The 115,343-nt window shown below is 73.3% G+C and carries 98 protein-coding genes and 5 pseudogenes (2 of these 103 only partly in view); 54 read left to right on the top strand and 49 right to left on the bottom strand.

All coding sequences use genetic code 11. The annotated features are described in order from the left end of the window. The 3 genes in view from ACN28G_RS16655 to ACN28G_RS16665 are tightly spaced (at most 28 nt apart) and all read left to right on the top strand, a layout consistent with a single transcriptional unit that may run on beyond the window. Positions 1 to 528 carry the 3' portion of an AAA family ATPase gene (locus ACN28G_RS16655; RefSeq protein ID WP_091441137.1) on the top strand. The gene continues 525 nt to the left of window position 1, outside the view, so 528 of the gene's 1,053 nt are visible here — the last part of the coding sequence; its start codon lies off the left edge, out of view; it ends in the stop codon at positions 526 to 528. A 2-nt stretch (positions 529 to 530) separates the two neighbouring features. Then, complete coding sequence (locus ACN28G_RS16660; RefSeq protein WP_091446816.1) at positions 531 to 1,829, top strand: DUF58 domain-containing protein; 1,299 nt, start codon at positions 531 to 533, stop codon at positions 1,827 to 1,829. Positions 1,830 to 1,857: 28 nt separating this feature from the next. Further along, positions 1,858 to 4,332 (top strand): transglutaminase TgpA family protein, encoded by a 2,475-nt coding sequence (locus ACN28G_RS16665; protein WP_421480924.1) that lies wholly within the window; start codon positions 1,858 to 1,860, stop codon positions 4,330 to 4,332. 293 nt (positions 4,333 to 4,625) lie between these two features. Here ACN28G_RS16665 and ACN28G_RS16670 read toward each other — a convergent pair whose 3' ends face one another. The 11 genes and pseudogenes from ACN28G_RS16670 to ACN28G_RS16720 all read right to left on the bottom strand — a co-directional run bounded on the left by ACN28G_RS16670 (position 4,626) and on the right by ACN28G_RS16720 (position 16,472). After that, positions 4,626 to 5,021, bottom strand: a complete 396-nt coding sequence (locus ACN28G_RS16670; RefSeq protein WP_091441140.1) for a DUF3040 domain-containing protein — start codon at positions 5,019 to 5,021, stop codon at positions 4,626 to 4,628. A gap of 115 nt (positions 5,022 to 5,136) precedes the next feature. Next, on the bottom strand, positions 5,137 to 6,426 hold the full coding sequence (locus ACN28G_RS16675) for a DNA polymerase IV (RefSeq protein WP_421479593.1): 1,290 nt from the start codon (positions 6,424 to 6,426) through the stop codon (positions 5,137 to 5,139). Positions 6,427 to 6,446: 20 nt separating this feature from the next. Beyond that, a complete protein-coding gene (locus ACN28G_RS16680; RefSeq protein WP_421479595.1) occupies positions 6,447 to 7,634 on the bottom strand; it encodes an alkaline phosphatase family protein in 1,188 nt (395 codons plus the stop codon). Then, entirely contained in the window at positions 7,631 to 8,398 is a 768-nt protein-coding gene (locus ACN28G_RS16685; protein ID WP_421479596.1) for a methyltransferase domain-containing protein, read from the bottom strand. The genes ACN28G_RS16680 and ACN28G_RS16685 overlap by 4 nt, the downstream gene beginning before the upstream one ends. Positions 8,399 to 8,452: 54 nt before the next feature. Further along, positions 8,453 to 8,662, bottom strand: a complete 210-nt coding sequence (locus ACN28G_RS16690; RefSeq protein ID WP_139135723.1) for a hypothetical protein — start codon at positions 8,660 to 8,662, stop codon at positions 8,453 to 8,455. A gap of 156 nt (positions 8,663 to 8,818) precedes the next feature. Then, positions 8,819 to 12,205, bottom strand: coding sequence for an error-prone DNA polymerase (locus tag ACN28G_RS16695; RefSeq protein ID WP_421479598.1), 3,387 nt, complete (start codon positions 12,203 to 12,205; stop codon positions 8,819 to 8,821). A 126-nt stretch (positions 12,206 to 12,331) separates the two neighbouring features. Next, positions 12,332 to 12,670, bottom strand: a pseudogene (locus ACN28G_RS16700) (DNA polymerase Y family protein); the annotation flags it as partial. A gap of 123 nt (positions 12,671 to 12,793) precedes the next feature. After that, a pseudogene (locus tag ACN28G_RS16705) lies at positions 12,794 to 14,050 on the bottom strand (DNA polymerase Y family protein); the annotation flags it as partial. After that, complete coding sequence (locus ACN28G_RS16710; RefSeq protein ID WP_229688208.1) at positions 14,047 to 14,796, bottom strand: hypothetical protein; 750 nt, start codon at positions 14,794 to 14,796, stop codon at positions 14,047 to 14,049. The gene ACN28G_RS16710 and the pseudogene ACN28G_RS16705, both read right to left, overlap by 4 nt. Before the next feature lie 60 nt (positions 14,797 to 14,856). Continuing rightward, complete coding sequence (locus ACN28G_RS16715) at positions 14,857 to 15,306, bottom strand: SAV_6107 family HEPN domain-containing protein (RefSeq protein WP_091441159.1); 450 nt, start codon at positions 15,304 to 15,306, stop codon at positions 14,857 to 14,859. Positions 15,307 to 15,728: 422 nt separating this feature from the next. Then, positions 15,729 to 16,472: a lysophospholipid acyltransferase family protein gene (locus ACN28G_RS16720; RefSeq protein ID WP_421479600.1), complete on the bottom strand. Its 744-nt coding sequence runs from the start codon at positions 16,470 to 16,472 to the stop codon at positions 15,729 to 15,731. Positions 16,473 to 16,664: 192 nt separating this feature from the next. Here ACN28G_RS16720 and ACN28G_RS16725 point away from each other — a divergent pair, with 192 nt between their 5' ends. The 7 genes from ACN28G_RS16725 to ACN28G_RS16755 all read left to right on the top strand — a co-directional run bounded on the left by ACN28G_RS16725 (position 16,665) and on the right by ACN28G_RS16755 (position 23,016). Beyond that, positions 16,665 to 17,759, top strand: coding sequence for a hypothetical protein (locus ACN28G_RS16725; protein WP_421479602.1), 1,095 nt, complete (start codon positions 16,665 to 16,667; stop codon positions 17,757 to 17,759). A 145-nt stretch (positions 17,760 to 17,904) separates the two neighbouring features. Beyond that, entirely contained in the window at positions 17,905 to 18,141 is a 237-nt protein-coding gene (locus ACN28G_RS16730; protein ID WP_421479603.1) for a hypothetical protein, read from the top strand. Between the two features lie 97 nt (positions 18,142 to 18,238). Continuing rightward, positions 18,239 to 18,976 (top strand): monooxygenase, encoded by a 738-nt coding sequence (locus tag ACN28G_RS16735; protein WP_421479605.1) that lies wholly within the window; start codon positions 18,239 to 18,241, stop codon positions 18,974 to 18,976. Then, a complete protein-coding gene (locus ACN28G_RS16740; protein ID WP_091441174.1) occupies positions 18,973 to 19,533 on the top strand; it encodes a GNAT family N-acetyltransferase in 561 nt (186 codons plus the stop codon). Before ACN28G_RS16735 ends, ACN28G_RS16740 begins: the two co-directional genes overlap by 4 nt. A gap of 23 nt (positions 19,534 to 19,556) precedes the next feature. Beyond that, positions 19,557 to 20,357, top strand: coding sequence for a carotenoid biosynthesis protein (locus tag ACN28G_RS16745; RefSeq protein ID WP_091446825.1), 801 nt, complete (start codon positions 19,557 to 19,559; stop codon positions 20,355 to 20,357). Positions 20,358 to 20,393: 36 nt separating this feature from the next. Continuing rightward, a complete protein-coding gene (locus ACN28G_RS16750; RefSeq protein WP_091441178.1) occupies positions 20,394 to 21,518 on the top strand; it encodes a glycosyltransferase in 1,125 nt (374 codons plus the stop codon). Positions 21,519 to 21,528: 10 nt separating this feature from the next. After that, positions 21,529 to 23,016: a phytoene desaturase family protein gene (locus ACN28G_RS16755; protein WP_421479607.1), complete on the top strand. Its 1,488-nt coding sequence runs from the start codon at positions 21,529 to 21,531 to the stop codon at positions 23,014 to 23,016. Between the two features lie 108 nt (positions 23,017 to 23,124). On the opposite strand, the gene ACN28G_RS16760 is transcribed toward ACN28G_RS16755, so the two are convergent. Together ACN28G_RS16760 and metF are read right to left on the bottom strand one after the other, a co-directional pair. Continuing rightward, complete coding sequence (locus tag ACN28G_RS16760) at positions 23,125 to 23,814, bottom strand: CDP-alcohol phosphatidyltransferase family protein (RefSeq protein WP_421479609.1); 690 nt, start codon at positions 23,812 to 23,814, stop codon at positions 23,125 to 23,127. 44 nt (positions 23,815 to 23,858) lie between these two features. After that, a complete protein-coding gene (metF, locus tag ACN28G_RS16765) occupies positions 23,859 to 24,773 on the bottom strand; it encodes a methylenetetrahydrofolate reductase [NAD(P)H] (protein ID WP_421479610.1) in 915 nt (304 codons plus the stop codon). 261 nt (positions 24,774 to 25,034) lie between these two features. On the opposite strand from metF, the gene ACN28G_RS16770 reads away from it, so the two are divergent. Continuing rightward, positions 25,035 to 26,621, top strand: coding sequence for a transcriptional regulator (locus ACN28G_RS16770; protein WP_421479612.1), 1,587 nt, complete (start codon positions 25,035 to 25,037; stop codon positions 26,619 to 26,621). A gap of 9 nt (positions 26,622 to 26,630) precedes the next feature. Beyond that, positions 26,631 to 27,713 carry a polyprenyl synthetase family protein gene (locus ACN28G_RS16775; protein WP_091441195.1) on the top strand — a complete coding sequence of 361 codons (1,083 nt, stop codon included), beginning with the start codon at positions 26,631 to 26,633 and terminating at the stop codon, positions 27,711 to 27,713. A 106-nt stretch (positions 27,714 to 27,819) separates the two neighbouring features. On the opposite strand, the gene ACN28G_RS16780 is transcribed toward ACN28G_RS16775, so the two are convergent. After that, the gene (locus ACN28G_RS16780; protein ID WP_421479613.1) at positions 27,820 to 28,227 is read right to left on the bottom strand and encodes an Rv2175c family DNA-binding protein; all 408 of its coding nucleotides are present in this window, start codon (positions 28,225 to 28,227) and stop codon (positions 27,820 to 27,822) included. 186 nt (positions 28,228 to 28,413) lie between these two features. Between ACN28G_RS16780 and pknB the strand changes: the two genes are divergently transcribed. Then, the gene (gene pknB, locus ACN28G_RS16785) at positions 28,414 to 30,396 is read left to right on the top strand and encodes a Stk1 family PASTA domain-containing Ser/Thr kinase (RefSeq protein ID WP_091441197.1); all 1,983 of its coding nucleotides are present in this window, start codon (positions 28,414 to 28,416) and stop codon (positions 30,394 to 30,396) included. 89 nt (positions 30,397 to 30,485) lie between these two features. Then, positions 30,486 to 31,367, top strand: coding sequence for a deoxyribonuclease IV (locus ACN28G_RS16790; protein WP_421479615.1), 882 nt, complete (start codon positions 30,486 to 30,488; stop codon positions 31,365 to 31,367). 34 nt (positions 31,368 to 31,401) lie between these two features. On the opposite strand, the gene ACN28G_RS16795 is transcribed toward ACN28G_RS16790, so the two are convergent. From ACN28G_RS16795 to ACN28G_RS16805, 3 genes are all read right to left on the bottom strand, one after another. Continuing rightward, positions 31,402 to 32,424: a threonine aldolase family protein gene (locus ACN28G_RS16795; RefSeq protein ID WP_421480925.1), complete on the bottom strand. Its 1,023-nt coding sequence runs from the start codon at positions 32,422 to 32,424 to the stop codon at positions 31,402 to 31,404. Between the two features lie 263 nt (positions 32,425 to 32,687). Continuing rightward, entirely contained in the window at positions 32,688 to 34,091 is a 1,404-nt protein-coding gene (locus ACN28G_RS16800; RefSeq protein WP_091441205.1) for a class II 3-deoxy-7-phosphoheptulonate synthase, read from the bottom strand. A gap of 197 nt (positions 34,092 to 34,288) precedes the next feature. Further along, positions 34,289 to 34,804, bottom strand: coding sequence for a hypothetical protein (locus tag ACN28G_RS16805; RefSeq protein WP_091441208.1), 516 nt, complete (start codon positions 34,802 to 34,804; stop codon positions 34,289 to 34,291). 139 nt (positions 34,805 to 34,943) lie between these two features. Here ACN28G_RS16805 and ACN28G_RS16810 point away from each other — a divergent pair, with 139 nt between their 5' ends. Then, a complete protein-coding gene (locus ACN28G_RS16810) occupies positions 34,944 to 35,939 on the top strand; it encodes a lytic polysaccharide monooxygenase (protein WP_421479618.1) in 996 nt (331 codons plus the stop codon). A gap of 624 nt (positions 35,940 to 36,563) precedes the next feature. On the opposite strand, the gene ACN28G_RS16815 is transcribed toward ACN28G_RS16810, so the two are convergent. Continuing rightward, positions 36,564 to 38,177 carry a glycosyl hydrolase family 18 protein gene (locus ACN28G_RS16815; RefSeq protein ID WP_091441215.1) on the bottom strand — a complete coding sequence of 538 codons (1,614 nt, stop codon included), beginning with the start codon at positions 38,175 to 38,177 and terminating at the stop codon, positions 36,564 to 36,566. Between the two features lie 190 nt (positions 38,178 to 38,367). Here ACN28G_RS16815 and ACN28G_RS16820 point away from each other — a divergent pair, with 190 nt between their 5' ends. The 4 genes from ACN28G_RS16820 (at position 38,368) to ACN28G_RS16835 (ending at position 44,123) form a co-directional block, all read left to right on the top strand. After that, the gene (locus tag ACN28G_RS16820; RefSeq protein ID WP_139135724.1) at positions 38,368 to 38,694 is read left to right on the top strand and encodes a hypothetical protein; all 327 of its coding nucleotides are present in this window, start codon (positions 38,368 to 38,370) and stop codon (positions 38,692 to 38,694) included. Then, positions 38,691 to 42,281, top strand: a complete 3,591-nt coding sequence (locus tag ACN28G_RS16825) for a tetratricopeptide repeat protein (protein WP_421479620.1) — start codon at positions 38,691 to 38,693, stop codon at positions 42,279 to 42,281. The genes ACN28G_RS16820 and ACN28G_RS16825 overlap by 4 nt, the downstream gene beginning before the upstream one ends. A 73-nt stretch (positions 42,282 to 42,354) precedes the next feature. Beyond that, a complete protein-coding gene (locus tag ACN28G_RS16830) occupies positions 42,355 to 43,410 on the top strand; it encodes a DUF4397 domain-containing protein (protein ID WP_421479622.1) in 1,056 nt (351 codons plus the stop codon). After that, on the top strand, positions 43,407 to 44,123 hold the full coding sequence (locus ACN28G_RS16835) for a class F sortase (RefSeq protein ID WP_421479624.1): 717 nt from the start codon (positions 43,407 to 43,409) through the stop codon (positions 44,121 to 44,123). The genes ACN28G_RS16830 and ACN28G_RS16835 overlap by 4 nt, the downstream gene beginning before the upstream one ends. Here ACN28G_RS16835 and ACN28G_RS16840 read toward each other — a convergent pair. From ACN28G_RS16840 to ACN28G_RS16855, 4 genes are all read right to left on the bottom strand, one after another. Then, on the bottom strand, positions 44,108 to 45,094 hold the full coding sequence (locus ACN28G_RS16840) for a nucleotidyl transferase AbiEii/AbiGii toxin family protein (protein ID WP_421479626.1): 987 nt from the start codon (positions 45,092 to 45,094) through the stop codon (positions 44,108 to 44,110). The genes ACN28G_RS16835 and ACN28G_RS16840 overlap by 16 nt on opposite strands. Next, the gene (locus ACN28G_RS16845) at positions 45,091 to 45,660 is read right to left on the bottom strand and encodes a type IV toxin-antitoxin system AbiEi family antitoxin domain-containing protein (RefSeq protein ID WP_421479628.1); all 570 of its coding nucleotides are present in this window, start codon (positions 45,658 to 45,660) and stop codon (positions 45,091 to 45,093) included. The genes ACN28G_RS16840 and ACN28G_RS16845 overlap by 4 nt, the downstream gene beginning before the upstream one ends. Positions 45,661 to 45,755: 95 nt before the next feature. After that, the gene (locus tag ACN28G_RS16850) at positions 45,756 to 46,829 is read right to left on the bottom strand and encodes an FAD-binding oxidoreductase (RefSeq protein WP_421479630.1); all 1,074 of its coding nucleotides are present in this window, start codon (positions 46,827 to 46,829) and stop codon (positions 45,756 to 45,758) included. After that, on the bottom strand, positions 46,826 to 47,119 hold the full coding sequence (locus tag ACN28G_RS16855) for a hypothetical protein (protein ID WP_421479631.1): 294 nt from the start codon (positions 47,117 to 47,119) through the stop codon (positions 46,826 to 46,828). The genes ACN28G_RS16850 and ACN28G_RS16855 overlap by 4 nt, the downstream gene beginning before the upstream one ends. 319 nt (positions 47,120 to 47,438) lie before the next feature. Here ACN28G_RS16855 and ACN28G_RS16860 point away from each other — a divergent pair, with 319 nt between their 5' ends. Genes ACN28G_RS16860 through ACN28G_RS16870 form a run of 3 tightly spaced genes read left to right on the top strand, consistent with a single transcriptional unit; the run spans position 47,439 to position 49,720 of the window. Continuing rightward, positions 47,439 to 48,608, top strand: a complete 1,170-nt coding sequence (locus ACN28G_RS16860) for a helix-turn-helix domain-containing protein (protein ID WP_421479632.1) — start codon at positions 47,439 to 47,441, stop codon at positions 48,606 to 48,608. Beyond that, the gene (locus ACN28G_RS16865; protein ID WP_421479634.1) at positions 48,605 to 49,141 is read left to right on the top strand and encodes a cysteine hydrolase family protein; all 537 of its coding nucleotides are present in this window, start codon (positions 48,605 to 48,607) and stop codon (positions 49,139 to 49,141) included. Before ACN28G_RS16860 ends, ACN28G_RS16865 begins: the two co-directional genes overlap by 4 nt. Before the next feature lie 48 nt (positions 49,142 to 49,189). After that, positions 49,190 to 49,720: an NUDIX domain-containing protein gene (locus ACN28G_RS16870; protein WP_421479636.1), complete on the top strand. Its 531-nt coding sequence runs from the start codon at positions 49,190 to 49,192 to the stop codon at positions 49,718 to 49,720. A gap of 62 nt (positions 49,721 to 49,782) precedes the next feature. Here the strand turns inward: ACN28G_RS16870 and ACN28G_RS16875 are convergent, their stop codons facing one another. Beyond that, entirely contained in the window at positions 49,783 to 50,133 is a 351-nt protein-coding gene (locus ACN28G_RS16875; protein WP_421479637.1) for a DUF2203 domain-containing protein, read from the bottom strand. 179 nt (positions 50,134 to 50,312) lie between these two features. Between ACN28G_RS16875 and ACN28G_RS16880 the strand changes: the two genes are divergently transcribed. Continuing rightward, positions 50,313 to 51,146 carry an exonuclease domain-containing protein gene (locus ACN28G_RS16880; RefSeq protein ID WP_421479638.1) on the top strand — a complete coding sequence of 278 codons (834 nt, stop codon included), beginning with the start codon at positions 50,313 to 50,315 and terminating at the stop codon, positions 51,144 to 51,146. A gap of 110 nt (positions 51,147 to 51,256) precedes the next feature. Here the strand turns inward: ACN28G_RS16880 and proC are convergent, their stop codons facing one another. From proC to ACN28G_RS16900, 4 genes are all read right to left on the bottom strand, one after another. Beyond that, positions 51,257 to 52,075 (bottom strand): pyrroline-5-carboxylate reductase, encoded by an 819-nt coding sequence (gene proC / locus ACN28G_RS16885; RefSeq protein ID WP_421479640.1) that lies wholly within the window; start codon positions 52,073 to 52,075, stop codon positions 51,257 to 51,259. Positions 52,076 to 52,145: 70 nt separating this feature from the next. After that, entirely contained in the window at positions 52,146 to 53,174 is a 1,029-nt protein-coding gene (locus ACN28G_RS16890; RefSeq protein WP_421480926.1) for a 6-phosphofructokinase, read from the bottom strand. Positions 53,175 to 53,339: 165 nt separating this feature from the next. Beyond that, positions 53,340 to 53,843, bottom strand: coding sequence for a pyridoxamine 5'-phosphate oxidase family protein (locus ACN28G_RS16895; RefSeq protein WP_421479642.1), 504 nt, complete (start codon positions 53,841 to 53,843; stop codon positions 53,340 to 53,342). A 107-nt stretch (positions 53,844 to 53,950) separates the two neighbouring features. Continuing rightward, on the bottom strand, positions 53,951 to 54,448 hold the full coding sequence (locus tag ACN28G_RS16900; RefSeq protein ID WP_091446845.1) for a polyadenylate-specific 3'-exoribonuclease AS: 498 nt from the start codon (positions 54,446 to 54,448) through the stop codon (positions 53,951 to 53,953). A 335-nt stretch (positions 54,449 to 54,783) separates the two neighbouring features. Between ACN28G_RS16900 and ACN28G_RS16905 the strand changes: the two genes are divergently transcribed. From ACN28G_RS16905 to ACN28G_RS16915, 3 genes are all read left to right on the top strand, one after another. Continuing rightward, complete coding sequence (locus ACN28G_RS16905; RefSeq protein ID WP_091446848.1) at positions 54,784 to 55,476, top strand: Crp/Fnr family transcriptional regulator; 693 nt, start codon at positions 54,784 to 54,786, stop codon at positions 55,474 to 55,476. Between the two features lie 272 nt (positions 55,477 to 55,748). After that, entirely contained in the window at positions 55,749 to 56,573 is an 825-nt protein-coding gene (locus ACN28G_RS16910) for a DUF308 domain-containing protein (RefSeq protein ID WP_091441252.1), read from the top strand. A 199-nt stretch (positions 56,574 to 56,772) separates the two neighbouring features. Further along, positions 56,773 to 58,191, top strand: a complete 1,419-nt coding sequence (locus ACN28G_RS16915) for an alpha,alpha-trehalose-phosphate synthase (UDP-forming) (RefSeq protein WP_091441254.1) — start codon at positions 56,773 to 56,775, stop codon at positions 58,189 to 58,191. A gap of 57 nt (positions 58,192 to 58,248) precedes the next feature. Here ACN28G_RS16915 and ACN28G_RS16920 read toward each other — a convergent pair whose 3' ends face one another. The 6 genes from ACN28G_RS16920 to ACN28G_RS16945 form a co-directional block, all read right to left on the bottom strand. Next, positions 58,249 to 59,061 (bottom strand): alpha/beta hydrolase, encoded by an 813-nt coding sequence (locus ACN28G_RS16920; protein ID WP_421479644.1) that lies wholly within the window; start codon positions 59,059 to 59,061, stop codon positions 58,249 to 58,251. Continuing rightward, entirely contained in the window at positions 59,058 to 60,461 is a 1,404-nt protein-coding gene (locus ACN28G_RS16925; protein ID WP_091441257.1) for a flavin-containing monooxygenase, read from the bottom strand. The genes ACN28G_RS16920 and ACN28G_RS16925 overlap by 4 nt, the downstream gene beginning before the upstream one ends. A 132-nt stretch (positions 60,462 to 60,593) precedes the next feature. After that, positions 60,594 to 61,292, bottom strand: a complete 699-nt coding sequence (locus tag ACN28G_RS16930) for an endonuclease/exonuclease/phosphatase family protein (protein ID WP_091441261.1) — start codon at positions 61,290 to 61,292, stop codon at positions 60,594 to 60,596. 235 nt (positions 61,293 to 61,527) lie between these two features. After that, the gene (locus tag ACN28G_RS16935; RefSeq protein ID WP_175440605.1) at positions 61,528 to 62,484 is read right to left on the bottom strand and encodes an ROK family glucokinase; all 957 of its coding nucleotides are present in this window, start codon (positions 62,482 to 62,484) and stop codon (positions 61,528 to 61,530) included. A 64-nt stretch (positions 62,485 to 62,548) separates the two neighbouring features. Further along, a complete protein-coding gene (locus ACN28G_RS16940) occupies positions 62,549 to 63,244 on the bottom strand; it encodes a hypothetical protein (RefSeq protein WP_091441269.1) in 696 nt (231 codons plus the stop codon). A gap of 41 nt (positions 63,245 to 63,285) precedes the next feature. Beyond that, the gene (locus ACN28G_RS16945) at positions 63,286 to 63,741 is read right to left on the bottom strand and encodes an SRPBCC family protein (protein WP_091441273.1); all 456 of its coding nucleotides are present in this window, start codon (positions 63,739 to 63,741) and stop codon (positions 63,286 to 63,288) included. A 143-nt stretch (positions 63,742 to 63,884) separates the two neighbouring features. On the opposite strand from ACN28G_RS16945, the gene ACN28G_RS16950 reads away from it, so the two are divergent. The 5 genes from ACN28G_RS16950 to ACN28G_RS16970 all read left to right on the top strand — a co-directional run bounded on the left by ACN28G_RS16950 (position 63,885) and on the right by ACN28G_RS16970 (position 70,788). Further along, positions 63,885 to 65,690 carry an AMP-dependent synthetase/ligase gene (locus ACN28G_RS16950; protein ID WP_421479648.1) on the top strand — a complete coding sequence of 602 codons (1,806 nt, stop codon included), beginning with the start codon at positions 63,885 to 63,887 and terminating at the stop codon, positions 65,688 to 65,690. A gap of 14 nt (positions 65,691 to 65,704) precedes the next feature. After that, positions 65,705 to 67,411: a GAF domain-containing sensor histidine kinase gene (locus tag ACN28G_RS16955; RefSeq protein WP_091441280.1), complete on the top strand. Its 1,707-nt coding sequence runs from the start codon at positions 65,705 to 65,707 to the stop codon at positions 67,409 to 67,411. Beyond that, the gene (locus ACN28G_RS16960) at positions 67,408 to 68,073 is read left to right on the top strand and encodes a response regulator transcription factor (protein ID WP_091441284.1); all 666 of its coding nucleotides are present in this window, start codon (positions 67,408 to 67,410) and stop codon (positions 68,071 to 68,073) included. The genes ACN28G_RS16955 and ACN28G_RS16960 overlap by 4 nt, the downstream gene beginning before the upstream one ends. 182 nt (positions 68,074 to 68,255) lie before the next feature. Then, on the top strand, positions 68,256 to 69,032 hold the full coding sequence (locus ACN28G_RS16965) for an SAM-dependent methyltransferase (RefSeq protein WP_091441287.1): 777 nt from the start codon (positions 68,256 to 68,258) through the stop codon (positions 69,030 to 69,032). Positions 69,033 to 69,120: 88 nt separating this feature from the next. Beyond that, positions 69,121 to 70,788, top strand: coding sequence for a putative bifunctional diguanylate cyclase/phosphodiesterase (locus ACN28G_RS16970; RefSeq protein WP_091446855.1), 1,668 nt, complete (start codon positions 69,121 to 69,123; stop codon positions 70,786 to 70,788). On the opposite strand, the gene ACN28G_RS16975 is transcribed toward ACN28G_RS16970, so the two are convergent. Next, a complete protein-coding gene (locus ACN28G_RS16975; protein ID WP_421479650.1) occupies positions 70,785 to 71,927 on the bottom strand; it encodes a glycosyltransferase family 4 protein in 1,143 nt (380 codons plus the stop codon). The genes ACN28G_RS16970 and ACN28G_RS16975 overlap by 4 nt on opposite strands. After that, positions 71,924 to 73,183: a M48 family metallopeptidase gene (locus ACN28G_RS16980; protein WP_421479652.1), complete on the bottom strand. Its 1,260-nt coding sequence runs from the start codon at positions 73,181 to 73,183 to the stop codon at positions 71,924 to 71,926. Before ACN28G_RS16980 ends, ACN28G_RS16975 begins: the two co-directional genes overlap by 4 nt. Positions 73,184 to 73,444: 261 nt before the next feature. On the opposite strand from ACN28G_RS16980, the gene ACN28G_RS16985 reads away from it, so the two are divergent. Further along, the gene (locus ACN28G_RS16985; RefSeq protein ID WP_091441297.1) at positions 73,445 to 73,984 is read left to right on the top strand and encodes a toxin-antitoxin system HicB family antitoxin; all 540 of its coding nucleotides are present in this window, start codon (positions 73,445 to 73,447) and stop codon (positions 73,982 to 73,984) included. A gap of 188 nt (positions 73,985 to 74,172) precedes the next feature. Then, a complete protein-coding gene (locus ACN28G_RS16990; protein ID WP_091441299.1) occupies positions 74,173 to 75,021 on the top strand; it encodes a DUF4097 family beta strand repeat-containing protein in 849 nt (282 codons plus the stop codon). A gap of 259 nt (positions 75,022 to 75,280) precedes the next feature. Here ACN28G_RS16990 and ACN28G_RS16995 read toward each other — a convergent pair. Further along, positions 75,281 to 76,591, bottom strand: a pseudogene (locus ACN28G_RS16995) (NYN domain-containing protein); the annotation flags it as partial. Between the two features lie 418 nt (positions 76,592 to 77,009). On the opposite strand from ACN28G_RS16995, the gene ACN28G_RS17000 reads away from it, so the two are divergent. From ACN28G_RS17000 to ACN28G_RS17020, 5 genes are all read left to right on the top strand, one after another. Beyond that, positions 77,010 to 78,767: a DEDD exonuclease domain-containing protein gene (locus ACN28G_RS17000; protein WP_091446859.1), complete on the top strand. Its 1,758-nt coding sequence runs from the start codon at positions 77,010 to 77,012 to the stop codon at positions 78,765 to 78,767. A 130-nt stretch (positions 78,768 to 78,897) separates the two neighbouring features. Further along, on the top strand, positions 78,898 to 80,682 hold the full coding sequence (locus tag ACN28G_RS17005) for a RelA/SpoT family protein (protein WP_091446862.1): 1,785 nt from the start codon (positions 78,898 to 78,900) through the stop codon (positions 80,680 to 80,682). A gap of 65 nt (positions 80,683 to 80,747) precedes the next feature. Beyond that, entirely contained in the window at positions 80,748 to 81,290 is a 543-nt protein-coding gene (locus tag ACN28G_RS17010; protein ID WP_091441306.1) for an NUDIX hydrolase, read from the top strand. Then, positions 81,287 to 82,207: a sugar phosphate nucleotidyltransferase gene (locus ACN28G_RS17015; protein WP_421479655.1), complete on the top strand. Its 921-nt coding sequence runs from the start codon at positions 81,287 to 81,289 to the stop codon at positions 82,205 to 82,207. Before ACN28G_RS17010 ends, ACN28G_RS17015 begins: the two co-directional genes overlap by 4 nt. After that, on the top strand, positions 82,204 to 82,491 hold the full coding sequence (locus ACN28G_RS17020; protein WP_091441313.1) for an Lrp/AsnC family transcriptional regulator: 288 nt from the start codon (positions 82,204 to 82,206) through the stop codon (positions 82,489 to 82,491). Before ACN28G_RS17015 ends, ACN28G_RS17020 begins: the two co-directional genes overlap by 4 nt. A 75-nt stretch (positions 82,492 to 82,566) precedes the next feature. On the opposite strand, the gene ACN28G_RS17025 is transcribed toward ACN28G_RS17020, so the two are convergent. The 5 genes from ACN28G_RS17025 to ACN28G_RS17045 form a co-directional block, all read right to left on the bottom strand. Further along, entirely contained in the window at positions 82,567 to 83,238 is a 672-nt protein-coding gene (locus ACN28G_RS17025; RefSeq protein ID WP_091441317.1) for a DUF4142 domain-containing protein, read from the bottom strand. 167 nt (positions 83,239 to 83,405) lie between these two features. Then, entirely contained in the window at positions 83,406 to 85,016 is a 1,611-nt protein-coding gene (locus ACN28G_RS17030; protein WP_091441322.1) for a cytochrome b, read from the bottom strand. Next, complete coding sequence (locus ACN28G_RS17035) at positions 85,013 to 86,092, bottom strand: ubiquinol-cytochrome c reductase iron-sulfur subunit (RefSeq protein WP_091441325.1); 1,080 nt, start codon at positions 86,090 to 86,092, stop codon at positions 85,013 to 85,015. The genes ACN28G_RS17030 and ACN28G_RS17035 overlap by 4 nt, the downstream gene beginning before the upstream one ends. Before the next feature lie 67 nt (positions 86,093 to 86,159). Continuing rightward, positions 86,160 to 86,993 (bottom strand): cytochrome c, encoded by an 834-nt coding sequence (locus tag ACN28G_RS17040; RefSeq protein WP_091441329.1) that lies wholly within the window; start codon positions 86,991 to 86,993, stop codon positions 86,160 to 86,162. A 74-nt stretch (positions 86,994 to 87,067) separates the two neighbouring features. Then, positions 87,068 to 87,667, bottom strand: coding sequence for a cytochrome c oxidase subunit 3 (locus ACN28G_RS17045; RefSeq protein ID WP_175440606.1), 600 nt, complete (start codon positions 87,665 to 87,667; stop codon positions 87,068 to 87,070). Positions 87,668 to 87,775: 108 nt separating this feature from the next. On the opposite strand from ACN28G_RS17045, the gene ACN28G_RS17050 reads away from it, so the two are divergent. The 3 genes from ACN28G_RS17050 (at position 87,776) to trpD (ending at position 90,382) form a co-directional block, all read left to right on the top strand. Further along, positions 87,776 to 88,699, top strand: coding sequence for a cytochrome c oxidase assembly protein (locus ACN28G_RS17050; RefSeq protein WP_308472668.1), 924 nt, complete (start codon positions 87,776 to 87,778; stop codon positions 88,697 to 88,699). Between the two features lie 84 nt (positions 88,700 to 88,783). After that, positions 88,784 to 89,179 (top strand): hypothetical protein, encoded by a 396-nt coding sequence (locus ACN28G_RS17055; protein WP_091441335.1) that lies wholly within the window; start codon positions 88,784 to 88,786, stop codon positions 89,177 to 89,179. Between the two features lie 156 nt (positions 89,180 to 89,335). Continuing rightward, positions 89,336 to 90,382: an anthranilate phosphoribosyltransferase gene (gene trpD / locus ACN28G_RS17060; RefSeq protein ID WP_421479658.1), complete on the top strand. Its 1,047-nt coding sequence runs from the start codon at positions 89,336 to 89,338 to the stop codon at positions 90,380 to 90,382. Between the two features lie 249 nt (positions 90,383 to 90,631). On the opposite strand, the gene ACN28G_RS17065 is transcribed toward trpD, so the two are convergent. Together ACN28G_RS17065 and coxB are read right to left on the bottom strand one after the other, a co-directional pair. Beyond that, on the bottom strand, positions 90,632 to 91,057 hold the full coding sequence (locus ACN28G_RS17065; protein ID WP_421479660.1) for a cytochrome c oxidase subunit 4: 426 nt from the start codon (positions 91,055 to 91,057) through the stop codon (positions 90,632 to 90,634). A gap of 11 nt (positions 91,058 to 91,068) precedes the next feature. Continuing rightward, positions 91,069 to 92,040, bottom strand: a complete 972-nt coding sequence (gene coxB, locus ACN28G_RS17070) for a cytochrome c oxidase subunit II (protein WP_091441347.1) — start codon at positions 92,038 to 92,040, stop codon at positions 91,069 to 91,071. Between the two features lie 171 nt (positions 92,041 to 92,211). Here coxB and ACN28G_RS17075 point away from each other — a divergent pair, with 171 nt between their 5' ends. The 4 genes and pseudogenes from ACN28G_RS17075 (at position 92,212) to ACN28G_RS17090 (ending at position 94,709) form a co-directional block, all read left to right on the top strand. Then, complete coding sequence (locus tag ACN28G_RS17075) at positions 92,212 to 93,363, top strand: cysteine desulfurase family protein (protein ID WP_091441350.1); 1,152 nt, start codon at positions 92,212 to 92,214, stop codon at positions 93,361 to 93,363. Continuing rightward, the gene (locus ACN28G_RS17080) at positions 93,360 to 93,593 is read left to right on the top strand and encodes a sulfurtransferase TusA family protein (RefSeq protein WP_421479662.1); all 234 of its coding nucleotides are present in this window, start codon (positions 93,360 to 93,362) and stop codon (positions 93,591 to 93,593) included. Before ACN28G_RS17075 ends, ACN28G_RS17080 begins: the two co-directional genes overlap by 4 nt. A gap of 110 nt (positions 93,594 to 93,703) precedes the next feature. Next, positions 93,704 to 93,949: pseudogene (locus ACN28G_RS17085) on the top strand (helix-turn-helix domain-containing protein); the annotation flags it as partial. A 97-nt stretch (positions 93,950 to 94,046) separates the two neighbouring features. After that, positions 94,047 to 94,709 (top strand): DUF397 domain-containing protein, encoded by a 663-nt coding sequence (locus tag ACN28G_RS17090; RefSeq protein ID WP_091441355.1) that lies wholly within the window; start codon positions 94,047 to 94,049, stop codon positions 94,707 to 94,709. A gap of 652 nt (positions 94,710 to 95,361) precedes the next feature. Here the strand turns inward: ACN28G_RS17090 and ACN28G_RS17095 are convergent. From ACN28G_RS17095 to ACN28G_RS17105, 3 genes are all read right to left on the bottom strand, one after another. Further along, positions 95,362 to 96,339, bottom strand: a complete 978-nt coding sequence (locus ACN28G_RS17095; protein WP_091441358.1) for a carbohydrate kinase family protein — start codon at positions 96,337 to 96,339, stop codon at positions 95,362 to 95,364. Between the two features lie 378 nt (positions 96,340 to 96,717). Continuing rightward, positions 96,718 to 97,086 (bottom strand): iron-sulfur cluster insertion protein ErpA, encoded by a 369-nt coding sequence (erpA, locus tag ACN28G_RS17100; protein WP_091441361.1) that lies wholly within the window; start codon positions 97,084 to 97,086, stop codon positions 96,718 to 96,720. 162 nt (positions 97,087 to 97,248) lie between these two features. Continuing rightward, on the bottom strand, positions 97,249 to 98,412 hold the full coding sequence (locus tag ACN28G_RS17105) for a glycerate kinase (RefSeq protein ID WP_421480927.1): 1,164 nt from the start codon (positions 98,410 to 98,412) through the stop codon (positions 97,249 to 97,251). A 44-nt stretch (positions 98,413 to 98,456) separates the two neighbouring features. Between ACN28G_RS17105 and nadA the strand changes: the two genes are divergently transcribed. From nadA to ACN28G_RS17130, 5 genes are all read left to right on the top strand, one after another. Beyond that, a complete protein-coding gene (gene nadA, locus ACN28G_RS17110) occupies positions 98,457 to 99,653 on the top strand; it encodes a quinolinate synthase NadA (RefSeq protein WP_421479665.1) in 1,197 nt (398 codons plus the stop codon). A 228-nt stretch (positions 99,654 to 99,881) separates the two neighbouring features. Continuing rightward, positions 99,882 to 101,237, top strand: coding sequence for a UDP-N-acetylglucosamine 1-carboxyvinyltransferase (gene murA, locus ACN28G_RS17115; RefSeq protein WP_091441367.1), 1,356 nt, complete (start codon positions 99,882 to 99,884; stop codon positions 101,235 to 101,237). An 89-nt stretch (positions 101,238 to 101,326) separates the two neighbouring features. Continuing rightward, positions 101,327 to 101,926, top strand: coding sequence for a DUF3043 domain-containing protein (locus ACN28G_RS17120; RefSeq protein ID WP_091441371.1), 600 nt, complete (start codon positions 101,327 to 101,329; stop codon positions 101,924 to 101,926). 3,443 nt (positions 101,927 to 105,369) lie between these two features. Continuing rightward, on the top strand, positions 105,370 to 107,484 hold the full coding sequence (locus tag ACN28G_RS17125; protein ID WP_421479667.1) for a WG repeat-containing protein: 2,115 nt from the start codon (positions 105,370 to 105,372) through the stop codon (positions 107,482 to 107,484). A 59-nt stretch (positions 107,485 to 107,543) separates the two neighbouring features. Then, on the top strand, positions 107,544 to 108,542 hold the full coding sequence (locus ACN28G_RS17130) for an aldo/keto reductase family protein (RefSeq protein ID WP_421479669.1): 999 nt from the start codon (positions 107,544 to 107,546) through the stop codon (positions 108,540 to 108,542). Between the two features lie 89 nt (positions 108,543 to 108,631). Here the strand turns inward: ACN28G_RS17130 and ACN28G_RS17135 are convergent, their stop codons facing one another. Continuing rightward, entirely contained in the window at positions 108,632 to 109,429 is a 798-nt protein-coding gene (locus ACN28G_RS17135; RefSeq protein WP_091446876.1) for a site-2 protease family protein, read from the bottom strand. Beyond that, positions 109,429 to 109,629, bottom strand: coding sequence for a hypothetical protein (locus tag ACN28G_RS17140; protein WP_091441377.1), 201 nt, complete (start codon positions 109,627 to 109,629; stop codon positions 109,429 to 109,431). Before ACN28G_RS17140 ends, ACN28G_RS17135 begins: the two co-directional genes overlap by 1 nt. A 214-nt stretch (positions 109,630 to 109,843) precedes the next feature. Here ACN28G_RS17140 and ACN28G_RS17145 point away from each other — a divergent pair, with 214 nt between their 5' ends. The 4 genes and pseudogenes from ACN28G_RS17145 (at position 109,844) to ACN28G_RS17160 (ending at position 114,433) form a co-directional block, all read left to right on the top strand. Next, entirely contained in the window at positions 109,844 to 110,038 is a 195-nt protein-coding gene (locus ACN28G_RS17145; RefSeq protein WP_091441381.1) for a hypothetical protein, read from the top strand. 86 nt (positions 110,039 to 110,124) lie between these two features. Then, a pseudogene (locus ACN28G_RS17150) lies at positions 110,125 to 112,221 on the top strand (bifunctional adenosylcobinamide kinase/adenosylcobinamide-phosphate guanylyltransferase); the annotation flags it as partial. Positions 112,222 to 112,303: 82 nt separating this feature from the next. Beyond that, the gene (locus ACN28G_RS17155; RefSeq protein ID WP_421479671.1) at positions 112,304 to 113,077 is read left to right on the top strand and encodes an adenosylcobinamide-GDP ribazoletransferase; all 774 of its coding nucleotides are present in this window, start codon (positions 112,304 to 112,306) and stop codon (positions 113,075 to 113,077) included. A gap of 66 nt (positions 113,078 to 113,143) precedes the next feature. After that, complete coding sequence (locus ACN28G_RS17160) at positions 113,144 to 114,433, top strand: DUF2314 domain-containing protein (protein WP_091441391.1); 1,290 nt, start codon at positions 113,144 to 113,146, stop codon at positions 114,431 to 114,433. A gap of 113 nt (positions 114,434 to 114,546) precedes the next feature. Here the strand turns inward: ACN28G_RS17160 and gcvT are convergent, their stop codons facing one another. Beyond that, positions 114,547 to 115,343, bottom strand: the 3' portion of a protein-coding gene (gcvT, locus tag ACN28G_RS17165; RefSeq protein ID WP_421479673.1) for a glycine cleavage system aminomethyltransferase GcvT. The gene runs 328 nt beyond the window's last position; the window shows 797 of its 1,125 coding nt (coding positions 329–1,125); its start codon lies off the right edge, out of view; its stop codon occupies positions 114,547 to 114,549.

Genomic DNA, 115,343 nt, shown 5'->3' on the forward strand with positions numbered 1-115,343 from the left:
CAGCGTGACCGGTTCACCGCCCGAATCGCGATGGGGTACCCGGGTCCGGAGGCGGAGCTGGCCATGCTGGACGGGCACGGCGCCCTCGACCCGTTGCAGGAGCTGCGCCCGGTCTCCGACGCGGCGACGGTGCGTCAGCTGATCGCCACCGTGCGGCAGGTGCACGTCGCCGACGCGGTCAAGCAGTACGCGATCGACCTGGTCACCGCCACCCGGGAGGCCCCCGAGCTGCGACTGGGCGCATCCCCCCGGTGCACCCTGCAGCTGCTGCGCACCGCCCGTGCGGTGGCCGCCCTGGAGGGCCGCGACTACGTCCTCCCCGACGACCTGCAGACGCTGGCCGTGCCGGTGCTGGCCCACCGGATCATCCCGACCGCCGACGCGCAGCTCGCCCGGCGTACCACCGACGCGATCGTCGCCGAGCTGGTGCACCGGCTGCCCCTGCCGCACGACCGGCAGCGTTCCCCGTACGACACCCGGTCCGCAGGCGGCAACGGCCGGCCGCCGTTCGAGCCCCGGAGGCCGTGACCGTGCGTGACGGGCTGCGCGGCCTGACCACCCGGGGTCGGTCCTTCCTGGCCGCCGCGGTCGCGGCGGCCATCTCCGCCGGCATCCTGGGCGAGAAGGACCTGCTGCGGGTGGCCGTGCTGCTGGCCGTCCTGCCGTTGCTCGGCGCGGCCTACGTCGGGCGGAGCCGGTACAAGCTGGCCTGCAGCCGGTCGCTGGATCCGCACCGGGTGCCGGTGGGGGCCAGTTCCCGGGTGGTGTTGCGGCTGCAGAACATGTCCCGGCTGCCCACCGGGACGCTGCTGCTGGAGGACCGGCTGCCGTACGCGCTGGGCAGCCGGCCCCGGGTGGTGCTGGAACGGCTCGGCGCCCACCAGGCCAGCTCGGTGGCGTACACGGTCCGCGCCGACGTGCGCGGCCGGTACGAGGTGGGTCCGCTGGTGGTCCGGATGACCGACCCGTTCGGGCTCTGCGAGCTGAGCCGGTCCTTCCCCAGCACCGACCACCTGACGGTGATTCCGCAGGTCACCCCCTTGCCGTCGATCCGGCTGCCCGGCGAGTACGCCGGCAGCGGTGACAGCCGGGCCCGGTCGGTGGCGGTGCACGGCGAGGACGACACGGCGACCCGGGAGTACCGCCGCGGCGACGACCTGCGCCGGGTGCACTGGAAGTCCACCGCCCGCACCGGTGAGCTGATGGTCCGGCGCGAGGAGCAGCCCTGGGAGAGCCGGGCCACGGTGGTGCTGGACACCCGCGCGTACGGCCACAAGGGTGACGGGCCGACGGCGAGCTTCGAGTGGGCGGTCTCGGCCGCCGCGAGCGTCGCGGTGCACCTGCGGCAGTCCGGTTACAAGCTGCGGTTGGTCACCGGCTCCGGGGTGGACGTCGACGCCGGTGAGGGCACCGGGGACGGCATGGTCCTGGACCAGTTGGCCGACGTCCGGCTGGACCGGCACATCGAGATCACCGAGCTGGTCCAGCGGGTCCGTCAGCGCGCCGACGGCGGCCTGATCATCGCCCTGCTCGGGTCGCTGAGCCCCGCCGAGGCGGAGCTGCTGTCCGGGCTGCGCGGCAACGGGGCGACCTGCGTCGGGTTCCTGCTGGACAGCTCGACCTGGCTCAGCCTGCCCCCGAAGGCCCGGACCGAGGCCGAACACGCGCACGGTACGGCCGCGCTGGCCCTGCTGCAGAACGGCTGGCGGGTGATCGGCGTCGACCACGGCGCCCAACTGCCGGCGCTCTGGCCCCAGTCGGCCCGGGGCTCGCAGGGCTTCGCGCTGCGGGCGGCGATGGCCGAGACGGTGTCCGGGGGCAGGAAGTGACGATCGACCAGTGGAACGGAGTGGCGTGGTGACCGCGCACCGCAATCTCGGCTTCGTCGCGGCGGCGGCGACGCTGCTGGCCTCGGCGCCGTTGTCGGCCATCTTCGAACGGTGGACCTGGCTGATCCAGTCGGCTGTCGTGGTGGCCGCGGTGGCCGGCGTGGCGGCGTTGACCCGGCTGGTCCGGGCCCCGCTGTGGGGCCAGGTGCTGGGCATGCTCGCCGGTCTGCTGCTCGCCCTGAACTGGCTCTTCCCCAGCGGCAGCGGGCTGGCCGCGCTGGTGCCCACCCCGGGCACCTTCGCGCACTTCGGCACCCTGCTCGGCGCGTCGCTGGAGGACATGCGCTCGTACGGGGTGAAGGTGCCGGACACCGACCCGTTGCTCTTCCTCGCCGTGCTCGGCATCGGCGCGGTGGCGGTGGTGGTCGACGTGCTCACCGTCGGGCTGCGCCGGCCGGCGCTGGCCGGCCTGCCGATGCTCGCGATCTACTCGGTGCCGGTCGCCGTCTACGTCGACAGCGTGCCCGCCGTGCCGTTCGTGGTCGGTGCCGTGGGCTACCTGTGGCTGCTGGTCACCGACAACATCGTCCGGGTACGCCGGTTCGGTCGCCGGTTCACCGGTGAGGGCCGCGACGTCCACGTCTGGGAGGCGTCCCCACTGGCCGCGGCCGGCCGGCGGTTGGCGGTGGTCGGGGTGGCGTTGGCCGTCGTGCTGCCGCTGGCGGTGCCGGGGATGTCCGGTGGGCTGCTCAACCGGCTGGGCAACGGGGCGGGCACCGGCACCGGCGGCCCCGGACAGGGCGGCGCGCCCGGTCGGATCGACCTGTTCGCCTCGCTCAGCGGCCAGCTCAACCAGTCCCAGGTCACCGACCTGATCAAGGTGACCACCACCGAGCCGAACCCGTTCTACCTGCGGTACGGGGTGGCCGACGTGCTGGAACCCAACGGCTTCCGGGTCCGTAGTCCCAGTGGCCGGTCGGTCGCCCAGGAGCTGCCCGACCCAACCGCGCGGGCCGCGAGCGGCGTCGAGCAACGCCAGTACCGGGCCACGGTGGAGATCAGCCGGGACCTCATCATGCCGCTGCTGCCGACCTACGCCGAGCCGGTGCGCACCGAGGACCTCAGCGGCAATTGGCTCTACGACCCCAACCTGCAGGTGCTCTTCTCCAACCGGGAGACCTCGCGGGGCAAGCAGTACTCGTTCGACTACGTACGCTCGGCGTTCACGCCCGACCAGCTGCGGGCGGCGCGTACCCTGCCGGCGGAGAACGAGATGCGGCGCCGGTACACCAACACCCCGCCGGTGACGGAGGTCGAGCAGCTGGTCAGTGGGTTGGTCCAGGGGCAGCGCACCGACTACGACAAGGTCCGCGCGATCTACGAGTACTTCTCCGCGGAGAACGGTTTCAGCTACCGGCTGAGCACCGAGGGCGGCACCAGCGGCCAGGACATCGTCAACTTCCTGGACAACAAGGTCGGTTTCTGCCAGCAGTACGCCGCCGCGATGGCGTGGCTGGTGCGGGCGGCGGGCATCCCGGCCCGGGTGGCGTTCGGCTTCACCAACGGCAGCCAGCGGGACGGCAACACGTACACGCTCACCAACCGCAACCTGCACGCCTGGACGGAGGTCTACTTCGACCGGTTCGGCTGGGTGCCGTTCGACGCCACGCCCACCTACGGGGTGCAGGGGTCGACCCGCTCCGAGTGGGCCCCGGACACCGACGCGCCCGAGCCGACCAGTCCCGAGGCCGACACCCCGGCCGCACCGGACGACCCGGCCGCGCCGGCTCCGGCCGAGCAGCAGGACGCCGCCGAGCAGGACATCGACACCGGCTTCGACCCGGCCGGTGGCGCACCGGTCGACGAGTCGCCCCGCTGGCCGTGGTGGACGCTGGGGATTCTCGGTCTGCTGGCGCTCTCGGCCGCACCGGCGCTGCTCCGGCTGGCGCTGCGTCGACGGCGGGCCCGCCCGACGGCGGTCACCGCCCCGGCGACGACGGTGGACGACCCGACCGGGTCGACCGCTACCGGCGACCGGCAACTGGTGGTCGAGGTGGACGCCGACCGGGCCCGGGCGCACGCCCACGCCGCGTGGGACGAGCTGGTGGACACGCTTGTCGACTACCGGGTCCCGGTGGACCGGACGGAGACGCCCCGGGCCACCGCCGACCGGCTGGCCGGTGCCGCCCTGACCGGGCACGCCTCCGCCGCCACGGCGGCCCGGCTGCTCGGTCACGCCGAAGAACGGGCCCGGTACGCCCGCACTCCGCTGACCGGCGAGGACCTGCCGCCCGCACTGCACACGGTGCGCAGCGCGCTGGCCGAGCAGGCCGACCGGAGGACCCGGCTGGTGGCGACGGTCCTGCCCCCGTCGACGCTGCTGCGCTGGCGGACGGCCCTGGCGGAGTCGTCGGGCCGGCTGGTGGCCGCCTCGGGGCAGCTACGCCAGCGGCTGGTGCGCTGGAGTCCCCGGCGGCTCATCGCCGACCGCGCCACCCGCTGACGGCGAGCTGACACCGCGGCCGCCCGGGACAGTCGTCCCGGGCGGCCGCATCATGACGGGGATCGGTGTGCCGGGCGGACGTGACGGGCGGACGTGACGGGCGTGACGGGCTCTCAACGGGCAGCAAGATGCCACGAGGCTCGTCGGCTCCGCGACCTGCCTCGTGGCTGCTGGCTCGTCCCGCCCACTGTGCCGGCAGGACGAGCTGACCCATCAGGCCGGCTCAGCGAGCTGGTCCAAGCCCAGCGAGCTGAACCGGCTCCCTATCGGACCGGCTCAGCGACCGGCCCGGCTCAGCGGTGCCCTTCCGGGCGCTGCCGCCACCGGTCCTCCATCCGGTCCAGCATCGACGACCGACGCCCCGAACGGCCCCGGGGCCGCCGGCGGCTCGTCGTGCCACCCACCACGTGCAGGTCCGGTGACTGGGCCCGACGATGCGACTGCACCGCGAACGCCGCCGAGGCCAGCATCACGACGAAACCCGCCACCGCCAGCGGCGGCGTCTTGATCACCGCGCCGTAGACCAGTAGGGCGAGGCCAACGATGATCACGGCGGCAGCGACGAGCAGGCGACGCCGCGCGTGGAAACGCGGGTCGCTGGCGCGCACGGCCGAGGCGAATTTGGGGTCCTCGGCAAGCGACTGCTCGATCTGCTCGAACAGCCGCTGCTCGTGCTCCGAGAGCGGCACGGCACTCCTCCCCGGTCACATGGGTCGGCCCACTCGGGTCGACAGACCGTGGCAGCCATTCGGCTGCTTACCCGCAAGTCTACGAGGGGGGTCGCGCGTCGGAAAGCGGGACGACCTACGGGTGGGGAGGATTTTCGTTTCGACGGGGATCGGCCCTGCCGAGCAGACTGGCCGGACCTATGACGGACCGCCCGAATCGGGCAGCCGCGGCGTCCGCCGCGGCCTCCGCCTCCCGCCAGCCGCGCTCGGGAGCGCCGAGCGCGAGTTGCTGTGGGGTCTGGGCCGCGGCGGCCAGACCCTCCATCCGGAGCCCGACCAGTCGGATCGGCTCGGTCGGGTCCAGAGCGGTGAACAACGCCCAGCCGGTGTCGAACATCTCCCGGGCGGTGTCCGTCGGCACGTCGAGGGTGCGGGACCGGCTGACGGTGCGAAAGTCCGCCCACCGCACCTTCACCGCGACCGTCCGCCCGACCTGGCCGGCTCGGCGCATCCGGGAACCTACCCGCTCGGCGAGCGAGAGCAGGGCCCGGCGGATCTCCTCGGGGTCGGTGACGTCCACCTCGAAGGTCACCTCGGCACCTATCGACTTTTCCACGTGCTCCGGCACGACCCGGCGGTGGTCCCGCCCGGTGGCCAGGGCGTGCAGGTGCGTGGCGGCGGCCTCGCCGAGGGCCCGGCGCAGCATGCCGGCGGGCGCCTCGGCGAGATCACCGATGGTGTTCAGGCCGAGCCGGTGCAGGGTCGCCGCCGAGCGCTCCCCCACCCCCCACAGCGCCGAGACCGGCAACGGGTGCAGGAACTCGATCACCCGGGCGGCCGGCACCACCAACAGGCCGTCGGGTTTGGCCCGGGTGGAGCCGAGCTTGGCCACGAACTTCGTCGAGGCCACCCCCACCGAGCAGGTAAGCCCCAGCTCCCGCACGACGCGGGCCCGGATCAGCCGGGCGATCTCCACCGGCCGGCCGAACAGCCGCCGGGCCCCGGCCACGTCGAGGAACGCCTCGTCGAGCGAGAGGGGCTCGACCAGCGGGGTGACGTCCCGGAAGATCGCCATCACCGCCCGCGACGCCGCCGTGTACCGGGTGAAGTCCGGCGGCAGGTAGACCGCGTGGGGACAGAGCGCCCGGGCCCGCGCGGTCGGCATGGCGCTGCGGACGCCGTACCGGCGGGCCTCGTAGCTGGCGGAGCTGACCACGCCGCGGTTGCCGACCCCACCCACGACCACCGGCCGACCCCGCAGCTCGGGGCGGTGCCGCACCTCGACCGAGGCGAAGAAGGCGTCCATGTCGACGTGCAGGATCGAGCACCCGGTGTCGTCCGCGTCCGGGCCGGCGCCCGGACCGAGACCCGCGCCCGGACCGAAGCGTGGATCACCACCGCGCGGCAACCACTGGCTACGCCCCATCCCCGCAGGTTAGCCGCCGGCTACGACAACCCGGCCGGTCGGCCCCGTACGACCAGCAGCGGGACGGTCATCTCGACGGCGGTGTCCGCGCCGTGGTACCCCACCAGCCGGGACGCCATCGGCGGCTCGGACCGGGTGGCCACCACCGCGTGGGTGTCCCGGCAGATCACCACCACGTCACCGAGGCGCGCCAGGTGCGCCGGGGCCACCGGCCCGAACCAGCCGGTGGCCACCGCCTCGTCGCGGGTGAGCACCCGGGCGGCGGCACCCAGCGTCGCCGACCAGGCGGCCAGCACGTCGTGCTCCGCTCCTGGCTCGACGTGCAGGTAGCGGACCCGGGGCTCGCCCGTGACCAGCCGCACCCCGGCCCGCAGAAGCGGATCGGCGTCCACGTCGACGCGGTGTTCCACCGGGATGTTGAGCTGCCCGTGGTCGGCGGTGACCAGCAGCGCCGCATCCGCCGGCAGTCCGTCGACCAGCCGGGCCAGCAGCGCGTCCAGCTCGGCCACGGCGACCCGCCAGTGCGGCGAGTCGACGCCGGTGACGTGCCCCCACCGGTCCACGTCCGGGTGGTAGCCGGAGACCAGGGTCGGCCCGGTGCCGGCGGCCAGCGCGGTCAGCAGCTCGACGGCGAGCGCGTCGAGGTCGGCGGCGCCCCGGAAGTCACCACCCCGGTTCGCGGCCAGGGTCAGGCCACTGCCGCCGTGTTCCGGGCGGCTGACCACGGTCGTGGTGACTCCGGCGGCCCGGGCCCGCTGCAACTGGGTGGGCACCGGCTGCCAGCGCGCCGGATCCGGGTCGTCGCCCCACTCGATGTGGCTGAGCACCCGGTCGCTGCCGGGCACCCGGACCCGGAAGCCGAGCACCCCGTGCTCGCCCGGCGCGACCCCGGTGCCCAACGTCACCAGGCTGGTCGGGGTGGTCGACGGGAAGCCGGTCACGATCGGTCGGCCGGCGGTCGCGGCGAGGCCGGCCAGCGTCGGCGCGTGCGGGGCGGCCACCGGGATCTGGTACCAGCCGAGGCCGTCGACGAGCAGCACGGCGATCCGGCGTACCCCGGCCAGCCGGGGCGCCAGCCCCAACCGGTCGACCGCACCCGGCACCCCGAGCACGGCCAGCGCGCTGGGCAGCACGTCGACCAGACCGTCCCCGGCGTAGCGGGGCGCCACCGGCGTCAACGGGTCCGCCGGCGGAACGTAGCGGCTCATGCCGGCCGACGGGCGAAGACGTGCAGCGCGGCGGCCAGGTCCCGGTAGGGCGACCGGCCGGCCAGGGCCTGTTCCAGGTCGAGCAGGGCCGCCGGCTGGCTGTCGGCCACCGCGGCGGGCAGCAGGTCGGCCAGGACCCGTACCCCGTGGATCTCCTCGACCACCGCCCCGGCGGCGCGCAGCAGGTCGGCGGCGCTGTCGGCGTCGTAACGGCGGCGCAGGGTGTCCTTGGGGCCGGCGGTGCCGGCCGGGTCGGCGGCGAGCGTGGCGGCGGTGTCCAGGTGGCCGTTTGTCGCGCGGGCCAGCACCGCGGCGGCCCGGCCGGCGACCAGCACGCTGGCCGCGCCGCCCGGCCGCAGCGCGGCGACCAGGGCCGCCACCACCGGGGCCGGGTCGTCGACCACCTCCAGGACGGCATGGCAGAGCACCAGGTCGACGCTGCCCGGCTCGACCAGACCGGCGAGCGCGTCGCCGTCGCCCTGCACGGCGCGTACCCGGTCGGCGACCCCGGCCTCGGCGGCCCGGCGGGTCAACGCGGCGAGCGCGTCGGGGCTGGCGTCGACCACGGTGACCTGGTGTCCGGCCCGGGCCAGCGGCACGGCGAAACCGCCGGTGCCGCCGCCCACGTCGAGCATGGTCAGTCGGTCACCGCCGCGCCGTTCCAGCTCGGCCCGGAGCACCGACCAGATCACGGCGGTACGCGGGGTCAACGGCGGCCCGGCGAGCGGGTCTCGGGTCTGCTCCACCCGGTCGAGCCTAGTCACGGCCGCCCGGGCGCGCAGGGCCCCCTCCGGTGCCCCGCAGGTGTGGCCCCGGGGTCACACCTGGTTGGTGGCGGGAGGCTCGTCCTCGGCGCGGGACCGGCGGTCGTTGGCCACCGGGCCGTCGGTCACCGCGTACTCCCGCGACTCGGCGTGGTGGACCGGTACCCACCCCGCACCGAGCCGGGTCCGCCGCGTGTTGGCCACCGCGTTGTAGCCGTTGTTGCCCATGCTGTTGTTCTTCCTCTCCACGGACGACGAGATCACCAGATCTTCGCCGGCACCCGACGGGACCAACAAGATGCTCCCGTGAGGCGGCTACGCGCGAGTCTCTCCCGAGAATCGTCGCGGTAAACAGCGTTGTGACATTGTCGACGGTTCGCCACCGGTCCGCGACCGCCGCGCCGGACCGGCGGCGCGGGCTCAGCGGAAGTCCCGGGAGGCGGGATTGACCGGCGCGTCGATCGCGTCGAGCCGGTCGGCGGTGAGGCCGGTGACCCCCTCGTGACGCTGCAACCGACCCCGCACCACCAGGGCGGCGCTGGTCCTGGCCACCCGGCGGTAGCGCTGCCACAGCCCCGGTGAACAGGTCACGTTGAGCATCCCGGTCTCGTCCTCCAGGTTGAGGAAGGTCACCCCACCGGCGGTCGCCGGCCGCTGCCGGTGGGTGACGATCCCGCCGACCCGGATCCGGCGACCCGGCTCCACCCGCCCCAGCCCGGCGATCGGCACCGCCCCGAGCGCGTCGAGCCGGTCCCGCAGGAACCGGGCCGGATGGCTCTCCGGCGACAGGCCGGTGGCCCAGACGTCGGCGACGAGGCGGTCCACCGCCGCCATCCCGGGCAGCATCGGCGCGGCGGTGCCGGTGACCGTGCCGGGCAACCGGCCCGGTGCGTCCTGGGCCGCCGCGCCCGCCGCCCAGAGCGCCTGCCGCCGGGTCAGCCCGAAACAGGCGAAGGCGTCCGCGGTGGCCAACGCCTCCAGCTGCCCGGCGGTCAGGCCGACCCGCCGGGCCAGGTCCGGCATGTCCCGGTACGGCCCGTGCGCCGTCCGCTCCGCCACGATCCGCGTCGCCGCGTCGTCACCGAGGGTACGTACCCCGGACAGTCCCAACCGGACGGCCGGCCCGCCCAGCCCCCACCGCGACGGCGGCTCCCCCGGGACGCTGCCCCACCGGGTGCTCGGGGTGCTCTCCAGGCAGGCGTGCACGTCGCTGGCGTTGACGTCCGGCCGGCGTACCTCGACGCCGTGCCGGCGGGCGTCGTCGACCAGGGTCTGCGGCGAGTAGAACCCCATCGGCTGGGCGGCCAGCAGGGCGGCCAGGAACGGGCCGGGGTGGTACCGCTTGAGCCAGGAGCTGGCGTACACCAGGTAGGCGAAGCTCATCGCGTGGCTCTCCGGAAAACCGTAGCTGGCGAAGGCGGTGAGCTTGCGGTAGACGTCGTCGGCCAGCTCGCCGGTGATGCCCCGCCGCGCCATGCCGGTGTAGAGCCGGTCGGCGATCCGTTCCATCCGCTCCACCGAACGTTTCGCCCCCATAGCCCGACGCAGCTGGTCGGCCCCGGCCGCGTCGAAGCCGGCCAGGTCGATGGCGAGCTGCATCAACTGCTCCTGGAACAGCGGCACCCCGAGGGTCTTCTCCAGCGCGTTGCGCATCAGCGGGTGGGCGTACGTCACCGGCTCCTGGCCGTTGCGTCGCCGGATGTACGGGTGCACCGAGCCGCCCTGGATCGGGCCGGGCCGGATCAGCGCCACCTCCACCACCAGGTCGTAGAACTCGCGGGGCTTGAGCCTCGGCAGGGTGGCCATCTGGGCGCGGCTCTCCACCTGGAACACCCCTACCGAGTCGGCCCGGCAGAGCATGGCGTACACCTCGGGGTCGTCCAGGCCCATCTCCCCCAGGTCCAGGCTCGCGCCGATCATGTCGTAGCCGTAGTGCAGGGCCGAGAGCATGCCGAGGCCGAGCAGGTCGAACTTGACCAGCCCGACGGCGGCGCAGTCGTCCTTGTCCCACTGCAGCACGCTGCGACCGGGCATCCGCCCCCACTCCACCGGGCAGACCTCGATCACCGGCCGGTCGCAGATCACCATCCCGCCGGAGTGGATGCCCAGGTGCCGGGGGAAGGTCTGCACCTCGTCGGCGTACGCCACCACCTGCTCGGGGATGCCCTCCACGTCGACCGTGGCGACCGGCCCCCAGCGGTCGATCTGCTTGCTCCAGGCGTCCTGCTGGCCGGGGGAGAAGCCGAACGCCCTGGCCACGTCCCGCACCGCCGACCGGGGGCGGTAGGAGATGACGTTGGCCACCTGGGCGGTGTGCTCCCGGCCGTACCGGGCGTAGACGTGCTGGATCACCTCCTCCCGGCGGTCGGACTCGATGTCCACGTCGATGTCGGGTGGGCCGTCACGTTCCGGGGCGAGGAACCGCTCGAAGAGCAGCCGGTGCCGGACCGCGTCCACGTTGGTGATCCGCAGCGCGTAGCAGACCGCCGAGTTGGCCGCCGAGCCCCGCCCCTGGCAGTAGATGTCCTGCGCGCGGCAGAACGCCACGATGTCGTAGACCACCAGGAAGTAGCCGGGAAAGCCCAGCTCGTCGATCATCCGCAGCTCGTGCTCCAGCTGCCCGTACGCCTCGGGGTGCGCCTCGGGCGGGCCGTAGCGCTCGCCGGCCCCGTCCATGGTCAGCTTGCGCAGCCAGCTCATCTCGGTGTGCCCCGGCGGCACCGGGTACGCCGGCAGCCGGGGCGCCACCAGTTGCAGGTCGAAGGCCAGCTCCGCGCCGAAGGTGGCAGCCCGGGCCACCGCGCCCGGGTACCCGCCGAAGCGGGCCGCCATCTCCGCGCCGCTGCGCAGATGGGCGGTGCCGGCGGCGGGCAGCCAGCCGTCGATCTCGTCCAGGCTGCGCCGGGCCCGCACCGCCGCCAGGGTGGTGGCCAGCCGTCGCCGCCCCGGGGTGGCGTAGTGCACGTTGTTGGTGGCCACCGTGGGCAGCCCCGCCGACGCGGCCAACTCGGCGAGGGCGTCGTTGCGGTCGCCGTCGACCGGGTGCCCGTGGTCGGTCAGCTCCACCGCCACCGTCTCCGCGCCGAACAGCGCGGTGAGCCGGTCCAGCTCCCGGGCCGCGGCGTCGACGCCCGCGTCGAGCAGCGCCGCCGGTACGTGCCCCTTGCGGCAACCGGTGAGCACCAGCACGTGGTCACGCAGCTCGGCGGCCACCTGCTCCAGCTCGCCGTAGACCGGGCGGCCCTTCTCCCCGCCGCGCAGCTGGGCCCGGGCGATGGTGGCGGCCAGCCGGGCGTACCCCTCGTGGCCGTGGGCGAGCAGCAGCAGGTGCCGACCCTGCGGGTCCGGCTCGCCGTGTTGCGGGCCGGGCAACCCCAGCGACAGCTCCGCGCCGAAGACCGTCGGCAACCGCAGGGTACGGGCCGCCTCGGCGAACCGGACCACCCCGTAGAAGCCGTCGTGGTCGGTGACGGCGAGCGCGGTGAGCCCCAGTCGGGTGGCCTCCTCGGCCAGCTCCTCCGGATGGCTGGCCCCGTCGAGGAAGCTGAAGTTGCTGTGGGCGTGCAACTCGGCGTACGGCACCACGTCGGTGGGCGGCGCCGGGTGGTCCCGCCCGGCCGGCGGTCGGTACGGCTGGCGGTGCCGGCTCCAGGCCGGTGCGTCCCCGCCGTCGGCGTCGACCGCGAGAGGGTCCACCACGTGCAGGTGCCGCTGCGCCCGCCCGGCGGGGCGGCCCGCCGCGCCGGGACGGCCGGAGAGCACCTGTTCCAGCTCCGACCAGGGCAGCTTCGGGTTGTGGAAGCTCACCGGACCACTCCCCCACGAGAACCCGGAAAGATATTGGAAGAAAAGTGCCCCTGGAGGGGCCGAAATCTTCCAAGATCTTTCCGGCCGGCCGAGCCGCCCGGGAGGCAGCCATCGACCGCGGGTAGGTCAGTCATAGATCGCCTCCACCCGCCACTGACCGGCCCGCACCACCAGCAACAGGGCGGCACCGTCGGCCAGGCAGACCTGGAACCGGGCCCGTCGGGACGCCTCGGCCGGCGCCCACCAGCGTTCGTCCACCGGCCACGGACCGGCCCACCCCACGATCCGGGCGGGTTTCGCCGTACCGACGACCAGTCGACACGGCACGGCGGTGAGCTGTAGCCGGGCGCTCACCTCGACCGGCCGGCCGGCGTCGTCGTGGACGGTCGCGGCCAGCGGCGCGGGCAGCACCACCGCCGGCGCGGGCGGTGGCAGCCGCCCCGGCCACGGCGGTTCACCCGGCCACGGCGGTTCACCCGGCCGGGCCACCCCGGCGGAGGACGCCGCCCCGCCCCGGGCCACCCCGGCGGAGGACGATGCAGCACCCCGGGCCACCGCGGCGGAGGACGCCGCGCCCGGAGGTAGGGGTGGCGCACCCGGGCGGGCCGGCAGTCGTTCGTCGCCCCAGGGCACCAGGCGTACCTGGTCGGCCGGGGAACGGCCGCCGCCCAGCACGGCGGTGACCACCGACTCCGGACCGAGGATTCCCTGTACCCGGCTCAACGCCCGGTGCGCCCGGTCCCGTTCCTCGCCGGCCTCCCCCCACAGCCCGGGTTGCAACCCGACCTGGGCCAGCAGCCCGTCGGGGACCAACCGCAGCCGGACGATCCCGGCGGTCGGCCGGGGTGGTCGGGAGTTCGGGTGTCGACCGCCGCCGGAGAGCCAACCGTCGAGTTGCCAGCGGACCCGGTCGGCGATGGCGGCGGCGGTCAACAGTCCGTCGTGTCGCCACACCCGGTGCAGTTCCTGGCCGTGTGCGGTGACCGCCTCGATGCCGAGTCGGGTGCAGGCCAGTCCGTACCCGGCGAGTCGACGGTGCAGCTCTTCGGCCAGGGCCCGGCCGGCGAAGGCCGCCGCGTCGACCCGGTCGACCGGCTCGTCGTACGCCGCGGTCACGGTGAGGTCGGTCGGCGGCTGCCGGGGGGCGAGCGGTCGGTGGTCCCGACCGGCGGCGAGCCGGTGGGCCAGCGCGCCGTCGAAGCCGAACCGGGTAAGCACGTCGCCGGCGGGCAACGCGGCGAAGCCGCCCAGGGTACGTATCCCGAGCCGACGCAGCAGGTCGGCCAGGGCCGGCCGGCCCAGTGCCTCGACCGGTCGGCCGGCGAGGAACTCCGGCGTCTCGCCCGGTGGCACGATCCGGCCGGTACGGGCGGCCAACCCGGCGGCGAAGACCCCGTCGGCGATCCCCACCTGGCCCTCCACCGCGCAGGACTGGGCGACGTGTTCGACGAGCTGTTCGGCGGCGGTCTCCTCGCCACCGAGGTAACGGCTCGGGCCCCGGGCCGCCACCGCGCAGGCACCGGCGCGGACCACCTCGACCCCGGCGACCACCTCCTCGACTGCGGCGACCACCGGCTCGAACGCCCGGGCGTCCCGGCCGGGGTCGTGCTCGACCACCGTCAACTGTGGGCAGCGCCCCTGGGCCTCGCGTTTGCGCAGCCCCCGGCGCACCCCCTCGGCCCGGGCCGGTTCCGAGCAGGCCACGACCCGGTTGGCGTGCAGCACCGCGACCGGTCCGGTGGCCGGTACCCCGTCGACGATCTCGGCGGCGAGCACCGGCCAGTCCGGGCACCAGAGCAGCATCGTCCGCACCGGCCCACCGGCCGTCCCCGCGTTCCCGGTCATACCAGCGCGACCAGCGGGCCGCTGGTGGTCGCCGGGGCGACCGGGGCGGTGCTCGGGTGGGGCGGACGCGCGGTGGCGGACCGGGGGATGATCCGGGTGCGCTCGGCACCGGGCAGCCACAGCCTGATCTCCTTGGGGCGCGCGGCGGCACCCCGCCCCCGGGCGGAGACGGTCACCTCCCGGCGGCGGAGCCGGCCCCGGCCCGCCCCGAGCCCCTCCCAGACCCCCCGGACCACCTGCAGGGTGACGTCCGCACCGGTCCACCGCCCGTACGGCACCAGCACGCTGCCCCGTTGACGGGCCCGGGCGGCCAACCGGTGGGCGGCCGAGGGGGCGACCGTCTCCGGCGCCATGGTGACCACCAGGTCCACCCCGTCGATCAGCGCGGCGACGACGGTCGCCCAGTCCGGCCCCGGGTCCGGCACCAGGGCCAGCCGGTCGAGGACGACACCGGCCTCGGCCGCCGCGCCGGCGGCGAGGCCCGGCACCCCGACCACGGCACACCAGGAACCGGTCCGGGACGCCTCGGCGAGCAGCGCCAGCAGCAGCGATGTGCCGCCGCTGTGCCGGGGATGCCCGGTGGCGACCGCGACAGTGCTGCCCCGGCGCAGCCCACGGTGGGGCAGCAGACCGGTCAGCTCGGGGGCCACCGGGAGCATCCGGTGACCACCGGTCGGCCCCGGCGCGCTCGCCGGAGCGACCAGGCCGGCGAGCGCGGTGGAGCCGACCACCATACGGCCCGCCATCGGACCTACCCCCCGTCGTGTGTCTGCTGGGTCAACTGCCGTCGGACGCCCGGCCGGCGGTCAGGCGGCGAGACCATCGAGTGGGGGTTGGTGGGCGATGCCCAGTGCGGTCTCCACCACCGTCACGAACGCCTCGGCGGCGCGGAGCAGATCGTCGGCCTCCCGGGCGTTGACCACCCGGGGGATGCCGGCCTCGGCAGCGGCTCGTTTACCGGCGGCCGAGGCGAAGAACCGGGCCCACTCGTCGAGCTCCGGGGCGACCGTGCCGAGCAGGACCCACACGCTGGTGACCCGGTTGCGGCGGGCGGGCGAGGGGCGGGCCCGGGCGGCGAGCAACGCCGCGGCCGCCCGCAGCGCCGCCAGGTGGGCGGCCGCGTAGCGCAGACCGTCGGGTCGGGTCTGGGCGGCCTCGGTCAGCCCGCGACGGGCCACCGCGAGCAGTTGGGGCGCGGTGCGGTGGGGCAGTACGTGCGCCGGCACCGTCGGTGCCTGAGCCGGACTGGTAGGCATGTGTCTCCTCCACGGGCCGAAGCGGTCACCTCGCCGGCGGCGGAGCTCAGGAGCCCACACCCCGGCGAGACGTCCAGGCGGCGCGGAGGAAGACGCGCCATGGTGACGACCGGCCGGGTGTGGACGCTTCCCCACACCACACCCGGCCGGCGAAACCGGCGGGTTCGTCGTCCGCCGCCCGGGGGTCGTGGGCGGCGGACGACGTTCCTGCCTGACGGGACCGGACTCGCGACTGCCCGGTGCCCGGCGCGGTCCGCGGAACCGCGCCTGCCGGGAGCCGGTGCCGCGAAACACCTCTCCCGGCGTTGGAACGCACGTACGAGTAAATCGAACACGCGTTCTAACACTGCCGACAGTACACCTCCCCCACGACAAAAACGCAACGTCCGGCCAGCTCCAGCGTGGCGGGGTGTCCGCGGGGGCTAGCCCGGCGTGGAGAGCGAGTTGTACTCCTCGGCCGGCTGCTGACCGGAGAGCTCCCGGATGGCGGCCATGATCTCGTCGGTGGCCGCCCGCCGGGCCCGACCACCGGCTGCACCCGTCGGTGGCGGGGTGAACCGCAGCGGCGTACCGAAGTGCACCGTCAGCCGGCCGGGCCGGGGCAGCCGGGCGCCGACGGGCTGGATCCGGTCGGTGCCGCCGACGGCGACCGGGACGACCGGAGCGCCGGAGGCCAACGCGAGCCAGGCCACCCCGGTCCGCCCACGGTAGAGCCGACCGTCCCGGGACCGGCTGCCCTCCGGGTGGATGCCGAACGCCTGCCCGGCGGCGAGGACCCCGAGCGCGGCGTCCAGGGCCGCCTGCGCGGCACGATGGCCACCCCTGGGTACCGGTACGGCGTCGACGGCGGTCAGCACGGTCCGCAACAGCCAGCCCTTCACCCCCGGCTGCCGGAAGTACTCGGCCTTGGCCAGGAAGGCCACCGGGCGGGGCGCGACCAGCGGGACGACGAAGCTGTCCAGCACGGACAGGTGGTTGACGGCCAGGATCACCGGCCCCTGCCGCGGGATGTTCTCCCCGCCCCGGACCTCCGCCCGGAACAGCAGCCGCACCAGCGGGGCGAGCACCGATCGTGCGGTCGTCTGCAACAGCATCTCGTCCCCCGGGGGCGTCGGTACGGGCGTGGCGGCGGGTGGGCGGCCACCGCGCACATTGTCTACGGGCACCGCGCACCCGCTCCCCGCGCCCGCCGCAACTCCCACCGCATGCAAGTCCCATGAACGGGGCCAGGTCCGGTGTACGACAGGCGGCAAACCGCGCACTCCGTTGACACGAATAATCACGCGCTGCTTCCCTGTCGACATCGCGCGGACGAATGTTCCGCAATTTTTCGACAGCAGTAACAATCGGAGGGAACCGTGTCGCACAGCCCGTTCCACCGCAGCGTCGCCAGCCGGCTGCTCATCCTTTCCGCACTCGTCCTGCCGCTGTTGTACGCCACCGGCGCGACCGCCGCCCCGACAAGAACCACCGACCGTGCAGGAACCATCGACCGCGCCGGAACCGCCGACCCCGCAGGTACCGCCGGAACCGCCGGTCCGGCCGCAACCGGTGTCCCGGCGACGGTCGACGCCGACGGCACCGCCCGGTTCACCCGCGCCGCCGGCCCGGCCACCGACCCGGCGCGGTACTGGACGGCCCGGCGACTGGCCGCCGCGACCCCGCTGGACGAGACGGCGAAGACGGCAGCCGCCACCGGGGGCGCGCGCACCCCACTGCCCCGGCCCGACGCCGTGGTCCGGTACGCCACCGGCGAGGCCGCCCCGGCCGCGGCCGCCCGACGGGCGGTGCAGCTCAACGAGTCGATCACGGTCGGGAAGATCTTCTTCACCAACTCGACCACCGGTGCGGGCAACTACTGCTCCGCGAGCGTGGTCAACAGCGCCGCGCGCAACATGGTCTTCACCGCCGCGCACTGCCTGCACGACGGGCCCGGTCGCACCTGGCACACCGCGAACTGGATGTTCGTCCCGTCCTACCGGGACGGCGCGCGGCCCTACGGCAGCTGGAGCTGGTCGACCCTGGCCGTGCCGAGCGGGTGGGTCAGCACCCGCGAGCGGCAGTACGACGTCGGCGTGGCGCTGGTGATCGGCAGTCGCTCCGTGGTCGACGCGGTCGGCGCCAACGGCCTGCTCACCGGGGGCGGCCGGACGTACCACTACGACATCTTCGGCTACCCGGGCAACCGCAGCGGTGGCGAGGTGCAGTGGGTCTGCTCCGGCACCTCCTCCGACGGCGGCAGCAACCGGATCGAGATGGGCTGCCCCTGGGGCGGCGGGGCCAGCGGCGGCCCCTGGTACTACCGCTACGACAACAGCACCAGAATCGGCGACGTACACGGGGTGACCAGTTACACCAACGATCGCGACAATCCCTCGTACATCGGTTCTCCGTATTTCTCGGACGCCGTTGTCGGCACCCTCTACCGGACGTACGCCAACCGGACCTGGTGACCGACGGGGACGCAATTTACATTCACTTTCCGGGGGCGTCCCGGCCAGCTCGACCGGGACGCCCCGAATCAGTTTCCGCCGCCTGCCGACACCGGTGCGTGGCACGATGGACGAGATGGCACGGAGCCACGAAGGGAGTTTGGCGATGACCGGTCGAGCCGTGATCGGAGCGGGCGTCGCCGTCCTCGTGCTGCTCGGTGGGGCCGCCGGAGTCGCCGGGTGGCTGCGGGTCGGCGGTGACCGGCCGGTCGGCGGCCCGCCCGCCGGGATCAGCGAGACGACCCGCTCCACCAGCGCACCGCAGGAGGCCGCGGAGTACTGGACCCCGGAGCGGATGCGCGACGCCGAACCGGCCCCGATGCCCGAGGGGCGCACTTCCTGACCCGCCCGGCCGACGAGGCCACCGCCCGGGCACCGGCGAGATGGAACGCCAGGTACCGGGGAGATCCCGGGGACCGGCACCGGGGACAATGGCCGGCATGCCCGGTACCCCGGAGTTGGTCACCCTGCACGTGTGGCGGATCCGCCCGAGCGCGCTGCCCCGGGCGCTGGTCCGGATGGCACTCGACCCACGCCGGTTGCGGGCCACCGACGGCGTCCGGTTCGGCAAGGTGCTCGGCACCGGGACCGGCACCGGTTTCGGCCCCGGCGACGCCGACCCGACCCGCTGGGCGGCGCTGACCGTGTGGGACGACCCGAGCGCCGCCGCCCGGTTCGACACCTCGCCGGTCGGCCGGGCCTGGGCCCGCCTCGCCGCCGCCGCCGTCCGGGTCGACCTGCGCCCGCTGAGCAGCCGGGGCGAGTGGTCCGGCCAGCGCCCCTTCGGTGACCCGCCCGGCGGCCGGGTCGACGGGCCGGTGCTGGCGCTGACCCGGGCCCGGCTGCGTCCGGCCCGGACCCTCACCTTCTGGCGGGCGATACCGCCGGTGGCCGCCGCCCTGCACGCCGCGCCGGGTCTGCTCGCCCGCTTCGGCGTCGGCGAGGCCCCGCTCGGTTGGCAGGGCACGGTCACCGTGTGGCGCGATCCGACGGACCTGGTCGGGTTCGCGTACCGTCACCCCGAGCACCGGGCGGCGATCACCCGGACCGCCAGCGAGAACTGGTACGCGGAGGAGCTTTTCGCCAGGTTCGCGGTGCGGGACGTGGTCGGTGACCGGACGGTGCTGGGTTGGGTCGCCGACGGCGACGCGGGAACGGTGAGGGGCGGACAGGCGTGAGGTTGGTGCGGTGGACGCCGGACGATCTCCTGCGGCGGCTGGACGACGTGGTCGCCGTCTACGGCGAGGCGATGAACTACCGCGCCGGCCTGTTGGAGGCCCGACGTGGTTACATCGCCACCCACGTCCGCCGCCCCGACTTCCGCGCGGTGGCCAGCCTGACCCGCGAGGGTCACCTGGCCGGTTTCGGGTACGGCTACCGGGGATCGGCCGGCCAGTGGTGGCACGACCAGGTGTACCGGGCCCTGGCGGTGCCGGAACGGCAGCGCTGGCTGACCGACTGTTTCGAGGTGGTCGAGTTGCACGTCCGGCCCGCGGCGCAGGGCCACGGCCTGGGTGCCCGACAGCTGCGGGCGCTGCTCGGCATGGCCCCGGGTGGCACCACCCTGCTCTCCACGCCGGAGGCCGACGAGCAGACCTCACGGGCCTGGCGGTTGTACCGCAGGTTCGGTTTCGTCGACGTCCTGCGGCACTTCCACTTCCCCGGCGACGAGCGCCCCTTCGGCGTACTCGGTCGGGACCTGCCGTTGGCCCCGGCCGAGCAGGGCCCGTCGTGACCCGGCACCGGCTGCCCTGGCTGATGCTGGGCGCGTTGATCCTGGCCCAGATCTGCTACCCGTTGACCACCGGCGACACCCGGGCCGGGCTGACCGTGGCCACGGTGGTGCTGGGCTACCTGCTCTCGGTCGGCCACGCCCTGCTGACCCGGGGCCCCCGGACGGCGGCGGCGCTGGTCGCGGTGGCCACCGGCGGCGGCTTCGCCATCGAGGCGCTCGGGGTGGCCACCGGTTTCCCGTTCGGCACCTACGACTACTCGGGTGAGCTGGGCCCGAAGCTCGCCGGGGTGCCGTTGATCATCCCGTTGGCCTGGACCTGGATGGCCTGGCCGGCCTGGCTGGCCGCGGTCCGGCTCACCGGCGGGCCGGGACGGCTGCGACCGCTGCGCCGGATCGCGCTGGCCACCGTGGGGCTGGCCGCCTGGGACCTCTTCCTCGATCCGCAGATGGTCGCCGAGGGGTACTGGCGCTGGTTGAACGCCACCCCGGCGCTGCCCGGCCTGCCCGGCATCCCGGTCAGCAACTACCTGGGCTGGTTGCTCTTCGCGGTGCTGATGATGAGCGCGCTGCGGCCGCTGGCCGGGGCGGCGGTGGAGCACACCGGGCCGGCCGACCACCCGATGTTCGCGCTCTACCTGTGGACGTACTTCTCCAGCGTGCTGGCCCACGCGGTCTTCCTGGACCTGCCCGCCTCGGCGGTGTGGGGCGGGGTCGGCATGGCGGTGACCGCGGTGCCGCTGGCGGTGACCCTCGGCCGGCACCGCCGTCGCAGCCCACGACCCGACCGGCGGGACGAGCCGGTCGACGCCGGCGCGGTCGGCTGACGTGGGCCCCGGCCGCGGGTGCCGTGAGGTGAGCCGGTGACCGTCCTGTTCGCCCTGGTGCTCGGCGTCGCCGTGCTCACCGCGCACACCTGGGTCAACGCCACCCGCTGGCTGCGCCGACCCGGTGACCGACCGGCCGGGGTCGACGAGCCGGTCGCGGTGCTGCTGCCGCTGCGCGACGAGGCCGACCGGGTCGGTCCGTGCCTGTCCGCCCTGCTGGCCCAGCGGGGCGTGGCCGACCTGCGGATCGTGGTGCTCGACGACGGTTCCACCGACGGCACCGCCGAGGTGGTCCGGGCGACCGTCGGCGACGATCCGCGGGTCGACCTGCGCACCGGGGTCAGCCCGCCACCGGGTTGGCTGGGCAAGCCGCACGCCTGCCACCAGCTCGCCGGGCAGGCCGGCGCGGCGGGCGTCCTGGTCTTCGTCGACGCCGACGTGGTGCTCGCCCCGGACGCGGTCGCGGCGGCGGTCGGCGAGCTGCGTGCGGCCCGGGCCACCCTGCTGTCGCCGTACCCGAGGATTCTGGTGGGGTCGGTGGCCGAGCGGCTGATCCAGCCGCTGCTGCAGTGGTTGTGGCTGACCTTCCTGCCGCTGCGGGCGATGGAGGCCTCGGCACGGCCGTCGCTGGCCGCCGCCGGCGGGCAGTTCCTGGTGGTCGACCGGGCCGGGTACGACGCCGCCGGTGGCCACGCGGCCGTGCGTGACCGGGTGCTGGAGGACATCGAGCTGGCGCGGGCGGTGAAGCGGGCCGGCGGCCGGATCGCGCTGGCCGACGGTTCCCGGCTGGCCAGCTGCCGGATGTACCAGGACTGGCCGCAGCTGCGCGACGGCTACAGCAAGTCGCTCTGGGCCACCTTCGGGCACCCCGCCGCGGCGGCGGTCGTGGTCGGTCTGCTGCTGGCCCTCTACACCGTTCCCGTCCTGCTGGCCGTCGTCGCCGCGGTGGCCGGCGCGCCGCTGGTGACATTCGTCGCGTCGACCGGGTACCTGCTCGGGGTCCTCGGGCGGGTGATCAGCGCCCGGGCCACCGGCGGACGGTGGTGGCCCGACGCGCTGGCCCACCCGGTGTCGGTCGTGGTTCTCGGCTGGCTGACCCTGCGGTCGTACCATCTGCGGAAGCGGCGCCGGTTGTCCTGGCGGGGCCGCCCGGTGACCTAGGAGGCGCGACATGGCACGGATCGTGGTCATCGGCGCCGGGGTGGGCGGGTTGGCCACCGCCGCCCGGCTGGCCGCGGGCGGGCACGAGGTCACCGTCTGCGAACGGGCCGAGACCGTCGGCGGCAAACTCGGCAGGTACGTCCACGACACCCCGGCCGGCCCGTTCCACTTCGACACCGGCCCGAGCCTGCTCACCCTGCCGCAGGTCTTCACCGACCTGTTCGAGGCCACCGGAGCCAAGCTCGACGAGTACCTCGACCTGCTGCCGCTGGACCCGATCGTCCGGCACGTCTTCGCCGACGGCGGCCCCACCCTGGACTCCTGCGCCGACCCGGAGGTCTTCGCCACCCGGATCGCCGCCGCGTTCGGTGACCGGGCCGCCGCCGACTGGCAACGGCTGTGGCGGCGGGCCGGCCGGGTCTGGGACGCCTCCTGGCGGGACATCCTGCGCCGCAGCGTGGACTCGCCCCGCGACCTGGCCGCGTTGGCCTGGCGCCTGGGCGACCTGGCCGCCATCGCACCGGGGCGGACCCTGCGCGGGCTGGGCCGGCGGCACCTGCGCGAGCCGGGGCTGCGGATGCTGCTGGACCGGTACGCCACCTACACCGGCGCCGACCCGCGCCGCGCCCCGGCCGCGCTGGTCGCCGTCCCCTACGCCGAGTTGACCTTCGGCGGCTGGTATCTGCGCGGCGGGCTGGGCACCCTCGCCGACGCGCTGCTGTCGCGCTGCCTGGACCTCGGCGTGGTGGTGCAGACCGGAGCCACGGTGACCCGGATCGACGCCGCCGGCGGCCGGGTCCACGGGGTACGCCTCGCCGGCGTCGCCGCGCCGCTGCCCGCCGACGTGGTGGTGGCCAACGTCGACGCGCTCACCGTCTACCGGGACCTGCTGCCCGACCCGCGCCGGCTGGCCGGCCTGGCCGACCGGAGCCTGGCCGGTTTCGTGCTGCTGCTGGGCGTCGCCGGGAACTCCGGCCTGGCCCACCACAACGTCTTCTTCCCCCGCGACTACGACGCCGAGTTCGACGCGGTCTTCGGCGACCCGGGACGGGGCGTACCGGCCCGACCGGCCGTCGACCCCACCGTCTTCGTCACCGTCGCCGACGACCCGATGGTCCGCCCGGACGGCCACGAGGCGTGGTTCGTGCTGGTCAACGCCCCCCGCCAGGGCACCGCCGGATCGGCGGTCGACTGGCGTCGACCGGGGCTGGCCCAGGCCTACGCCGACCGGATCCTCGACGTGCTCGCCGAGCGGGGAGTGGACGTACGCGACCGGGTGCTGTTCCGCGAGATCCGTACCCCGGCCGACCTGGACACCGCCACCGGCGCCCCCGGTGGCGCGATCTACGGCACGGCCGGTGGCCTGCTACGCCCGGCCAACCGGGGCCCGGTCGCCGGGCTGTTCCTGGTCGGCGGCTCCAGCCACCCCGGAGGCGGGCTGCCGATGGTCACCCTCTCCGCCCAGATCGTCGCCACCGAAATCGGCCCCGCAGCGTAAGGAAGGGCCCCCTGTTAACGCATTCGGTAGAGAGGGGCACCCCTCTCACACCCCGGACCGTCAGGGACCGCAACGAACGCAGGCGGGGCGGGTCCAGGGCGGGGCGGGTCAGGTGGTGGCGAGCAGGGAACGGCGTACGGCGGAGAGCAGTTGCCCCAGCCCGAAGCCGGCCAGCAGCACCCAGACCGTGGCGACCATGGTGCTGGTGCCCGCGGCCAGGTCCAGCTGGATCAGCCCGGCCAGCCCGACCACCAGCAGCCCCAGCAGCGCCACGCAGACCCGGGTGGGCCGCTCCCCAACGGTCACCGCGCCGATCTCCCGCATCCCGGCCGAGACCGCGCGGGCCCGGACGTACTCGTGCAGCCAGGACAGCGCGCCCCCGGCGACCACCAGCGCTCCCGGCGCACCGAGCAGCCAGAACGCCACCAGCCAGGCGATCTCGCCGAGCCGGTCGGCGACCGAGTCGTAGACGTAGCCGAGCCGGGTGGTCCGGCCGGTCGCCACCGCCAGCGCGCCGTCGACGCTGTCGGCAACCGCGGCCAGCAGGACGAACAACGCGCCGAGGAACGGCCCGTTCGGTGGGCGTACGGCGAACAGCGGCACACAGAAGCAGAGCAGCACCCCGGCCACGGTCACCGCGGTCGGGGTGACCCGCAGCCGGCCCAGGACGTACCCGAGGTGGTAGGCGAAGCGAAGCCAGCCGCGGACCACCGGGGCGGCCACCCGGGGGTCGAAACCGCCGTGCAGCCGCGCCCAGGTGGTCGCGTACTCGTCCCAGTTCAGCTGTCTGCCCACCACGGATCAACCCTCGAAGCGGGTGTCAGGTGTCGCGGCAGCAGCCCTCACACCCGCGCGCCGACCTGCAGGTTCTGCCAGACCTCACGGGTGGCGGTGGAACGGTTGAGGGTGATGAAGTGGATGCCCGGCACACCTTCGTCGAGCAGTCGGCGACACATCTCGCTGGCCTGCTCGACACCGAGCCGACGGACCGCCTCCGGGTCGTCGCGGACCCGGTCGAAGCGCTCGGCCAGGGCGGCCGGGAACGGCGCGCCGGACAGTTGGGCGGAGCGCTCGATGGTGCTCATCTGGGTCACCGGCATCACCCCGGCCAGGATCGGGGTGTCGCAGCCGGCCGCGGCGACCCGGTCGCGCAGCCGCAGGTACTCGTCGGCGTCGAAGAACATCTGGGTGATCGCGAACTCGGCACCGGCCCGGCACTTGCGGACGAAGTACTCGGTGTCGCTCGTCATGTCCAGCGACCGCGGATGCTTGTAGGGGAAGGCGGCCACCCCGACGCTGAAGTCGCCCGACTCGCGGACCAGCCGCACCAGGTCCTCGGCGTAGCGCACCCCCTCGGGGTGGCAGATCCACTCCCCACCGGGGTCGCCGGGCGGGTCACCCCGCACGGCCAGCACGTTGCGCACCCCCACGCCGGCGAGCCGGCCGATGACGTTGCGCAGCTCGGCGACGGAGTGGTTGACCGCGGTCAGGTGGGCCATCGGCAACAGGGTGGTCTCGGTGGCGATCCGCTCGGTCACCGCGACCGTGGTGTCCCGGGTCGAGCCACCGGCGCCGTAGGTGATCGACACGAACGAGGGACGCAGCGGCTCCAGCTCCCGGATCGCCTGCCAGAGCAGGCGTTCGCCCTGCGCGGTCTTGGGCGGGAAGAACTCGAAGGAGAAGGTGGGCCGACGGGCACGGATCAGCTCGCCGATAGCCGGCTCTGGGGGAAGGACGGAGGGAAGACCGAGTGCCACCCCACGACTCTAGCGGGCGACGCCCCGCACGCCACGCCCTTCCCACGCCGGCCGCGCCCGTGGCGGCCGGAAGTGTCGTACCCCGGGGGTAGACAGGGACCAGCGCGGTGGGCAGCCGGCCACCCCGGGGGTACGCACCACCCCGGGGTACGGGTCAGCCGGTCGGACGCCGCGCGGGGGTCAGTGCTTCTGGTGGCGTCGACCGTCCCGTCCGTCGGGTGGGTCGCCGCCGCAACGTCGACGTCTGCCCCGGAGGTTGCCGTGCCACCGCCCGAGTCGTCCGGCCCGCCGCTGATCGGGCCGCTGATCGCCCAGCTTCGACTTGCCCGGAGGTGGAGCCAGCCCCGGCTCGCCGCCGAGCTCTGTGCCGTCTCCGACGTGCCGACGCTGGGCCGGCACGAGATATCCCGGTGGGAACGCCAGTTGCGGGTGCCCGGCGACTTCTGGCTCGGATGGCTCGCCGTGGTCCTGGCGGTGCCGGTCGCACTGCTGGTCGAGGCGGCGACGCGGACCCGGTCGCTCGGCACCGCACCGGCCGTCGTCGGGGCCCGCTCCCGGTCGGCGCTGCTGGCCCTGGCCCAGCGCTGGCTGCTCGACCCGGGTGACCCGTCGTTCGCTGCCGCAACCGGCTGGCTGCCGCCCACCGGTCCGCCCACCGGAGCCGGGGCAGCGCCACCCACCGGAGTTCCGGCCCTGCCACCGACCGGAGCCGGGGAGCCACCGCCGACGGGAGTCCCGGCGCTACCGCCCACCGGGCCGGTCGACCGGTCCGCCGAGGTCGTCCGGCTGGCCGAGCTGCGCCGACTGGACGACCTGAGCGGTGGGGCGGAGCTGTCCGGGATCGGGTTCAGCTGGCTCCGGCGCGTCGCCCGGGCATCGAGCGAGGCCACGCCGGTCGGCCGACGCCGGTTGCTGCCGGTGCTGGCCGAGACGGCACAGCTCTGCGGCTGGCTCGCGGCCGATGCCGGCGCGCCGACGGACGCCCTGGAGGCGTACCGCTTCGGGTTGCGGGCCGCCGGCGCCGCCGGTGATCCGGCGCTCGCCGGGCACCTGCTCGGCTCGGCCAGTCACCTGCTCGCCTCGGTCGGCGACCCGCACGGGGCGCTCGTCCTGGCCCGTACCGGGTACGCCGGTTGTCACACCGTCGCCAGCCCCCGGCTGCGGGCCCTGTTGCTGCACCGGATCGCGCTGGCCGCCGCGCTTGGCGGCCGACACCAACCGGCACGGTGTGCGTTGGCCGCCGCCCAACGGGCCGCCGACCGGGTCGAGGAGGGTCGCGAGCCGCCCTGGCTCTACTGGGTGGACGGTCCGGAGCTCGCCGCGATGACCGGACGTGCCCTGGTGGTGTTGCGCCGCCCGCGACGTGCCGTGGCCCTGTTGGGCGTGGGGCAGGGCTCGGGGCGCCCCCGCAGCGGGGCTGTCTACGGCGGCTGGCTCGCCCGCGCCTACCTGCAGCTCGGTGAGGTGGAACAGGCCTGCGCGGTGGCCGACGACGCGCTGCTCGACGCGGTACGCGCCGGCTCACCCCGGGCGGTGACCCAGCTGACCGCCGTACGCCGAGGGCTCGCGCCGCACCGCCACCGGCAACCGGTACGCCGGCACCTCGCACTGGTTGCGGCCGCCGGCCCGTACCTGCCCCGCCCGGTCACCGGGTCCCGCCCCGACCCGACGGACCGGACCGCCCCACCCGTTGGGAACGGCGGAGCCGACCGACCCGGTACGCCGGCCCGGAGGGGTCCGGGCGGCCGAACGGGCAGCTCGGTCCGACCGGTCGGCGGTCGGCCGAACGGCGGACGGGCGGCGCGTCGGACCGACGGTCGTGCGGCGACACATTCTGAGACCGGCTAGCGTCGTGACGTGACCCACGCTGCCCCAGTTTCCCCAGTCGACCGCGCGGATCTTCGGCAACGTGTCGACAAGGCCCTGACGGAGTTCCTTACCGACCAGCGGAGCTGGATGGCCGGTGTCGATGCGGCGCTGGCCCCGGTGGCCGAGTCGATCGAGACGTTCGTGCTCGGCGGCGGCAAGCGGCTGCGCCCCGCGTTCGCGTACTGGGGCTACCGTGGGGCGGGCGGGATCGACTCCGACCAGGTGGTGACCGCCCTGGCGGCACTGGAGTTCGTGCAGGCCAGCGCCCTGATCCACGATGACCTGATGGACCGCTCGGACACCCGGCGAGGCGAGCCGTCGGTGCACCGCAGCTTCGCTGCCCGGCACCGTCGCGCCGGCTGGGGTGGGGACGCGGACGGCTTCGGCGACGCGGCGGCGATCCTCCTCGGTGACCTGTGCCTGGTCTGGTCGGACGAGTTGCTGCACTCGGCCGGGTTGCCGCCGCAGACGGTCGCCCGGGCCCGCCCGGTCTTCGACGAGATGCGCACCGAGGTGACCGTGGGCCAGTACCTCGACGTGCTGACCCAGGCCACCGGCGACACCTCGCTGGAACGGGCCGGCAAGGTCGCCCGGTACAAGTCGGCGAAGTACACGGTCGAGCGGCCGTTGCTGCTGGGCGCCGCGCTGGCCGACGCGCCGGCGGACGTCCGGACGGCCTACTCGGCGTACGGTCTGCCGCTGGGCGAGGCCTTCCAGTTGCGCGACGACGTGCTGGGGGTGTTCGGCGATCCCGCGCAGACCGGCAAACCGGCCGGGGACGACCTACGCGAGGGCAAGCGGACGTACCTGGTCGCGGCGGCGGTCGAGACGACCGACGACGCCGGTCGGGAGTTGCTGCTGGGCCGGCTCGGCGACCCGGACCTGGACGAGGCGGGCGTGGCCGAGCTGCGGGAGTTGATCGTGGCGAGCGGGGCGCTGACCCGCGCCGAGCAGCGGATCGTCACGCTCACCGACGCGGCGCTGGCCGCGTTGACCGCCGTCGACCTCGACACCGAGGCCCGGCAGGCACTTGTCGATCTCGCCATCGCCGCCACCCGACGGGCCGACTGAGCCCGCACCGGACCCCACCGGCCCCGGTCGACCCGACCACGTCCGATCTGGCACGGGCCGACCAGGACCGATCTGGCGCGGCCCGGCCAGGACCGGTGGGCGCCGGTCAGAAACCGAGCGCCTGGGCCCGGCGCTTGACCTCCCGGGCCAGGTCGCCACCGAGGGCTACCGCCGGGGTGCCGGGCAGCGTGTCGTCCGGCTCGTAGAGCCAGCGCAGCACGGCCTCGTCGTCGTAGCCGGCGTCGGCCAGCAGGTTGAGCACGCCGGGCAGATGCTTGAGCACGGTCTCGTTGGCCACCAGGTCGGCGGGGATCCGGCGGACCCCGTCGCGGCGGACGGCGAGCAGCTCACGGTCCCGGATCCGCTGGTGGACCTTGCTGATCGGCAGGTCGAGACGCTCGGCGACATCGGGCAGGGTCAGCCAGCCGGCCGGATCGGTCGGTCCGGCCAGTTCGGTCGGCCCGGTGCGGTCGCGGCCGGGCGCGGCCTGGTCGGCGGGTACTGGTTCGGTCACCCGGTCACCCTGCCACGCGACCGGACGGCACGGCCACCGGCACCCCCACCCGAAGGTCGGCGGATGGGATCCGACGGGACGCAGAGGCACCGTGAGCTGCTCTTACGTACGAGGACACCGGTTGTCGGAGGCTGGCTGTAGCATCCTGTTCTGCCCTGGCCCCCACAAGACTTAGACTTCTCGCCGATGGACACACAGGTCGCCGACACGCTGCTTGGCTCGCTGCTCGACGGGCGCTACCGCATCCGCGGTCGCGTGGCCCGTGGTGGCATGGCGACCGTGTACACCGCCACCGACGAGCGGCTCGAACGCACCGTGGCGGTCAAGATCATTCACCCGAGCCAGGCGCCCGAGGCACGCAACCGGCTGCCGGGTTTCGTGCAGCGGTTCACCGACGAGGCCAAGACGATCGCCCGGTTGACCCACCCCAACGTGGTGGCGGTCTACGACCAGGGCATCCACCGGGGCCTGCCGTACCTGGTCATGGAGTACGTCCGGGGTCGGACGCTGCGCGACGTGCTCGGCGAGCGGCGTCGGCTCAACCCGGACGAGGCGTTGGCCATCACCGAGCAGATGCTCGCCGCGCTCGCCGCCGCCCACCGGGCCGGGGTGGTGCACCGCGACGTCAAGCCGGAGAACGTGCTGGTCGCCGAGGCACCCACCGGCGGGCCGGCGAACCTGGTCGACAGCGTGGTCAAGGTCGCCGACTTCGGTCTGGCCCGGGCGGTGGAGGCCAGCGCGGACTCCGCCGACGGCAACCAGCTGATGGCCACCGTGGCGTACGTGGCCCCGGAGCTGGTCACCCACGGGCACGCCGATCCGCGCACCGACGTGTACTCCGCCGGGATCGTGCTGTTCGAGATGCTCACCGGTCGGGTGCCGTACGACGGGGACCGTCCGGTGGACGTGGCCTGGCAGCACGTCGACCGGGACGTGCCGGCCCCCTCGACCCTGGTGCCGGGGCTGCCCCGGGTGCTCGACGAGCTGGTCGGCCGGGCCACCCGACGGGACCCCGGCGCCCGCCCGACCGATGCCGGTGCCCTGCTCGCCGAGGTGCAGGTGGCCCGGGAGGACCTGGGCAACGCGAACACGCACACCGCGGTCATCCGGCGGGTGACCGACGACGTCACGCCGATCGCACAGCCGACCATGGCGGTCGCGGCGGTCCAACCGGCGCAGCGGCCGTCCTGGGCCCGACTGCCGGAGGCCGAGGCCCGGCCGCACCGACGGCGGGCCGCACCGGAGCCGTCCGGCGTGGGGGCACGGCTGGCCACCGTCCGGGAACGGCTGGCTGCCGGCGCCCAGGGCCGGTTGGGCATCGCCGCCGTCATCGTGCTCCTCGGCCTGCTCGCCACCGCCGGTGGCTGGTGGTTCGGGGTGGGCCGCTACACGGTCGCGCCGGAGCTGACCAGCCTGACCAAGGCCGAGGCGGAGAATCGGGCCGACCGGGCCGGGTTCACCGTGGTCTACGCCGACCCGCAGTTCGACGCGCAGGTCCCCCGGGACGGGGTGCTCCGCCAGGAGCCGGCGTCGGCCGGCCGGATCCTCAAGGGCGGGACGATCACCCTGACCCTGTCGCTGGGCCCGGAGCAGTTCCCGGTGCCCGACGTGGTCGGCAAGGACTTCGAGCTGGCCGAGACGGACCTGCTCAACGCCCGGTTGGTGGTGGAGAAGGGCAGCGCCCGCTTCGACGACAGCCTGCCCAAGGGTGTGGTCGTGGAGACCAAGCCGAAGGCCGGCGAGGAGGTCCGCCCGGACACCAAGATCACCGTCATCCTCAGCAAGGGCCGGGCCCCGATCACCGTGCCGAACCTGGTGGGCAAGAACCTCAACGACGCCCGCTCGACGCTGTCCGGGCTCGGCCTGGAGGTCTCCGAGGATTACCAGGACTCCGACAAGCCCCGGGACGAGATCCTCGACCAGGATCCCAAGAACGGCGCCGGTGTCGAGCGGGGCGCCAAGGTGACGCTCAAGATCAGCAAGGGTCCGCCACAGGTGGGTGTCCCCCGGGTCGTCGACCTGCCCTGTCAGCAGGCCAAGCAGCAGTTGGAGGGCCAGGGCTTCCCGGTCACCGTGCAGTTCAACCCCAACGGCACCGTCCGGTTCCAGAACCCGGGCGAGGGCACCCAGGTCCCGCCCGGCACCTCGATCACCATCGGATGTTTCTGACCATGTCACCGCCCGCCGGCCCGACCGGCCAGCCAGCCCCGGACCGGGCCGCGTCCGGCGTGTCAGCATCGGACCGGGCCGAGCCCGGCATGTCAGCACCGGACCGGGCCACCCCGGACCGGCCCGTCGGGGCGCACACGCCGACCTCCGGCGGCCTGGCGAAGGCCACCCTGCCGTACGTCGACGCGACCGGTGCCGAGGTGGCGCAGGTCTACGTCGGCAACTCCCGGGGCTGGGCGCTGCCGCCCGGCGACCCGGGTCAGGACGCGCTGTTCCGCACCGGTTGCGCCGAGCGCGGGCTGCCGGTCTTCATCCACGCCTCGCTGCTGGTCAACCTCGGCTCCCCCACCGCCGAGACGGTCCGCCGGTCGGCCGAGACCCTGGCCCACGCGCTGCGCCGGGGTGCGGCGATCGGGGCGCAGGGGGTGGTCTTCCACGCCGGCAGCGCGGTCGACGCCGGGCACGCCGAGGCGGCACTACGGCAGGTACGCGAGGCGTTGCTGCCGCTGCTCGACGAGGCGATGGCAGCCGAGGGCCCCCGGCTGCTGGTCGAGCCGAGCGCCGGCGGCGGGCGGTCGCTCGCCTCCCGGGTCGAGCACCTCGGCCCGTACCTCGACGCGGTGGACCGGCACCCCTGGCTCGGGGTCTGCTTCGACACCTGTCACGCCTGGGCTGCCGGGCACGACCTGGCCGCCGAGGGCGGAATGACCGCGACGCTGGACACCCTGGTGGCGACGGTGGGCGCGGACCGGCTCCGACTGGTGCACGCCAACGACTCGAAGGACCTCTGCGGCTCCACCCGGGACCGGCACGAGACCATCGGCAAGGGCAGCATCGGCGAGCCGGCCTTCGCCGAGCTGATGACGCATCCGGCCACCGCCGGCGTACCGGTGCTGGTGGAGACGCCTGGTGGCGACCGGGGTGCGGGGCACGCGGCGGACATCACCACCCTCAGACGCCTGCGTCCCTGACCCCGCAGGGCCAGGGACGCAGGCGGCGTCGCGGTCAGCCGCGCAGGATCCGGGTCAACACCCCGGCCGCCCGGTCGACGCCGTCGTCGTCGAGGTCCAGGTGGGTGACCAGGCGGGCGATGCGGGGACCGAGCACCGAGATCAACACCCCGTCGGCCCGGGCCGCGGCGGCCAGGCCGGGCGCGTCCAGCGTCGACTTGCTCAGATCCAGCGGTACGAGGTTGCTCCGCACCGTGCCTGCGAGCACCCCGAACGGGGCGACCGCCTCGGCGAGCCGGGCCGCCCGGACATGGTCCTCGGCGAGCCGCTCGACGTGGTGGGCCAGGGCGTACCGGCCGGCCGCGGCGAGGATCCCGGCCTGCCGCATGCCACCGCCCAACCGTTTACGGATCGTCCGGGCCCGCTCGATCTTCTCGGCGCTGCCCACCACCACCGAGCCGACCGGCGCGCCCAGGCCCTTGGAGAGGCAGACCGAGAGGGTGTCGAAGAGCCCGCCGTAGGTGTGCAGGGGCACCCCGTCCGCGACGTGGGCATGCCAGATCCGGGCCCCGTCACAGTGCAGGGCGATCCCCGCGTCGTCGACGATCCGGCGCAGTTCCCGGAGGGTGGCCAGCGGGATGATCCCGCCGCCGCCCCGGTTGTGGGTCTGCTCGACGGCGACCGCCCGGGTCGGCACCGCGTGATAGCCGCCCGCCGGGCGGATCATCGCCGCGACGACCTCCGGATCGACGTCCGCGCCAACAGGTGACCAGGTCCGGGTGGAGATGCCACCGTACGCGGCGGCGGCACCCACCTCGTAGGTGACGATGTGCGCGTCGGCGTCGCAGAGCAGTTCCTCTCCGGGCGGCACCAGCAGTTGCAGGGCGATCTGGTTGGCCATCGAGCCGGTCGGGGCGAACAGCGCCGCCTCGTGCCCGAACAGCGCGGCGACCTCGGCCTCCAACGCGTTGACGCTGGGGTCCTCGCCGTACACGTCGTCGCCGACCTCGGCCCCGGCCATCGCGGTACGCATCCCCGGCGTCGGCCGGGTCACCGTGTCCGAACGCAGATCCACCAGCTTCGCGTCAGCCACTCTGCTTCCCTTCGGCCGCCGACTGCGGGGCTCGCAAGAACGGCTCACTCCTCGCGTCAGCCACTCTGCTTCCCTTCGGCCGCCGACTGCGGGGCTCGCAAGAACGGCTCACTCCTCGCGTCAGCCACTCTGCTTCCCTTCGGCTACCGACTGCGGGGCTCGCAACACCGGCTCACTCCTCGCGTCAGCCACTCTGCTTCCCTTCGGCCGCCGACTGCGGGGCTCGCAAGAACGGCTCACTCCTCGCGTCAGCCACGGAGCATCTCCGCTACGAGGAAGGCCAGTTCCAGTGACTGCTGGGTGTTCAGTCGGGGGTCGCAGGCGGTCTCGTACCGGTCGGGCAGATCCAGGTCGGCGATGTTCTGCGCGCCGCCGAGGCACTCGGTGACGTCCTCGCCGGTCAGCTCGACGTGCAGCCCACCGGGGTGGGTCTCCAGGCCCCGGTGCACCTCGAAGTAGCCGAGCACCTCGTCGACGATCCGGTCGAAATGCCGGGTCTTGTAACCGTTGGACGACTCGTGGGTGTTGCCGTGCATCGGGTCGCACTGCCACACCACCTTCGCACCGGCGGCGGTGACCTTGGCGACGATCGGCGGCAGGGCGTCGCGTACCTTGTGGTTGCCCATCCGGCTGATCAGGGTGAGCCGGCCCGGGATGTTCTCCGGGTTGAGCTTCTCGCAGAGCTCGATCGCCTCGTCGGGGGTGGTGGTGGGGCCGAGCTTGACCCCGATCGGGTTGGCGATGCGGGAGATGAAGTCGATGTGCGCGCCGTCGATCTGCCGGGTGCGCTCACCGATCCAGAGGAAGTGCCCGGAGAGCCCGTACGCCCGGTTGTCGGAGACCCGGGTCAGCGCCCGGTCGTACTCCAGGGCCAGGGCCTCGTGGGAGCAGTAGAGGGTGACGGTCCGCAACGCCTCGTCGTCGGTCATCCCGCAGGCCCGGATGAAGGCCATCGCCCGGTCTATCTCGCGGGCGATGGCCTCGTAGCGCTCACCGGCCGGTGAGTTGCGCACGAAGCCCTTGTTCCAGTCGTGCACCGCGTGCAGATCGGCCAGCCCACCGGCCAGGTACGCCCGGAGCATGTTCATCGCGGCGGCGGAGTTCGCGTACGCCCGGATCATGCGCTGCGGGTCGGCGGCCCGGGCCTCCGGCGTCGCCTCCAGCGAGTTGATCATGTCGCCGCGGTACGCCGGCAGCCCGCGCGCGTCGGTAGGCAGCGACCGGGGCTTGGTGTACTGCCCGGCGACCCGGGCCACCTTGACCACCGGCAGGGACGCCCCGTAGGTGAGCACGATCGCCATCTGCAGCAGGGTGCGGGCGTTGGCCAGCAGGTGGCTCTCGGTGTTGTCGACGAAGGTCTCGGCGCAGTCGCCGCCCTGCAGCAGGAACGCCTTGCCCTCGCACACCAGGGCCAGCCGCTGGCGCAACTGGTCGACCTCGTAGGGGGCGACCACCGAGGGGACGGTGTCCAGCACCCGGCAGACCTCGGCGACGGTGGCCTGGTCCGGCCAGGGCGGGGTCTGGGCGCGGGGCAGCTCCCGCCAGCGGTCCAGGCCGAGGGCGGCGTCCTCGGCGTCGACGGTCGGCCGGCTGGTCTGCAGGCCGGGGCTGCCCACCCCGGGATGGCTCAACTGGTGCCACTCTTGGCGCATGACAGAAAGCGTACGGCGACCGGCTGGCTGACCCCACATCGAGGTGGACGCTTCCGGCAGATGGGAGGCCGTGCCGGGGACGCCGGCCGGCGGGCGTACGAGCCGGCCGACAGGCCCCGCGGGCGGATACGCCCGGCCTGCCGGCAACGAGCCGGCGGATGCGCGCCCGGCCTGCGGGCGCTGGGCCGGCGGTGTGCTCAGCCGGCGGGGGTGGGGGTGGCCGAGAGGTCCGGGTCGGCGGGGCTGCCCGACGGGGCCGGGGTGCCGGGGGCCTCGCCGGAGATGCACCAGTCCGCGCCGGTACGGGTCACCGTGAAGTCCAGCGCCCGCTCGGCCTGGCGGCTGCCGGCGGTGACCGTCAGGGTGACCGCGACCTCCTGCCCGCGCGAGCCGGACCGGACCTCGGTGATGGTGGCCTGGGAGACCTCGAAGTGGTCGGCGAAGTCGCCGTTCGGGCCGGTGGCGGCGGCGTCGAAGCCCTCGTGCAGGGGCGCGCAGAACTGGTTGCGTCCGGCTGCGGCGTCCTTGGCGACCATCGCGTCGAGGTAGGCCTGCACCCGCTCCCGGGCCTTGGTGTCGGCCTCCTCGACGGGGGCCCGGTCCGGCCGGTCGGCCGGCTCTTCGTCACCGCCGAGGCTGCAGCCGAGCAGGGTGCCGGGCAGGAGCACCAGCGCGGTGACGGCGAGCGCCAGCCTGCCGCTGCGTACCGCCATCGGCCCTCCCCGTCGGTGTGCGTGGCCCGGGTCGTCGCGACCCGGGTCGAGCCGCGAGTCTGCCACATCGACCCCCTTGCATGTGGAGCCGTTCGGGGAGAAACTTTCTGTTAACTTTCCTAACAGTAGGAGGTGTCAGATGAATCGACGCCGTACCGCACTGATCGCCACCGGGCTCGGTGGCCTCCCCGTCCTGCTCACGCTCACCCTGACCGGCCAGGCCGGGGCGCACGGCAGCATGCAGTCCCCGGCCAGCCGGACGTACACCTGTTTCCTGGAGGGGGCGGAGAGCCCGGACTCCGCCGCCTGCCGCGCGGCGATCGCCACCGGCGGCACCCAGGCGGTGTACGACTGGCACGAGGTCAACATCGCCAACGCCGCCGGCAACCACCGGCAGCTCATCCCGGACGGCCGGCTGTGCAGCGCCAACCGGGACAAGTACCGCGGCTTCGACCTGACCCGCGCCGACTGGCCGGCCACCGCACTGCCCTCCGGCGGCACCTGGAGCTTCGCCTACCGGGCCACCGCCGCGCACCGGGGCACCTTCCAGCTGTACCTCACCCGCACCGGGTACGACCCGACCCGGCCGTTGCGCTGGGCCGACCTGGAACTGTTCCACACCGCCACCGATCCGACGCTCAGTGACGGGGCGTACCGGATGACCGCCCGACTGCCCCAGCGTGCCGGGCGACACCTGGTCTACTCCATCTGGCAACGCTCGGACAGCCCGGAGGCCTTCTACACCTGCTCCGACGTCACCTTCGGCGGCACACCCCCGCCCACTCCCCCGCCGCCCACCACCACACCCCCGACGTCTCCCCCGCCGCCGACCACCGCCCCACCGACGTTTCCCCCGCCGCCCACCACCGCCCCACCGACCACCGCGCCGCCCACGTTTCCTCCGTCGCCGACCACCGCGCCGCCGCCGACCAGCACCGCGCCGCCTACGTTTCCCCCGTCGCCGACCACCGCGCCGCCGCCGGGTCCGTCGACCTGGCGGGCGAACGTGGCGTACGCGGTCGACGCCCTGGTCAGCTACGCCGGCCGGACGTACCGCTGCCGGCAGGCACACACCTCGCTCACCGGCTGGGAACCACCAAACGTGCCGGCGCTCTGGCTACCGGTATCCACCTGACGCACGCCCACACCCGCAGGCACCCCCTTGCAGGTACGCCCCGAACACCTGACCTGATCGGACTGATCGGCCCGGCACGCTGGACGCGCCGGGCCGATCACCGCCACCCACGCGTCGGGTCCGGCGTTGATCGACACTCGTTCAGGGACAAAGGGCCCTCCCGGGCACCTGACGCCCCCGATATCCCGGAACGAGTGCCGATCATGAATCGCCCCCACGAGCGACCGGGATAAAGGGTGTCGGTGTGGAGGCGGCGGAGCCCCGGCAGGGTCGTCGACTGTGACGACCCGATAGCGCCACGGGGAGACGCCGTCATAGATGTTGCGCAACTTCCAGGATGATGTCCCCACCTGCCCGCCCGAGACCACCACAACAGGGAAACTGTCGCCTGACCGCCGAGGTCGCTCGGGGCGGATGGGGGATGGGGTGGTGCACCCGTGGGCAGCAACTGGCCGGGATCGGCCGGCGTCTGGGGCATACGCCGAGCATCGGGCTGACGTCGCCGGAGCCCTGGGCGAGGCGGAGCCGGTCCGCGTGGCCACGAGAAGGGCCCCCTGCCAGCCCGCTGGTGAGAAGGGTGCCCTTCTCTACCGAAAGCGTTAACAAGGGGCCCTTCCTTACACCTCAGGTGAGGCCGGAGCGGATGGCGGTGATCAGCTCGCCGTTGCTGGTGTCGCCGGAGAGCTCCCAGAAGAACGCGCCGCCGAGGCTCTGGTTCTTGGCGTACGTCATCTTGCCGCCGATGGTCGACGGGGTGTCGTAGCTCCACCAGTTGCTGCCGCACTTGGCGTACGCGGTGCCGCCGACGGTGCCGGTGGCCGGGCAGGTGTTCTTGAGCACCTTGTAGTCCTCGATGCCCTGCTCGTAGGTGCCGGGGGCGGGCCCGGTGGCGGTGCCGCCCGGGGTGCTCTGGGTGACCCCGGTCCAGCCCCGGCCGTAGAAGCCGATGCCGAGCAGCAGCTTGTTGGCCGGGATGCCCTTGCTCTTGAGCTTCTGGATCGCCGCGTCGGACCAGAAGCCCTGCTGCGGGATGCCGGTGTACGAGGTCAGCGGCGAGTGCGGGGCGGTGGGGCCCTGCGGGGCGAACGCGCCGAAGTAGTCGTAGGTCATCGGCATGATCCAGTTGAGGTGGCTGGCCGCGCCGGCGTAGTCGGTGGCGTCGATCTTGCCGCCGTTGCTGCCGTCCGCGGTGATGGCGGCGGTGACCAGCGCCGAGGAGCCGAACCGGGTCCGCAGCGCGGAGGCCACGTTCTTGAAGGCGTTCGGGCCGCTGGCGTCACAGGTCAGGCCGCAGGCGTTCGGGTACTCCCAGTCGATGTCGATGCCGTCGAAGACGTCGGCCCAGCGCGGGTCCTCGACCAGGCTGTAGCAGCTGTTGGCGAAGGCGGTCGGGTTCTGCGCGGCCTGGGTGAAGCCGCCGGACCAGGTCCAGCCGCCGAAGGACCAGATCACCTTCAGGTGCGGGTACATCTTCTTGAGCTTGCGCAGCTGGTTGAAGCTGCCGCGCAGCGGCTGGTCCCAGGTGTCGGCGACCCCGTCGACACTGTCGGCCGCGGTGTAGGCCTTCTCGTAGTCGGCGTAGCTGTCGCCGATGGTGCACCGGCCGCCGGTGGTGTTGCCGAAGGCGTACAGGATGTGGGTGAGCTTGGCCGCCGAGCCGCTGGTGTGGATGTTCTTCACGTGGTAGTTGCGGCCGTAGACACCCCACTGGGCGAAGTAGCCGACGACCTTCTTGCCGCCGGGGTCCGGTGGGGTGGTCGGTGGCGGCGTGGTGGGTGGCGTGGTCGGCGGCGCGGTGGTGGGTGGCGTCGTCGTCGGCGGGGTGGTCGGGGTGGTCCCGCCGCCGCAGGAGACGCCGTTGACGGTGCAGCTCACGGGTGCACGGTACGCCCCGGTGCCGTTGTATCCCCAGCTGAACGACGCGCCGGGGGCGAGCGCGCCGGCCCAGCTCTTCTTCACCGCCACGTAGCGGCTGCCGCTGGCGGTGACGTCGGCGTCCCAGGAGCTGCTGATGGTGGTGCCGGCGGGCAGCTCGAACTCGATGCGCCAGGTGGCGACCGAGGCGGTCGAGCCGTTGGTGACGGTCACCTTGGTCTCGTGGCCGGTCCCCCAGTCCTGCGCCCTGGTGAAGGTCGCGGTGACACTGCCGGCGCCGGAGGCGGCGGCCACCGGGACCGTCGCCACGGTCACCGCGACCACGGCGCCGACCCAGAGGGCGCGGCGGAGCGATCTCTTCATGCGCGTCTCCTCAAACAGTTAGGAAAGTTTCCAATAACGATGCTGAGACGCTACTCACGGGTTCATCAATTCGTCAAGATGTACGCGCTTCGATCCCTACCGAACCCGGGATCCGCTGTCCTCTTGCCACGCTGTGCCACCGTGGTCGACACGAAACGTGTTTCAGCTGGAGGGCGCTGGAGGGCGACTGATGGCTCGACTGGTGATCGCGGTGGATCCGGCCACGGGCATTTCGCCCACCACGCTGGCGCGGACCTGGGAGGACGACGACGAGGCAGCCGCGCTGGGCACGGCGTCGCTGCACCGACCCGGCCCCGGCACCTTCTGGCCGGGACCGGCCGAGCTGGTCTGGGTGCCGTTGGCGGTCAACCTGGCCAGCACCCTGCTGTACGACCTGATCCGCCGCCTGGTGACTAAGCAACGCCCGCCGGTGGACGTCACGGAGTTGGAGCTGGTCGAGACGGTCTCCGGCGACGACCGGGTGGTGGTGATACGCCTGCGCCGGAGCCGTCGGTGAGCCCGCCGACCACCGGCGGACCGGAGACGGTCATCCACGTCGCCGAGCGCTCACAGCGGTCCGACGGCGCGTTCGTCACCCGGGTGTCCTTCGGCGACGCCACCGAGTTCGAGGTGGTGCTCACCGATCCCGCCGAGCCCGGCGACGAGGAGCGCTTCGCCTGGTACTTCGAGGAGCACCTGCGCTTCCCCTTCCTCGACCGCGACCTGGCCGAGGACGCCGAGCAGCGGCTACGGGCCTACGGCGAGCGGTTGTTCGGACAGGTCTTCACCGGGGAGGCGATGACGCACTACCGTGCCCTGGCCCGGCGGGGCTTCGACGGGTGCCGGTTGCAGGTGCAGGGCTCGGCCGCCTTCCACCGGCTGCACTGGGAGGCGCTCTGCGATCCCGCGCTGCGGGTGCCGTCGGTGCTCCGGCTGCCGGTGACCCGGCGGGTGGACCTGCCCTCGGTCGGCTTCGAGCTGCCCCCACCACCGTCGACGCTGAACATCCTGGTGGTCACCGCCCGTCCGAACGGGCCGGCCGACGTGGGTTACCGGACCATCTCCCGGCCGCTGCTGGACGGGCTGCGCCGGGCGGAGCGGCCGGTCGTGGTCGACCTGGTCCGCCCCGGCACCTGGCCGGCGCTGCAGCGGCACCTGCGCTGGAAGACGAAACTGCACGGCTCCGGCCACTACCAGGTGATCCACTTCGACGTGCACGGCGCGGTCACCGACTTCGCCGAGCTGACCCGCAGCCGCGCCGCCGACCGGTACACCTTCTCCGGCTACACCTTCGCCAGCGCGCCCACCGCCTTCGCCGGCCAGCGGGCCTTCCTGTTCTTCGAGACCGCGCAGGACGGGCGGGCCGAGGCGGTCCCCGCCCAGGACGTGGCCGACCTGCTGGCCGAGCACCGGGTGCCGGTGGCGGTGCTCAACGCCTGCCAGTCGGCCAAGGAGCCGGTCAGCGAGGCCAGCCTGGCCCAGCGCCTGGTCGCCGCCGGCGTCCCGGTGGCGATCGGGATGGCGTACTCGGTGACGGTGTCCGCCGCCCAACTGGCGATGCCGCTGCTCTACGCCGCCCTGACCCAGGGCGACGACCTGGTCGACGCGGTCCAGGCCGCCCGCCGGTCGCTCTTCGACGCCAAGGGCCGGCAGGCGTACTTCGACCAGCAGCTCGACCTGGAGGACTGGGTGCTGCCGGTCTTCTTCCACCAGCGCGACGTCCGGCTCGCGCTGGCCGAGATGTCGGTCGAGCAGGAGAACCGCTTCCTGGAGTACGAGGCCCGGGTCCGCGACGAGCCGCGACCGGAGTACGGGTTCATCGGCCGCGACCTGGACGTGCTGGCCATCGAACGGCGGCTGCTGATCCACGACGACCGCAACGTGTTGCTGGTGCGTGGCATGGTCGGGGCCGGCAAGACCACCCTGCTGCGCCACCTGGGTTGGTGGTGGCAGCGCACCGGGCTGGTGGAGATGGTCTTCTGGTTCAGCTACGAGAGCCGGGCCTGGACCGTCGACGAGATCGTCGAGTCGATCGCCGCCGACCTGCTCGGCCGGGCCGAGCGGTACCGGTGGGAGGAGTTGACCACCACGGCCCGCACGGAACGGATCGTCCGGCTGCTGCGGGCCCGCCGGTACCTGCTCGTGCTGGACAACGTCGAGTCCGTCACCGCCACGCCGGCCGCCATCCCCCACGCGCTGGCCGAGGCCGACCGGCACCGGCTCGCCGACTTCCTGGGCGCGCTGCCCGGCGGCCGGACCCTGGTGCTGGTCGGTTCCCGCGAGGACGAACGGTGGCTCGCGGCGCGGACCTTCGGCGACAACACGTACCTGCTGCCAGGTCTGGACGAGCAGGCCGCGTCGGTGCTCGTCGAGGCCGTCCTCAACCGGCACGGCGGCGCCCACCACCTGCGCGACCAGACCCAACGGCAGGCCCTGGAGGAGCTGCGCGGCCTGCTCGGCGGGTACCCGCTGCCACTGACCGTGGTGCTGCCGACGATGGCCACCCATTCCCCGACCCAGGTCCTCGCCGACCTGCGGCAGGGCATCCCGGACGCGGACCCGTACGGCCTGATCAGCACGGCGATCGCGTACAGCCACGGCAAGCTCGACCCGGCCACCCAGCACGCGCTGCTGCTGCTGGCCCCGTTCACCGGCAGCATCCCGGTCACGATGCTCGGGGCGTACCGCGGGCGGCTGGACACCGACGAGGCGGTCCGGGCCCTCGGACCGGTCGACCTCGACGCCGCCGTCGCCGAGGCGGTCCGGGTCGGCCTGGCCACCCCACACCCCCGGCATCCGCGTTGGGTGCAGATCCTGCCGGTGCTGCCGTACTTCCTCCGGACCCGGTTGCGGGAGCACCCCGGCGTCGAGGCCGCCACCCGGCAGGCGCACTACCGGCTCTACACGGTGCTGGCCGGGAAGATCCACGGGATGCTCGTCGCCACCAGACCCAGCCTGCGGCGCAGCGGCGAGCTACGGGCCGAGATCGACTACGCCAACCTGCGCGGGGCCCTGAGCCACGGGTTGGCCACCGGGCAGCCCGTCCAACAGATCGTCTGGGCCATGGAGGAGTACCTCGACCAGAACAAGCAACAGGAGTCCCGACGGCACCTGCTGGACCTGGTCCTCGCCGCCCGCCGGGACGCCGTCGGAGAGCTGCGCCGGGACCTGTCCACCGTCCACTACCTGATCGGGGGTCTCGCCCACGGGCAGCGGCGTTACGCCGACGCCCGGGAGCACTACCGGCAGGCACTGGCGATCCTGGGCGAGTTCGACGACGAGAAGGAGAGCGCCCGGATCGTCCACCACCTCGGCATGGTCGCCCAGTCCGAACGCCGCTTCGACCAGGCCGAGCGGCACTTCCGCGCCGCGCTGGCCGGTTTCCTGCGGTTCGACCCGGCCTCGGCCGGCTTCAGCTACCACCACCTCGGCATGCTCGCGCACGAACGGGGCCACCTCGACCAGGCCAACGAGCACCTCCAGGCCGCACTGGACAGCTTCCTGGCCGGCCACAACCGGCACAAGGCGGGGTACGCGCACCACGGGCTGGGGATCGTCGCGCAGGAGCAGGGCCGCCACACCGAAGCGGCCGACCACTACCGGCAGGCGCTGGAGATCCTGCAGGCGTACCAGGACAGCCACGGCGCCGCGAACACCCGGTACCAGCTCGGCACCCTGGCCCAGACCCGGGACCGCCTCGACGAGTCCGTCGGGCACTACCGGGAGGCCCTAGTCGCCTTCCGCGCCGTCGCCGACCACAAGGGCATCGCTGACACGTACTACCAGCTCGGCACGGTCGCGCAGCGCCAGCAGCGGTACGACCAGGCGGAGAGCCACTACGAGCAGGCGCTCACCGGCTACCAGGAGATCCACGACCGGATCAGCCTCGCCGACACGCACTACCGGCTCGGTACCCTGGCCCAGCAACGGGGCCGCCCCGGAGCCGAGGAGTGCTACCGCACCGCCCTGCGCCTGTACCACGAGGCCGGGCACCCGGCGGGCGTCACCGCCACGACCCACCGGCTCGCCCAGCTCGCCCTGGAGCAGCCGTCCGCCGAGGGCACCGAAACCGCGCCGACCAGCGGCGCAGAACCGAACGGGTGACTTGCGCGCCAGTCCCGTTCACGGGACCCTGTTACCCGCTGTGTTCCCCCTGACCGACTCCTGCGGAGGCGTGATGCGCATTCCCCGTACCCCCGGTCGTCGCCGGTCGAGCGCGGTGGCCGCGCTCGCCGTCACCGCCGGTCTGACCCTGGCCGCCGCCCCACCCGCCACGGCCGGCCCGACCACCGGGGGCCGGGCCGCGACCGAGGCGGCCGCGCTGGCCCGCGCGGCCGGCCAGGACCCCGTCGGGTACGTCCGGCTGGCCCATCTCTCCCCCGACACCCCGGCGGTCGACGTGTACCTGAGCGCGCCGGACGCCGCCGAACCCCGGGTCTTCCCCGCCGTCGGGTACGGGGCGGTGTCCACGTACCTGCCGGTGCCGGCCGGCCGGTACGCGGTGGCCATGCGCACGGCGGGCGCACCCGCCGACGAGCAGCCGGTGCTGACCACCGAGGTGGCGGTGACCGCCGGCGAGGCGTACACGGTCGCCGGGGTGGGCCGCTACGCCGACCTGGGGCTGCGGGTGCTCACCGACGACCTCACCGCCCCACCCCGGGGGCAGGCCAAGGTACGGGTGGTCCAGGCCTCGGTCCGCGCGCCGGTGCTGGACGTGACCGCCGTCGACGGCCCGCCCATCGCCGAGCAGGTGCAGTTCGCCACCAGCACCGGGTACCGCCCGGTCGAGCCCGGCCCGTGGCGGCTACGGCTCGGCGGCACCAACGGTCCCCGTACCGACGCCCGGGTCACCCTGACCGGTGGCGCGGTCTACTCGCTGCTGGTGCTCGACGCCGAGCGCGGCGGGCTCACCGCCGAGCTACGCGAGGACGCCCGAGGTGGCACGGTCACCCCGACCGGCGGCGTGGACACCGGCGCCGGCGGCCTGGCGCTACCCGGCGGGGTGGCGCTACCCGGCGGGGTGGCGCTACCCGGCGGGGTGGCCCTGCCCGGCAGCGCCGACGACGCCCAGCCGACCAGCGCCGAGGCGGCCGGATCGGCCGGTACCGAGGCTGGCGACGCCGAAAGGGCCACCGGCGGGACGTACCCGATGATCGTGGGTGCCGGGCTCGCCACGGTGACCCTGGTCGGTGGGCTGGTGCTGCTGCGGCGCAGGTGGCGGCCGGTCCGGTGAGTTCCCGGCCCGGCGGCTCGGCGATCCGGCGGCACCGTCGCCGGTCGCCGCTGCTCGGGCTGGTCGCGGCCGGTGCGGCGCTCGGGGTGGCGGTCGGCACCGGCGTCGGCGTGGCCACCACCGACCCCGGCGGGTCGGCGGCCGGCTGGCAACCGGGCTGCGCCGAGCACTGTCCGCCGGCCACCGCCGGCACCGCGCCGACCGGTCCACCCACCCGGGTACGCGTACCGCGCATCGACGTCGACTCCCCACTGACCGTGCTCGGGCTGGACCGCACCGGCGCGCTGACCCCGCCGGCCGACTTCGACCGGGCCGGCTGGTACGGCGGTGGCCCCGCCCCCGGCGACCCCGGCCCGGCGGTGCTCGCCGGCCACCTGGACTCCCGGCACGGCCCGGCCGTCTTCGCCCGCCTCGGCGAACTACGCCCCGGTGACCGGGTCCAGGTGTGGCGCGGCGGCACACCGGTGTCGTTCCGGGTGACCCGCACGGTACGGGTGGCCAAGGGCGAGTTCCCCACCACCGCCGTGTACGGCCCGACCCCCGTGCCGGAGCTGCGCCTGGTCACCTGCGGCGGCGACTTCGACCGGACCACCGGCCACTACCGGGACAACGTGGTGGTCTTCGCGGTCACCGACGACCCCGCCGACCCGTTCCCGACCTCGACCGCACCGACCCGCCCGCTTCCGCCAGCGGACGGTTACTCGTCCGACTGATCGTCCGGCATCTGGCGACCTCGCCGGATCGCCTCGTCGTAGAGACCCATGTCGACCGCGTCCGCAGTCAACTCGTCCAGTGCCTCCCGGCGTGTTCTCGGCCGGTGCTCCCGGCCTTCGGAAAGCCCGGTCATCGCGGGATCGGCAAGCACGAAGACCCGCCGCAACACCTCCTCGAAGCTCTGCGGCAGTCGATCGTCGAGGCGATGCCTGCGCCGCCAAACGGCCCAGCGCCGCTGAGCGAGCGTCGCATAGCCGTCGAGAGCCTGACTCAACGGCACGAGCGTCACCTCGCGGTACTCGGCCACCCTTCGTACGGCTGCGGCAAGCTCGTCGCCATCGACGTCGTGCCGGCCTGACAGCAGGTAGACGTCGGCGAAGTCGCGCCATCGGGTGTTTGCCACACCGCGCTGCAATGCCGTCACCAGCTTTTCGGCGTACACCATGGAGAGCGGATAGCCCGTCACCGCGATCTCACCGTCGAGCAGGCGCGGCAGCTTGATCGACTGCGGCTCTGGCCAGATCGGGTCGCCGACGTTGACGTCGACATGGAAGGCGAGACGGGCAGCGGCGAGATGGCCGCTGAGGCTGACCCGAACACCGGTGTAGATGTCGTCGTCCCGGATGCTTTCCGCAGTTGCGCTAGCCGCGTCGAGCGTCAAGCCGTCGTCCAGATCCATCGCGGCGATGCGACGGACGATACCGAGCACCTGCTCGGCGTCGTTCGAGATCCATCGCCCCTGGAGATCCACATCGCGGGTCGGCCGGCGGGCGGCGTAGGCGGCCAGCAGCACGCCACCCTTGAGGACGAGCTTGTCCGCGTACGGGGATTGGGCCAAGCGGGCGAGGAAGCCCTCCAGGGCATAGATCTGATGTAGCTCGTCGGTCGGGCGGCCGGTGCGGCGCGCAAGATTCTGAAGGTCGAGGTAGGCACGGCCGGCCACGGTGGCTCGGGTCGGGCGCACGGTCACAGCAATATCTCCAGAGCCTCTCGGAGGGGTCGTTCGGCCTGCGGAAAGTATCGAGCCATCGCCAGCAACTTCGCCGGTGCCGCGCCGTCCCGTCTCAGCCACCTACGCAAAGCCGTGTACGCCAACTCTGGGCCCTCGCGGTGCCGGAGGCGAACGGCATCGATGATGCTGCGCTCCGGGCCATAGAGTCCGATCGAGGTATCCGGATCGAGTGACAACTTGGTGCGGCCGATCTCGAAGGTGCCCGGATCGAAGGTGTGCCAGGCGACCGGGGCCACCGTCGCCGGCCGATGCCGGCCACGAGGCAGCGCGACGTCGATGCGGGAGGGAATCTCGTCAGTGAGGCCGTGCCGAGCCAGCGCGCTGGTCAGGCAGAGAGTGGCAGGCGGGGCTCGGCGGGCGAGCTCGATGAGGTCGATGTCTGCGGCCTCGGCGTCGTGACGCCGGTAGAGCCCTCCGCCCAGGGGCTCGATCAGCCCCTGATCCCGCAACCGGTAGAGCCGCCACTGCGTCAGGCCGGCGGCCAGCGCCTGCGAGTAGCTGAAGGTTGCCGGCAACAACCGCACCGACGCCGCCTTGGCCTCTCCCCCTCGCATCACCAAAGAAATCCTACACACCTCCCGGTGACCTGTAACGAATTTCTTCGGTTGTGAGAGACCCGTCAGCCAGCAGGCTCTGTCGGCAGGTGGATGCGCCCGGCCGGGACACCGGCGGCGAGCAGCCGCAGCCGCGACCCGGCCACCATCAGCGGCGGCCCACACAGGTAGACCTCCTGGCCGGGCCGGTAGTGCTCAAGCGCCACGGTCAACGCGTCGCCCCACTCCCCCGGCTCGGCCCCGGGATCGTGCGAGAACGCCGGCACCAGGGTCAGCCAGTCGTGGGCACACTGGAGCTTGTCGAGGCTGATCGCGTCGTAGAGATCGGCGAAGGTACGAGCGCCGACGACCAGGGTCACCCGCCGTCCGGCCGGGACCTCGGCGACCTGCTCGGCCAGGGAGCGCAGCGGCGCGAGGCCGGTGCCCCCGGCCACCAGCAGCAGGTCCGACCGGGACGCCGGGTCGAGGCTCAGCCCGACCTCGTGCGGTGGGCCGAGCCAGAGCCGGTCGCCGGGGCGTACCGCGTGGACCAGGGCGCGGGAGACTGCCGCGACCGCCCGGACGTGCAGTTCCACGCTGCCGTCCGGGCGCGGAGCGTTGGCCGGCGAGTACCAACGCCACCGGCCGGGCCAGCGCTCGGTGCAGACCGGCACCGCCTGACCGGGCCGCAACGGAAGGCTTCGCCAGGGGCGTACGGTCAGGATGGCGACGCCCTCGGCGGCCCGGTCGTGGTCGACGACCCGGGCCGGCCACCAGGCCGGGCCGTCGCCGGCCCGCTCGGCGGCGTGGGTCACCGCCACCGACGCCGACCGCGCGGCCTGTGCCCACGCAGCCGCCGACTCCGGCGTCCCGGGCGCGTACCGGGCGACGGTGGCGACGAGCGCGGCCTCGACGGCATCCTGGTGCGGCAGCAGGCGGTAACGGCGGTAGGCGGAGCCGAGCACGGCCAGCAGCGCCGCCCGCCCAGCCGGGTCGTCGCCGCCGCTGGCCAGCCGCCCCAGCGCGGCGAGGAACACGGCCGCCTCCCGCTGCGGCAGCCGCCCCGGGCAGCGCTGCTCGACCGCACCCCAGAAGTGTTCGGCGGCCAGGTGGGCGTGGCGCAGGGTGGCCGACCACGACGCGGCCAGGCCGCCGGTCATGCGCCGGCCTCGTCCGCGAAGGCCCGCCGGGCCGCGTCGATCGCGCCGGCCGGCACGTCGAGCGCCCAGAGCACCCCGGTCAGGTAGTCGACCACCCGGCGGTGCTGCTCCTCGGTCAGGCCCAGACCCCGCCACGCCCCGACCGCCGGTCGGGCGAGGTCGCCCGCCGGCCCGCCGAGCGCCACCGTGAGACTCAGCGCCAGGTGCCCACCGAGCCGGGCCCGATCGACCCCGACCAGGTACGGCGCCAGCTCGGCGTCCGCCGCCACCAGCCCCAACCACCGCGCCACCGCGTTCCGCACCCCCGCCGACCCGAGAACTTCCACCGGGTACGGCCCGAACCCGCTCACGCCCACCGCCAGGTGAATTCGTCCATGACAAGCCCTTCCGCCGAAATCGAGTGATGGAACGGCACCGGGGCGGGCGGGGACGGCGGACGCATCGGGGGAATGCCCACCGGAGCCCAGCATCCGCCCCGGGCCATGCGTCCACCCTGGTCGGCATGGCGATCCTTGGGTACGACTACGCTCTGCACCTACGCTGTACTACTTCTGAAGTCGAGCCGCTAGGCTCTGACTGGCCGGTCTCTGGCCGAGCGAAGGCGAGTCGATGACGACCGTGCAGAAGTGGACCGGGCGAGAAACCCGAGCGCTGCGCCATGCCCTGCGGATGAGCATCCGCGACTTCGCCGAACATCTCGGCGTCAGCGAACGCACGGTGTCCAAGTGGGAAGCGGGCCGGGAGGGGGTGCAGCCCCGACCGGAGATGCAGGCTGCGCTGGACACCGCCCTACGCATGGCAAGCGACGAGGTGGTGCGCCGATTTGGCGCTGCGGCAGACGCGACCCCGAGACCCGCTGCCGCTGCCGCTTCGGTCGAGGGCTACCGCGTCCAGTCCCACAAGTTCATCCCGGCATACATCGGGGCGGAGGCAGCCAAGGATCTGACCAGATCGCCACAGGTGCAGCCACGCACCCACGAGTGGCTGCACGTGTCGGCGACGAAGGTGCCCCATCCGAGCGGCCGATGCACCGCTCACATCTTCGCCTGTGGCGTGCTGGTGTTCCACCTGGAACAGGAACTCGCCCCCACCAACCTGGCCGAACTCGCGGCCTGGCGGTACGCGAGTTACGAGGAGGACCTGCCGTGGGCAGCCCACCAGATCGATCGACTACTGTCGGCCCGGCCGGACAGCCGGGTGGCAGCGCCGGAGTATGTGATGTCGATGTATCTCCTCCACCAGCCGGGATGCCGCCCCGAGGACCTGGACAACGTCGTCCGGCTGTTGAGCCTGCCTTCTGTCCTGGTCGACCGCCACGCGACGCCTCGACCCCAGCCTGTCTCGGAGCAGGTAGAGCGGGGGTTGTTGGCTGAGGGATTCGACCAACTCCCCGCCGAGCCCTTCGGAATCCCTGGTGTGTCCGTCGGCTTCGCGGCCTGGTCGGGGTTGGCCTACCACGCGATCTCACCGGAACGGGCCCTCACCGCTGATGAACTGCTTTCGCTGGAGATCGATGTGCAGATGCTCTGGGCCTACTGCCGGCACGTTCAGCGAGCAGTGGAGGCAGGCCGAGATCCGGTGATACCGCAGCAGTTCGGCTGGCGCTTCCTGCGGGCCGCCCACTCGCGGCTTACCACCGCACGGGTACGGGAGACGGCTCAGCACTGTTTGATGCGTCAGGCAGCCGTCACGACGAGCGGCTTACCCGAACGCCTGACGCAGGCCCAGGCGGCGCTTCGAGAGGCCGAGCCGATCAGCAGTAGCGGAGTCTACGAATGAGCAGCACCCGAGCGGCCCTGATCGTCATCGACATGCAGAACGGCTTCATCAACGACCAGAGCCGGCACGTCATCCCGAAGGTCGTGGAGTTGGTGGAGCGCTGGGAGGCCATCGGCGGTACGGTCGTCTTCACCCGCTACCACAACTACCCGGGCAGCCCATTCGAAAGACTGATCCACTGGTCAAAGGTGCAGCACCCACCGGAGACGGACATCGTGCCCGAGCTGAGCCAGCACGCCACCCGGGCAAGGGCAGTGATCGACAAGCGCATCTACTCGTACTTCAACGAGGAAGGCATGGACCTTGCCGTCCGGGAAGGTTGGACCGACCTCGTGTTCTGTGGCGTGGCCACCGAAAGCTGCGTCCTGAAGTCGGCGGTGGACGCCTTCGAGCAAGACTTCACACCCTGGCTCGTGACGGACGCCTCGGCCAGTCACGGGGGACAGTTCGCTCATGATGCTGGCCTGACGGTGGCACGACGTTTCATCGGGGCCGGTCAGCTCATCACTGCCAGAGAAGCGATCCTCATCTGAGAAGGCGGGCCCGACGAAGCGTCGGTGCGCTACGGACAGGAGCGGTCGGTGACGGACAACTCGGATGACCGCTCGCTCTACGAGCGGGATCCGGTCGCGTGGCAGGCCCACCTGGCGGAGGGAAACGCGAGGAAGGCCCGCAAGCGCGTCGGCGCGGACGTCCTGATCAGGAACGAGCAAGGCCAGGTGCTGCTCGTCAACCCCCACTACAAGCCGTACTGGGATCTCCCTGGTGGCATGGCCGAGGCGAACGAACGACCCGACCAGGCCGCCGAGCGGGAGCTACGCGAGGAGTTGGGCATTCGGCTGAAGGTCGGAAGGATGCTGGTCGTGGACTGGGTGGCTCCGCACGGCCCGTGGGACGACAGCCTCATGTTCGTGTTCGACGGCGGCGTGCTCCGTGGCGACGAGACGGCGGGGATACGACTGGCCGACGGAGAACTACTCGAGTACCGCCTGAGCCCGCTCGACGAGGCCGAGTCGATGCTTCGACCGTACGTCTGGCATCGGCTTACCAATGCCATGGCGGCGATCACGCTGGGCGGTAGTCAGTACCTCGTCAACGGCGAGCCCTCGTGATCCGGGGGCCGTCTCCTCGGTAGCTGTCCCGTGGAAGGTCTGCCGGCGGACCGTCCACCATGTCAGGTCGGGCGGCGGCCGGCGAAGCCGCAGTCGGCGCGGTGGTACCAGCGCACGTCGGAGTCGCCCTCCAGCCAGCACCAGAGCACCGGCCGGCCGTCGCGTTCACCGGGGAAGTCGAGCAGCACCGGGGCGATCCCCTTGACCTCGATGTCGTGGGCGTTCAGCTCCTCCAGCACCGCGTGCAGCCGCGCCTCCAGCCCCTTGACCTCGGCCTGGCCACCCAACACGGAGACTCCCGAGGCGGCCAGGTCGACGCGCAGTTCGGTCAGGTCGGCGCGGATCCGGATCAGCTCGTCGATGCGGGGACGCAGCGTGGAGACCAGATGACGCGCCTGGGCGAGAGTGAACACCGGGCCAGTATGCGGCACCGACCAGACCCGGGCGACCACTACTGACGGTCCACCCGGGTCACCGCCGGAGTTGGCCGGCCCGTTTGACCGGGATCCATATCGGACACCATGATCCGGTCTCTAGGTACGTGAGGCGGACACGCCTTCGTACCCGGTCCTCACTCGGGAGTCGGTAGAACGTGATCAACAAGTACGGTGGGCGCTGCGGCGCGTGCAACAGCTGGGTCGAGGCCGGAGCGGGCCGACGGATCAGGGTCGGTGACGACTGGGGCTCGTACCATCCGGGGTGTGCACCGGCGCGGACCGCACCGCCCCGGGGTGACCATGCCGGCTGGCACGACCTGCCGTTGGTCGGCTTCGACCTGGAGGGCACCCAGCGGGAGCCGATGCGTACCCGGATCGTGTCGGCGGCGCTGACCTTCCCCGACGGTACCCAGCGCACCTGGTTGGTCGATCCCGGCGAGCCGATTCCGGCGGACGCCACGGCCGTGCACGGCATCACCGACGACCTGGTCCGGGCGCAGGGTCGACCGGCCCGGGAGGCGCTGGCCGAGCTGGGCACGGCGGTGGCGAAGCTGATCGCCGACACGACCCCGCTGGTCGCCTTCTGCGCAGGGTACGACGTGACGGCCCTGCACACCGAGCTGGCCCGGCACGGCCTGCCGGCGGTCGGTTGGGAGCAGGCGGTCGTCGTCGACCCGTCCGTCCTGCACCGCGAGGTGGAACGGTACTGGTCCGGTGGCCGGCAGCTCGGTGACCTCTGCACGTACTACGAGGTCGAGCCGGGCACGGCGCACGAGGCGGCCAGCGACGCGCGGGCCGCGGTCGGCCTGGCCCGGTCGATCGCCGCCCGGCACGAGCGGATCGCCCGGATGTCCCTGACCGAGCTGCACCAGACCCAGGCCCGGTGGCACGCCGAGCAGGGCCGCGACCTCCAGGCGTACTTCGACCGCACCGGCCAGGCCCGACAGGTGAGCCTGGAGTGGCCGCTGGAAACCGCGGACCGCGACTGACCGAACGCTCCCGCATTCCCGCTCATTCAGGGAAACAGTGGCGTCGTGGCCGGCGCAGACCACGGTTTCCCTGATCGAGCGCCATCCGGGGCCGCGGGTGGGCGGGGAGGTCAGTCGGCTTGGGTGGCGAGTTCGCGGGCTCGGTCGCGGGCGGCCTCCAGGGCGGCCAGCAGGGCGGCGCGTACGCCGTGCTTCTCCAGCTCGCGGATGGCGGAGATGGTGGTGCCGGCGGGCGAGGTGACCGCCTCGCGCAGCTTCACCGGGTGTTCGCCGGAGTCGCGCAGCATGACGGCGGAGCCGATCGCGGTCTGCACGATCAGCTCGTGCGCCACCTGCCGGGGCAGCCCGAGCAGGATGCCGGCGTCGATCATCGCCTCGACGAGGAGATAGAAGTACGCCGGGCCGGAGCCGGAGAGGGCGGTCACCGCGTCCTGCTGCGACTCGGGCACCCGTACGGTCGCGCCCAGCGGGCTGAACATCTCCTCGGCGAGGGCCAGGTGCTCGCCGGTGGCGTGGGCACCCGCCGAGATGGCGGTCATCGCCTGGTCCACCAGGGCCGGGGTGTTGGTCATCACCCGTACCACCGGGGTGCCCTCGGACAGTCGGCGGGCGAAGAACGTGGTGGGCAGGCCGGCGCAGAGGGAGATCACCAGCTTGTCGGCGGGGACCTTCGGGCCGATGTCGTCGAGCAGGGCGGCGGCGTCCTGGGGCTTGACCGCGACGGCGAGCACCTCCGCCTCGGCGACGGCGGTGAGGTTGTCGACCACCCGGACGCCGTAGCGGGCGGTGAGGTCCTCGGCGCGGCTGGGCCGCCGGGCGGTGGCCAGCAGCCGGTCCACCGGCCAGCCCGAGCGCAGCAGCCCGGAGAGCACCAGCTCGCCGATCTTGCCCGCCCCGACCACCGCGACGGTGTGCACCGTCTTCGCCATCGGCCGTACCCCTCTCATGCCGGCGGCGCGCGGCGGACCCGGGAAGGTCCGCCGCGCGCCGAGGTGACGATCAGCTGCCGAAGAAGACCTCGGCCTCGGCGTACCGCTCCAGCGGCACGGTCTTCAGCTCGGCCGTGGCGTCGGCCAGCGGCACCCGGACGATGTCGGTGCTCTGCATGGCGACCATCTTGCCCCAGTCGCCCTCGTTGGCCGCGTCGATGGCCTGCAGGCCCAGCCGGGTGGCGAGCACCCGGTCGAACGCGGTGGGGGTGCCGCCGCGCTGGATGTGGCCGAGCACGACGGTGCGGGCCTCCTTGCCGGTCTTGGACTCCAGCTGCTCGGCGAGCCACTGGCCGATGCCGCCGAGGCGGACGTGACCGAAGGCGTCGAGCTCCTGGTTGTGCAGGACCATCTGGCCGTCCAGCGGCTGGGCGCCCTCGGCGACCACGACGATCGGGGCGTACTGGTGGTCGAACCGCTTGTTGACGTAGCCGGCGACCTGCTCGACGTCGAACTTCCGTTCGGGCAGCAGGATCACGTTGGCGCCACCGGCCAGGCCGGCGTGCAGGGCGATCCAGCCGGCGTGCCGGCCCATCACCTCGACGACCAGGGTGCGGTGGTGGCTCTCGGCGGTGGTGTGCAGCCGGTCGATGGCCTCCATCGCGATGTTGACCGCGGTGTCGAAGCCGAAGGTGTAGTCGGTGGCGCCGAGGTCGTTGTCGATCGTCTTCGGCACGCCGATCACGTTGACACCCAGCTCGTGCAGCTTGGTGGCGACGCCGAGGGTGTCCTCACCGCCGATCGCGATCAGGGCGTCCACGCCCTGCGCGGCGAGGTTCTCCTTGATCCGCTCGACGCCGTTATCGATCTTGAAGGGGTTGGTCCGGGACGAGCCGAGGATGGTGCCGCCGCGCGGCAGGATGCCGCGCACCTCGGCGATGCCCAGCGGCTTGGACAGGCCCTCCAGCGGGCCCTTCCACCCGTCCCGGAAGCCCACGAACTCGTGACCGTAGGTAGCGACACCCTTGCGGACAACCGCGCGGATGACCGCGTTGAGACCTGGGCAGTCGCCGCCGCCGGTGAGCACGCCGATACGCATGATCTGCTCATCCTCCTGAAGCATCAGGTTAAGCCCGAATTCACCCCAGGATGTTGGGTCAGGTCAGACCATCGGCGTCGTTGCCGGCCCGGGGCGGGCCGTCACTGCGAACTGTAGTCGCCGTGCCGATCCGCCGACAGCGCGCCCCGGGACCACCGGCCGGCTTCAGTAGCTCACCGACTCGTGCTCGCCCGCCTTCGGCCCCCGGCCGGTCACCGCCGCCCGGGCGATGTCGAACAGGTTGACCATCGTGCTGCCGGGCGCGTCCCAGTACTCGGCGGAGCTGGGGTGCACCTTGATCAACGTCAGGCCCGGGGTGTCCAGCCCGTCGGGGAACCACGCCTTGAGCATCGGGTTCCACAGCTGCTCGGCCCGCTGCCGGTCGTACGCCTCGGTGGCGGTGCCGGACAGCGACACCCAGGAGTGGTTCCGGGGATCGGAGAAGGCCACGTTGACCTCCGGATTCACCCGGAGCTGGCGGATCTTGGCAGAGTCGGTGGCGGCGAAGAACCACAGGTTCCCGTCGAACTCGGCCTCCTGCAGGCCCATCGGCCGGCTGACCAGGTGACCGTCCACCCCGGTGGTGGTCAACATGCAGATCCGGGCCTCGCGGATCAGCTCGGTGACCCGACGGCGGGCGTCGGCGGTGCTGGTCGGCTGCTGACTCATGGCTGGTTACCCCCTCGCGTGCGGCGGCGGAAGTCGAACCGGTGCCCCGGACAGAACCGGTCAAACCTGCGCGGCACCGCCTTTCCGGTGGCGCCGACCCGGGCGGTTCACCGCGCGGTCATCGCCTGCCAACGGGCCAGGTTGTGCCGGGCGTCGACCAGGGCGTCGTGCCGGGCCGAGGCGGCCTCCGGCAGACTCGGCCGGCCCCGGTCGTCCCAGAGCTGGCGCAGGTCCTTGGTGAACCGGGGCAGCTCCCGGGGCAACGCCGGCATGGCCCCCCAGAGCTGTGCCAGCACCACGTGGTCGTACGCGGCGTACCAGGCCCAGAGCTCCAACTGCTCGCCAGGGCGGCTGCGGACCGGCTCGACGAGGAAGTCGTACAGCTCGTCGCGGATCCGCTCCCGGGAGCGCCAGGCCCGGTCGGCCGGGGAGGGCAACTTGTCGAGCACGTTGCGGCGTACCCAGGGCACGGCCCGGGAGTCGTCGAACTCGGTGGAGACCGCGTAGAACTCGCGGCCGTACTCGTCGACGACGCCTATCGACACCAGGTCGACGATCCGGCCGTCCTCGATGAACTCGCAGTCGTAGAAGTAGCGGTAGACCATCCCGGTCATCCTCGTCCACCGGGCCACCGGGGCCGACATCGGGGGCCGGCCGGCCCACCGACGGCGTCCGCCGGTCGGGCGGCGGCACCCGGCCGGACGGTCAGCCCGCGGCCCGACGGTCGGTCAGACCCCCGGCCCGGCGGGCGGCCGCGCAGGTCGCGAGGCAGGTCGGGACTGTCACGCAAGTGATTTGAGGGGTGTACAGCAAGCGACCGGGGCGTCATGATCTGATGTGTACCGCTACCGGACGCCGAACCGGTTCAGATCGCCTCGCAGCGGGGGCTGTCAGGTTCACCCGGCTGCGAATGGTCTTCAACCGGGAAGGGTTCGCCGACGTGGAGATGCGCCTGCCGGAGCCGGGTGACGCGCTCACGGGCGTCGACATGTTCGCCGGCCTGGAGCCGGAGGTCCGCCAGCGGGTGATCGCGGCGGCCGTGCCCCGCACGTACCGCAAGGGTCAGCTGCTGTTCGTGGAGAACGACCCGGGCGAGTCGCTGATCGTGCTGCGGCGGGGAGCGGTCGCGGTGTTCCGCACCGCGCCGACCGGGGAACGCGCGGTGCTGTCGGTGGTCCGGCCGCCGGACGTGCTGGGTGAGGTGTCGCTCCTGGACGCCTCCACCCGCTCGGCGTCCGCCGAGGCGATCGAGGACTGCGCCGCGTTGGCGCTGTCCCGGGGTGCCTTCATGGAGCTGGTCCACTCCAACCCGCGCATCCTCGACGCGGTGATGCGCTCGCTCGGCGGGCTGATCCGCCGGCTGACCGAGCAGAACGCCGACCACGTCTTCCTCGACCTGCCCGGTCGGGTGGCCAAGACCCTGGTCCGGCTGGCCGGGGAGAGCCAGGCCCCGATGATCACCATCGAGCTGAACCAGAGCCAGCTCGCGGAGATGGCCGGCGGTTCCCGGCAGAGCGTCAACCAGGCCATCGGCTCGTTCGCCAGCCGGGGCTGGTTGCGTACCGAGGGCCGGCGGATCGTGGTCACCGACGTGGCCGCGCTACGTCGGCGCGCCGGCATGAGCGATCGCTGACCGCTCCCGGTCGATGATCGACCGCTGCCCGCCGCCGGGCCGGTGGCGGGTGGGACGGGGCCGTCCGCCGATGCCCCCGTTGCAGCCGATACGCGAAAACCGACATTGGGCCCTGGCCGCCACCTGCGACAGGGGCGCTGACTTTGCAAGACGCGGCCCAACGCACTCCCGGAACAGGGTGTGGACGTGTCACGATTCAAGGCACGGCGGGCGGCGCGACGCCGAGGGGTTCGAAACGGCGTGCCACGGGCGCGCGACGAGGAGGATGTCCGGTGTCAGCGGGTGGGGCCCGTCGGGGACGGCGGGACAACGGGCTCGACGCGAGTGAGTACGCGGTCGCCGGCGACGTGGACCCTCGGGTCGGTGAGCACCTGCTCGACGTGCTGGCCGCCGGCGGGATCGCCGCCTACCTGCAGCCCTCGGCCGATCTGAACCCGGTCACCCGGACCACCACGGTGCCGGCCCGACCGGTCGACCGGCTCTACGTCGACCGGTCCCACCTGAGGACCGCCCGGGACTACCTCACCCAGCTCGCCGACGAGGCGACCCCGGAGCGTCCCCGCGACGACGAACCCGACATCGACGCCGAGTGGGCCCGCATCGTCGCCGGCTACCACGACACCCCCACCGTCGACCGGCGCCCCTGGCCGGCGGCGGAGGACGTCGACGACGAGCCGGCCGGCGGCCCCTCCCGGGCCACCGTGGACGACACCGCCGCGCCGACCGCCACCGACGTGCGCCGGCTGCCGTACGCCGGCGACATCTCCGGCATCTCCCTGGGCCGGGACCGGTCGGACGAGCCCTCCCTGTTGGAGGGGCTGGACACCTTCGGCGCCCACCTGCCCGACGACGACAACGACCGGTACCATCCCCCGCCGCCACCGCCGCTGCCCCGGGTGTCGAAGTACGCCGCGGTAGGTGTCCTGGCCATCGTGCTGGGTTTCGTGCTCTTCCTCTTCCCCTGGCTGCTCCCGGTGGACCGGTCGGTGGTCACGCTGCTCGGCTTCACCGGCATCCTGGCCGGCTTCGTCACCCTGATCTGGCGGCTGCGCCCCGGTGACGCCGAGGACGACCCGGACGACGGCGCGGTCGTCTGACCCGGCCACCCCGCCGCCGGCCACCCGGTCACCGTCCGTCCCGACCGCATCCCGGGACGGTGGCCGCCGGGCCGGCCGAGGTAACAGTGGTGTAACTTACGGTCAGTAGGAATACCGCTGTCCGTCACTCCCCTCACCGGCTGCCGGGTTGCTCCCCCCTCGTGGCGGCTGGTCCCTCGGCAGATCGGAATGCCCCGATATGCGACAGAGTTCCCTGGTCGTGGTGGCGATGCGCCTCCCCATCGACGACAGTGTGGCCCCCGACGGGGCCTGCGAGTGGCGCCGGAGCCCGGGCGGTCTGGTCAGCGCCCTGCACCCGCTGCTGCGCAACACCCCCGCCACCTGGGTCGGCTGGGCCGGCGGCAGCGGCCCGGCACCCAGCCTGCCCGACGTGGACGGCGTGCACATGCACACCGTGCCGCTGAGCCTGGAGGACCTGCGCGACCACTACGAGGGTTTCGCCAACGCCACCCTCTGGCCGCTCTACCACGACGCCGTCGAGCAACCCGAGCACCACCGTCGCTGGTGGGAGGCGTACCAGCGGGTCAACCAGCGGTACGCCGAGGCCACCGCCGAGGTGGCCGAGCCCGGCGCGATCGTCTGGGTGCAGGACTACCACCTGCAACTCGTTCCCGGGCTGCTCCGCGCGCTCCGCCCCGACCTGCGGATCGGCTACTTCCTGCACGTGCCGTTCCCGCCGCCGGAGCTGTTCATGCAGTTGCCCCGTCGGGCGGAGCTGCTGCACGGCATGCTCGGTGCCGACCTGGTCGGGTTCCAGCGACCCCAGGCGGCGCACAACTTCGCCCAACTGGCCACCAAGGTGCTCGGGGTCGCCGCCACCGACCGGCGCATCGCCGTCGACGACCGGGTGGTCCGCATCGGCGCGTTCCCGGTCTCCATCGACACCGCCGAGATGTCGGCGCTGGCGGCCAGCGCGGAGGTCGCCGAGCGGGCCGAGCGGTTCCGCCGCGACCTGGGCGAGCCCGAGCGGGTCATCCTCAGCGTCGACCGGATGGACTACACCAAGGGCATCGAGCAGCGCCTCACCGCGTACAGCGAGCTGCTGGCCAGTGGGCACGTCAAGGTCCGCGACACGGTCCTGGTGCAGGTGGCGGTGCCCAGCCGGGAACGGGTCGGGCAGTACCAGATCCTGCGCGAACGCGTCGAACGCGAGGTGGGGCGGATCAACGGCGAGTTCGGCCGGGTCGGCGAGCCGGCCATCCACTACCTCACCCAGCCCTTCGACCGGGCCGAGCTGGCCGCGCTCTACCGGGTCGCCGACGTGATGGCGGTGACTCCGCTGCGCGACGGGATGAACCTGGTCGCCAAGGAGTACGTCGCCGCCCGGGTCGACGACACCGGCGCGCTGCTGCTCAGCGAGTTCGCCGGGGCCGCCACCGAGCTGTCCCAGGCGTACCTGGTCAACCCGCACGACCTGGAGGGGCTCAAACAGGGCCTGCTCTCGGCGTTGCAGGCCGACCCGGCCGACGTCACCACCCGGATGCGGGCGATGCGCGAGCACCTGCACCGGCACGACATCACCGCCTGGGCCCGGTCCTACCTCAGCGCCCTGGACGAGACCGGCTCGCTTGTCGACCGCCTGCCCGCCACCCACTGACCCGCCCGGGGTCGCAGCCGGCGGTCAGGCCTTGGCCGGCTGGCCTCCGCCAGGCGGTCAGGCCCTGGCCAGCCAGTCCAGGATCGCGTCGATCGGCTCCTGCCAGCGGGTGTCCAACATCAGGTCGTGCCCCATGCCCGGAAAGAGCAGCGGCGCGGCGCCGTAACGCTGGGCCGCCCGGTTCAACGCGGCCGGCGGGACCACCCGGTCGTCCGGGCTGCCCAGCACCAGCGTGGGCGGGTCGCCCACCGCCGGCTCCGACTCCCGGTGCGCCAGCAGCTGCCACTGGGCCCGACGGCTGGCCCGCCCCAGCCGGGACAGGTACCGGCGGGCCTGGGCGTCGGGCAGCTCCCGGCCGAACAGCTGCTGGCGGTTGAGCCGCAGCCGGCCGCCGAAGACCGCCGGCAGGGTGCCGGCCGGGTGGTGCCGCAGCGCCGCGCCGAGCGTCGCCCAGCCGCCGAGCACCGGCGCGACCAGCACCGCGGCCCGCGCCGGGTAGCGGGCCAACGCGCGGGTCACCACCAGGGCCCCGGCGCCGTGGCCCACCAGCACCGCCTGGCGCGGCAGGCCCGCCGCCACCTGGGTCACGTCGTGCGCGTACGCCCGCAGCGTCGCCTCCGGTGCCGGCGCGCTCTCGCCGTGCCCGCGCAGACTCAGCGCGTACGCCGGGAAACCGCGCGCCGCCGCGTGCCCCAGCCAGTGCTCGGCGAACGCCCAGGCACCGTGGCCGAAGCCCGGCACGAACAGCAGTGGTGGACGCCCCTCGTCCAGCTCGGGCAGGGCGCTGAGCACCTCCCGGCGGGCCGCCGGAACCGGGCGGGACCACTCCCGGGCCCGCAGCACCCGCACCGGCGGTCTCTGAGTGCTCACTTGCCCTCCAACTCGTGCAGGGCGCGCTGGACGGCGCGCAGGTAGTCGGCGTGGGCCACCTCGAACCAGTGCCGGCTGCTCTCCTTGACCCGCCCGGAGTACCGCTGCCCCACCCCGGCGGCCACCCGCTCGGCGAACGCCGCCGCCCGCTCCGGACGCTCCACGCGGCTACGCAACAGCCGGGCGAAGAGCACCGTCTGCCAGTGCGACAGGGCGAAGATGCCGGAGTCCGGTTGCACCAGACCGGCCACCGCCAGCGTCGGGTGGCCGGCGGCGAAGGCGTTCAGCCAGAGCCGGGGCCGACCCGAGCCGTCGGTGTCGCCGAGCACCGCGGGGTCGAGGAACTCGAACCGGGGCAGGTACCCGGTGGCGAAGACGACCAGTTCCGGCTCGATCCGGCGGCCGTCGGTCAGCTCCACCGAGCCGCCGTGGAAGCGGGCCACGTCCGGCACCGGTCGCAGCGCACCGTGCCCGGCGTAGTACACCAGCTGGCTGTTGGCGATCGGATGGGTCTCGTAGACCCGGTGGTCCGGCTTCGGCAGGCCGAAGCGGGTCAGGTCGCCGACGGTCAGCCGCAGCAGCCGGTGGTAGAGCCACTGCCGCACCGCCAGCGGTACGCGCCACGCCAGCAACAGGTCGTTCACCTGGTCGGCGGGGCGACCCAGGACGTACTTCGGGGCGTACCAGTAGCCGCGTCGGCTGGAGTGCCAGCAGGCCGAGGCCTGCTGGGCGGCCTCCACCGCGATGTCGCAGCCGGTGTTGCCGGCGCCCACCACCAGCACCCGCTTGCCGCGCAGCTGGGTCGGGTCCTTGTAGGACGAGGCGTGCATGATCTCGCCCCGGAACTCCTCCAGCCCCGGGTAGTCGGGCAGCTTCGGCGACCAGTTGTGGCCGTTGGCGACCACCACGGCGGCGTACCGGGAGGTGCGTTCCGGACCGTACCCGCCGGTGCTGCGGGTGGTGACGTCCCAGCGGTGGCCGGCGGCCGGCTCGACCCGGACCACCTCCGTGCCGAACCAGACGTGCGACCGCAGGTCGAAGTGGTCGGCGTACCGCTCGAAGTAGGACAGCAGCTGGCTGTGGTGCGGATAGTCGGGCCAGTCGTCGGGCATCGGGAAGTCGGGGAACTGGGTGAACGGCCGCGACGAGATCAGGTGGGTGCTGGCGTAGACCGGGCTGCGGTCGTGCCGCCAGTTCCAGGCGCCGCCGACGGAGGTCTCCCGCTCGTAGCAGTCCACGCCGAAGCCGTGCTCGCGCAGGTTCTTCACGGCCACCAGGCCGCTGGCCCCGGCGCCGATCACGCAGACGGTCTCACCCCGGTCGGCCACGGACCGCCCGTCGGGTGCCGGGGCGTCCGACGGGTCGGGCTCGGGACGGCCGTGGTCGGCGGAGGAGGACACCGGAAGACTCCTTCTGTACGGCACGCGGGCCGGCCCTGGTCGCCGACGTGGCCGGCGGTGCTGCGCTGCGAAATCCTCTCCACATCGGAGCGCGATGTCCAGTCCCGGCCGGTGTGGTGACACCCCGACGGGTCAGCCGGCCACCGGAAGCAGCAGGTCGGCCAGGATCGGGAAGTGGTCGCTGGCCCGGCGGGTCTCGGGCGTGTCCACCACGTCGTAGTCGACCACCCTGATCGAGGGGTCGACGAAGAGCGCGTCGATGCGCCGACGCGGCTCGGCGCAGGAGTAGGTGAGCCGGTCGGCGCGGTCCATCTCCAGCGCGGCGTCGGTCAACCCGTCGGCGAGGGTACGCCAGGCCGGGCCGTCCGGCCCCTCGTTGAGGTCCGCTCCGGCGACCACCGGCCAGGCCGCCCCGGCCAGGTCCTGCTTGAACGCCGCCGCCTGGGCGGGACGCTCGGCGGGATCGGTGGACAGGTGCGAGCCGGCCAGCACGAACCGGGCCCCGCCGACCGCGCAGTCGGCCAACGCGGCACCCCGCAGGTGCCGGCCCGGGGTGAGCGGGAACCGCCGGCAGCTCGTGCCGAGCACCCGGACCCGCAGGCTGGTCAGCAGCACGTTGCCCAGCGACGGCAGACCACCGGCGGCGACCACCAGGCCGAACGACTCGGCCAGGGCGGCGTTGCGCTGCCGCCAGCCGAACCGGCGGGCCCCCTCCTGCACGATCACCACGTCCGGCGCGGCGCTGCGGACCACCGAGGCCAGCGCGGCGGTGTCGTCCCGCTGGCCGTGGATGTTGTACGACACCACCCGCAACCGCACTCCGGCACTCACTGTGCCACCTTCCGTTCGCGACTGCGGGGCTCCGCTGCGCTGCACTCCTCGCGCCTCACCGTGCCGACCTTCCGTTCGCGACTGCGGGGCTCCGCTGCGCTGCACTCCTCGCGCCTCACCGTGCCGACCTTCCGTTCGCGACTGCGGGGCTCCGCTGCGCTGCACTCCTCGCGCCTCACCGTGCCGACCTTCCGTTCGCGACTGCGGGGCTCCGCTGCGCTGCACTCCTCGCGCTTCACAGGCGACGGGCGAGGTCGGCGGCGCCGATGACGCCGGCGCTGTTGCCCAGCTCGGCCGGGCGGATGTCGGCGACCGGCAGCCGGCCGCGCTGGGCCAGCGCGTCGGCGAAGGAGCGCCGGGTGGGGCCGAGCAGCAGGTCACCGGCGTCGATCACGCCGCCGCCGACCACCAGGGCCTGCGGGTCGAGGATCTGGGCCATGTCGGCCAGGCTGGTGCCCAGCCAGCGGCCGATCTGGGCGAACGCCTCGGAGGAGACCGGGTCACCGCCCTGGGCCGCGGCGGTCACCATCGGGCCGGTGATCGCCTCGGCCTCCCCACCGGCGAGTTCGAGCAGGGCACCGGCCCGGTGCGGCTCCTGGCGGGCCCCGGCACGGGCGAAGCGGACCAGCGCGTTTCCGCTGGCGTACTGCTCGATGCAGCCGAGCCGGCCGCAGCCGCACTGGTGACCGTCCGGGACGGTGAGCATGTGGCCCAACTCGGCGGCGATGCCGTGGGCGCCGCGGACCAGCTCGCCGCCGAGGATGATGCCACCGCCGACCCCGGTGCCGATGGTGAACATGACCATCGAGTCGTCGGCGTCGCGGGCCGCGCCGTAGCGGAACTCGGCCCAGGCCGCCACGTTGCCGTCGTTCTCCACGATCACCGGCAGCCCGACGGCGGCGCTGACGTACTGCCGCAGCGGCTCGTCCCGCCAGGCCAGGTTGGGCGCGAAGAGCACGGTGGAGCGGGTGGCGTCGATCCAGCCGGCCGCGCCGATGCCGACGGCGTCGACCGTCCGGCCCTTGGCCAGTTCGGTGACGACCTCGATGATGACGTCCCGGGTCTTGCCGACGTCCTCGGCGGGGGTGTCCCGTCGGACCTGCACGAGCACTGCGCCGGTGTCGTCCACGACACCGCCGGCCACCTTCGTGCCACCGACGTCGACTCCGATGGTCAGCGTCACCGCTGCCACTCCCCTCTGCTGTGCTGCCGCCCCCGACCGGCTGGTGGCCGGTCGGGTGCCGCATGTCCGGTGGTCAGGCCCCGTCGCCCGGTGCGTGCTCGCCCGCTTCGGGCGCTCGCGAGGCGGGCACCGCGGGACCGTCGGCCGGCGGCCGGGGCGTGACCGGCGCGCCGGGCCCGACGACCTCGGCGGGCGGTACGGCGGCGGCCCGAGCAGCCGCGTCCCCCGAACGGGTCGCGGCGGACCAGACGTCCTGCTCCGGCGCCGAGGCAGAATCATGCCCGGTGCGGGTGGCCTCGCGCCAGACGTGATCCGCGTTCGCGTCGGTTCCGGTGGCTGCGGCCGACGGCCCGGCGGCCCCGGCGCCCCCGGTGGCCACCGGCGATGCCGACGACGGCGGTCGATCGTCGGCGCTGGCGAAGGCGCGCATCATGCTGGCCACCCCCGCCGCAAGATCACCGGCGCCGGTGGCGAGCCGCTCGGCGAACTCGGGACTCGGGTCACGCATCGCGACGATGGCCCGGCAGAGCGGACAGACGCAGCATTCCGGCGTGCCGGTGGCGAAACCTCCGGCGGGTGCCGCCGGCCGGGTGCGGGACGACCCACCGGGGCCGCCACTGTGACCGAGGACACCCGACAGCATCCCACCGAGCGGACCCCAGGCCTGCGCCGCCCGGGAACCGGACGAGGCGAGCCGGGCCGCCGCGAGCAGGGTGGCGACCAGCCGCTCCGCCTCTTCCCGGGCCGAGCCCGGTTCTGCCTCAGCCATGGTCGGCTCCCCCTGTCGTGGCGACCGTGCCGCCGGGCGCGTCACTGCGCAGCATCAGGTGTCTCTACCCGGCGCTTGAGTTGCTTCAACGCGGTATCCATGATCATTTTCTCGGCCTTGCGGCGAAACATCCCGATCATCCCGACCGAGAGCTCCACCTCGAGGGTGTAGGTCACCGTGGAGGTGCCATCGGCATTGCCGACGATGTCGTACGACCCCCGCTGGGCGCGCTGCATCCGCGAGGGGGCCACCAGGTGCCACTCGATGTGCGACAGGTCCTCGGCGTAGGCGTACGCCAGGACGTACTCGTCGGCCATCACCCCCGCGTCGATGGTGAACCGCACCTGGCTGGCGTACCCGTCGGTGTACTCCTCGACCACCTCGGTGCGCCGCACCGTCTCGGTCCACTCGGGGTAACGCGGGAAGTCGCAGATGACCGCGGCCACCCGTTCCGGTGGCGCGGCGACGACGATCGACTGGGTGGAGGAGTCCGCCATGGGGGGAGGCTACCCGGCGGCGGTCCCGCCCGCGCCGGGTCCCACCCCGGCCTGCCTGCCCGGCCCGCCCGGCCGAGCAGGTAGGTTTCGACACAGCCGACCCGCCGGCTGGGTGGCACAGGACGAGTACGAGGGAGTGCCAGGTGCGCGAGTTCTCCGTTCCGCCGGTCGTCACGGTCGGCGATTCGGCCAACCTGACCGACCCGGTCTGGAGCAACGCCGAGTCCGCCCCGGACGTCGTGCAGTTCAGCCGTCCCGACCCGGTCGGCGGAGCCGGCTGGGTCGACGTGACCTGCCGGCAGTTCCGCGACGAGGTGGTCGCGGTGGCCCAGGGCCTGGTCGCGGCCGGTATCTCCCCCGGCGACCGGGTCGCCCTGATGAGCCGGACCCGCTACGAGTGGACCCTGGTCGACTACGCCATCTGGGCGGCCGGCGCGGTTACCGTGCCGATCTACGAGACCTCCAGCGCCGAGCAGGCCGCCTGGATCCTGGGCGACTCCGGCGCGGTCGCCGTCGTGGTGGAGACCACCGCCCACGCCACCCTGGTCGCCGGGGTCACCGACCGGCTGCCCGCGCTGAGGACCGTGTGGCAGATCGAGACCGGTTGCGTGGCGGAGCTGACCACCGCCGGCGAGGCGGTCGACCCGGCCGAGATCGAGCGGCGGCGGGCGGCGTTCCGGGCCGACGACGTGGCCACGATCATCTACACCAGCGGGACCACCGGCCGACCGAAGGGCTGTGTGCTCACCCACCGCAACATGTACGCCGACATCGCCAACGCGGTGCCGGTGCTGCCCAACCTGTTCAACGCGGGCGCGTCGACCCTGCTCTTCCTGCCCCTGGCGCACGCCTTCGCCCGGCTGATCCAGATCGGCGTGGTGCAGGCCCGGGCGACCATGGCGCACTGCGGCGACCCCACCAACCTGGTGCCCGAGCTGCAGCGGTTCCGGCCGACCTTCGTCCTGTCGGTGCCCCGGGTCTTCGAGAAGGTCTACAACGGGGCCCGGCAGAAGGCCGAGGCCGGCGGCAAGGGCCGGATCTTCGACCGGGCCGAGAAGGTGGCCGTGGCCTGGAGCGAGGCCCAGGACACCCGCGGCGGCCCCGGCCTCGGGCTGCGCGTCCAGCACGCGCTCTTCGACCGGCTGGTCTACGGCAAGCTGCGGGCGGCGCTCGGCGGCCGGTGCCGGGACGCGATCTCCGGCGGGGCGCCGCTGGGTGCCCGGCTCGGCCACTTCTTCCGCGGCATCGGGGTGACGGTCTACGAGGGCTACGGCCTGACCGAGACCTCCCCCGCCGCCGCGGCGAACCTGCGCGACGCCATCCGGATCGGCACCGTGGGCCGCCCGCTGCCCGGGGTCACCATCCGGATCGAGGACGACGGCGAGATCCTCATCGCCGGTGACCTGATCTTCCAGGGGTACTGGCACAACGACGAGGCGAGCGCGGAGGCGCTGACCAGCGACGGCTGGTTCCGCACCGGTGACCTGGGCCACCTCGACAACGACGGTTTCCTCACCATCACCGGCCGCAAGAAGGAGATCATCGTGACCGCGGCCGGCAAGAACGTCGCCCCGGCCGTGCTGGAGGACCAGGTCCGGGCGCACCCGCTGGTCAGCCAGTGCGTGGTGGTCGGCGACCGGCAGCCGTTCGTCGCGGCCCTGGTCACCATCGACGAGGACGCCTTCGCCACGTGGCGCACCTCGGCCGGGGTGCCGGCCGGGGCCACCGTCGCCGACCTGCGGGACGACGAGACCCTGCGGGCCGCGGTACAGGAGGCCGTCGACGCCGCCAACCAGGAGGTCTCCCGGGCCGAGGCGATCAAGGTGTTCCGGATCCTGCCCCACGACTTCACCGAGGCGACCGGCGAGCTGACCCCCTCGATGAAGGTCCGGCGCCAGGTAGTCCAGAAGACGTACGCGGCGGAGATCGCCGACATCTACCGTCGCTGACTACGATCCGTCACGTGCCCGCCTCGACATCCGCCCGGTCCCGTCCGCACCCGCTGGCCGTCGCCGCCCGACTGGTGATGCTGGCGCTGGTCGCCGTCCTCACCCTGCTCGCCACGGCAGACCCGGCCCAGCTCTGGTGGGTGGCCCTGCTCGCCGCCGCCGGAGTGCCCGCCCTGCTGGCCCCCCAGCACCGACTGCTCGGCCCGCTCAGCCGGCTGGCCGAGGCGGTGCTGCTCGGGCTCGCGGCCAGCCAGGTGGCCGCCGTGGCCACCCTCGGCGGGACGACCCCGGGTGTCGGCGCGTCGGCGGTGCTGCCGTACCTGGCGGTGCCGGTGACGGTGACCGCGCTGCGGCGACGGTTCGTCGAGGGCGGTGTGCTGGTCGGGGTCACCGCGCTGATCCTGCTGGTCAGCGGGGCGTTCACCGTCGTCGACGGGCAACGCCAGCTCGTCCAGCCCGGCTACCTGGCGGTCTGCGCCCAGTGGCTGATCCTGGCCGGCCTGGGCTTGGCCACCGGCTGCGCGCTGCAGAAGCTGGTCCGGGTACGGGCCGAGAGCGCCCCCCAGCCGTACGCCGAGGCGACCCGCCTGCTGACCCAGCTGCGTACGGTCGCCCGTCAGCTGCCCGGGGCCACCCTCGACCCGGGCGGCATCTCCGAGCACCTGCTGGAGGAGCTGCGTACCGTGGCCCGCGCCGACCGGGCGGCGGTCCTCTCCGCCAGCGGCGGTGGCCGGCTGGTGGTGCTCGCCCAGGTCGGCGCGGAGCGGGTCGACTGGGAGACGACGCTGGACGCCGACTCGGCCATCGCCGACGCCTGGGCCAGCCAGCAGCCGCAGACCGCCGCCCGCACCCAGGCCCGCTCGCACGCCGGTGGGGACGTCTCGGCGCTGATCGTGCCGCTGGTGGCCGGGGTCCGCACGGTGGGTCTGGTGGTGTTGGAGGCCGACGCCGGGCAGGCCTACCCGGCACCGGTGGTGGCCGGGGTGACCGCCCTGACCGGCCCGGCCGCGCTGCGGCTGGAGGCGGCGCTGCTCTTCGACGAGGTCCGCTCGCTGGCCACCAACGAGGAGCGGCAGCGGCTGGCCCGGGAGATCCACGACGGGGTGGCGCAGGAGCTGGTGATGGTCGGCTACGGCATCGACAACGCGCTGGCCACCGTGCACGACGACACCGAGGAGACCGCCGAGAGCCTGCGCGCGCTGCGGCACGAGGTGACCCGGGTGATCACCGAGCTGCGGTTGAGCCTGTTCGAGCTGCGCAGCGAGGTGGACCGACACGGTGGGCTGGCCGCCGCGATCGCCGAGTACGCCCGCACCGTGGGCGCCTCCGGTGGACTTCGGGTGCATCTGTCGCTGGACGAGTCCACCGCCCGGCTGCCGGCGGCCACCGAGGCCGAGTTGCTGCGCATCGCGCAGGAGGCGGTGACCAACGCCCGCAAGCACGCCGGAGCCGCCAACCTCTGGGTCACCTGTGAGGTGGATCCCCCGTACGCCCAGATCGAAGTGTCGGATGACGGTCACGGCATCGGTGACCAGCGCGCCGAGGGGCACTATGGTCTTGCGATCATGGCCGAGAGGGCGGAACGTATCCGGGGCCGGCTGGAGATCAGGCCACGGCAACCCAGCGGGACGACCGTGGCGGTGGTGGTCGGCTCCTCGCCTCGGCGCGATAACGTGCGCGGTAGCGCAGCAGCAGCAGAAGGGCAGGAAACCCGAGGATGACCACTCCGACACCGGCCACCCGCACCAAGGTCCTCCTGGTCGATGACCACGACCTGATCCGTAAGGGGCTGCGGCACGCCTTCGAGCGTGACCGGCAGTTCGAGGTCGTCGGCGAGGCCGCCACCGCTGCCGAGGGCGTCCGGCAGGCCGGCGCCCTCCAGCCGGACGTGGTGATCATGGATCTGCGCCTGCCGGACGGCAGTGGTCTGGAGGCGACCCGGGCGCTGCGCAAGTCCAGCTCCTCGATGGGGATCGTCGTGCTCACCATGTACGCCGGCGACGACCAGCTCTTCGGCGCGTTGGAGGCCGGCGCGAGCGCGTTCGTGCCGAAGACCGCCCCGGCCGACGAGGTGGTGGCCGCCGCCCGGCACGCCGCCTCCTCCCCCAGCGCGTTCACCGCCGCCGACCTGGCCGAGGCGATGAAGCGCCGGCTGGCCCCGTCCGGCCCGCAGCTCTCCCCCCGGGAGGGCCAGGTGCTGCGGCTGCTCGCCGACGGGATGAGCGTGGCGGGCATCGCCAAGCAGCTCTTCGTCAGCGAGTCCACCGCCAAGACGCACATCTCGAAGCTCTACGAGAAGCTGGGCGCGGCCAACCGGGCCCAGGCGTTGATGACCGCGCTGCGGCTGGGTCTGCTGGAGGCCCCGGACGCGCCGAAGTTCTGATCGACCGCCACGGAGGTCCGGGTCCGCGTCGTCGGCCCGGACCTCCGGTGTCTCCCGGTCTTCTCAGTCGGGCACGGGACGGGCAGAATACCCGGGTGACCCGCGCAGGTGATGATTCTCGCGTTGCAGGCAAAACGGATGAGAGCACGCGGCGGCCGGACCGGACGGCCACCACGATCGACATGGAACGGCCCAGTGTGGCCCGCATGTACGACTACTACCTCGGTGGCTCGCACAACTTCGCCGCCGACCGGGCGGCGGCCCGGGCGATGATGGACGCCGTGCCCGAGGCCCCGCTGATGGCCCAGGCCAACCGGGCGTTCCTCCGCCGGGTGGTGCACCACCTGATCGAGGCCGGGGTACGCCAGTTCCTGGACATCGGCTCCGGCATCCCCACCGTCGGCAACGTGCACGAGATCGCCCAGCGGGCCGCACCCGAGTCCCGGGTGGTCTACGTGGACGTGGACCCGATAGCGGTGGCCCACAGCCGGGAGATCCTCGCCGGCAACGAGCGCGCCGTGGTGATCCAGGAGGACCTGCGCAACCCCGCCGGGATCCTCGCCCATCCCGAGGTCACCGGCCTGCTGGACTTCACCCGGCCGGTGGCCGTGCTGATCGTGGCGGTGCTGCACTTCGTACCGGACTCCGACCACCCCGACCAGCTGCTGCGGACCCTGCGCGAGGCGCTGGTGCCCGGCAGTTACCTGGCGCTCTCCCAGGTCAGCCTGGACGGCCGCCGGCAGAGCCCCGAGCAGGGCGAGGCCGAGCGGGTCTACCGCCGTACCGACAATCCGCTGTGGTTTCGCAGCCACGCCGAGCTGACCGCGCTGCTCGCCGGGTTCGAGCTGGTCGAACCGGGAGTGGTCTGGGTGTCGCAGTGGCATCCGGAGGCCCCGGAGGGTGCCGAGGACGCCGAGGCGGCGGGCTTCCTGGGCGGCGTCGGACGCGTCGGTGGGTGAGTCGGATCGCGCCGGCGGGCTGGCCTCCCGCCCGTCGACGTTCGCCCGGGCCTGGGCCAGGGCGGTCTCCGGCACCAGCTTCGTGCCGATGAACCGCGACCAGCTGGAGGCGTTCCTGCACCGGCTCACCGAGCAGTTGGCGGCGGCGTTGGTGGCGGAGCCCTTCGACCTGCGGGCCGGCACCCGGGTCGGTGCCGAGCTGGTCGCCGCCCACATCTCCGCGCCCGAGGGGCTCGGCCGCAGCGTCGAGGTCATCCAGCTCCGGTTGCTGCGCGACCTGGGTCTGGCCGCCGACGACGTGGAGGACCGGCTGGCCCGGCTGCTGGGCGCGGTGGCGACCGGCTTCGCCCACGCGCTGCGCGACCGGACCCTCGACGAGCAGGAGAAGATCCGCCGGGCCGCGACCAAGGCCCGTACCCAGGCCGAGGGCGAGCTACGCGACAGTGAGGCCCGGTTCCGGCACCAGGCCACCCACGACCCGCTCACCGAACTGCCCAACCGCAGGTTGTTCACCGAACGGCTCACCGCCGCCCTGGCCGCACCGACCCGGGACACCGCCCGGATCGGGGTGTGCTTCCTCGACCTGGACCGGTTCAAGGTGGTCAACGACTCCCTCGGTCACCAGGTCGGTGACCTGCTCCTGGTGTCGGTGGCCCGGCGGCTGCGGCAGACCCTGGGCGAGCACCTGGTGGCCCGGCTCGGTGGTGACAAGTTCGGCATCCTGGTCGAGGCCACCGGCGGCACCGACGACGTGGTCAAGGTCGCCGAGGCGGCCCTGGCCGCGGTCAACGAACCGGCACAGGTCGACGGGCACGAGCTGACCGTCGCGGCCAGCGCCGGCATCGTCGAACGTCCGGTCGCCGAGGCCCGCCCCGGTGACCTGATGCAGGCCGCCGACAGCACGGTGACCTGGGCCAAGATGGCCGGTGGGGCCCGCTGGTCGCTGTTCGACCCGGAACGCAACCAGCGGGAACTGGACCGGTACGCGCTCTCCGCCGCGCTGCCCACCGCCCTGGACCGCGACGAGTTCTTCCTGGAGTACCAGCCGTTGACGTCACTGCGCGACGGCAACCTGCTCGGCGCCGAGGCGCTGGTCCGGTGGCGGCATCCCGAACGGGGGCTGCTGCGTCCGGACAGCTTCATCGGCCTGGCCGAGGAGACCGGGCTGATCGTCCGGCTCGGTGCCTGGGTGCTGGCGCAGGCGTGCCGCCAGGCGGGCGCCTGGTCGGACGGGGGTACGACCGCACCGTTCGTCAGCGTGAACCTGGCGGTCCGGCAGTTGCACACCCCCGGCCTGGTCGGCGAGGTGCGGGAGCTGTTGGCGCGCACCGGCCTGCCGCCGCAACGGCTGCAACTGGAGATCACCGAGAGCACCATGATGACCAGCGCCGAGGAGCCGATCCGGGCCCTGCGGACCCTTGTCGACCTCGGGGTGGGCATCGCCATCGACGACTTCGGCACCGGTTACTGCAACCTGGCGTACCTGCGTCACCTGCCGGTGACCGCGTTGAAGCTGGCAAGTTCCTTCGTCACCGGGCTACGGGCCCCGGCCAGTGATCCGGCGAGCCAGACCGACGAACGGATCTGCGCCGCGCTGGTGTCGCTGGCCCACGCGTTGGACCTGCCCGTCACCGCCGAGGGGGTGGAGACCGCCGAGCAGGCCGAGCGGCTGCGGGCGATCGGCTGCGACGCCGGCCAGGGCTGGTACTTCGGCCGTCCCGGCCCACCCGAGCAGATCCTGTCGCAGCTGAACTAGCCGGTACGGCTGGCCGGGTCGGCGAGCAGGGCGGTCAGCCGCTGGGCCTGGGTCTCCCAGCGCCACTCCCGCTCGACCCAGGCCCGGCCGGCCGCGCCGAACTGGCGGGCCAGGTCCCGGTCGGTCAGCAGGGTGGCCACCCGGTCGGCAAGCTGGGCGAGATCGTCGCCGCGGACCACGAAACCCGTCTCGCCCTCGCGGACCGCATCCGGCGCGCCGCCGGAGTCCCCCGCCACCACCGGCAGCCCGGTCGCGGAGGCCTCCAGGTAGACGATGCCCAGACCCTCCACGTCCAGGCCACGGTTGCGGGTCCGGCACGGCATCGCGTACACGTCGCCGGCGGCGTAGTGGGCCGGCAGGTCGGCCGCGGGCACCGACCCGGTGAACACCACGTCGCGCTCCACCCCGGTCTGCCGGGCGAGCTTCTCCAGGGTGCCCCGGTACGGCCCACCCCCGACGACCAGCAACGCGGCGTCGGGCACCCGGCGGCGGATCGCCGGCATGGCCCGGATCAGCATGTCCTGTCCCTTGCGGGGCACCAGCCGGGAGACACAGACCACCACCGGCCGGTCGGCCAGGCCGAGCCGGATCCGGACCTGGTCGCCGTCGACGTCCGGGTGGTAGGTGTCCACGTCCACCCCGGGGGCCAACCGGTGCAGCTCGGTGAGCCCGTGCAGGGCCCGGTCCAGCCGGGTCCGGGTGTACTCGCCCAGGTAGGTGACGACGTCCGTACCCCGCGCGATCCGGCGCAGCGCACCCCGGGCACCCGGCAGGGCCGCCCACCCCACCTCGTGGCCGTGGGTCAGCGCCACCACGCGGCGGATGCCGGCCCGGCGGCGCAGCCCGGCGGCGAGCAGCCCGAGCGGGGCCGCCGCGCCGAACCAGACGGTGTCACAGTCGTACGTCCGGGCCAGCGCCGCCGTCCGGCGGGCCACCAGCGGGGTGGGCAGCAACACCCGGGTACGCTCGCGGACCACCTCGAAGGGCTGGTCGGCGTCGAACTTCGCGGCACCGGGCCAGCTCGACGCGTACACCACCACGGAACCGGAGGGCTGGCGCAGGGCGAGGTTGTGCACGAAGGACTGGATGCCGCCGGGGCGGGGCGGAAAGTCGTTGGTGATCAGCAGCGTACGGCTCATCCGCCGGTCTCCCTGGCGTAGGCGCGGGCGGCGGCCATCCGCTCCACGGTGGACGGGTGGGACGCCGACCAGAGGTACTCCCAGCGGGGCGGGTCCGGGTCGGCGAGGTTGATCCCGGCCAGCCGACGCTGCATCGCCTCGAAGGTCGCCGGGTCACCGGTGAGGGCCAGGGCGTGCGCGTCGGCGCGGGCCTCCACCCGGCGCGACACCAGGGCCTGCACCGGCGTGGCGACCAGCCCGGCCACGGTGACCAGGGCGATCAGCAGCCCGAAGGCCCGGGGTTCGGCGATCGAGTCGACCCGGGCCAGGCGCAGCAGCGGCCCCCAGGAGCCCACCAGGTAGAGCGCCACCACCAGGGCGGCGGCACCCAGCGCGCCGGTCAGCGTGCCCACCGTCACGTCCCGGTCCTTGGCGTGGCCCAGCTCGTGCGCCACCACGCTGGTCACCTCGGCCGGCGTCGCCTCCCGCAGCAGGGTGTCGTAGACGACCACCCGTCGGGTCGGCCCCAGACCGGAGACGTAGGCGTTCACCGCCCTGGTCCGCCGGGACGCGTCGGCGACCAGCACGTCGCGCACCGGCACGCCGTCGCGGGCGGCCATGTTCACCAGCTCGGTACGCAGCGAACCCGGCTCCATCGGGGTGAACCGGTTGAAGACCGGCTCGACCAGCACCGGCAGGACGAACGACAGCAGCACCACCAGGCTGGCGGCCCCTGCCGCGCCGAGCGCCCACCACCAGCGCGGGGCGAGGCGGGTCACCGCGTAGAAGCCGAGCAGCACGGTCGCGCCGAGCACCGCGCTCACCGCGTACGACTTGAGCAGGTCGAGGGTCCAGCCGCCCCAGCCGTTGGTACTCAGCCCGTACCGGGTGAGCACGGAGTGCCGCCAGGCGGCGAACGGCAGGGTGAGCAGGTCGGCGACGAGCACCACGACCAGCCCACCGAGCACCGCCTGGGCCACCCAGTGCCCGCCGAACGGACGGCCGGCCAGCTCGATCAGCCGCCCGCCCAGCGGGGTGAGCCCGAGCGCCAGTGCCGCCAGCAGCCCCACCACGAGCCCGGTGTACCGCCCGGGACGCAGCGCCGCCCGCAGGGCCCGCCCGTGGGCGACCTCGTCGGCGGGCAGGTCCCGCAACGCGGCGAGCTGATCGGCCCGGGGCGCCGGTGGTCGGCTCCAGGGCACCAGCAGGACGGCGACGACCACCAGCGCGACGACCAGCCCGGCGAGGGTCAGCACCGCCCAACCACGCGGCGTCACAGCCCGCCACCCTCGCGCCATACCCGGCTCATCCCCGTACCTCCCCAGCCGTGAAAGGAAGGGCTCCCTGTTAACGCCTACGGTATAGCGGGGCACCCTTCTCACCGCCGGCTGCTCATCCTAGGGCGCGCTCGCCCCCCGGACACCGAGGGCCCGCGTCGCCACCGCCGAACCGCCCGGCGCCTGCCTGTCGCCAGCCTGACACCTCCATGGCACCACCAGAACCTTGAAGTGGTGCCATTTTGATGCCATGATGGCACCATGGACCTCACGTCGTACGTCGATCAGCTCCGGCAGGAGCTGACCGGTGCCGCCGAGCTGGGCGGGCCGGACACCCGGGCCCTGGCCGAGCGGCTGACCGGGCCGCTGGAGTCGGCGCTCCGGCTGGCGTTGCTGGACGCCCTGACCGCAGCGACCGAAGAGATCACCCGCGAGCTGGCTCCCGGCTCCGTCGAGCTGCGGCTGCGCGGGCGCGACCCCGAGTTCGTGGTGACCCCACCGCCCGGCGAACAACCACCGCCCGGCGAACAACCACTGCCCGCCGACCGACCGTTCCCCGCCGACCAGAGCACCGGCGGCACCCCCGCCGACGGCGCGGAGGGAGCCGCCGCCCGGATCAACTTCCGCCTCTCCGAGCACCTCAAGGGCCGGGTCGAGGAGGCCGCCGCCCAGGAGGGACTCTCGGTCAACGCCTGGCTCGTCCGGGCCGTCACCGCCGCCGTCGACACCCACCGGTCGGCCCGGTCAACCCACCGACGCGCCTCCTTCGGCGGCGAGCGCTACACCGGCTGGGCCCGATGACCGCCCCCGACGACCCGTCACACCGACCGGACCCGGCGACAACCCCCGACGACCCGTCACACCGACCGGACCCGGCGACAACCCCCGACAGGCCGTCACACCGACCAGACCCGTCGACGACAGCGCCGCATCCGTCCCTACCGGCCCACCGTGGACCGGTCCACCACCTCCCTAAGGAGGAACCCGTGATGCCCACCTTCGACACCCCGAACCCCGTCTCGGTCAGCCTCGACCTGGTCGTCTGCGACGTACGGGTCACCGCCAGCGACCGCGCCGACACCACTGTCGAGGTCCGCCCGAGCAACGCCGCCGCCGAGACCGACGTCCGGACGGCCGAGCAGACCCACGTCGAGTTCACCGACGGCCGGCTGACGATCCGAATGCCCAAGCAGCGTGGCCGTCTCGGCATCTTCGGACGTCCCGGCTCGGTGGACCTGACCATCGCCCTGCCCACCGGCTCCCGACTGGACGGCGGGGGCGCGGTCACCACCATCCACACCGAGGGCCGGCTCGGCAGCTGCCGGCTACGCACCGCCACCGGCAGCATCGTGCTGGGCGACGCCGGCGACGTCGACCTGCAGACCTCCGCCGGTGGCATCGAGGTGGGCCGAATCGACGGCCACGCTCAGGTCACCACGGCGGCCGGCCGGGTACGGCTGGGCGATGTCGCCGGGAACCTGGCCGTGCGCAACTCCAACGGCGACACGAGGATCGGCGCGGTCGGCGGTGACCTGCGGGCCAAGGCGGCCAACGGCGACATCACGGTGGACCGTACCCAGGGCACGGTCACCGCCGCCACGGCCAACGGCGACGTCAGCATCGGCATGGTCGCGGCCGGCTCGGTGTCGCTCAAGACCGGTTTCGGTGAGGTCAGCGTGGGCGTCCCGGCCGGCACCGCCGCCCGGCTCGACCTGCACACCCAGCACGGTCAGGTGGTCAACGACCTGGCGACCTGCGAACCGCCCGGGCACCCCGACGGTACGGTCGAGGTCACCGCCCGCACGTCCTTCGGCGACATCGTCGTCCACCGCCGCTGACCCGGCCACCGGGTCGGTGTCACACCGGCCCGGCCTGACCCGGCGGGGTGCCCGGCCCGCCGGCCCACGCGGCGCGGTGCCCGCCGGCACACGCGACACGGTGCCCGACGACCCACGCGACACAGTGCCCATCCGGCCCACGCGACGCGGTGCCCGACGGCCTACGCGACACAGTGCCCATCCGGCCCACGCAGGGCGGTGCCGGATGGGTACGGCCCGCGCGGGCATCGGCCGGCAGCCGGCCGGTGCCCGGTGGTGGTCAGGACCGGGCCAGCCGGCGCAGCAGGGAGTCCGCGCCGAGCGGGTACGCGCCGTGCCGGCGTACGCCGTCGGCGACCTCCCGGTCCGAGGAGATCACCACCACCGGCCGACCGGACGGTTCGGCGCGGACCAATCGGCGGATCAACTCGTCGGCGGTCTCCCCCTTGCGGGAGAAGAGCACCCGCACGCCGCGCGGGGTGGGCGGCAGCCCGTGGATCCGCTCGGCGCCGTCGAAGACGACGGTGACCTCGTCACCGGTCTGCGCGGCGATCCCACCCAGACCGGTGATCAGCCGCTTGCGCTGCTGCTCCAGTGACATTTCCCCGAAGCCCCGCTTGGTGACGTTGTAGCCGTCAACGACCAGGTGGGCCCGGGGCAGTGCCAGGAGCTGATCCAGCCGGGCCGGATCGTCGGTGTCCCGGGCCCGGGTGTTGGCGGCGGCACCGGTGGCGTTGCCGGTGGCGGCGAAGGTGTCGGCGACGAAGTCGGCGGGCAGCTTCTCCACCGGGTCCAGCGCCAGCTCCCGGCGGAGCCCGACGGCGGCCTGCCCGATGGTCTCCAGCAGCAACCAGAGCCGGGCGTCGTCGACCGAACGGGCCTCCTTGGCGCTGGCCCGGGCGACCCCGGCCGCCGCCTCGGCCTCGGCCAGCCGGGCGCGGGCCCGACGCAGCTCGGCGTCGGCGTCGGCGGTGGCCCGGGTGGCCCGGCCGCGTTCGGTGGCGAGCAGCTCGGTGGCCTTACGCTCGCGCGCCTGGGTCTCCCGCAGCGAACGGGCCAGCTGGCGGGTCTCCTCCCGCAGCTGGCCCAGTTCCTCGCGGACCCGGGCCAGCTCGTCGCGGAGCTTCTCCACCTCCACCCGGGCCACCGCCCGGTCGTGCTCGGCGCGGGTGGCCCGCTGCTCGGCCTCGCGGACCAACTCGGCCACCACGGCGCTGTCGGACTCGGCGCGTACCGCCGCGCCGCTGGCCTCGATCAGCTCGCGCCAGCCCCGGGGCCGGGCCAGGTAGGCCAGGGCGGCCACCTCGACCGGATCGGCGGCGGCGGGGGCGGTCCCCTCGATCACCGCCGCACCGAGGTCTCCGGCGTCGGCGAGGACCCGGTTGGTCACCCGCTGCCGGAACAGCGGATCGGCGGTGAGGTGCGCGGCGATCATGGGCGCACCCAGCCGGGCGCGGCGGTTGGGGGCGAACTTGGCCACCCGGCGCAGCGGCACCGGCACCTCGTCACCGGGCAGGCCGGGCAACACGGCGGCGGTGAGCGTCACGATCCGCTGCCGCACCGGCTCGGGCAGCACCGGCTCGGGCTCCGCACCCGCCGACTCGGACCCCACCGGCTCCGACCTCACCGACTCGGACTTGGCCAGCTCCGACCCCACCGACTCGGACTCGGCCAGCTCCGACCCCGCCGACTCGGACTCGGCGGACCCCACCGGCTGGGACTCGGCCAGCTCGGACCCCACCGGCTCCGACCTCGGCAACTCCGACCCAGCCAGCTCGGACCCGGCCAGCTCGGACCTAGCCGGGTCGGATCCACCGGCGGCGCACGCGGCGTCGACCTCCCCGCCGGGGAGGTGCTCGTCGGGTGGCTCGGTGAGGGGCATGTGGCAAGTCTCCCACCGGAGCCGGGCCCACCGCCCGGTGAGTGAGCCGATCTCTCATCCTATCCCCGTGGTAACGGTTGGGGCCGCTGCGACGCGAGTGTCGGACCGAGCAGTTACCGTGCCGCAGGTGGCAGCTGAGGAGTACGTGCAGCAGACCCTCGCCGGCCTGGACCCGACGGCCGGCCCGGGGGTGGACCCGGCCTTGCCGTTGTCCGCGACGACCTTCGTGGTGGTCGACCTGGAGACCACCGGCGGCGCGCCGGACGGCGGTGGGATCACCGAGATCGGCGCGGTGAAGGTGCGCGGCGGCGAGCAGTTGGGCATGTTGGCCACGCTGGTCAACCCGGGTGTGCCGATCCCGCCCTTCATCACCGTGCTGACCGGTATCACCCAGGCCATGCTGGTGCCGGCGCCGCCGATCGAGCAGGTGTTGCCGAGTTTCCTGGAGTTCGTCGCCGACGCGGTCCTGGTCGCCCACAACGCGCCGTACGACGTGGGTTTCCTCAAGGCCGCCTGTGCCCGGCACGGCTACCGCTGGCCGGCGCCGCGGGTGCTGGACACCGCCGCGTTGGCCCGCCGGGTGCTGACCCGCGACGAGGTGCCCAACCGCAAGCTCGGCACGCTGTCGGCGTACTTCCGGACCACGGTGCGCCCGACGCACCGGGCGCTGGACGACGCGCGGGCGACCGTCGACGTGCTGCACGGGTTGATCGACCGCCTCGGCGGGCACCGGGTGCACACCGTCGGCGAGGCGATCGAGTTCACCCGGGCGGTCACCCCGGCCCAACGGCGCAAGCGGCACCTCGCCGACGGGCTGCCGAAGCGGCCGGGGGTCTACATCTTCCGGGCCGCCGACGACCGGCCGCTCTACGTCGGCACCTCCGGCGACATCGCCACCCGGGTGCGCAGCTACTTCACCGCCGCCGAGAAACGGGCCCGGATCTCGGAGATGCTGACCGCCGCCGAGCGGGTGGAGGCCGTCGAGTGCGCCCACTCGCTGGAGGCGGAGGTCCGCGAGCTGCGGTTGATCGCCGCCCACGCCCCGCCGTACAACCGGCGGTCGAAGTTCCCCGAGCGGGTGGTCTGGCTGAAGCTGACCGCCGGGCCGTACCCCCGGTTGTCGGTGGTCCGGAGCATCACCGACGGTGACGACGCGTACCTCGGTCCGTTCAGCTCGCGGCGGGCGGCCGAGCTGGCGGCGGCGGGTTTCCACGACGCCCTGCCGCTGCGCCAGTGCACCCACCGGTTGTCGCTGCGCACCACCACGCCGGCCTGCGTGCTGGCCGAGCTGGGTCGCTGCCCGGCACCCTGCGAGCACCGGATCACCCCCGAGGAGTACGACCACCGCGCCGCGCAGCCGTTCCGGACCGCCACCGCCAGTGATCCCCGACCGGTGGTGGAGGCGTTGCTGGCCCGGATCGAGGCGCTCGGCGCCGACCAGCGGTACGAGGAGGCCGCGGTGGTGCGTTCCCGGCTGGTCGCGGTGCTGCGCGCGACGGTCCGGATGCAGCGGCTGGCCGGGCTGAGCCGGATCGCCGAGCTGGCCGCCGCCCGACCCGCCGCGCACGGCGGCTGGGAGCTGGCCCTGGTCCGGCACGGCCGGCTGGCCGGCGCGGGGGTCTCCCCGGCGGGGGTCCATCCCCGACCGACGCTGAACCTGATCCGGGCGACCGCCGAGACGGTCCCGGCCGGCACCGGGCCGGTGCCGGCGGCCACCGCCGAGGAGTCCGAGCGGATCCTGTCCTGGCTGGAGCGGCCGGAGACCCGGCTGGTGGAGATGACCTCGGCCTGGGCCTCACCGGTGGCCGGGGCGGCCCGCTTCCGGGACCTGCTCGCCAAGGCCGAGGGCGCGGCAAGCAACCAACTCTCGACCGAACGCCCATGAGCAAGTGACCGATCGGACTACCTCGGCTCACTTAGGCTGTTAAGGGAGTGCAGTCCTGCCCGATTCGTGGGCCTGCTTCCGGTTGCCGCCGTGCCCGGCTACCGTGGAGCGGGGTGAGGAGGTGTCCCACGTGGACGTCGACGCCGGACACGGGGCCGCCTTGGGCGGCGCGTTGTCCAACCAGTCGGGTGAGCTGCCGCTCGCCCGCCGACTGCGCTCGCTGCTGACCTGGCCGACAACCGAGACGGACCCGGTCAACCACCTGGTGCGCAGTCACCGGAGCATCCACGCCAGTGCCGACGTCTCGGTGCTGCGCCGGGCGTACACGATCGCCGAGACCATGCACCGGGGGCAGTTCCGCAAGAGCGGGGAGCCGTACATCACCCACCCGCTGGCGGTCGCGGAGATCTGCGCCGACCTGGGCATGGACACCACCACCCTGGTCGCGGCGCTGCTGCACGACACGGTGGAGGACACCCGCTACACCCTGCAGGCCCTCTCCGACGACTTCGGACCCGAGGTGGCCCACCTGGTCGACGGGGTGACCAAGTTCGACAAGGCGTTCTACGGCAAGGCCGCCGAGGCGGAGACCACCCGAAAGATGATCATCGCCGCCGGCAAGGACGTCCGGGTGCTGATCATCAAGCTGGCCGACCGGCTGCACAACATGCGTACCCTCGGGGTCCGCTCCGCTGCCTCGCGCGAGCGGATCGCCCGCAAGACCCTGGACGTGCTGGTGCCGCTCTGCGAGCGGCTGGGCATCCAGACCCTCAAGCGGGAGCTGGACGACGTGGTCCTGCTGCACCTGGAGCCGGAGGAGCACGCCCGGATCGCCCGGCACGTGCACGACCGCCCCGGGTGGGACTCCTACCTCGGCGACGTGGTCGCCCGGACCCGGGTGGCGCTGCGCCGCGACCGGGTCGCCGCCGAGGTCGCCGCCCGCCCCCGGCACCTCTACTCAATCTGGAAGGACACCGTCGCCGGCGGCGTCCCCTTCGACCTGCCCCGGATCGTGGTCGTGGTGGACGGCCCGGCAACCGACTGTTACGCCGCGCTCGGCGCGATCCACGGGATGTGGCGGCCGGTGCCCGGCCGGTTCAAGGACTTCATCGCCTCGCCGAAGAACAACCTCTACCGCTCCCTGCACACAAGCGTCTGCGGGCCCAGCAACCGTACGGTCGAGGTGCTGATCCGGACCACCGACATGCACCGCGCGGCCGAGTACGGCATCGCCGCCGAGTTCCGCTTCCCCCGGGCCAAGGGACGGGCCGCCGCCCGCGCCGAGCAGCTGGACTGGCTGCGCCGGGTGCTCGACTGGGAGCAGGACGCCCCGGACCCGGCGCAGTTCCTCGAGTCGCTGCGCTGCGACCTCGCCGAGGCGCAGATCCAGGTCGTCGCCGACGGCCGGCAGGTCCTCCTCCCGGCCGGCGCCACCCCGGTCGACCTCGCCTACGAGCTGGGCACCGACCGGGGCGACCACTGCCTGGCGGCGCGGATCAACGGTCGGCTGGCACCGCTCTCGTCCGAGCTGGACGAGGGGGACGTGGTGGAGATCTTCACCGAGACCGACGCCGACAGCGGCGTCGCGGCGGACGCCCCGCCCCGGGGCCCGCGTCGGGAGTGGCTCGGCTTCGTCAAGTCCCCGCACGCCCAGATGCAGATCAACCGCTGGTTCGCCGACCACACCGAGCCGGGCATCTCGATCGCCGACAAGATCCGGCTGGGCCGGGCCACCATCGGGCTCGCGCTGCGCACCCACAACCGGGGTCTCGCCAGCGACCTGCCCCTGCTGCGGCTCTCCGAGGAGCTCGGCTACCCCGACCTGGAGACCCTCCTGGTCGCGGTCTTCGACCGCTCGGTCGAGCCGGACGACGTGGTCCGCCAGCTCATCGACCTGGTCGACCACCGACAGTAGACCCACCCGGCGCGACGCGGCCCCTCCGGCGGCGACCGACGCGTGGCGGCCACTAGCCTGGACGCATGATCCCCCGCACCCGCGCCACCGGACGGGCCATCGGGTACCAGCTGTTCTACCGGCTGCCCTTCCCCCTGCGACGCCGGCTGGTCCGACTCGCCGTCCCGAAGTACGTCGTCGGCGCGGTCACCCTGGTCCGCGACACCGAGGCCGACGGGGCCGGACGCCTGCTGATGCTGCGGCAACCACCCGGGCACAGCTGGACCCTCCCCGCCGGCCTGCTGGAGCGGGCCGAGCCGCCGGCCGTCGGCGCCGCCCGGGAGCTGTTCGAGGAGACCGGCATCCGGCTGGCGCCCACCCGGCTGCGGCCGGCCACCCCGAACGCGATCGTGCACGCCAAGGGCTGGGTGGACATGGTCTTCGAGGCGGAGGTGCCGGCGTCGACAACCGAGTTGCGGGTGGACGGCGCGGAGGTGTTCGAGGCCGCCTGGCAGCCGCTGGACGACCTGCCCCGGTTGAGCTGGCCGACCGCCCGGCTGCTCGGCTACTACGGCATCGGCCCGGAGGCGGGGAACTTCCCGCCGCCACTGCCCGACACGGCACCGTGACCGACGTCTGCGCGGTGGTCCTGGCCGCCGGGGAGGGCACCCGGCTGCGCCCGCTCACCGAGCAGGTACCCAAGGCACTCTGTCCGGTCGGGAACGTGCCGCTGCTGGACCGGGCGTTGCACCGGCTGGCCGGCCTCGGTCTGACCGGCCCGGACACGGTCGCGGTCAACGCCTGCTACCTCGGCGACCAGGTGGTGGCACACGTCGGCGACCGGGCCCACCTGTCGGTGGAGCCGGGTGACCCACTCGGCACCGCCGGGGGAATCGGCAACCTGCGGGACTGGATCGCCGGCCGGGGTGTGCTGGTCGGCAACGCCGACGCGTACCTGGCCGACCCGACCACTCCCCCCGGCCCCGACATCGCCGCGCTGCTCGCCGGTTGGGACGGCGAGACGGTACGCCTGCTCGGCCAGCCGGCCCCGGACCCGGCCGAGCCGGGCACCTTCGACGGTCACCGGTTCGTCGGCTTCTCGCTGCTGCCCTGGCGACTCGTCCGGGACCTGCCGCCGACCTTCGCCGACCTGGTCCGCACGGTGTGGCGGCCGGCCGAGGCGGCCGGGGCCCTGCACGTGGTGCCGTATCCGGGCACCTTCTACGACACCGGTACGCCCGCCGACTACCTCACCGCCAACCTGCACGCCGCCGGTGGGGGCAACCTGATCCACCCGAGTGCCACGGTCACCGGGCGGTGCCACCGGTCGGTGGTGGGCGCCGGTGCGCGGGTGGCCGGCGAGGTCGTCCGCGCGGTGCTCTGGCCCGGCGCGACGGTACGCCCCGACGAGTCACTGCAGGACGTGATCCGCGTCGGTGCCGACCGCACCGTCGGTGCCTCCGGGCTGCTCCCGCCGTCTAGCATGGTCAACGGCGTCGGCGCCGATGCCCGCGCCGACGAGGCACGACGAAGGGCGGACCAGTGATCACCGCGATCGTACTGATCGACTGCGCCACCGACTCGATCCCCGAGGTCGCCGAGGCCCTGGCCGCCCTGCCGGGGGTCAGCGAGGTGTACTCGGTCGCCGGACACGTCGACCTGATCGCCATGGTGCGGGTCCGCGAGTTCGACCAGATCGCCCAGGTGATCGCCGGCCACATCTCGAAGGTTCCCGGGGTGCTGAACACCGAGTCGCACATCGCCTTCCGGGCGTACTCGCAGCACGACCTGGAAGAGGCCTTCGCCATCGGCCTGAACAGCGCCGACTGACCCCCGCTGCCGCCGGATGACACGGCAGGGCCGGTCCGCCCGTTCGGGCGGACCGGCCGCATGTCGACCGTCGGCTCAGCTCTGGCTCGGAGCCGGGGCCTCGGTGGTCTCCGGAGCCGGCGCCTCGGTGCCGCCACCCGGGGACTCGCTCGTCGCGCCCGGAGCCGGCGTACCGGCGGTGCCACCCGGGCTGGGCGTGCCGCTGGCGCTGGTCTGCGGGACCGGGATGCCCAGGGTCTGGGCCAGGGCCACCAGCGCGTCGTAGTGGGCCTGCAGGACCGGCAGGGCATCCTGGGCCAGCATGATCACCGACTGCTCGGAACCCTGCGAGATCTCGGTCTGGGTGGCCTGGATCGCCTGTACGTGACCGGCCAGCTCGGCGATCACCCACGCCTTGTCGAACTCCGCGCCGCTGAGACCGTTCAGCTTGTTCAGCACGCTCTGCTGGTCAGCGGTCGGTTTGTCGGGCAGGGTGACGTTCAGCTGCTTGGCGGTGTTCTTCACCGACTCGTCGAGCGTGGTGTGGTCCGTCACGAACTGCTGACCCAGGTCCTTGACCTGCTGGTTCTGGCCCTTCTTCTCGGCCAGCTTGCCCGAGGCGATCTCGAACAGGTTCACCTGGTGCAGTGCCTGCAGGTACTGGGTGTCCTGCGTCGACGGCTGCGCGGCGGCGTGCGCCGCGGCCGCCGGGGTCAGACCGACCACCACCAGGGTGACCAGTAGCCCGAGACGTTTGAGACCCAACATGTTCCCCCCCTTTTTCGTTGGACCGCACGGATACCCGGCTGACCCGGGATATTCCTGCGATCGCGGGGGCTCGGCGGCTCGGGGTGCCTAACCGGACCGACCCGCCACAACGCGACGGCGCCCACCGGAGATCCGGTGGGCGCCGTCGGCGTGCTGTCGGAGAACGGTCAGCGGGAGTCGCCGCTGCCGATCCGTTCCCGCTCGGGGCGGGGCTCGACCGGCGGGTGGCCGGGCGACACCGGCGCCTCGGCCGGCTTCTCGATCGGGTAGAAGAAGCCCCGGATCGCCGGGCCGAGGGCACCGAGCCGGTTCATCTTCTTCGGGACCACCCAGCCGGCGTACTCCAACTCGTGCCCGTCGCTGCTGAGCGGCTGGTGCACCTCGACGAAGCGGCCGTCCGGCAGGCGCCGGATGATGCCGGTCTCCACCCCGTGCGCCAGCACCTCACGGTCGTGCTGCTGCAGCCCGAGGCAGATCCGGTACGCGACGTAGTACGCCAGCGGGGGCAGGAGCAGCAGACCGATCCGGCCACCCCAGGTCATCGCGTTCAGGCTGATGTGGAACTTGTCCGCGATGACGTCGTTGGCGCCGGAGAGGGTCAGCACGATGAAGAAGGTGACCGCCATCGCGCCGATGCCGGTCCGGGCCGGCACGTCCCGCGGCCGCTGGAGCAGGTTGTGGCTGCGGTAGTCCTTGGTCTGCCGGGCCTCCAGGAACGGGTACATCAGGGAGAGCCCGACCAGGATGCCCGGAAGCACCACCGTGGGCCAGAACAGCGGGGGTATGACGTACCCGTCGCCGATCGGAATGTTGATCTCCCAGGCGGGCATCAGCCGGGTCGAGCCGTCGAGGAACATGACGTACCAGTCGGGCTGGCTGGCGGCCGAGACCACCCATGCCTCGTACGGACCGAAGTACCAGATCGGGTTGATCTGGAACAGGCCGCCCATCAGCGCGATCACGCCGAAGATGACCATGAAGAAGCCGGCCTGCTTGATCACGTACCGGGGGAAGAGCCGCTCGCCGACCACGTTGTTGTTGGTCCGGCCGGGGCCGGGCCACTGGGTGTGCTTCTGGGTGAAGACCAACCCGACGTGGACGCTGATCAGAGCGACCAGCAGGGCCGGGATGAGCAGCACGTGGGCGATGAAGAACCGGCTGATGATGATCATGCCGGGGAACTCCCCGTCGAAGATCGACGTGGTCAGCCAGGAACCGATCACCGGAATGGAGAGCATGATCGCCGAGGCGATCCGCAGGCCGGTGCCGGAGAGGCCGTCGTCCGGCAGCGAGTAACCGGTGAAACCGGCCAGGAAGCCGACCCAGAAGAGCAGGCTGCCGATGATCCAGTTCGTCTCACGCGGCTTCCGGAATGCGCCGGTGAAGAAGATCCGCAGCATGTGCACGACGATGGCGGCCATGAAGAGCAACGCCGACCAGTGGTGCATCTGCCGCATGATCAGACCACCCCGGACATCGAAGGAGATGTCCAGGCTGGAGGCGTACGCCGCCGACATGGGGGTGCCCCGCAGCGGGGCGTAGCTGCCGTTGTAGATGACCTCGGTCATCGCCGGCTCGTAGAAGAAGGTGAGGAAGACGCCCGTCAGCAGGAGCACGACGAACGAGAAGAGCGCGATCTCACCGAGCAGGAACGACCAGTGGTCGGGGAAGACCTTGTTGAGCAGTTTCCGGAGCGGGGTCGCTCCGTTGAACCGGTCGTCCAACCCCCGTGCGGTCCTGCCCGGTACCGCGGCAACATCTAGCTTGCGGCGTTTCATGGACGCTCCCAGAAGTCCGGGCCGACAATTTCAGTGTAGTCGCTTCTCGCGACGAAGAAACCCTCGGAATCGACCTCGATCGGCAACTGAGGCAGCCGCCGGCTGGCCGGGCCGAAGATCGGCTTGGCATTGTCGGTGATCAGGAACTGGGACTGGTGACACGGGCAGAGCAGTCGGTTGGTCTGCTGTTCGTACAGGCTCGCCGGGCAACCGGCGTGCGTGCAGATCTTGGAGAACGCGACGTAGTTGCCCCACATGTAGTCGCCGTGCCCGACCTGCTCGTTGGCCTGGCGCGAGCGCTGCGCGTCGTCCTCGCGCAGGTGGATCAGCAGGGTCGGCGAGTCCGCGTGCCGGTTGCTCACCCCGTGGTCGATGCCCGGGAAGACGGTGATCTGACCACCGGCGCTGACGTCGGCCGGGCGGATCGGCCGGCCGTCCTCGCGGATCAGCCGGACCGGCTGCCCGTCGACCGGGGTGAACCCGGTGGTGGCGAGCTGGTTGTTCTTGTGCGGGTCGGAGATCAACCCGCCGACCAGCGGGGCCGCCGCGACCGCGGCGACCGGCGCGAGCCCGGCCAGCAGCGAGATCCCGAGCAGCGGCCGACGCCGCACGCCCAACTCGTCGGCCATGTAGAGCATGGTCTCGCCGGTGATCCGGCGGGACTCCTCGTCCCGGACACCCTCGTGCCGGTCCTGGATCGAGACCTCCTTGGGCAGCAGCTTCTTGCCCCAGATCAGGATGCCGAACCCGACGGCGAGCAGGGAGATGCCCAGGGTCGCCCCGAGCAGCGGGGTGTAGTAGCTGTCCCCACCGCGGCCGGGAGCGTACTCCCACGGCCACCAGATGTAGATCGCCAGGAAGGCGGTCGCCGCCACCCCGGTCAGCAGGAACAGCCCGGCCACCAGTCGGGACAGTCGACGCTCGGCCTTGCTGCCGACGACCACCTGCGGCTCGTAGTGGACGATCTCGATGTCGTCGCGTCGAGCGCCCTCCTGCACGACGTCGAACCGGGTCACCCGGGGGTCGTTCAGGTCCAACGGCTCACGCCGGGCGGGGCTGTCCGTGTGCGCGCTCACGCCGGCACCTTCCTAACGGCGGTGCCGGCCCCCGGCACCACGGCACTGTCACCAACGATCGGTTCGGTCACGACTTACCCGCAATCCACAGGGCGGTGAAGACGAGCGCCACGATACCGACGAGGAAGATGGCCAGCCCCTCGGTGGACGGCCCGTACCGACCGAGGTTGAAGCCACCCGGGTCCTGGTCGTACTTCAGGGTCTCCTGGATGTAGGCGATGATGTCCGCCTTCTCCTGCGGCGCGAGCTGGTTGTCGCCGAACACCGGCATGTTCTGCGGGCCACTGAGCATCGCGGCGTAGATCTGCCGGTCGGTGGCCGGGCTCAGGCTCGGCGCGTACTTGCCGGAGGAGAGCGCACCGCCACCGCCGGCGAAGGCGTGGCACTGCGAGCAGTTGATCCGGAACAGCTCACCGCCGACGGCCAGGTCGGCGTCGCGGCGCAGGTCACCCTCGGGCACCTCGGGGCCGCCACCGAACTGCTGCACGTACTCGGCGAGCTGTCGGGTCTGGTCGTCGGTGAAGACCGGGGGCTTGCGCTGCGCCTGGGCCTCCTGCCGGGCCATCGGCATCCGGCCGCTGCTCACCTGGAACTCGACCGAGGCGGCACCGACCCCGACCAGGCTCGGACCGCGCCCCTCGACGCCCTGCGCGTTGCTTCCGTGACACGTCACACAGCTCACGTCGAACAGGGCCTTGCCCTCGGCTGCGGCACCGGTGACCGGCGGGTTCTCCTGCGCCTGCACGCTCGGGGCGAAAGCGGTGTACGCGCCGCCGGCCAGCGTCAACGCGGCGATCAGCCGGACCGCGGCGCCCAGCCGCCGGCGGCCTCTGCTGCGCGCCACGGACCGCTCGCGAAGGCGCGCGAGCAGACCGCGTCGGCGGTCGTTGTCAGAAGTCATGACCTGTGTCCTTCACCGGTTGGACCTTGTCTGAGGGGACGGGGCGACGGCGCGGTTGATGACCAACGCCAAGATCACTGAAGCCAGTAGATCATGGCGTAGAGCCCGATCCACACGACGTCGACAAAGTGCCAGTAGTACGAGACGACGATCGCCGACGTGGCCTGCGCCGGGGTGAACCGACCCATGGTCGTGCGGATCATAAAGATGACGAAGGCCACCAGACCACCCGCCACGTGCAGCCCGTGGAAGCCGGTGGTCAGGTAGAACACCGAGCCGTACCCGTCGCCGTTGATCTTGACGCCCTCGTGCACCAGCGTCACGTACTCGTTGAGCTGGCCGAGGATGAAGATCAGGCCCATCACGAAGGTGAGCGTGAACCAGCGCCGCAGCGCGTGCACGTCGCCCTTCTCCGCCGCGAACACCCCCATCTGGCAGGTGATCGAGGACGCCACCAGGATCACCGTGAAGGTGGTCGCGTACGGCACGTTGAGCACCGCCGTGTGCTCCGCCCACTGCTCCGGCGCCGCCGCGCGGATGGAGAAGTACATGGCGAAGAGCGCCGCGAAGAACATGAGTTCACTGGAGAGCCAGACGATCGTCCCGACGCTGACCATGTTGGGTCGGGTCAGGGAGTGGATCCGGCTCTTGTCAATGGCTGGGGCCGCAGTCACGCCGTCATTATTGCCCGTGACCTCCGCCGGCGATCAGCGGGGTGGCAATCCGGCGCCTTTCGTGGCCCCCCGGACCAGGTCCGCTTCGCCTGGCCTAGCCTGAAAAGCGTGCTGCTAGTCGATCCGATCCGCACGGCGGCCGCCGAGGCCGGCCCGCCGCCGTTCACCGTCTCCGCGGTGCTCACCGAGACCCGACTGGACAGCTGGCTGGCCCTCGGGCTGGTGGTCGCCGCCGGGCTCTACCTCTACGGCGTGCACCGGCTGCGGGTCCGCGGCGACCGCTGGCCGGTGCTCCGGACGGTCTTCTTCCTCGGACCGGGGCTCGGTGGCATCGCCTCGGTCACCGTCTCCGGGCTGCACGCCTACGACACCGCCCTGCTGTCGGTGCACATGGTCCAGCACATGGTGCTCTCCATGATCGCGCCGATCTTCCTGGCCCTGGGCGCTCCGGTCACGCTGGCGCTGCGCACCCTGCCGCTGCGCCCCCGCAAGCGGCTGCTGGCCGTGGTGCACAGCCGGTTCGCCCGGATCTTCAGCTATCCGCTGGTGGCGTTCGCGATCTTCGTGGTGAACCCGTTCGTGCTCTACTTCACCGACCTGTACCGCTACACCCTGGAACACACCTGGGCACACGAGGTGGTGCACGCGCACTTCATCCTGACCGGCTGCCTGTTCTTCTGGCCGCTGCTCGGCCTGGACCCGCTGCCGGGGCGTTGGCCGTACCCCGGGCGGGCGCTGCTGATGGTGCTGTCGGTGCCGTTCCACACCGTGCTCGGGCTCACCATCATGCAGAGCACCACGCTCTTCGGCGGCGACTGGTACCCGTCGCTCAACCTGAGCTGGGCGGATCCCTGGGAGGACCAGGTGGTCGCCGGGGGCATCCTCTGGGCCGGCGGCGAGTTCGTCAGTGTGACCATGCTCGCCGTACTGGTGGTGCAGTGGGTGCGGCAGTCCGAGCGGGAGGCCCGCCGGATCGACCGGGAGTTGGACCGCCAGGAGGCCCGCGACCACGCCGGGCAGACCTCCGCCTGACCGGTGCGCCCCGGGCGGGCCGTCGTCGGGGTCACCCCGACCGGTACGATCGGCGGGCAGCTACGACGTGGGAGCCAGCCAGCGATGAGCGATCGTCTTTACACCGTCCTGCTCTACAGCGACGACCCCAAGGTCCGCGACCAGATGCGGCTCGCGGTCGGCACCCGGCCCGCGCCCGACCTGCGGGTCGAGTTCGTCGACGCGGCCAGCTACGACGAGTGCATCCGGCTCTTCGACGACTACGAGATCCACCTGATGCTGCTCGACGGTGAGGCCACCCCGGCCGGCGGCATCGGCATCGCCCGCCAGGTCAAGGACGACCGGGACGACGCCCCCCCGACCTGCGTGGTGATCGCCCGTTCGGCGGACCGCTGGCTCGCGGCGTACGCCGAGGTGGACGGGACGCTGATGCACCCGCTCGACCCGGTGACCACCGGCGCGAAGGTCGCCGAGCTGCTCCGCGCGCACGCCCCGGCCTGAGCCACCCACGTCCCACCCCGCCCCGGTCCCGGCCCGCGCAGCGCTGTTCCGAACACCGCGCGGTACCGGCCGACGCCGGGGTGCCGTCGGCGCCGGTGACGCCCGGCCCCGATGGCCCCGTCCACCTCACCCACGCCCCGCCACGGGAGGCCCGCCATGGGCGAACGGACCTGGTCGCACCTGCTCGCCACGCTGCTGCGGGCCGAGGATCTCACCGCCGCGGACACCGCCTGGGCGATGGGCGAGATCATGTCCGGCGCGGCGGGCCCCGCCCAGATCGCCGGCTTCGCCACCGCGCTGCGGGCCAAGGGCGAAACCTCGGCGGAGCTGGCCGGCCTGGTCGAGGCGATGCTGACCCGGGCCGTCCCGGTCGAGCTCCCCGAGGAGGTACGCGCCAGCGCTCTCGACGTGGTCGGTACCGGTGGTGACCTCGCCCACACGGTCAACATCTCCACGATGACCGCCCTGGTGGTCGCCGGCGCCGGGGTACGGGTGGTCAAGCACGGCAACCGGGCCGCCTCCTCCTCCTGCGGCACCGCCGACCTGCTGGAGTTCCTCGGCGTGCCGCTGGACCTCGACCCCGGTCAGATCGCCCGCTGTGTCGTCGAGGCGGGGATCGGCTTCTGCTTCGCCGCCCGGTTCCACCCGGGGATGCGCCACGCCGGTCCGGTCCGCCGCGAGCTGGGCGTACCCACCGCGTTCAACTTCCTCGGCCCGCTCACCAACCCGGCCCGGCCGACCGCCGGCGCGGTGGGTTGCTTCGACCGGCGGATGGCCCCGGTGATGGCCGACGTCTTCGCCGCCCGAGGCGACTCGGTGGTGGTGATGCGCGGCGAGGACGGCCTGGACGAGTTCACCACCACCGCGCCGACCCGGCTCTGGGTGGCCCAGGGCGGCACCGTCCGCCAGGCCGTGCTGGACGCCGTCGACCTGGGGATCCCCCGCTCCGCCCCCGGTGACCTGCGCGGCGCCGACGCCGCGTACAACGCCGACGTCGCCCGGCGGTTGCTGGCCGGCGAGCCCGGTCCGGTCCGGGACGCCGTCCTGGTCAACGCGGGCGTCGCCATCGCCACCCAGGGGCCGCTCGACGGCGACCTCACCACCGCGGTACGCGCCGCGATGGACCGGGCGGCCGAGTCGATCGACTCCGGCTCCGCCGCGCAGACCCTGGACCGCTGGATCGACACCGCCCGCTCCGCCTGACCACATCCCGGCCCCGGCCCCGGCCCCGGCTCCGGCTCCGAAAAGATCTTGGAAGAATTCGGCCCCTCCCCAGGGGCACATTTCTTCCAAGATCTTTCTGCCTTGGGCGCTCACCACACACGCTGAGCCCGCGCACGACGAGGCCGTGCACGACGACGAGGCCACGCCCGCGCACGACGAGCCCGCGCACCGGACGACAAGGCCCGTGCCCCCGGTGGGGGCACGGGCCTCGGCGGTTGAGCTGGTGGGTCAGTGCTCGGCGGTGCGGCGGGTGCCGGTGTAGTACTCGAAGAGCAGGCCGCAGGTGGCGAAGACGACCGCTACCAGGCCCAGCCCGACCAGCCAGAGCTGCCAGAACACCAGGCCGAGACCGGCGACGGAGGCGGCCAGCGCCAGACCGAAGGGCCAGTAGCTGCCGGGGCTGAAGAAGCCGATCTCACCGGCGCCCTCGGCGATCTCCGCGTCCGGCCGGTCCTCCGGCCGCAGGTCGATCCGGCGGGACACGAACCAGAAGAAGCCGCCGAGCATCGAGCAGAGCAGGAACGACAGCAGCAGGGCGGTGGAGCCGATCCACTCGATCTGACCGGAGTCACCTGCCGTCCACGCGCCGTAGAGGACCGTGGTCGCGAAGAGGAAACCGGCGATGATCAGGAAGATGCGCCACTCGGTCTTCATCGGCGTACCCCTCAGTTTCCCGCGCCGGCCGGAGCGTTGTCCGGGTTGAAGTTGCTGGTCGTACGACGGGTGTCGAACGGCTTGGTGGTCTGGGCGTACGGCTCCTCGCCGATGGCCTCCAGCGCCTGCTGGGTGGACTGGCCGTCCTGCTTGGCGGCGAGGAACTGGTCGTAGCGCTCCGGGGAGACCACCCGCAGCTCGAAGTTCATGAAGGCGTGGTAGCTGCCGCAGAGCTCGGCGCACCGGCCGACGTAGGCGCCCTCGGAGAGCAGCTCGGAGACCTGGAAGGAGTTGCGCACCTTGCCCGGGAAGACGTCCCGCTTGAACAGCAGCTCGGGCACCCAGAACGAGTGGATGACGTCGCGGCTGGTCTCCTCGAACCGGATCGACCGGCCGGTCGGCAGCACGAGCACCGGGATGACGTCGCTGGTGCCCAGCACCGAGGCGGTGGTGTTGGCGTCCTCACCCTGGCCGTCGCGGTAGTTGAACTGCCAGTTCCACTTGAAGGCGACGACCTCGACGGTGACGTCGGGGTTGGGCGACTCCCGGTTCACGTCGGTCTGCACGATCGCCGTGTAGTAGAAGAGCACCGAGACGATCAGGATCGGCGCGATGGTGTAGAGGAACTCCATCGGCAGGTTGTAGCGGGTCTGCACCGGCAACTCGTTGCCCCGCTTGCGGTAGCGCACGACACACCAGAAGATGAGGCCCCAGACGAAGACACCGACGGCGAGCGCCGCGATGCAGGAGGCGATCCACAGGTCGTACATCCGCTGGGACTCCGGCGTGATGCCGCCCTGCGGCCAGCCGAAACCGCCGAAGGCCGCACCGACGTCACAGCCCGTCAGCAGGAGCAGCAGCGCCGCCGCGCCGAAGCCGAGCCCGGCGATCCGACCGGCACCACGTCCCCGTCGCCCACCGGCTCCCGGGGAAGCGTTGTGCCGTACGGCGTGGGGCCGTACCTCCGAACTCCTTGCGACCACCTGGTCCTGCCTCCCTAGCGCGCCGCAGCCGGCGATCTCTCGCCGCCGGCGGCAAAGGCGTCACCGACGGTCGCAGATTACTCGACCAATCCGCACTCCACGGCCTTGGGGGTCGCTCTCCGCCCCCGTCGGGGGATCTTGTATCACCGGAGGCGGGTAGCGTTTCCCTCCGTGAGTGCTCCCCCGGTCTACCTGGACGCGGCGACCGCCGCGCCGTTGCACCCGGTCGCCCGGCAGGCCCTGCTGGCCGCCCTCGACGACGGCTGGGCCGACCCGGGCAAGCTCTACGGCCAGGCCCGCCGGGCCCGGCAACTGCTCGACGCCGCCCGCGAGGCCGCCGCGCAGACCCTCGGCGTCCGCGCCGACGAACTCTCCTTCACCCCCAGCGGTACGACCGCAGCCCACTCGGCGGTCCTCGGCGGTCTGGCCGGACGGTACCGGTCGGGCCGCACCCTGGTGCACTCCGCGATCGAGCACTCGGCGGTACTGCACGCCGCGGAACGGCACGTCGCCGACGGTGGCACGACGGTACCGGTGCCGGTCGACCGGCTCGGGCGGCTGGACCTGTCCGCCTGGTCGACGGCGGTCCGGGCACCCGGGGTGGCCCTCGCGGCGCTGATCGCCGCCAGTCACGAGGTGGGCACCGTCCAGCCGGTCGAGGCGGCGGGGCAGACCTGCGCCGACGCTGGCGTACCGCTGCTTGTCGACGCGGCCCAGGTGGTGGGGCGGGCACCGGTGCCGGCGGGCTGGTCGATGCTGACCGCCAGCGCGCACAAGTGGGGCGGCCCGGCCGGTGTGGGGCTGCTGGTGGTCCGCAAGGGCACCCGCTGGGAGTCGCCCTGGCCGGCCGACGAGCGGGAGTCGGGGCGTACCCCGGGGGTGTTGAACCTGCCGGCGGTGGTGGCGGCGGCGGCGAGCCTGCGCGCGGCGGCGGCCGACGCGGCGGCGCAGGCGGCCCGGCTGGCGCCGTTGGTGGACCGGATCCGGTCCCGGGTCGCCGCCGAGGTGCCCGACGTCGAGGTGGTCGGCGACCCGACCGACCGGCTACCCCACCTGGTCACCTTCTCCTGCCTGTACGTCGACGGCGAGGCGCTGCTGCACGCCCTGGACCGGCGCGGCTTCGCGGTCTCCTCCGGATCGTCCTGCACCTCCTCGACGTTGCGCCCGTCGCACGTGCTGGCGGCGATGGGGGTGCTCACCCACGGCAACATCCGGATCAGCCTGCACCGGGAGACCACCGAGGCCCAGGTGGAACGGTTCCTGACCGAACTGCCCGGCATCGTGGCCGACCTGCGCGCCGAGGCGGGGGTGGTGGGACTGTGACCGGGCCGGCCGAGGTGCTCGACTGCCGGGGCCAGCGCTGTCCGCTGCCGGTGATCGCGGTGGCCCGCCGACTGCCCGAGCTACCGGTCGGCACGGTGGTCCGGGTGCTTGCCGACGACCCGGCCGCCGCCGTCGACCTGCCCGCCTGGTGCCGGATGCGCGGCCACGAGTTCCTCGGCACCACCCACGGCCCCGACGGCCCCGCCCACGACCTCCGCCGCTCAGTGTAAGGAAGGGCCCCCTGTTAACGCTTTCTGTCGACAGGGGTACCCCGCTCACCTCCGCCGCACGGCAGCAGCCCTGCCGCACGGCAGCAGCCCTGCCGCACGGCAACAGCCGCATGCCGCACGGCAGCAGCCGCATCTCGCGGCAGCATCCGCGCTGCGGAGCGGCAGTCGCGTCGCGGGGAGACAGTTGGCTGATCGGGGCTGAGTTGAGCCGTTACCGGCGGGACGTGCCACTGTCGTTGAGCGAGCTGGCCGACCGTACCGGGATCGGCAAGCCGAAGCTCGGGCACATGGAGATGGGCCGGTACCAGCAGTTCCCCGAGGACATCGCAACGGTGCTGCGGGCCTGCGGCGCCGAACAGGGCCTGCGGTGCCGAACAGGCCGTCGTCGACCGGCTCACCGCCCTCGCGTCGCGCTCCGACGCCCGCAGCTGGTGGGCACCCTGGGCGCACGTGATGCCGGACTGGTTCAAGACGTACGTCGGCCTGGAGGGCCTGGCCGACGGCGCGTTCGTCTTCGAGTCCATGGTGATACCGGGGCTGCTGCAGACCGAGGAGTACGCCCAGGCGCTCACCCTGGGCACCGGTTTCGTCCGGCCGGACCACGCCGAGCGCTTCGTGTCGTTCCGGCAGGCGCGGGCCCGACGCCTCACCGACGACGAGCCGCTGGGGCTGCACGCGGTGATCGGCGAGGCGGCGTTGCGGCTGCGGGTCAACGGCGACGAGACCCGGCGGGCCCAGCTACGACACCTCGCCACCATGTCCGAGCTGCCGAACGTCACCGTGCAGGTGCTGCGTCCCGAGGACGGGCCGCATGCGGCAGGTGCTATCGGCAAGTTCGTGGTGCTCGACTTCGCCCACGTGCGGCCGATCGCCTACACGAAGCTGCTGGACGGGGCGATGTACGTACAGGACCCGGACGGGGTGCGCACTTATACGATGGTGGCCGACAACCTGCGCCAGGCCGCTCTCTCACCCGCCGAGTCGCGCGCGTTGATCCGGGAGCTGGCCGGCCTGGTGGCGGTGCGCGACAGCAAGGACCGCTCGGGCCCCACCCTCACCTTCGCCGCGGACCGCTGGGCGGCCTTCGTCCACGCCCCACCCCTCCCCCGCACCTGAGCGGACACCGCGCTCAGCCAGCCCCGGCAGGCGGTGACCGGGAAGATCTGACCGGACAATCGAGCCATCTTGCACCCATCCGTCCCGTTTCCGCTCACAGCAGCCCACCTACCTCAACCGCCCACCCACCGCTCGGCGCGAACCCCGAGGTGAATCTTGGACACTTACCGTCGTATTTGGACGGTAAGTGTCCAAGATTCACACCCTATTCGGGTACGGAGAGGGCGCGGCGCTTCGGCTTCGGCCGGGGAGGAGGGAAGGAAAGGGTGGGGGTGAGGGTGAGGGGGCGATCGAGGGCTGATCTGGGCAGCAACCGATCTGGCCGGGAGGCCGAACCACCCGCCCGCGAGCGTCTGCAACAGCCAGGGCAACTTGGAAGAAATCGGCCCCTCGGGGGGCACTTCTCTTCCCAGATATTCTCGCCTCCCCGGCCAGCCGGTCGACGATCACCCATCCGGCCGCGCTGGAGAGAGTTCGCCGCCGCGCCCCGCACCGCCACGCGGCACGGGGACGACAACAACCAAAAAACAGTGCCCACCGGCGAACCGGTGGGCACTGTTTCCGAGATCCAGTCGCTTCCGCCCGCCCGGGATGCCAGGATGCGCCCCCACGCCCAGGGAGGCAGGACACGCCCCGCCCGCAAAGAAGCAGGTCAGCCGATCAGGTGGGGGCGGACCTCGTCGGCGGCGGGGTCGCCGTAGGACTCGGCGAGGCGCTTGACGAAGAGGTCCCGGCGGACCTGGTACTCCTGGGTGCCGACGGTCTCCAGGACCAGGGCGGCCAGCAGCGAGCCCACCTGGGCGGCCCGTTCCAGGCCCAGCCCCCAGGAGAGGGCGGCGAAGAAGCCGGCCCGGAAGCCGTCGCCGACCCCGGTGGGGTCCACCGCCTGGGCCTCCCGGGCGATCGGCACGTGGATCGGGTCGAAGTCGCGCCCGACGATGTCCACCCCGCGCTTGCCCAGCGTGGTGACCCGGACCTTCACCAGGTCGAGCAGTTGCTCGTCGGTCAGCCCGGCCTTGCTCTGCAGCAGGGACTTCTCGTAGTCGTTGGTCATCAGGTAGTCGGCGCCGTCGATCAGCCCGACCACGTCGGAGCCCTCCATCCGGGCCAGCTGCTGGGACGGGTCGGCGACGAAGGCGTACCCGCGCTCCCGGCACTCGGCGGAGTGCCGCAGCATCGCCGCCGGGTCGTTCGCGCCCACCAGGACCAGGTCGATCCCGCCGAGGCGCTCGGCGACGGGGGTCAGCTCGATGTTGCGGGCCTCGGCCATCGCGCCGGCGTAGAACGAGGCGATCTGGCACATCTCGGTGTCGGTGGTGCAGACGAACCGGGCGGTGTGCGCGACCTCGCTGATATGCACCGAGTCACAGTCCACGCCGTGGCGTTCCAGCCAGGAGCGGTAGTCGGCGAAGTCGGCACCGACCGCGCCGAGCAGCACCGGACGCAGTCCGAGCTGGCCCATCCCGAAGGCTATGTTCGCCGCCACTCCGCCCCGGCGGACGACGAGGTCGTCCACGAGGAAGGAGAGCGAGACCTTGTCGAGCTGGTCGGCGATGAACTGGTCGGCGAAGCGACCGGGGAAGCTCATCAGGTGATCGGTGGCGATCGAGCCGGTAACGGCGATCTTCATGTCAACCCTCGGGGTCGGCGGCACGGCGCGGGTCAGCCTACCGGCCGGGGCCGGCCACCGGTCGGGGGTCGGCCGGATCTCCGTCCGGTCCGCCGGCCCCAACCCCCAACCCCGACCGGGTACGCCGCCGAAGCGGCCCGTCCCCGCCGCCGACGCCACCCGACAACCGCCAGCCGGGGCACCCGAGACCGCCCGGCATGACACCCGACCGGGACAACGGACGACGGACGACGGACGACGGGCCACGGACGACGGGCCACGGACGACGGGCCACGGGCCACGGACGACGGGCCACGGACGACGGGCCACGGGCGGAAACGCCAGAGCGCGACACCCCGCACGGGTGTCGCGCTCTGGTAATGCCGTTGTCGAGTCGGCTCAGCTGAACGAGTCGCCGCAGGCGCAGGAGCTGCCGGCGTTCGGGTTGTCGATGGTGAAGCCCTGAGCGTCGATCCGGTCGGCGAAGTCGATGGTCGCCCCGGTCAGGTAGGGGGCGCTCATCCGGTCGACGACGACCTCGACACCGTCGAAGTCGCTGACGACGTCACCGTCGAGGGAACGCTCGTCGAAGAAGAGTTGGTACCGCAGGCCGGAGCAGCCGCCGGGCTGCACCGCCACCCGCAGCCGCAGGTCGTCGCGGCCCTCCTGCTCGATCAGGGCCTTGACCTTCTCCGCCGCGACGTCGGTGAGGACGACGGAAGCGGAGGCCTTGGCCTCGGTCGACTCGGTCTGCGCTGGCGTGGTCACGTGGAATTCTCCCTGCACGCGTCGGTGTGGTCTTCTGGGCCAACGTCACCCGCCGGCCCGGTGATTCCCACTGCGGTCCGTCTCCGATTGTAGGCCGCTGTCGGCCGCCGGCACCGGCACGGCCCGATCCCGCCCACCCGGGGCTCCGGCCGGTGACCGGGATCACCGGCTCCACTGCCTGGCCAGCCGGGCGCCCAGCTCCCGTAGCCCGTCGGCAGGGCGGCTCATGGCCGTCTCCAGGCCACCGCGTTCCTCCCCGCCGAAGTGTTCCACCAGGCTGTACGCGTCGGTCACCCCGGCCGAGGCGGCCTCCCGGCGGCCGGTGCTCACCCGTCCGGCGACCACCACGCACGGCACGCCCCGGTCCCGGGCCGCGCCGGCCACCCCGGCGACGACCTTGCCGCGCAGCGACTGGTGATCGAAGGAGCCCTCCCCGGTGATCACCAGGTCGCAGTCGTCCAGCGCGGCGTCGAGGCCGATCGCGCGGGTGACCAGGCCGATGCCGGATTCGCAGTGGCCGCCGAGGGCGAGGATGGCCGCGCCCAGTCCGCCGGCCGCACCGCCGCCGGGCAGCGTACCGAGTTGCGGCGGACACCCCGGAAGATCCCTGACCAGTACGTCGGCGAAGCGCTCCAGAGCGGCGTCGAGCAGCAGTACGTCCTCGCGGGTGGCGCCCTTCTGCGGGCCGTACACGTTGCTGGCGCCGTGCAGCCCGAGCAGCGGGTTGTCCACGTCGGTGGCGGCCACCAGCCGGACGCCGCGCAGTCGGGGCGTACCGTCCAGCGCGGCCACGGCGGCCAGCGCCGCTCCCCCGTAGGGCAGGGCCTGACCGGCCTGGTCCAGGGCGGTGGTGCCGAGCGCGGCGAGCATCCCGGCACCGGCGTCGTTGGTGCCGGAGCCGCCCAGGCCGATCACCACCGTCCGGGCACCGCTCTCCACGGCGGCGGTGACCAGCAGCCCCAGCCCGTACGAGGTGGTCGCCTTCGGGTCGCGCTCGGCGGCCGAGAGCAGGTGCAGGCCGCAGGCCTGGGCGCTTTCCAGGTAAGCGGTCGAGCCGTCGGCGGTGAGCAGGATCTCACCGGCGGCCGGGCGGCCCAGCGGGTCGACGGTCGACACCGGCAGCCGGCGGCCGCCGAGCGCCCCGGCGAGCACCGCGACGAACCCCGGACCACCGTCGGCCAGCGGCCGGATGACGAGGTCGTCACCGCTGGCCACCTCCTGCCAACCCGTGGCGACGGCGGCGGCCACCTCCTGAGCCGGCAGGGTGCCGGCGAACTTGTCCGGACAGAGCAGCACTCGCATGCCCAGCAGTGTGGCAGGCCACATCGGCAGAAGTTCCACCCTGGCCATGCTGTGGGACCATGGGTGGTGTGACTTCGACCTGGGTGGAACCCTCCAACACCGCGACTGCCCTGTTGCTGCTCGGCCGGGGCAGCGATCCTGCCACCGAGCGTGGCGTCGAGTGTCCGGGTGACCTGCCGGCGCCCAGCGACCCGGACCTGGTGGCCCGGGCGGCGGCGGCGAAGGCGGCGCTGGGCAGCAAGGTCTTCGTGCTCGGGCACCACTACCAGCGCGACGAGGTGATCCAGTTCGCCGACGTGACCGGCGACTCGTTCAAGCTCGCCCGGGAGGCGGCGGCCCGGCCGGACGCGGAGTACATCGTCTTCTGCGGTGTGCACTTCATGGCCGAGAGCGCCGACATCCTCACCACCGACGCGCAGCGGGTGATCCTGCCGGACCTGGCCGCCGGCTGCTCGATGGCCGACATGGCGGTGCTGTCGCAGGTCGAGAAGGCCTGGGACGTGCTGACCGACCTGGGCGTGGCGGCCGATACCGTCCCGGTGACGTACATGAACTCCTCGGCGGACATCAAGGGTTTCGTCGGGCGCAACGGCGGGGTGGTCTGCACCTCCTCGAACGCCAGGACCGCCCTGGACTGGGCGTACCAGCAGGGGCAGAAGGTGTTCTTCCTGCCCGACCAGCACCTGGGCCGCAACACCGCCGTGCTGGAGATGGGTTTCTCGCTTGACGACTGCGTGCTCTACGACCCGCACAAGCCCGGTGGTGGGCTGACCGCCGAGCAGCTGCGCGACGCGAAGATGATCCTCTGGCGGGGGCACTGCTCGGTGCACGGCCGGTTCACGCTGGACAGCGTCGAGGACGTCCGGGCCCGGGTGCCCGGGGTGAACGTGCTGGTGCACCCGGAGTGCCGGCACGAGGTGGTCACCGCCGCCGACCAGGTGGGCTCGACGGAGTACATCATCAAGGCCATCGAGGCGGCCCCGGCCGGCTCGGCCTGGGCGGTCGGCACCGAGCTGAACCTGGTCCGCCGGTTGGCGCTGGCCCACCCGGACAAGCAGATCATGTTCCTGGACAAGGCCGTCTGCTACTGCTCGACGATGAACCGCATCGACCTGCCGCACCTGGTCTGGGCCCTGGAGGAGCTGGTCGCCGGTCGGGTGGTCAACCAGATCACGGTGGACGCCGACACCGCCCACCACGCCCGGGTGGCGCTGGACCAGATGCTCGCCCTGCCCGGCGCAAGCACCCCGCCACCCACAGCCTGATCACTCACGGTGACGACATTGGTACGGTGACGTACCGGTTGCACCGATTCATGCCGGCGCATACGGTGTGACCGACTCGCTTCTGGTCACCGAGGGCTATGCTGCCGGAGCGACGACACGAGCGGCCCTATCGACGCGGCCGCACCCCGGGTAGCGATGACCATCGTTGGTGACCATCGTGGGCCCGCCCCATCCACACATGGCAGCACCGACGCGCTGGAGGTTGCGTTGACCGACGACGTCCTGGTCGTACACGGAGGTAGTCCGCTCGAAGGGCGGATCCGCGTGCGCGGCGCGAAGAACCTGGTCTCCAAGGCGATGGTCGCGGCCCTGCTGGGTGACTCCCCCAGCCGGCTGTTCGACGTGCCGCGGATCCGTGACGTCGAGGTGGTCCGCGGGCTGCTCGGCCTGCACGGGGTGAAGGTGACCGACGGCGCGGAGACCGGTGAGCTGGTCTTCGACCCGGCCAACGTGGAGAGCGCCAGCACCGACCAGATCAACGTGCACGCCGGCTCCAGCCGGATCCCGATCCTGTTCTGCGGCCCGCTGCTGCACCGGCTCGGCCACGCCTTCATCCCCGACCTGGGTGGCTGCCACATCGGTCCGCGCCCGATCGACTTCCACCTCCAGGCGCTGCGGGAGTTCGGCGCCACGGTCGACAAGACCCCGGAGGGGCTGCACCTGTCCGCCCCCAACGGGCTGCACGGCACCAAGTTCGCCCTGCCGTACCCGAGCGTCGGCGCCACCGAGCAGGTGCTGCTGACCGCGGTGATGGCCGAGGGCGTCACCGAGCTGCGCAACGCGGCGGTCGAGCCGGAGATCATCGACCTGATCTGCATCCTGCAGAAGATGGGCGCGATCATCAAGGTGCACACCGACCGGGTGATCGAGATCCAGGGCGTGCCGAAGCTGCACGGGTACACCCACCGGCCGATCCCGGACCGGATCGAGGCGGCGAGCTGGGCGGCGGCGGCCCTGGCCACCCGCGGCCACGTCGAGGTCCTCGGCGCGCAGCAGGCCGACATGATGACCTTCCTGAACGTCTTCCGCTCCGTCGGCGGCGAGTACGAGGTGACCGACGCCCGGCCGCCGAAGCTGGGCGACCCGGGCCAGGAGGGCGGCATCCGGTTCTGGCACCCGGGCGGCGAGCTGAAGTCGGTGGCCCTGGAGACCGACGTGCACCCGGGCTTCATGACCGACTGGCAGCAGCCCCTGGTGGTCGCGCTGACCCAGGCCCGGGGTCTGTCGATCGTCCACGAGACGGTCTACGAACAGCGGCTGGGCTACACCGAGGCGCTGAACACCATGGGCGCGAACATCCAGGTCTACCGGGACTGCCTGGGTGGCACCCCGTGCCGCTTCGGCAGGCGCAACTTCAAGCACTCCGCGGTGATCGCCGGCCCGAGCAAGCTGCACGCCGCCGACCTGGTCATCCCGGACCTGCGCGCCGGGTTCAGCCACCTGATCGCCGCGCTCGCCGCCGAGGGCACCTCCCGGGTGTACGGCGTCGACCTGATCAACCGGGGCTACGAGGACTTCGAGGCGAAGCTGGCCGACCTGGGCGCCCACACCGAGCGTCCGTGACCCGACCCGGGTAGCCCCGCGCGGCCCCCGTCCACGCCCGGTGCACCCGCGATGTGCACCGGGCGCCGACGTTTGGCTACCCTTTCGGCGTGCCGTCGCTGTTTCGCCGCAAGTCCACCGACCTCGTCGACGAGTCCGTCACCACGGTGACGACCGACGAGGAGTCCGCTGCCGCCCTCCGCCGGAGCCACACCCCGGGCAAGGGGCGCGAGACGCCGAAGCGGCCGGGTGCGGCCCGCCGGCCGGCCGGCTCCTCGAAGCCGCTGAGCAAGGAGGAGGCGAAGGAGCGTCGCCGGCAACTGCGCGCCGAGGCCGCGGCGGAGTTCCGCCGCGAGGGCGGCCCCCGCGACCGTGGTCCGGAGCGGCTGCTGGCCCGTAACGTGGTCGACTCCCGCCGTACCGTCGGCACCTGGTTCTTCGGTGGCGCGCTGATCGTGCTGATCGGCTCGAACGCGGCGATGCCGCCGGTCGTCCGACTGGTCTCCAACCTGCTCTGGGGGGCGCTCGCCCTCGGCGTGGTGATCGACTCGATCCTGATCTCCCGCAAGATCAAGAAGCTGGTCCGGGAGCGGTTCCCCCGGACCGACCAGCGGATGGGGTCCCTCTACCTGTACGCGATCATGCGCTCGATCACCTTCCGCCGGATGCGCGCCCCGGAACCCCGCGTCACCATCGGCACCCCCGTCTGAAGGTGTAAGGAAGGGCCCCCTCTTAACGCTTTCTGTAGAGAAGGGGCCCCTTCTAACACCCCGGGAGCCCGAGCCGGCGACGGTGGCCGGGTCAGGCCAGGCCGGTGACGTCAGCCGTGATCGGCGAGGAGCGCTCGGGCCCGGTTGATCATCGCCTCCTCGGTGGCGGCCCGGGATCCGGCATCCGCCTGCCACTGCTCGAACAGAAGCCGGAACACCGTCGTGGCGTCACCCGGTGCGTACCGCGCCCAGAGGCCGTACCAGGCCAGGGCCCTCGCGCCTACGGCAGGGTGGACCCCCCGTTACCGACGAGCGGGCCTTGGGCACGGGACGAGCAGCGCGTGGCAGCGGAGAACCCAAGATCAGGTCTGCTCGCCGGCCGTACCGCCGAGGCCACCCCGCCCGTTGAGAAATCCGGAACACCCGATCCGACCATGACGCCAAATGTCCGAAACCGTGGGATAAAGTTTGGGTTAGGGGCGGCACCACAGTGGCGGTGACCGAGCCCACGCCGTTACCCTCCATCCGCAGCCACCCCGCGCCGGACGAGCAACTCCACCGGCAGTTGGGGCCGCCCAGCGTGACAATTTCCGACGAGGTGACATCGCCGTGAGCGAGCGACGCGAGCCGGGCACCGGGACGCGTCGCGCACCTGGCAAGGCCCGCCGATGAGTAGCGGCGGCTACGACCGCTGGCGTGATCCGGCCGAGCCGTCCTGGGTCTTCGCGCCCACCAACGAGTGGCAGCCGCAGTTCCCCGGACAGCGCTACCCCGGTGACATCGGGCTACGGCAGGCGCCCGAGCCCACCGGCCGGGCCACCGTGACCGGTCGGGCCGAGGTGCCACCGCTGGCACCGACCCGCCCCGACGGGTCGTACCGGGTGGGGTACGTCTGGAACGACGAGGACCTCGACGAGCAGTCGCCGCCCGGCGGCCACAGCGGGTCGGGCCAGCACGACCGGTACCGCTTCGACGAGTCGTACCGTCGACCACACGCGGAACCGACCTGGGACCGTGACCGGTCGTCGTCACCGCGGCACGGCGGAGCTGACCACCGGGCGGCCCCGCGCGAGCCCGGTCGGCGGCCGGCCGCGGGCGACCCGGCGCAGCGGACGCCCTCCGGGGATGCCGGCCGGTGGGCCGCCCGGACCGAGGCAGACCGGTGGGCCACCACCGGTGAACCGGACCGCCGGGCCGGTCGGGACGAGGCCGCCCGGCGCATTCCGCCCACCGAGCCCGACCGACGGACCCCGCCCACCGAGCCCGACCGGCGCGTTCCCTCCGGAGAGCCCGACCGGCGCACCTTGCCCGCCGAGTCCGACCGGCGCACCCCGCCCGGAGAGTCGGACCGGCGGGCCGTCCGGGGAGAGTCCGGTCGGCGGGCCACCTGGAGCGACCTGGAACCCCGCGCCACCTGGAGCGACTCCGACGGCCGGTCCGCCCCCGGCGAGCCGGACCGGCGGACCGCCCGAGGCGGACCGGACCGGCGGGTAGCACCGGACGAGCCACCCCGTCGGATACCGCCGAGAGAGCAACCGCGGCAGGTACCGCCGGACGGGCCACCGCGGCGGGTAGCGCCGGGAGAGCCACCGCGCGGCGAGTCGGACCGGCGGGTCACCTGGAGCGATTCGGAGCAGCTTCCCGCGGCCGGCGGCCCGGACCGGTGGTCGCGGGGTGAGCCGGACCGGTGGTCCGGTGCCGGCGACCGGCCCGGTCGGCGACCGGCGGCCGAGTGGACGTCAGCCGGGGACACCACCTGGTCCCGGCCCGACCGCGACCGTTCCGACCACCGCTTCGACCGGCCGGAGCACCGTAGCCGCCCCGTCTCGCCCGCGTCCCGGGCCGAGCCGGGTTGGATGCCGGAGCCGGCGGAGCAGCCCGCGCCCCGCCACGCCGGACGCACTGACCGGCCGAGCCCCGGGTACGGCCGCCCCACACCCGCTGACGGCCGCCCCGCGACCGGCGACGACCAACCCTCGTCCGGCAACGGCCAAGCCTCGTCCGGCTACGACCGGCGGCCGGTGGAGGAGTCCGGGCGCCCGCAGCTGCGGTGGAGCCCGCACCCGACGGAGCCCCCGGCGGCACGGCAGCCGATCGATCCGGCCGAGCCCTGGCGGGCGGGTGACCGGTGGAACGACACCGTCCCACCAGCCGGGCCGGCATCGGCCGAGTCGGCACCGCCCGGACCGGTCCCGGCCGGACCCGTACCGGTCGGGCCGACACCGGTTGGGGCGGCACCGGTCGGGCCAGCATTGGTCGAGTCGGCACCGGTCGAGCCGGCATCGGATCCGTTGGATTCCGACCCGCACCAGCTGTACCGGCGGCCACCAGGCGCGCAACCACGCCGGGAACCGCAGCAGCGCCGGGATGTCGAGCCCCGCCGAGGCCCACAGCCGGTCGGGAACCCACAGCCGGTCGGGAACCCACAGCCAGTCAGGGACCCGTTCCCGGTTGGAGACGCACAGTCGGTCGGGGACCCACAGTCCAGCCGAGGTACGCAGCCGGTCAGGGACCAGCGGCCAACCGTGGACCAGTGGCCAACCGTGGACCAGCGGCCGTCTGGGGACCTGCCGCCGACCGGGGACCAGGAGCGCCGGTCGGCCGCACGACCGGACGGCGGGCTGCCCTGGCCCGATCAGGGTCCGCTCCGGCCGGAGCAACAGCGAGGGCACGGCCGACCGGAGCAGCAACGTTCCGGGGAGCCGGTGGTGCCCGCCCCGATCCGTCCCGGCTCGACCCGACCGGCCCCGATCCACCCGGCCCCGATCCACTCCGGGCCGGTCCACGCCGGGCCGATCCCGCCGCCGCCACGGCCCGCGCCCCGGCCGGGTGTCGGGCCGGTCCGCCCACCGGGGCGGGAGGCACCGCCCCGTACACCGGTCGGCCCGCACGAGCCAGCCCGCCCGCCCGTACCGGTGCCGCCACCAATGGCGGATCGTCCGGCCGTACCGCTGGAACCGCCGGTGGCGAGCCGCCCGGCCGCGCCAAGCGACGTCCGGGAGCAGGGACTACCGGCGCCCGTGGTACGGCGGGAACCGGCCGGGCCGGAGACCGCGACGCCGTCGCCGGCACCCGTCTCACCGGCTATCCCCTTCTCACCGGCTATCCCCTTCTCACCGGCTGCCCCCTTCTCACCGGCTGCTCCCGTCGCACCGGGCTCGCCGGCTGCACCGATCTCACCGGCGGCGCCCGTCTCACCGGCGGCGTGGGGACGTCCGGAGCTCCGGCCCCAACCGGTGGCTCCTGCCCCGTTCCCGATGCGGCCCGCCGCCCCACCGCAGTCCGCCCCACCGGTCTCCACACCACGGGAGCCCATGCGACCGACCTCCGGAACGCCGGAGGTCACGCGACCGGTCTCCGCACCACCGGTGCCCACGCGACCGGTCTCCGCACCACCGGTCTCCGCACCACCGGAGCCCACGCGATTGGAGCCCGTACGGCCGGTGTCCGCGCCACCGCGGTACGCGCGACCGGTCTCCGCGCCACCGGTGTCCGGGTTGCCGGTCCCGGGTGGGCCGGTATCCGCGTCGGTGGAGTCGGCCGCGGCGGCGCTCGGGACCACCGAGGCCACACCGGCTGTCCCGGCCACCGACGGTGGTCAGCCCGCCCCGATGGCCGAGAACGTCGGCGATGCGGGGCGCACCACCGTCGCCGCCGGCAGCGGGACGCTCGGGTCCGCGCCGTCGGACGGCACCGCCGGCGATCCACCCGCGACCACTCCCGCCGACGTGTCGGCAGCCCCGGCAGTCGACGCCGTACCCGGACCGGAGGTCGAGCCCGCGCCGACCGTCCGGCCGGCGGACGGGCCGGTCGGTACGCCGAGCGCGGAAGCCTGGTTCCGGTCGAATCGTCAGGTCCGCCGGGACGAGGACCCACCGGGGCAGGTCTCCGGACCACCGGCCGTGGCGGACGCCCCCTCGGCGGCGCGATGGACCGAGCTGGCCCCGACAGCCGGGATGTCCCGAGCGCACGCCGCCGCCGAAGAAGCCGCCGGCGACCGGGAGGCAGTCGACAGCGGGGCGACCACCGCCGCGGGTGCCGCGCCAACCGCCGACGACGCGGTGTCGGCGCCGGCCGCCGACGACCCGGTGTCCGCGCCGGCCGCCGATCGGCCAGGGTCCGGGGCCGAAGGGGTGGACGACCGGCCACGGGGCGACGCGCAACCGTCCGGGGAACGGCCGACGGCCGAGCCGGCCGGCGAGCGTGGCGGACAGGCAGCCGGCCTGCTCGACGAGGACCGCGCGGCCGATGCGCCGGTCGATCCCGAGCAGGCGTTGGCGGGTCTGCGCTGGCGGCTCGACCCACGGACGCTGCGCGAGGTGGTGACGGACCCGGACGAGCTGCGTACGATCCGGCGGCGCCTCACCGAGAAGCTCGACACCGCCGTCGACAACCGGACCCGGACGCGGCTACTCAGCCTGCGCGCGGTCGCCTCCCGGCTGCTCGGCGAGCTGGACGACGCGCTCGACGACGGGCGGCTCGCCCTGACCTACGCCGAGGCGACCGGGGAGCTGCGCCGGACCGCGCTGGTTCAGGCGCGGCTGGCGCAGGTGCTGCGCTGGCGTCGGGAGTTCGGCGAGGCCGACCGGCTCTTCGCCGAGGCCGCCTCTCCCGAGTTGCCGGCCCGGCTGCGGGCGGCGATGCACGAGCACGCCGGGCGCTCCTGTTACGACCAGGGCCGGCTGATGGAGGCCTGCCACCACTTCGAGCAGGCCCTGGACCTGCGTGGAGACGGCGACGCCGAACTGAGCGGCCGGATCGGGGTGGCACTCGACGCGGTACGTGACCGGGCGGCCGAGGGCGGCTTCGGGCCGTACCCACGGGATCGGCACGAGATCCTGGAACGGCCGCGACCGCCGGTGCCGGCTCCGGACGCCGACCACGAGCGCTGGGGATACGTCGACCCGGACGGCGAGTTCGTCATCGCGCCCGACTACGCCATGGCGCAGCCGTACCACGAGGAGATGGCCTGGGTCCGGCGCCCGGGCTCGGCCGGTTGGACGCTGCTGGACCGGGGCGGTGTCCCCGTCCTGGAGACGTCCTGGCAGGCGGTCCGGCCGTTCGCCGGGGGCCGGGCCTGGGTGTCGCCGGACGGCTCCGGCTCCTGGCTGGGCATCGACCCGTCCGGCGAGGTGGTCGTGCCGCACGGCTTCGACCAGGTGTACCCGTTCCGGGCCGGACTGGCGGTGGTCCGCCGGGGGCCGGGTTGGGGTGCGGTGGACGCCACCGGTCAGTTCGTGGTGCCCACCCGGTACGACGGCTTCAGCACCCAGTGCAGCGACGGCCGTCAGGTCGACGGCTTCACCGACGAGGGCCTGGCCGTGGTCGTACGCGGTGGGCTGCGTGGTGTGGTGGACCGGGCCGGGCGGCTGGTGGTCGCCCCGGCCCACCCGGTGCTGCTCATCCACCCGGTCGCGTTCCTGGTAGGCGACGGGGTGAGCCGGTGGGGCGCGCTGGACCGGCGCGGCGCCCGGTTGATCGATCCGGTGCACCGGGACCGGGGCGCGGTGTCGGCCGAGATCGAACGGCTGCTCACCGACACCTCCCCGGTCCTCTGACCCGCGCCCGCCACCGGCACGGGATGAAGGCCCGCACCGACCGGGCTAGGGTCGGTGACATGGAATTCCGACACCTTGGCCGCTCGGGCCTGATGGTCAGCGAGATCTCGTACGGCAACTGGATCACCCACGGTTCCCAGGTCGAGGAGGAGGCCGCCGTTTCCTGCGTCCGGGCCGCCCTGGACAGTGGCATCACCACCTTCGACACCGCCGACGTGTACGCCGGCACCCGCGCCGAGGAGGTACTCGGCCGCGCGCTGGCCAACGAGCGTCGCGAGGGGCTGGAGATCTTCACCAAGGTCTTCTTCCCCACCGGACCGGGGCGCAACGACCGGGGCCTGTCCCGCAAGCACATCATGGAGTCGATCGACGGCTCGCTGCGCCGGCTGGGCACCGACTACGTCGACCTGTACCAGGCCCACCGGTACGACTACCACACGCCGCTCGAGGAGACGATGACGGCGTTCGCCGACGTCGTACGGGCCGGCAAGGCGCACTACATCGGCGTCTCGGAGTGGAAGGCGTCGCAGCTCCGCGAGGCCCACGAGCTGGCCCGGGAGCTGCGCATCCCGTTGGTCTCCAACCAGCCGCAGTACTCGATGCTCTGGCGGGTCATCGAGGCCGAGGTCGTGCCCACCAGCACGGAGCTGGGCATCGGGCAGATCGTCTTCTCGCCGATGGCGCAGGGCGTACTCACCGGCAAGTACCTGCCGGGCCAGCCGCCGCCGGCCGGCTCCCGGGCCACCGACGAGAAGTCCGGCGCGGGCTTCATCGCCAGGTTGCTCACCGACGACGTGCTGACCCGGGTGCAGCGGCTCAAGCCCCTGGCCGAGCAGGCCGGACTGAGCCTGGGGCAGCTCGCCATCGCCTGGGTGCTGCAGAACCCGAACGTCTCCTCGGCCATCATCGGCGCGTCCCGCCCCGAGCAGGTACGGGACAACGTCAAGGCCGCCGGGGTGAAGCTCGACGCCGAGCTGATCAAGGCGATCGACGAGATCACCGACCCGGTCACCGAGCGGGACCCGGCCCGTACCGAGAGCCCGGCCGAGCGTCCCTGACCGTCGCCTCCCGAGCGTTCCCGGCCCGGTCAGCCACGCACCGGGCCGGGAACGCCACGGCGTGGGCCCGGCCGGCCCGGAACAGCCGGTCAGCTCTGCCAGAACCGGATCAGGTCGAGGCCGGTGGCGTAGAGCCAGGGCGGCAGGCCGAGCAGGTCGGCCAGGGCGAACACCGCGTCGAAGAACCATCCGCCGATGCGCGGGTTCCACAGTAGGGCGAAGAGCAGGATGAACCCGAAGGGGGCGAAGAGGTCGTACATCCGCCGCCACTGCGGGTTCAGCCACGGCTGGAGCATGTTGCCGCCGTCCAGGCCGGGCACCGGGAGCAGGTTCAGCACGCTGGCGGTCAACTGGAGGAACGCCAGCAGCGCCCACCCGGCCCAGAACTCGATCGACCCGCCGGTGCCGGTGCCGATCCGCAGCACCACCACCAGGACCAGGGTGAACAGCACGTTGGTGGCCGGGCCGGCGAGGCTGACCAGGGTGTGCCGCAGCCGTCCGGGGATCGCGTGCCGGTCCACCCAGACCGCGCCGCCGGGCAGGCCGATGCCGCCGAGCAGCACCACCGCCACCGGCAGCACCACCGACAGCAGCGGATGGGTGTACTTGAACGGGTTCAGGGTGAGGTAGCCACGGTGGGCGACGCTGCGGTCCCCGGCCCGGAAGGCGACCACCGCGTGCGCGTACTCGTGCAGGCAGAGCGAGACCAACCAGCCGGAGACCACGAAACCGAAGACGGCCAGCCGGACGTTGCCGACCTGGTGCCAGGCCAGCACCGCGCAGGCCACGAAGATCGCGACCAGGGCCAGGAAGATCGGGCTGGGGCGCCGGGCCGCCCGGGGTACGCCGAGCACCAACGCCTCGTCGCCCGGACGGTCGTACGCCATCACTCCGCCGTCGGCTGCAGACTCATCCGGTACTCGACCCGGTCGTCCTCGGTCAGCGTGACCGAGGTGACGCCGGACGCCGCGAGCTCCCGCCAGGTCTGACCGACCCAGGACTCGGCGTCGGCCTGACTGCTGAACGTCTCCGTCGGTCCGTCCACCGACGCACCGTCCGTGCCCTCGTACCGCCAGCTCCACGCCATGCCGCGTCTCCCCTCGCCGCTGAAAGTCCCGCCGGGACGAACCCCCGCCAGCGTAGTCGCCCGGCAACCGATCGGCCCGACGGTGGCCGCCCGGGCCCCGGAGAGGCCGGGCCGACGGCCCTGCCGTCCAGGGTGTTCCTCGGTCGTTCTGGCGGGTAGGTGACCAGTGGGGCCGCAGCGAGACGTGGGCCCCGACCGGACGAGGGAGGACGAGATGGCGCAGCCACTACCGGAGATGGACACCGAGCAGTTGCGGAAGATCGCGGTACGCGGCGGGATCCAGGGCACCGAGGCGATGGACCGGGAGGAACTGGTCGATGCGCTGGAGGCCCGACCGGGCGAGGGCGCCTGGCAGCAGGACCCGAAGCCGGCCGATGTCAACCCCAACGACTACCGGTACGGACACTGACCACCGGGTGTCGACCGGCCCCGGTTCCGGTCCGGGCGGGCGTACCTCGACGTCACTGCCCGGTCGGGGGGATCTAAGGTACGCACATGTCCGTTGACGGGTGGAACAAGGTCCTGGTGCTCGGCGGTATCCGGTCGGGCAAGTCCGAGTTCGCCGAGTCCCTGGTCGGTGAGGCGACGACCGTCCGGTACCTGGCCACCTCCGCCGAGGGCGATCCGGAGGATGCCGAGTGGGCGCAGCGGTTGGCCACCCACCGTGGTCGCCGGCCGGGCGGTTGGCGTACCGAGGAGACCGCGAGTGACCCGCGTCGGCTGGCCGATGTGGTCTCCGCGGCCGAGGCGCACGAGACGCTGCTCGTCGACGACCTGGGCGGCTGGGTGACGGTGCTGCTCGACCCGGCCCACCAGCCGGCGGACGACACGGCCACCATCGACGAGCTGGCCACCGCGATCCGTACCTGCGCCGCCCGGATCGTGCTGGTCAGCCCCGAGGTCGGGTTGTCGCTGGTGCCGACCACCCCGATCGGCCGGGCGTTCACCGACGCGCTCGGCGCGGCCAACCGGGCGGTCGCCGACGCCTGTGACACCGTCGTGCTGGTGGTCGCCGGTCAGCCGTGCCGGCTGAAGCCGGCCGGCACCTCGGGCCCGGTCGTGCTGCCCGCGCAGGCTGTCCCGGCGGCGGCCGAGCCGGCCTCGGCGCAGGCCGTCGGCCTGCCCACCGCGGACCGCGCCGCCGCACCGGCACCCCGGGACGCGACGCCGCCGCCTCACGCACCTGTGCCGGCGGACGCGACGTCCGTCCCGGTCGCACCAGAAGCGGGTACGGCGGTTACGGACGCCGGGACGGGCACCGGCACCGGCGGGGCGACCTGGGCCGCGCCGACCATGAGCCTGCCGGTGCTGGCCACCGGGCTGGTCATCCAGCCGGGCATGGAGCTGCCGATGCCCGACGACTACGCCGGGCCGCAGGCCGTCGAGCGGCTCGCCACCCTGGACGTACCCGGGGCGGGGTTGGGGGTGTTGGAGCGGGTGGTCGGTTTCGCCGCCGCCACCCAGGGCACCCCGACGCCTGCCGCCTGGGAGCGGGTCCGGTTGGTGCTGCTCAACGGCGAGCACGAGGGCGGGGCCGCCGCCGGCACGGTGCCCGGCGAGTCGGGTCGACGGGCCCAGCAGGCCGAGAACGGCACCGGCGTGCTCGGTCGGTTGGCCGCCGAGACCGGGGCGGCCGTGCAGGTGGTCGACGTGCCGACGGCCGCGCCGATGGAGCAGGTGCCGGCGCTGACCGCCGAGACGGTAGAGGCCGCGCTGCGGTTCGGCTGGCAGTTGGCCGAGGAGGCCGCCGAGGCAGGGGTGCAGCTGCTGGTGCTGGGATCCTGCGGGGCCGGCGCCGACGCGGCGGCGGCGGCGGTGCTCGCGGCGACCGCCGGCGCGGAGCCGGCAACCGTGCTCGGCCGGGTGGTCGGCGCCGACGGGCAGATCGACGACGCGGCGTGGATGCGCCGGTGCGCGGCGGTCCGCGACGCGATGCACCGGACCCGTCGTTCGCCGCGCGGTGCCAAGGACATCCTGGCCGAACTCGGCGGCGGGGACGTGGCCGTGGCCACCGGGATCCTGCTCGGCGCGACCGCACGCCGGCTACCGGTGCTGCTGGACGGGCCGGTCGGCCTGGCCGCCGGCATGGTTGGCCGGGACCTGGCCGGACAGTCCCGGCACTGGTGTCTGCTGGCCGACGCCGGTGGCCATCCGGCAGTCACGCTCGCCGCCGACGTACTCGGCCTGAGCCCCCTGCTCGACCTGCGGATGGGGCTCGGTGAGGGGGCCAACGCGCTGGCCGTGCTGCCGCTGCTGCGCTCGGTGCTCGCCCTCGCCGCCGGCCTGCCCACCCGCCCGGCCGACACCGACGACCCGGCCGACCGGGCCGCCCCTGACGCACCGTCCACCGACGGGCCGGGCACCGATGCACCGTCCACCGACGGGCCGGGCACCGGCGACCAGCCGGGCAGCGACGGGTCGTCCGGCGACGAGCCGGTGACCGCGCCGCCGGTCACCGGCACCGGCCCCGCCGACCTGCCACCGGGCGACGACCTCCGCGACTTCGTCGAGCCGGAGCCGACCGGTCCGGGCCCGGCGACCACCGCCGAAGGGCAGACCGGGCCGGCGCAGACCACCCCCGACCAGGCCGGGCCGACGCAGGCCGGGCCGACGCAGGCCGGGCCGACGCAGGCCGGGCCGGCCGGATCCGGCCGGCCGCTCGGCTGACCCGCCGGTGACCGGCCGGTCCCGGTACGTCGACGGTCTCCGGTTGGCCGTCGGCACCTTCACCGTCCTGCCGGTGCCCGGCGGGCGGGTGGACCGGGCGACCGCCGGGGTCGCGATGGCGCTGGCCCCGGCCGTCGGTGCCCTGCTCGGTCTCGCCCTCGGCGGGGTGCTGCTGGCGCTCACCCCGCTCACCTCGCCGCTGATCGCCGCCGGGCTGACCCTCGGCTGCGCCGCGCTGCTCACCCGGGGGCTGCACCTGGACGGACTGGCCGACACCGTCGACGCGCTCGGCTCGTACCGGCCCGGACCGGCCGCGCTGGAGATCATGAAGAAGCCGGACGTCGGCCCGTTCGGGGTGGTCGCCCTGGTGGTCGTACTCCTGGTGCAGGCCGCGGCGCTGGCCGAGCTGGCCGGCCGGTCGGCGCCGGCGGGCCTCGCGGCGGTGGTGGTGGCCGTCGCGACCGGTCGGCTCGCGGTGACGGTGGCCTGCCGGCGGGGGGTGCCGGCGGCCCGACCGGACGGGCTGGGCGCGCTGGTCGCCGGCACCGTCGGCCCGGTCGCGCCGGTCGTCGGCACGGTCGCCGTCGCGGTGCTGGCGTCGGTGGCCGTGCCGGGGCGGCCGTGGCAGGGGCCACTGGTCGTGATCGCCGCGCTCGCCGTCGTGCTGCTGCTCCTGCGTCATCTGGTACGTCGCCTCGGCGGCATCACCGGCGACGTGCTCGGTGCCGGCGTGGAGGTCACCTCGACCCTGGTCTACCTGGGACTGGTGCTGTCCGGCTGAGCGCCGCGCGCCGGGGCGGGTAGCGTTTCGGTTGGACAGCACCGGTGCGCCACGATCGGGGACGACATGCTCATCACGGACGACTTCCTGCCCGTACCGGTGCCGGAGTCGCTCACCGCGACGTACCTGGTACCGATGGTCGGGTTGCCGCGGGTCGGTACGAAGTCGGCGGTGGCCGCGGTGGCCGACCGGTTGGCCGAGCCGGTGCGGGGGTTGGCCCAGCAGATGCTGGACGGCCCGCTGATGTCGGTGGAGACCCGGTCGATCGCCGAGTTCCCCCAGCTCCCGCCGGATCTGCTCAGCGCGTTCGGCGCGACCGAGGCCCAGTTGGCCCGGCTGGCCGAGGCCAGTCACCTGGTGGTGGTGCAGGCGCAGTACCGGCCGGGCTGGCCACCGGCGCACGAGTGGGCGGCGCGGGCGGTGGCCGCCGCGATCGCCGAATCGGTCGACGGTGACGTGGTCGACGTCTTCGGTCTGCAGTTCCTCGACCCGGCGACCGCACTGCGGTCGTTGCCCGACGAGCAGGGCCGGGTCCGGCTGGTCGACTGGGTGCTGGTGCCGTACTCCTCCGACGCCGAGGGTCTCTGGTTCACCACCAAGGGGCTGCGCCGGTTCGGGCTGCTGGAGCTGCAGACCCAGGGGGTGCCGGACCACCTCACCCGGGCCTGGGGAGCGGTGATGACCGGCGCGGCCCGGCGGCTGCTGCGGGACTGGACCGAGGGGCTGGCCGGTGCCGAGGTGCCGGCGTTCGTGCAGCTGCCGGTGCTGGCCACGGTCACCGGCCACGACATCGCGGTGGCCTACGGCAACCCGGAGCAGCACGGGGCGACCGCGCCGGTGCTGCTGCGCCTGGAGCTGGACCCGGCCACCGACCCGGAGGCCGACTCGTTCCTGAGTCTGCGCCCGCCACCCGGGCACTCCGGACCGGACGGGCGGTACTTCGCCGCCGCCTGCGCCACCCTCTTCGCGGGTATCCAGCCCGACGTGCGCTACACCCGCCCCGGTGACGCGATGACCAAGGCGATCGCCACCGCCCGCGCCGGGCTGGCCGACGCCCGCGCCCGGTTCCTCGCCGGTGACCTGCCCGCCGAGACCCAGCTGGTGGTCAAGTACGGTCTGCCCGGCGACGAGGGTCCGGAGTTCGTCTGGGCCGGGGTGACCTCCTGGGACTCCCCGGAGCGGATCGTCGGCGCCAGCGCCAGCGACGCCCACAGCGACCCGGGCGTGCGCATCGGCGCAACGGTGGTGGTGGCCGCCGACGACGTCGTGGACTGGGCGGTGCTCGGCGCCACCGGCGTGCTGGAGGGCGGTTGGACCCAGGCCGTCCTCGACTCCGGCGACCGCCCCACCCCCTGAGCCCGACGGCCGGCCGGACCGGGGCTTCCGCCCCGGCCGTGGCGGCTCAGCACACCCGGCTGCGGCGGCTCAGCGCACCCGGCCTGGCGGCTCAGCGCACCCGGCCTGGCGGCTCAGCGCACCGAGGGCTCGACGAAGGGCGGTCGGGTCAGCCGCATCCGGGACCGCCGACCCCGGATGTCGACCTCCACCAGGTCGCCGTCGGCAAGTCCGGGCGCGGTGTCCAGCAGGGCCAGGGCGATGCCCTCCTTGCGGGTGGGCGAGAAGGTGCCGCTGGTGACCGTGCCGACGCAGGTGTCGCCGACGTACACGCTCATCCCGGCGCGCGGGATCGCCCGGTCGACGGCCACCAGGCCGCGCAGCGTACGGCGGGGGCCGGTGGCCTTCTCGGCGAGCAGCGCGGCGCGGCCCCAGAAGGCCGGCTTGTCCCAGCCCACCGCCCAGCCGGCGCGGGCCTGCACCGGGGTGATCTCCAGTGACAGGTCCTGCCCGTGCAGCGGGTACCCCATCTCGGTGCGCAGGGTGTCCCGGGCGGCCAGCCCGCAGGCGCGCGGGGCGGGCGCGGCGGCGTGCAACGCGTCCCAGACCGCCACCGCGTCGGCAGCCGGCACCACCAGCTCGTAGCCCAACTCGCCGGTGTAGCCGGTCCGGCAGACGGTCAGCTCGACCGCGCCCAGGCGGGCCGGGGAGAAGCTCATGTAGTCGTGCCCGGTGGGCAGGCCCAGGGCGGTGAGCAGCTCGCCCGACCGGGGGCCCTGCACGGCCAGCACCGCGTACGCCTCGTGTTCGTCGGTGACGGTGACCGACGACGGCGCGGCGGCATGCAGCCGGCGCAGCACCTCGGCGGTGTTCGCGGCGTTCGGGATCAGGAAGACGTGGTCGTCGGCGTACCAGTAGGCGATCAGGTCGT

It is taken from the genome of Micromonospora sp. WMMA1923, assembly GCF_049179195.1.
GTDB lineage: Bacteria > Actinomycetota > Actinomycetes > Mycobacteriales > Micromonosporaceae > Micromonospora > Micromonospora yangpuensis.

Excerpts from the sequence above, each read along its gene's own strand:
- ACN28G_RS16745 (WP_091446825.1), top strand. The coding sequence starts at position 19,557 with ATGCTGGGCGCGTTGATCCTGGCCCAGATCTGCTACCCGTTGACCACC.
- ACN28G_RS17040 (WP_091441329.1), bottom strand. The coding sequence starts at position 86,993 with ATGACTTCTGACAACGACCGCCGACGCGGTCTGCTCGCGCGCCTTCGC.
- ACN28G_RS16815 (WP_091441215.1), bottom strand. The coding sequence starts at position 38,177 with ATGAAGAGATCGCTCCGCCGCGCCCTCTGGGTCGGCGCCGTGGTCGCG.
- ACN28G_RS16970 (WP_091446855.1), top strand. The coding sequence starts at position 69,121 with ATGAACCGCGACCAGCTGGAGGCGTTCCTGCACCGGCTCACCGAGCAG.
- ACN28G_RS16860 (WP_421479632.1), top strand. The coding sequence starts at position 47,439 with ATGACGACCGTGCAGAAGTGGACCGGGCGAGAAACCCGAGCGCTGCGC.
- ACN28G_RS16895 (WP_421479642.1), bottom strand. The coding sequence starts at position 53,843 with ATGAGTCAGCAGCCGACCAGCACCGCCGACGCCCGCCGTCGGGTCACC.
- ACN28G_RS16735 (WP_421479605.1), top strand. The coding sequence starts at position 18,239 with ATGCCCGGTACCCCGGAGTTGGTCACCCTGCACGTGTGGCGGATCCGC.
- ACN28G_RS16985 (WP_091441297.1), top strand. The coding sequence starts at position 73,445 with ATGGACCTCACGTCGTACGTCGATCAGCTCCGGCAGGAGCTGACCGGT.
- ACN28G_RS17010 (WP_091441306.1), top strand. The coding sequence starts at position 80,748 with ATGATCCCCCGCACCCGCGCCACCGGACGGGCCATCGGGTACCAGCTG.
- ACN28G_RS17025 (WP_091441317.1), bottom strand. The coding sequence starts at position 83,238 with ATGTTGGGTCTCAAACGTCTCGGGCTACTGGTCACCCTGGTGGTGGTC.
- ACN28G_RS16800 (WP_091441205.1), bottom strand. The coding sequence starts at position 34,091 with ATGCGCCAAGAGTGGCACCAGTTGAGCCATCCCGGGGTGGGCAGCCCC.
- ACN28G_RS16940 (WP_091441269.1), bottom strand. The coding sequence starts at position 63,244 with ATGGCTGAGGCAGAACCGGGCTCGGCCCGGGAAGAGGCGGAGCGGCTG.
- ACN28G_RS16945 (WP_091441273.1), bottom strand. The coding sequence starts at position 63,741 with ATGGCGGACTCCTCCACCCAGTCGATCGTCGTCGCCGCGCCACCGGAA.
- ACN28G_RS16710 (WP_229688208.1), bottom strand. The coding sequence starts at position 14,796 with ATGGCGGGCCGTATGGTGGTCGGCTCCACCGCGCTCGCCGGCCTGGTC.
- ACN28G_RS17140 (WP_091441377.1), bottom strand. The coding sequence starts at position 109,629 with ATGGCGTGGAGCTGGCGGTACGAGGGCACGGACGGTGCGTCGGTGGAC.
- ACN28G_RS16990 (WP_091441299.1), top strand. The coding sequence starts at position 74,173 with ATGCCCACCTTCGACACCCCGAACCCCGTCTCGGTCAGCCTCGACCTG.
- ACN28G_RS16915 (WP_091441254.1), top strand. The coding sequence starts at position 56,773 with ATGCGACAGAGTTCCCTGGTCGTGGTGGCGATGCGCCTCCCCATCGAC.
- ACN28G_RS17055 (WP_091441335.1), top strand. The coding sequence starts at position 88,784 with ATGAGCGATCGTCTTTACACCGTCCTGCTCTACAGCGACGACCCCAAG.
- ACN28G_RS16965 (WP_091441287.1), top strand. The coding sequence starts at position 68,256 with ATGGAACGGCCCAGTGTGGCCCGCATGTACGACTACTACCTCGGTGGC.
- ACN28G_RS16675 (WP_421479593.1), bottom strand. The coding sequence starts at position 6,426 with ATGGGGCGTAGCCAGTGGTTGCCGCGCGGTGGTGATCCACGCTTCGGT.
- ACN28G_RS16820 (WP_139135724.1), top strand. The coding sequence starts at position 38,368 with ATGGCTCGACTGGTGATCGCGGTGGATCCGGCCACGGGCATTTCGCCC.
- ACN28G_RS16790 (WP_421479615.1), top strand. The coding sequence starts at position 30,486 with ATGTCAGCACCGGACCGGGCCACCCCGGACCGGCCCGTCGGGGCGCAC.
- ACN28G_RS17095 (WP_091441358.1), bottom strand. The coding sequence starts at position 96,339 with ATGAAGATCGCCGTTACCGGCTCGATCGCCACCGATCACCTGATGAGC.
- ACN28G_RS17160 (WP_091441391.1), top strand. The coding sequence starts at position 113,144 with ATGCTCATCACGGACGACTTCCTGCCCGTACCGGTGCCGGAGTCGCTC.
- ACN28G_RS16755 (WP_421479607.1), top strand. The coding sequence starts at position 21,529 with ATGGCACGGATCGTGGTCATCGGCGCCGGGGTGGGCGGGTTGGCCACC.
- ACN28G_RS16680 (WP_421479595.1), bottom strand. The coding sequence starts at position 7,634 with ATGAGCCGCTACGTTCCGCCGGCGGACCCGTTGACGCCGGTGGCGCCC.
- ACN28G_RS16960 (WP_091441284.1), top strand. The coding sequence starts at position 67,408 with ATGACCACTCCGACACCGGCCACCCGCACCAAGGTCCTCCTGGTCGAT.
- trpD (WP_421479658.1), top strand. The coding sequence starts at position 89,336 with ATGGGCGAACGGACCTGGTCGCACCTGCTCGCCACGCTGCTGCGGGCC.
- ACN28G_RS17030 (WP_091441322.1), bottom strand. The coding sequence starts at position 85,016 with ATGAAACGCCGCAAGCTAGATGTTGCCGCGGTACCGGGCAGGACCGCA.
- ACN28G_RS17130 (WP_421479669.1), top strand. The coding sequence starts at position 107,544 with ATGGAATTCCGACACCTTGGCCGCTCGGGCCTGATGGTCAGCGAGATC.
- ACN28G_RS16715 (WP_091441159.1), bottom strand. The coding sequence starts at position 15,306 with ATGCCTACCAGTCCGGCTCAGGCACCGACGGTGCCGGCGCACGTACTG.
- proC (WP_421479640.1), bottom strand. The coding sequence starts at position 52,075 with ATGGCGAAGACGGTGCACACCGTCGCGGTGGTCGGGGCGGGCAAGATC.
- ACN28G_RS16810 (WP_421479618.1), top strand. The coding sequence starts at position 34,944 with ATGAATCGACGCCGTACCGCACTGATCGCCACCGGGCTCGGTGGCCTC.
- ACN28G_RS16900 (WP_091446845.1), bottom strand. The coding sequence starts at position 54,448 with ATGGTCTACCGCTACTTCTACGACTGCGAGTTCATCGAGGACGGCCGG.
- pknB (WP_091441197.1), top strand. The coding sequence starts at position 28,414 with ATGGACACACAGGTCGCCGACACGCTGCTTGGCTCGCTGCTCGACGGG.
- ACN28G_RS16890 (WP_421480926.1), bottom strand. The coding sequence starts at position 53,174 with ATGCGTATCGGCGTGCTCACCGGCGGCGGCGACTGCCCAGGTCTCAAC.
- ACN28G_RS16805 (WP_091441208.1), bottom strand. The coding sequence starts at position 34,804 with ATGGCGGTACGCAGCGGCAGGCTGGCGCTCGCCGTCACCGCGCTGGTG.
- ACN28G_RS17065 (WP_421479660.1), bottom strand. The coding sequence starts at position 91,057 with ATGAAGACCGAGTGGCGCATCTTCCTGATCATCGCCGGTTTCCTCTTC.
- ACN28G_RS16850 (WP_421479630.1), bottom strand. The coding sequence starts at position 46,829 with ATGACCGGCGGCCTGGCCGCGTCGTGGTCGGCCACCCTGCGCCACGCC.
- ACN28G_RS17090 (WP_091441355.1), top strand. The coding sequence starts at position 94,047 with ATGCCGGACTGGTTCAAGACGTACGTCGGCCTGGAGGGCCTGGCCGAC.
- ACN28G_RS16830 (WP_421479622.1), top strand. The coding sequence starts at position 42,355 with ATGCGCATTCCCCGTACCCCCGGTCGTCGCCGGTCGAGCGCGGTGGCC.
- ACN28G_RS16975 (WP_421479650.1), bottom strand. The coding sequence starts at position 71,927 with ATGAGCCGTACGCTGCTGATCACCAACGACTTTCCGCCCCGCCCCGGC.
- ACN28G_RS16865 (WP_421479634.1), top strand. The coding sequence starts at position 48,605 with ATGAGCAGCACCCGAGCGGCCCTGATCGTCATCGACATGCAGAACGGC.
- ACN28G_RS16730 (WP_421479603.1), top strand. The coding sequence starts at position 17,905 with ATGACCGGTCGAGCCGTGATCGGAGCGGGCGTCGCCGTCCTCGTGCTG.
- ACN28G_RS17145 (WP_091441381.1), top strand. The coding sequence starts at position 109,844 with ATGGCGCAGCCACTACCGGAGATGGACACCGAGCAGTTGCGGAAGATC.
- ACN28G_RS17135 (WP_091446876.1), bottom strand. The coding sequence starts at position 109,429 with ATGGCGTACGACCGTCCGGGCGACGAGGCGTTGGTGCTCGGCGTACCC.
- ACN28G_RS17105 (WP_421480927.1), bottom strand. The coding sequence starts at position 98,412 with ATGTGGCCTGCCACACTGCTGGGCATGCGAGTGCTGCTCTGTCCGGAC.